General features: G+C 44.4%; 70 protein-coding genes and 4 tRNA genes (1 of these 74 cut by a window edge). 23 read left to right on the top strand and 51 right to left on the bottom strand.

Features of this window, described 5'->3' with window-relative positions:
* Nucleotides 1-116: 116 nt before the first annotated feature.
* Nucleotides 117-575: a DUF6678 family protein gene (locus NL643_RS15890; protein ID WP_253644788.1), complete on the bottom strand. Its 459-nt coding sequence runs from the start codon at nt 573-575 to the stop codon at nt 117-119.
* A 198-nt stretch (nt 576-773) separates the two neighbouring features.
* On the opposite strand from NL643_RS15890, the gene NL643_RS15885 reads away from it, so the two are divergent.
* Nucleotides 774-1736, top strand: a complete 963-nt coding sequence (locus tag NL643_RS15885; RefSeq protein ID WP_253644787.1) for an integron integrase — start codon at nt 774-776, stop codon at nt 1734-1736.
* 44 nt (nt 1737-1780) lie between these two features.
* On the opposite strand, the gene NL643_RS15880 is transcribed toward NL643_RS15885, so the two are convergent.
* The 8 genes from NL643_RS15880 to NL643_RS15845 all read right to left on the bottom strand — a co-directional run bounded on the left by NL643_RS15880 (nt 1781) and on the right by NL643_RS15845 (nt 9676).
* A complete protein-coding gene (locus tag NL643_RS15880) occupies nt 1781-2254 on the bottom strand; it encodes a DUF2947 domain-containing protein (protein WP_046876177.1) in 474 nt (157 codons plus the stop codon).
* A gap of 13 nt (nt 2255-2267) precedes the next feature.
* Nucleotides 2268-2855 (bottom strand): HD domain-containing protein, encoded by a 588-nt coding sequence (locus NL643_RS15875; protein WP_170903013.1) that lies wholly within the window; start codon nt 2853-2855, stop codon nt 2268-2270.
* Nucleotide 2856: 1 nt separating this feature from the next.
* Nucleotides 2857-3441: a ribosomal protein S5-alanine N-acetyltransferase gene (gene rimJ / locus NL643_RS15870; protein WP_253644786.1), complete on the bottom strand. Its 585-nt coding sequence runs from the start codon at nt 3439-3441 to the stop codon at nt 2857-2859.
* Between the two features lie 36 nt (nt 3442-3477).
* On the bottom strand, nt 3478-5022 hold the full coding sequence (gene tyrR, locus NL643_RS15865; RefSeq protein WP_005376914.1) for a transcriptional regulator TyrR: 1545 nt from the start codon (nt 5020-5022) through the stop codon (nt 3478-3480).
* A gap of 100 nt (nt 5023-5122) precedes the next feature.
* Entirely contained in the window at nt 5123-6163 is a 1041-nt protein-coding gene (locus tag NL643_RS15860; RefSeq protein WP_046876179.1) for a YcjF family protein, read from the bottom strand.
* Entirely contained in the window at nt 6160-7536 is a 1377-nt protein-coding gene (locus NL643_RS15855; RefSeq protein WP_253644785.1) for a YcjX family protein, read from the bottom strand. The genes NL643_RS15860 and NL643_RS15855 overlap by 4 nt, the downstream gene beginning before the upstream one ends.
* A 263-nt stretch (nt 7537-7799) precedes the next feature.
* Nucleotides 7800-7985, bottom strand: coding sequence for a hypothetical protein (locus NL643_RS15850; RefSeq protein ID WP_012841654.1), 186 nt, complete (start codon nt 7983-7985; stop codon nt 7800-7802).
* Between the two features lie 173 nt (nt 7986-8158).
* Complete coding sequence (locus NL643_RS15845; RefSeq protein WP_005376905.1) at nt 8159-9676, bottom strand: fumarate hydratase; 1518 nt, start codon at nt 9674-9676, stop codon at nt 8159-8161.
* Nucleotides 9677-9946: 270 nt separating this feature from the next.
* Here NL643_RS15845 and pabB point away from each other — a divergent pair, with 270 nt between their 5' ends.
* Nucleotides 9947-11311 (top strand): aminodeoxychorismate synthase component I, encoded by a 1365-nt coding sequence (gene pabB, locus NL643_RS15840; protein ID WP_253644784.1) that lies wholly within the window; start codon nt 9947-9949, stop codon nt 11309-11311.
* A gap of 366 nt (nt 11312-11677) precedes the next feature.
* On the opposite strand, the gene NL643_RS15835 is transcribed toward pabB, so the two are convergent.
* Both NL643_RS15835 and NL643_RS15830 read right to left on the bottom strand, forming a co-directional pair.
* A complete protein-coding gene (locus NL643_RS15835) occupies nt 11678-13378 on the bottom strand; it encodes an ATP-binding protein (RefSeq protein ID WP_253644783.1) in 1701 nt (566 codons plus the stop codon).
* 7 nt (nt 13379-13385) lie between these two features.
* Nucleotides 13386-13925: a heme NO-binding domain-containing protein gene (locus tag NL643_RS15830; protein WP_012841652.1), complete on the bottom strand. Its 540-nt coding sequence runs from the start codon at nt 13923-13925 to the stop codon at nt 13386-13388.
* A 242-nt stretch (nt 13926-14167) separates the two neighbouring features.
* On the opposite strand from NL643_RS15830, the gene NL643_RS15825 reads away from it, so the two are divergent.
* From NL643_RS15825 to NL643_RS15805, 5 genes are all read left to right on the top strand, one after another.
* On the top strand, nt 14168-14767 hold the full coding sequence (locus NL643_RS15825) for a CoA pyrophosphatase (protein ID WP_046876183.1): 600 nt from the start codon (nt 14168-14170) through the stop codon (nt 14765-14767).
* A 344-nt stretch (nt 14768-15111) separates the two neighbouring features.
* Nucleotides 15112-16365, top strand: a complete 1254-nt coding sequence (locus NL643_RS15820; RefSeq protein ID WP_005396901.1) for an aromatic amino acid transport family protein — start codon at nt 15112-15114, stop codon at nt 16363-16365.
* Nucleotides 16366-16463: 98 nt separating this feature from the next.
* On the top strand, nt 16464-17825 hold the full coding sequence (locus NL643_RS15815) for an L-serine ammonia-lyase (protein ID WP_005396900.1): 1362 nt from the start codon (nt 16464-16466) through the stop codon (nt 17823-17825).
* Nucleotides 17826-18035: 210 nt separating this feature from the next.
* Nucleotides 18036-19751: an EAL domain-containing protein gene (locus NL643_RS15810; protein WP_253644782.1), complete on the top strand. Its 1716-nt coding sequence runs from the start codon at nt 18036-18038 to the stop codon at nt 19749-19751.
* Nucleotides 19752-19845: 94 nt separating this feature from the next.
* A complete protein-coding gene (locus NL643_RS15805) occupies nt 19846-20313 on the top strand; it encodes a GNAT family N-acetyltransferase (RefSeq protein ID WP_065646580.1) in 468 nt (155 codons plus the stop codon).
* Between the two features lie 91 nt (nt 20314-20404).
* Here the strand turns inward: NL643_RS15805 and queD are convergent, their stop codons facing one another.
* Nucleotides 20405-20767 (bottom strand): 6-carboxytetrahydropterin synthase QueD, encoded by a 363-nt coding sequence (queD, locus tag NL643_RS15800; protein WP_005376896.1) that lies wholly within the window; start codon nt 20765-20767, stop codon nt 20405-20407.
* Between the two features lie 292 nt (nt 20768-21059).
* On the opposite strand from queD, the gene NL643_RS15795 reads away from it, so the two are divergent.
* Both NL643_RS15795 and asnS read left to right on the top strand, forming a co-directional pair.
* Complete coding sequence (locus NL643_RS15795) at nt 21060-22685, top strand: methyl-accepting chemotaxis protein (RefSeq protein ID WP_006741436.1); 1626 nt, start codon at nt 21060-21062, stop codon at nt 22683-22685.
* A 188-nt stretch (nt 22686-22873) separates the two neighbouring features.
* Nucleotides 22874-24274 (top strand): asparagine--tRNA ligase, encoded by a 1401-nt coding sequence (asnS, locus tag NL643_RS15790; protein ID WP_046876186.1) that lies wholly within the window; start codon nt 22874-22876, stop codon nt 24272-24274.
* 101 nt (nt 24275-24375) lie between these two features.
* Here asnS and NL643_RS15785 read toward each other — a convergent pair whose 3' ends face one another.
* Both NL643_RS15785 and NL643_RS15780 read right to left on the bottom strand, forming a co-directional pair.
* Nucleotides 24376-24594: a hypothetical protein gene (locus NL643_RS15785; protein WP_253644781.1), complete on the bottom strand. Its 219-nt coding sequence runs from the start codon at nt 24592-24594 to the stop codon at nt 24376-24378.
* 106 nt (nt 24595-24700) lie between these two features.
* The gene (locus NL643_RS15780; protein WP_253644780.1) at nt 24701-26122 is read right to left on the bottom strand and encodes a PLP-dependent aminotransferase family protein; all 1422 of its coding nucleotides are present in this window, start codon (nt 26120-26122) and stop codon (nt 24701-24703) included.
* Nucleotides 26123-26381: 259 nt separating this feature from the next.
* Between NL643_RS15780 and NL643_RS15775 the strand changes: the two genes are divergently transcribed.
* The 3 genes from NL643_RS15775 to NL643_RS15765 all read left to right on the top strand — a co-directional run bounded on the left by NL643_RS15775 (nt 26382) and on the right by NL643_RS15765 (nt 28679).
* Entirely contained in the window at nt 26382-26612 is a 231-nt protein-coding gene (locus NL643_RS15775; RefSeq protein ID WP_005396877.1) for a hypothetical protein, read from the top strand.
* 245 nt (nt 26613-26857) lie between these two features.
* Nucleotides 26858-27157, top strand: a complete 300-nt coding sequence (locus NL643_RS15770; protein WP_074191498.1) for a hypothetical protein — start codon at nt 26858-26860, stop codon at nt 27155-27157.
* Nucleotides 27158-27488: 331 nt separating this feature from the next.
* Nucleotides 27489-28679 (top strand): amino acid aminotransferase, encoded by a 1191-nt coding sequence (locus NL643_RS15765; protein ID WP_150919038.1) that lies wholly within the window; start codon nt 27489-27491, stop codon nt 28677-28679.
* Between the two features lie 87 nt (nt 28680-28766).
* Here the strand turns inward: NL643_RS15765 and NL643_RS15760 are convergent, their stop codons facing one another.
* Nucleotides 28767-29408, bottom strand: a complete 642-nt coding sequence (locus tag NL643_RS15760) for an outer membrane beta-barrel protein (protein WP_046876189.1) — start codon at nt 29406-29408, stop codon at nt 28767-28769.
* A gap of 318 nt (nt 29409-29726) precedes the next feature.
* On the opposite strand from NL643_RS15760, the gene NL643_RS15755 reads away from it, so the two are divergent.
* Both NL643_RS15755 and NL643_RS15750 read left to right on the top strand, forming a co-directional pair.
* Nucleotides 29727-31616 carry a DUF294 nucleotidyltransferase-like domain-containing protein gene (locus NL643_RS15755; RefSeq protein ID WP_005396868.1) on the top strand — a complete coding sequence of 630 codons (1890 nt, stop codon included), beginning with the start codon at nt 29727-29729 and terminating at the stop codon, nt 31614-31616.
* Nucleotides 31617-31624: 8 nt separating this feature from the next.
* Complete coding sequence (locus tag NL643_RS15750; RefSeq protein ID WP_080936826.1) at nt 31625-32344, top strand: 3'-5' exonuclease; 720 nt, start codon at nt 31625-31627, stop codon at nt 32342-32344.
* 70 nt (nt 32345-32414) lie between these two features.
* Here the strand turns inward: NL643_RS15750 and NL643_RS15745 are convergent, their stop codons facing one another.
* Nucleotides 32415-34298, bottom strand: a complete 1884-nt coding sequence (locus tag NL643_RS15745) for a methyl-accepting chemotaxis protein (RefSeq protein ID WP_012841645.1) — start codon at nt 34296-34298, stop codon at nt 32415-32417.
* A 230-nt stretch (nt 34299-34528) separates the two neighbouring features.
* A complete protein-coding gene (locus tag NL643_RS15740) occupies nt 34529-36100 on the bottom strand; it encodes a BCCT family transporter (RefSeq protein ID WP_005394723.1) in 1572 nt (523 codons plus the stop codon).
* Nucleotides 36101-36487: 387 nt separating this feature from the next.
* On the opposite strand from NL643_RS15740, the gene NL643_RS15735 reads away from it, so the two are divergent.
* Nucleotides 36488-36964, top strand: coding sequence for a MarR family winged helix-turn-helix transcriptional regulator (locus tag NL643_RS15735; protein ID WP_031780419.1), 477 nt, complete (start codon nt 36488-36490; stop codon nt 36962-36964).
* Between the two features lie 40 nt (nt 36965-37004).
* On the opposite strand, the gene NL643_RS15730 is transcribed toward NL643_RS15735, so the two are convergent.
* From NL643_RS15730 to NL643_RS15705, 6 genes are all read right to left on the bottom strand, one after another.
* Entirely contained in the window at nt 37005-37643 is a 639-nt protein-coding gene (locus NL643_RS15730; RefSeq protein ID WP_005394727.1) for a response regulator transcription factor, read from the bottom strand.
* Nucleotides 37636-38991, bottom strand: coding sequence for a cache domain-containing protein (locus NL643_RS15725; protein ID WP_253644779.1), 1356 nt, complete (start codon nt 38989-38991; stop codon nt 37636-37638). Before NL643_RS15725 ends, NL643_RS15730 begins: the two co-directional genes overlap by 8 nt.
* A 151-nt stretch (nt 38992-39142) precedes the next feature.
* A complete protein-coding gene (locus NL643_RS15720; protein ID WP_253644778.1) occupies nt 39143-40429 on the bottom strand; it encodes a TRAP transporter large permease subunit in 1287 nt (428 codons plus the stop codon).
* A gap of 12 nt (nt 40430-40441) precedes the next feature.
* Nucleotides 40442-40981: a TRAP transporter small permease subunit gene (locus NL643_RS15715; RefSeq protein WP_012841642.1), complete on the bottom strand. Its 540-nt coding sequence runs from the start codon at nt 40979-40981 to the stop codon at nt 40442-40444.
* A 115-nt stretch (nt 40982-41096) separates the two neighbouring features.
* Nucleotides 41097-42188, bottom strand: coding sequence for a TRAP transporter substrate-binding protein (locus NL643_RS15710; RefSeq protein WP_005394734.1), 1092 nt, complete (start codon nt 42186-42188; stop codon nt 41097-41099).
* A 413-nt stretch (nt 42189-42601) separates the two neighbouring features.
* Nucleotides 42602-43006 carry a hypothetical protein gene (locus NL643_RS15705; RefSeq protein ID WP_005394736.1) on the bottom strand — a complete coding sequence of 135 codons (405 nt, stop codon included), beginning with the start codon at nt 43004-43006 and terminating at the stop codon, nt 42602-42604.
* A gap of 273 nt (nt 43007-43279) precedes the next feature.
* Between NL643_RS15705 and NL643_RS15700 the strand changes: the two genes are divergently transcribed.
* Nucleotides 43280-43945: a DUF2982 domain-containing protein gene (locus tag NL643_RS15700; RefSeq protein ID WP_012841641.1), complete on the top strand. Its 666-nt coding sequence runs from the start codon at nt 43280-43282 to the stop codon at nt 43943-43945.
* 18 nt (nt 43946-43963) lie between these two features.
* On the opposite strand, the gene NL643_RS15695 is transcribed toward NL643_RS15700, so the two are convergent.
* From NL643_RS15695 to nrfB, 15 genes are all read right to left on the bottom strand, one after another.
* Entirely contained in the window at nt 43964-44620 is a 657-nt protein-coding gene (locus tag NL643_RS15695; protein WP_048625699.1) for an MBL fold metallo-hydrolase, read from the bottom strand.
* Between the two features lie 95 nt (nt 44621-44715).
* The gene (locus tag NL643_RS15690) at nt 44716-45264 is read right to left on the bottom strand and encodes a DUF882 domain-containing protein (RefSeq protein ID WP_048625700.1); all 549 of its coding nucleotides are present in this window, start codon (nt 45262-45264) and stop codon (nt 44716-44718) included.
* Between the two features lie 166 nt (nt 45265-45430).
* Nucleotides 45431-46972: a murein L,D-transpeptidase gene (locus NL643_RS15685; protein ID WP_065646586.1), complete on the bottom strand. Its 1542-nt coding sequence runs from the start codon at nt 46970-46972 to the stop codon at nt 45431-45433.
* Between the two features lie 141 nt (nt 46973-47113).
* Complete coding sequence (locus tag NL643_RS15680; protein ID WP_253644777.1) at nt 47114-48196, bottom strand: DUF1513 domain-containing protein; 1083 nt, start codon at nt 48194-48196, stop codon at nt 47114-47116.
* Complete coding sequence (locus NL643_RS15675; protein ID WP_253644776.1) at nt 48177-49214, bottom strand: imelysin family protein; 1038 nt, start codon at nt 49212-49214, stop codon at nt 48177-48179. Before NL643_RS15675 ends, NL643_RS15680 begins: the two co-directional genes overlap by 20 nt.
* Nucleotides 49215-49224: 10 nt before the next feature.
* Nucleotides 49225-50607 (bottom strand): di-heme oxidoredictase family protein, encoded by a 1383-nt coding sequence (locus tag NL643_RS15670; RefSeq protein WP_253644775.1) that lies wholly within the window; start codon nt 50605-50607, stop codon nt 49225-49227.
* Between the two features lie 97 nt (nt 50608-50704).
* Nucleotides 50705-51967, bottom strand: coding sequence for an imelysin family protein (locus NL643_RS15665; protein ID WP_253644774.1), 1263 nt, complete (start codon nt 51965-51967; stop codon nt 50705-50707).
* 176 nt (nt 51968-52143) lie between these two features.
* Nucleotides 52144-52800 carry a GTP cyclohydrolase II gene (gene ribA / locus NL643_RS15660; RefSeq protein WP_005394759.1) on the bottom strand — a complete coding sequence of 219 codons (657 nt, stop codon included), beginning with the start codon at nt 52798-52800 and terminating at the stop codon, nt 52144-52146.
* 216 nt (nt 52801-53016) lie between these two features.
* Complete coding sequence (locus NL643_RS15655; RefSeq protein ID WP_005394761.1) at nt 53017-53193, bottom strand: hypothetical protein; 177 nt, start codon at nt 53191-53193, stop codon at nt 53017-53019.
* 146 nt (nt 53194-53339) lie between these two features.
* Complete coding sequence (nrfF, locus tag NL643_RS15650; RefSeq protein ID WP_167426425.1) at nt 53340-53750, bottom strand: heme lyase NrfEFG subunit NrfF; 411 nt, start codon at nt 53748-53750, stop codon at nt 53340-53342.
* Nucleotides 53737-54270, bottom strand: coding sequence for a DsbE family thiol:disulfide interchange protein (locus NL643_RS15645; RefSeq protein ID WP_253644773.1), 534 nt, complete (start codon nt 54268-54270; stop codon nt 53737-53739). Before NL643_RS15645 ends, nrfF begins: the two co-directional genes overlap by 14 nt.
* Entirely contained in the window at nt 54248-56152 is a 1905-nt protein-coding gene (locus NL643_RS15640) for a heme lyase CcmF/NrfE family subunit (protein ID WP_253644772.1), read from the bottom strand. Before NL643_RS15640 ends, NL643_RS15645 begins: the two co-directional genes overlap by 23 nt.
* A gap of 9 nt (nt 56153-56161) precedes the next feature.
* Nucleotides 56162-57133: a cytochrome c nitrite reductase subunit NrfD gene (gene nrfD / locus NL643_RS15635; RefSeq protein ID WP_006743139.1), complete on the bottom strand. Its 972-nt coding sequence runs from the start codon at nt 57131-57133 to the stop codon at nt 56162-56164.
* Nucleotides 57130-57816, bottom strand: a complete 687-nt coding sequence (nrfC, locus tag NL643_RS15630) for a cytochrome c nitrite reductase Fe-S protein (protein WP_253644771.1) — start codon at nt 57814-57816, stop codon at nt 57130-57132. The genes nrfD and nrfC overlap by 4 nt, the downstream gene beginning before the upstream one ends.
* A 1-nt stretch (nt 57817) precedes the next feature.
* Nucleotides 57818-58420: a cytochrome c nitrite reductase pentaheme subunit gene (nrfB, locus tag NL643_RS15625; RefSeq protein ID WP_012841633.1), complete on the bottom strand. Its 603-nt coding sequence runs from the start codon at nt 58418-58420 to the stop codon at nt 57818-57820.
* 449 nt (nt 58421-58869) lie between these two features.
* On the opposite strand from nrfB, the gene nrfA reads away from it, so the two are divergent.
* Entirely contained in the window at nt 58870-60297 is a 1428-nt protein-coding gene (gene nrfA, locus NL643_RS15620) for an ammonia-forming nitrite reductase cytochrome c552 subunit (protein WP_253644770.1), read from the top strand.
* A gap of 87 nt (nt 60298-60384) precedes the next feature.
* On the opposite strand, the gene NL643_RS15615 is transcribed toward nrfA, so the two are convergent.
* The 3 genes from NL643_RS15615 to gyrA all read right to left on the bottom strand — a co-directional run bounded on the left by NL643_RS15615 (nt 60385) and on the right by gyrA (nt 64447).
* Nucleotides 60385-60939: a hypothetical protein gene (locus tag NL643_RS15615; RefSeq protein ID WP_253644769.1), complete on the bottom strand. Its 555-nt coding sequence runs from the start codon at nt 60937-60939 to the stop codon at nt 60385-60387.
* 40 nt (nt 60940-60979) lie between these two features.
* Nucleotides 60980-61603, bottom strand: coding sequence for a cytochrome c (locus NL643_RS15610; protein WP_046874487.1), 624 nt, complete (start codon nt 61601-61603; stop codon nt 60980-60982).
* 123 nt (nt 61604-61726) lie between these two features.
* Nucleotides 61727-64447, bottom strand: coding sequence for a DNA topoisomerase (ATP-hydrolyzing) subunit A (gyrA, locus tag NL643_RS15605; protein WP_053808907.1), 2721 nt, complete (start codon nt 64445-64447; stop codon nt 61727-61729).
* A 480-nt stretch (nt 64448-64927) separates the two neighbouring features.
* Between gyrA and ubiG the strand changes: the two genes are divergently transcribed.
* From ubiG to yfaE, 4 genes are all read left to right on the top strand, one after another.
* Entirely contained in the window at nt 64928-65635 is a 708-nt protein-coding gene (ubiG, locus tag NL643_RS15600) for a bifunctional 2-polyprenyl-6-hydroxyphenol methylase/3-demethylubiquinol 3-O-methyltransferase UbiG (RefSeq protein ID WP_031780424.1), read from the top strand.
* A 501-nt stretch (nt 65636-66136) separates the two neighbouring features.
* A complete protein-coding gene (nrdA, locus tag NL643_RS15595) occupies nt 66137-68419 on the top strand; it encodes a class 1a ribonucleoside-diphosphate reductase subunit alpha (RefSeq protein WP_006743144.1) in 2283 nt (760 codons plus the stop codon).
* Nucleotides 68420-68500: 81 nt separating this feature from the next.
* Nucleotides 68501-69634, top strand: a complete 1134-nt coding sequence (gene nrdB / locus NL643_RS15590) for a class Ia ribonucleoside-diphosphate reductase subunit beta (protein WP_005376818.1) — start codon at nt 68501-68503, stop codon at nt 69632-69634.
* Nucleotides 69634-69915 carry a class I ribonucleotide reductase maintenance protein YfaE gene (gene yfaE, locus NL643_RS15585; RefSeq protein WP_005376817.1) on the top strand — a complete coding sequence of 94 codons (282 nt, stop codon included), beginning with the start codon at nt 69634-69636 and terminating at the stop codon, nt 69913-69915. Before nrdB ends, yfaE begins: the two co-directional genes overlap by 1 nt.
* Before the next feature lie 95 nt (nt 69916-70010).
* Here yfaE and NL643_RS15580 read toward each other — a convergent pair whose 3' ends face one another.
* A complete protein-coding gene (locus tag NL643_RS15580) occupies nt 70011-71243 on the bottom strand; it encodes a CinA family nicotinamide mononucleotide deamidase-related protein (protein WP_253644768.1) in 1233 nt (410 codons plus the stop codon).
* Between the two features lie 193 nt (nt 71244-71436).
* Between NL643_RS15580 and NL643_RS15575 the strand changes: the two genes are divergently transcribed.
* Nucleotides 71437-72339, top strand: coding sequence for a DUF3943 domain-containing protein (locus NL643_RS15575; protein WP_074191814.1), 903 nt, complete (start codon nt 71437-71439; stop codon nt 72337-72339).
* Between the two features lie 226 nt (nt 72340-72565).
* The gene (locus NL643_RS15570; RefSeq protein WP_005394795.1) at nt 72566-73078 is read left to right on the top strand and encodes a glycine cleavage system protein R; all 513 of its coding nucleotides are present in this window, start codon (nt 72566-72568) and stop codon (nt 73076-73078) included.
* A 78-nt stretch (nt 73079-73156) separates the two neighbouring features.
* On the opposite strand, the gene nspC is transcribed toward NL643_RS15570, so the two are convergent.
* The 9 genes from nspC to uvrC form a co-directional block, all read right to left on the bottom strand.
* Nucleotides 73157-74290, bottom strand: coding sequence for a carboxynorspermidine decarboxylase (nspC, locus tag NL643_RS15565; protein WP_005394797.1), 1134 nt, complete (start codon nt 74288-74290; stop codon nt 73157-73159).
* A gap of 103 nt (nt 74291-74393) precedes the next feature.
* Nucleotides 74394-75638: a carboxynorspermidine synthase gene (locus tag NL643_RS15560; protein ID WP_005394799.1), complete on the bottom strand. Its 1245-nt coding sequence runs from the start codon at nt 75636-75638 to the stop codon at nt 74394-74396.
* An 18-nt stretch (nt 75639-75656) separates the two neighbouring features.
* Nucleotides 75657-78533 carry a pyridoxal phosphate-dependent class III aminotransferase gene (locus tag NL643_RS15555; protein WP_253644767.1) on the bottom strand — a complete coding sequence of 959 codons (2877 nt, stop codon included), beginning with the start codon at nt 78531-78533 and terminating at the stop codon, nt 75657-75659.
* Nucleotides 78534-79444: 911 nt separating this feature from the next.
* Nucleotides 79445-79520, bottom strand: a tRNA-Gly gene (locus NL643_RS15550).
* Between the two features lie 13 nt (nt 79521-79533).
* Nucleotides 79534-79620, bottom strand: a tRNA-Leu gene (locus NL643_RS15545).
* Between the two features lie 77 nt (nt 79621-79697).
* Nucleotides 79698-79773, bottom strand: a tRNA-Gly gene (locus NL643_RS15540).
* Nucleotides 79774-79810: 37 nt separating this feature from the next.
* Nucleotides 79811-79884 (bottom strand) — tRNA-Cys (locus tag NL643_RS15535).
* A 465-nt stretch (nt 79885-80349) separates the two neighbouring features.
* The gene (gene pgsA, locus NL643_RS15530; protein WP_005394805.1) at nt 80350-80907 is read right to left on the bottom strand and encodes a CDP-diacylglycerol--glycerol-3-phosphate 3-phosphatidyltransferase; all 558 of its coding nucleotides are present in this window, start codon (nt 80905-80907) and stop codon (nt 80350-80352) included.
* Nucleotides 80908-80953: 46 nt separating this feature from the next.
* Nucleotides 80954-81432, bottom strand: partial view of an excinuclease ABC subunit UvrC gene (uvrC, locus tag NL643_RS15525; RefSeq protein WP_080773718.1) — the end only. The gene runs 1354 nt beyond the window's last position; 479 of the gene's 1833 nt are visible here — the last part of the coding sequence; the start codon falls outside the window, past its right edge; it ends in the stop codon at nt 80954-80956.

Here is an 81432-nt window from a genome sequence, read left to right as displayed (position 1 = left end):
TGCCATTGTTGCCTGCATGAGAAAGATGGTTGTTATCTTAAATTCAATGCTAAGAGATGGTGTTATGTGGGATACAGATAGCCTCAAAAATTAACTATTGACGCCATAGTCTCTTGTTATGTGTATTTATACACCTCTATATCTTTACCGTGCTGAAAATAGCCCCAAATTCTAACACCACACTCTGTGAGAGATATTTTAGCATTTTGCTCTTTACATATAGCAATGACCTTATCCCTATGATCTAGAACTTCTGGCTCCAGCAAAACGCCTCTTGAATGAGAGATACGAGCGTCAATATCAATAAAATATATCGCTCGAAAGTTTCCCCATATTTGTGCCAATTCACTGGTATATTGGTAACTAGAGTCACTTTCCGGCCATGTTGACCCGTCAATGTAGGTAACTCGGTAGCTTTGTAGCTCATCGATATCGCTCAACGCTGCAAGCAAACTGTTCCACTTAGTGTTATTCATAACACCAAAAAGACCATTACTATCAATTAGTTTAATGATATTTGACTTTAAATCTAAACGCATAAATTCCCAATACACATAACGCTTTCTATACGGCAATTTGCCTCCTTTCTGGCAAGCTACCGCCCTCTTTCTGATCAAAAGCGCTATAAATCGTAGCACCTATATGCATGAAACAAATAGAAAAACAGTATGAATATGTGTGGTCGCGCGCGCAATTAGACGGCGCAATGCACGCTAATTACAAAAGAGCTGATAGATTGAAGGGTCTGTATAAATAAACAGGTCAATTTTATCATGAAAAGTCAGTTTTTACTTAGTGTAAAAGAGCACATGCTTACTCGTCATTATGCGAATAAAACCATCGAAAGTTATCTATTTTGGATAAAACGCTTTATCACTTTCCACCAGCTTGCACACCCTTCGACACTAGCAGAAGATGATGTCGTTCAGTTCCTGAGTTACTTAGCGGTAAAAGAAAAAGTTGCGGTAAAAACGCAAGCTTTGGCACTGAACTCAATATCATTTTTATATCGTGATTATTTCAAAACTCCACTATCACTTGATATGAGATTTCAGAAATCTCTGACCGAAAAGAAACTTCCCGTTGTGTTAACTAGGGAGGAGATCCGACGATTCGTTCAACATATCGACCCGAGGTATAAACTCCATATTCAGTTGCTCTATGGCTCCGGGCTTCGAGTTATGGAATGTTTACGCTTAAGAGTTCAAGACATCGATTATGATTATGGTGCAGTTCGCGTTTGGCAAGGAAAAGGAGGTAAAAATCGTACAGTCACATTAGCCAAAGAACTGCATGAACCACTCAAAGCTCAAGTTAATTTAGCAAGAAACTATTACTTTAAAGATAGGCACATGCCTGGTTATGCGGGCGTATACATCTCTGAAGGTTTACGACGTAAATACCCAAAAGCGGAGCTAGATTTTAACTGGCACTTTTTGTTTCCATCAACAAAGTTAAGTACAGATCGGGACACCGGAGAGCTCAGAAGGCATCATATCAATGAAAGTGCAATACAAAGAGCGGTAAAGCGCGCTGCAACGGATGCGTGTATCGAGAAAACAGTAACATGCCATACACTCAGGCACAGCTTTGCCACACATTTATTGGAGTCTGGTGCTGACATTAGAACAGTACAAGAGCAGCTTGGTCACACCGATGTAAAAACCACCCAGATTTATACTCACGTTATCGAGCGCGGGGCTGGCGGCGTGTTGAGTCCATTATCCAGCCTTTAGAAAAACAAAGCCACCTCGAAAAGGTGGCTTTGCAGTATAACTCGCTATTGACGAACACCGAGTTTCACATTGCCCTTTGAGTCAAACCAAAGCGCTTGTGAACGACGACGTCCTATTAGTATCGGACCATCATCATAAAAGAGAAAATTCTTCCAATGCTTTTTAAAAATAGACCATTTAGTTTCGATGACATTGTACTTCTCGTAGCAAAAGTAAACGGTCACATCGTCTTGCCAATCGATATGTGCTTCTACTTCCGCTGGCATGTCCGGATCATCCAACTCCCACGCAGCCATCCAATCAACGACTTCAGACCAGTTCGCCTCATTCATTGGCCAATCTTGGGAGCTAAGTCGATCCATATCGGGGCTTTGAGCACTAATATTTTCTTTCCAAAATTGTGCTGAACGAGCTTGGCTCATCGGCTTAATAAAAGCCAAATCTTCTTTTGGCACAGGCATCGACTGATGCGTAAAAATCCATTTTCTTTGGTATTCATCCAAAGGCAAATAAGACATTCAGTCTCCTTTATTACGATTTCAGCCAACCTTTCTCTGTGGCTTCTTCTATCAACTCTTTCGCTTTGCCCCATAAGGTAACAGAGCCAAATTCAATTCGTTTATTAATGGTAAGTGCTTGTTCACGAGAAACGCCATGCTCCTTCCAACTCTGACCATTATTATGGTAGTTCAAGAGCATTGGAATTAACCGATCGAGTGCTTTTGCATACTTAGCATCATCGGTCTGCGCGGCTTCAAATTCATGCCAAAGCGCCAATAACTCTTGCTCCTGATCGCTGGGTAACATACCAAACAAGCGCTCTGCGGCTCTAATTTCTTTTTCTGCTTGCTCTTGAGACGCAGCAGTATCATAAACAAAGGTATCGCCCGCGTCGATCTCTACTACGTCATGTATCAATAACATTTTCATCACTCGGCAAATATCAACAGGTGCATTCGCATGCTCTTCCATCAATATTGCCATCAGTGCGACATGCCAACTATGCTCACCACTATTTTCGAGGCGCCCTTCAGCACTTTTAACTCGAGTTCGGCGCAAAATACTTTTGAGTTTATCGAGCTCGATTACAAGTGCTAATTGCTTTTCCAATCGCTCCATACTATCGCCCTTCTGGTTGCCAATTCGGATTAATAAGTGACGTTAGAACGTGGTCTTGCCATTCACCATTAATCAAAAGGTAATCTTTTGCATACCCTTCTCGATTGAACCCTACATGCTCTAGCACAGATTCACTGCGTTTGTTGTGAGGCATGTACCCGGCTTGAATACGATGCAGTTTCTGAACGTTAAATATGTAGTCGCAAGCCATAGTTAATCCACGACGCATATAACCATGCCCTTGTGCTTTTTCAGCGAGAGAGTATCCGACGTTACAAGAATAAAAAGGGAAACGACTCAAATTACTAAAGGATATCGTACCTAGCATTTCACCCGAAGAGGCTCTGACCAAGAGGCAATAATACCCCAACCCCATTCGATGCAGCTCATTGAGCTTGATAAGCTTTTGCAACCAACCGTTCACTGAGAAAAAAGCTTCTTCACGTTTCGGCTCAAACGGTTTCAGATATTCTCGGTTCGCTTGAAAATACTCCGCAATCATATCTGCGTCACCGATTTCAGCGGTACGCAGAAGCAAGTCACCGTCCAACTTATGAACGGCGATAGATGAGCTGTTATCTTCCATTACAAATGATTAATTCCGTCTTTTCGTTCAATTCGATTAATTCTTGCGGATACCGTAATCACGCAGTTTATTAGCGATTGAGGTATGCGATACATTTAAGCGCTTAGCAAGCTTGCGGCTTGATGGGAATGACTGATACAAACGCTCCAGAACCTGAGATTCATAGTCACGCATGATCTCATCCAATGAACCGTCGATGTTAAGAGTCGCACTACCAGCACCGACTGATTGAGGCTGAGGTAAATTGAAGTGATCCGCGTTTAGTATACCACCATCCATTTCTGTGAGCGCTCGAAGAACCATGTTATCGAGTTGGCGCATGTTTCCTGGCCACTGATAATTTGCAAGGGCATCAACTAGACCATCATCAAACTCTGGCTTATCAATCCCAAGCTGTTGAGCATGTTTCGCCACAAATAACTCAAGCAATGGCGCAACGTCATTTGAGCGCTTACGTAACGGAGGAATGCTGAGCGTAAGTACGTTGAGACGATAATACAAATCTTCACGGAACATTCCTGCCTCAGAAAGTTCGGCAAGGTTATGTTTTGTTGAAGCGATGATACGAACATCGACATGCATCTCATCTTCTGCACCGACACGACGGAAATTACCATCCTGTAGAAAACGTAACAGCTTGATTTGAAGATGCGAACTCATTTCACCGATTTCATCAAGAAATACCGTCCCGCCATTTGCTTGCTCAAAGATGCCTTTGTGACCTTGTTCATGATTAAATGAACCCGGCGCGTGACCAAAAAGTTCGGTTTCTGCTACATCGTCAGGCATCGAAGCACAACTCAAAACTAAGAATGGCTTACTCGCACGGCTAGAACGGCTGTGGCAAGCTTTAGCAAGCATTTCTTTACCGGTCCCCGTTTCGCCTTCAATCAACAGTGGCTGGTCAAGCACAGACAGCTTCTTAGCTTGATTCATTAGCGCTTTATGGCGGTTCGATATTCCAACAAAGTGCTCAAAACCCAGGGGATTATGCAGTGGCAGCGCTTCTTCAATTCTGGCAACTTGCTGACTAGAGCGAATCGTCATTAGAGTACTCGCTAGAGTCGAGTTTTGCGCTTCGTCTCGGATATAAACTGGCATCAACTCAAGAACATAGTCCAAGCCATCAATCACAAGGTTTTCCCGCGTTCTGCCATTCACACCTTCAGACCAGCGAGAAAAACGAACACTTGGCAGCAAAGCTCCGATCTGAGTACCAATTACTTCTTGCTTGTGAAGACCAAGCAGTGAAAGTGCAGACATGTTTGCCATGTCTACGGCACCTTTAAGGTCGATGGCAAAAACCGGATCGGGCAAGTTATCAACTAGCGAGAGCAACTCCGTATTGTGGCGCTCCATCGGCATAAACTGGATTTTACGTACGTCTTTCACCCCCGGAATACGGCGGATTTCAGCCATCAGCTCACTAAACGTATCAAAATCAATATCCGGGCAATTCAAATAGATAATACCGCTAATATCGATTTCGATACCACGCAAGTCGATGCTTTTAGACGCTAAAATATCGAGCAGTTCTCGGGTCAAGCCGAGTCGATCTTCACATAAGACTTCAAGACGCACTGAAAATATCCCAATTCACGACTGTCAGGAAAAGTTGACAGTAGTTTCTATCATGCTTGGAATGGCGTCAAGCAATCCTATCCATCAAAGTTGATATTCGTTACGGTTTCATCGTAATTGATGCAACTTTCGCCGCCACAGCCTTGCGTATGGTGCCCAATTTAACCTGACGGTCAGGATACCATGGTAGTGGACGCAATAAGGTCATCGCTTTCAAGCCCAAACGTGCCGTTAGAATACCAACACCTAGCCCCTGCCCCGCACGAGCGGAGACTTTGCCCGCAAGGTCCATCGACATCAAGTCCATACTGGCATCAATAGCTAGCTCACTGGCACCAGCCGCCGCCATATTGACAAATACCGCTTTTAGTAGCTTGATGCGAGAGGCGTAACCTAGCTCTACCCCATATACCTTGGAGAGGTTGTCGATCATTTTGAAATTTCGCCACGCCACCAGTAACATATCAGCGGCAGCCAGAGGGCTCACGGCGACTAGGGCCGCACACTCGGTTGCGTGCTGCGATACGATTTTCGTTGCCAATTTGTCTTGTTGGCTCACGACCATCGAGTCATACATATCAAGGATTTCAGCATCACTATGAGCAGGGTTAATGCTGTTCTGCCAACGATCAAAGCCCGGGTTCTCTGCCATCACGCCACTTTGTTCTGCCACTGTTTCGCAAAAGGCTTTCCCTTTCCCCACACTCTCACTATTAACAAGTGCTTCGGCTTCTTCTTGAACACTAAAATGATTTCGTAGTTTGCGCAGTTTCCAAAGCTCTTTACCCATCGCCCCTAAACCAAGCGAAGCGATCGCAGCAATAAACCCCGTCCAGCTTAAAGCCAGCCAATCAGAAGTTTGAATTGCGGTTATAACCGAGTCCACCGCTTGCCAGCCAACCAAACCAGCAAAGGTGGCAAATGCACCAGTCGCAAGCCATTTTCTGCCCGGTTTTGGACGAATGACATGCTCGAGTTGTAATTCCTGCTCGGTCTCCTGGCGCTCTTCTTTAACTTCAACAGGTACGAATGTTTCTTTTTCGCCAAATGTTTGCTGCGCCGTCAACTCCGGTTGATTCGATTGCTGCTCTTTTTCCATTGCCTTTTCAGAGAAAACTTGTTTTTGCTTCAACTCACTCATTTCAATTTATCTCCAATCAGGTAATCCAGTGCCTTGTCTAAGCGTATGTGCTTCACTGGCTCATCATTCGGTGAGGGCATTGGACGGAATGACGTAAAATCAAACCCGTTGTTTTGCCAATAAGCCGCATTTGGTAGCTTTTTCGGCACTTCTCCCGGAAACATCGTCATCGGGTCACCATCCAACGTCGTACCCTGTAACGCCGGAATCGTCTTATCTCCAGAAGAAATAAATCCCGTCGTGGTTGATTGGATAGAAGCGATACTCATGCAACTCATCTCGATATTCTCGTAGGCTGCGGTTTGCCACGCTGGATGCACCATTTGTTGTAGCAAAGACACTAAATTGGGATGCTGATCGGGCGTTATGTGATCCGCTTTTGTGGCAGCAAACAGCACTTTGTCGATTTTTGGTGAGAACAAACGACGCAAAAAGCTACTACGACCATAGCGGAAGCTATGCATGATCTGTTCTAGCGCTTGGCGCATGTCGTAAAACGCTTTATCACCGGCATTGAGAGGCTGCAAACAATCCACCAGTACAATCTGGCGATCGAAGGTCGCAAAATGATGCTTGTAAAACGCTTTCACTACTTTCTGTTGGTATTCCTGAAAACGGGCTTCTAGCATCGCTAAGTTACTGCCCTTGGGCGCTTTGCTTTCCGAATCAACACGACACGGAAAAAACTGTAGCACCGGCGCGCCTGCTAGCTCACCAGGTAATACAAAGCGGCCAGGCTGAACCCAATGAAGGCCAGCGTCTTTACAGGCATGAAGGTACTCGGTGTATGTGTGTGCAACTTTCTCGAGTAGTTTCTCGTTCACTTCAGCAGAAAGATCCACCTTTTCTAATTCAGACAGCCAAGCTTTGGCTAAATCGCCACGCTGGCCTTTAAGTGCATCAAACTGAGTTTGCGACCACGTCGCAAAGTCCATGTCCAATAACGGCAGGTCGAGCAGCCACTCTCCTGGATAGTCGATAATATCAACATTTAAAATTGCGGTTTTACTCAACAGCTTTTTCGTGGTTTTATTTGGTTTGTACTTAAGCGCTAAGCGAATCTCACTCACATCCCGTGTTGGTACTGGCCATTGAGGTGGGGTCGCATGGATCTGGCTCATCGCTTCGTCGTAAGCAAAACGTGGAACCATCATATTCGCTTGAGGTTCACGCTTCGCTCCAATAAGACGCTTATCTCTGGCTGCAGTCAAAAGAGGCAAATTATCATGGGTAGCGGTATGGAGAAGCTGATTCACTAATGACGTGATGAATGCCGTCTTACCTGCACGAGAAAGTCCGGTGACGGCAATTCGAACATTGGAATCCATACCTCTGTTGATAAAGTCATTGACTTCTTTCTTTATTCTTTTCATTGCGCTTCTTTATCTTACTCCGCTCTAAAACAACGTTATCAGCCACTTCGGGGATTAATCTATGAATACTTACCTTTCAATACTGAACTCTATGAGTCTAACTTTATATACCTTAATAAAAGATGAACAAAACATTCGCTTAAAGCAGGATGAAAAAAGAAAAGCCCCTGAGTGGTTCAGAGGCTTACTTAATCAACACTAAAGCATTAGTGACCCTATTTATGCTGATTACTGTGTTGAACAGAAACCTGCTTTCTTTGAGTCTAGTCGTCTTCGATTAATTTATAGATAACAAATAGAGCGATTTCTAAAATCAGCCACAATACACACGTGATGGTCACGTACTTCTCATCAAAGATGCTGATGCCGTGAAGGATCAAGTCGTAGCCAACAAAGCCACCTACCACTACAGCAAGAATAATTTGTAGAATCTGAATAAAACGAGGCATGCCGTCTCCTAATTATTGTTCGCATAACGTTTGATTGCTATGCCCTGAGGTTTATATCTACATTATATAGACAAAAAGTGCAGTTTTCGCTGCACTTTTGTCAAATGTTTGCTAGGTAAATCAGCACCTTGTCACATTCTCTCTCCTGAGACAATGTAAGATTACCGTTTGCCTTACGCTTCCATCTCTTGGATTTTCACTTTCCAAGTGTCAGGACCGATTTGGTGCGCGTTAACGCCATTTGAGTCTACAGCCACTGTTACTGGCATATCTTCAACTTCAAACTCGTAAATCGCTTCCATACCTAAATCTTCAAATGCGACAACGCGAGCTTTCTTGATCGCTTTCGCTACAAGGTACGCCGCGCCACCAACAGCCATTAGGTAAACCGCTTTGTGATTCTTGATAGATTCAACCGTTGCAGGACCACGCTCAGCTTTACCGATCATGCCCATGATGCCTGTTTTTTCTAGCATCATATCGGTGAATTTATCCATACGCGTTGATGTTGTTGGACCAGCAGGACCAACGACTTCATCACCAACTGCATCGACAGGGCCTACGTAGTAAATGAACTTACCGTTTAGATCTACGCCTTCTGGTAGACCTTCGCCATTATCTAGCATGCCTTGAATACGTTTATGCGCAGCATCACGGCCAGTCAGAATTTTACCTGATAGAAGAACGGTTTCGCCTGTCTTCCACTCTTGTACTTCTTCTTTAGTAATCGTGTCTAAGTTTACGCGACGCGTGTTTTCTCCCGCTTCCCAAGTAATGTCTGGCCAATCTTCTAGTTTAGGTGGCGTGAGCTCTGCTGGGCCGCTGCCATCAAGCGTGAAGTGTACGTGACGAGTCGCCGCACAGTTCGGGATCAAACAAACAGGCTTAGAAGCCGCGTGCGTTGGCGCCGTTTTGATCTTAACGTCGACAACAGTCGTCAAACCACCAAGGCCTTGCGCACCGATACCAAGTTTGTTCACGCGATTGAAGATATCAAGACGAAGCTCTTCTTCTGCATTTTGTGGGCCACGGTCAATAAGCTCTTGAATATCGATGTGTTCCATTAGAGATTCTTTTGCCAATACCGCTGCTTTTTCAGCCGTACCGCCAATACCAATGCCAAGCATGCCTGGTGGACACCAGCCCGCGCCCATTGTTGGTAGCGTTTTCTCTACCCATTCTGCAATATCGTCAGATGGGTTTAGCATCACCATCTTAGTTTTGTTTTCACTACCGCCGCCCTTCGCTGCGATCTGAATTTCAACTTTATCGCCCGGTACCATGTTGATGTGTACGACAGCAGGCGTGTTGTCTTTGGTATTAATACGTTTACCGGCAGGATCCATAAGTACTGACGCACGCAACGGGTTGTCTGGGTTCGTATACGCTTGTCGAACACCTTCATCTACCATCTGCTGAACCGTCATATCGGTTGAGTCCCATTGCACGCCCATACCGATGTTGACGAAACACGTCACGATGCCAGTATCCTGACAAATTGGTCGGTGACCTTCTGCTGACATTCGGGAGTTAATTAGGATCTGAGCAATCGCGTCTTTCGCGGCTTGGCTCTCTTCGCGGTGATAGGCTTTTTCAAGAGCTTGAACAAAGTCTAGCGGGTGGTAGTAAGAAATATACTGTAGCGCATCAGCGACACTGCTGATCACATCCTGCTTGCGTATTACCGTCATTACATGCCTCGTTATAGTTATGCTTCCATTATTGGCTTGGCTTCAATCGTGTTTGTTGAGCTTATTGCTCTTTTGAGCTTCGTTTTTTATAAACAATTGTCGAACGGCTGATATCGACACACGAAACGCTGAAGTCGCCTACTTGTAAACCATCTCAAAACCCTATGAATAGAGGGAGTTTGGCTATACAGAGGAATATGATACTCTTGCTGCCCATGACATGCCATGCAGTGAACGATCTCTTTGTCACAAATTACACAAATGAACAACATGGACAATCAATTCATTGATTTTAAAGCGCTGGAATACGCACCAGAGTTTGCTCTTCACCTCTTTTCTCGCATTCAACACCAGCCTTGGGCGATGTTGCTGCGTTCTGCATCAGAAACGCATATCGATAGTCGCTTCGATGTGTTGGTTGCCAACCCAATTGCAACGTTAGAAACCACTGCCGAAAGCACACAAGTTGAAACACCATCGAATGCCTATTCAACTCAAGATGACCCATTCGCGCTGCTTCATCAGTTGCAAGAACAGTGGCTTCCTCACGTTGAGTTAAATAAAGAATTGGATTTGCCTTTTGTCGGCGGAGCGCTCGGTTACTTCAGTTACGATTTAGGTCGACGCGTAGAAACGATGCCAGAACTGGCCGAAAAGGATCTCAACACGCCTGATATGGCGGTAGGTCTGTATGAATGGGCCGTCGTTGTTGACCACAAGCTTAAAAAAGCCTGCCTAGTTGGTCAGAATATCGAGCAAGCTTGGCAATGGTTAGACGAGCAAGAAGCAGAGCAAAGCGTAGACTTCGCTCTGTCTGGTGATTGGCAGTCAAACATGACGAAAGAGAGCTACGCTACTCGCTTTGACAAGGTGCAAGAATACTTGTTGAGCGGTGACTGCTATCAGATCAATTTGGCTCAACGCTTTAACGCACCGTATCAAGGCTGTGAGTGGCAAGCGTATCTAAAATTAGAGTCCGCCAACCAAGCGCCATTTTCCGCTTTTATCCGTATGCCAGAGTCTTCGATTTTGAGTATCTCTCCAGAGCGCTTTTTAGAACTCAAAGATCGCGTCATTGAAACGAAACCAATCAAAGGTACTCGCCCACGCAGCGAAGATCCAAAGCAAGATAACGCTAATGCCCATGACTTGCAGACAGCGGAAAAAGATCAAGCAGAGAACCTGATGATTGTCGATTTGCTGCGTAATGACATTGGTCGAGTTGCGTCACCGGGTAGCGTTCACGTGCCAAAGCTGTTTGAGATTGAAAGCTTCCCCGCAGTGCATCATTTGGTGAGCACCATTCGTGCGAATTTGGATGAACAATACTCTCCTGCAGATTTGCTGCGAGCGTGTTTTCCAGGCGGTTCAATTACGGGCGCACCTAAAGTTCGCGCAATGCAGATCATTGAAGAATTAGAGCCACATCGACGTAGCGCGTATTGCGGCAGTATTGGCTACATTTCTCGCCATGGTCGTATGGATACCAGCATCACCATCCGCACTCTCGTAGCGGAGAATCACAAACTGTACGCTTGGGCTGGCGGCGGCGTCGTTGCAGATAGCGATTGCGCTTCTGAATATCAAGAAACGTTGGATAAGCTCTCAAAGATTTTGCCAGCGCTGCAATCGTAGGTTTCGCCAAATGGCAACGGTCTATGAACCCTGCTAACGAAAACAAGCAAAAACGCCTCCAGTACGGATAATGCCGCTCGTTTAACAGCGAGTGGCATATTTCTGTATCTCGTCATCCTGTACCGCGACGAAGGAGCGTGATACAGGCTCTTCTATCCGAGCACTTTATGGTCAAATTTGTTTCATTAGCCGCTCAGCATGCTGCTATTAGATTCCTAGTCTCGCCAAGGCTCGCTGGAATGACACAAGAAACATCGTTAAGCGATCGGCATTATCCAGTGTGGAGCGTTTTTTGTGTGTTTTATTTACAGGTACTTTGGCTTTTAGCCGTTGGCTAACAAGAATCCGTTTTTTAAGAGGCAGCGTCTACTGCTCAAGCCACTTACACATGATCTGTTCAATATCGGTTGCGGTGTACGGTTTAGTGAGGATGTCGTCCATGCCTGAATCAATGCACTTTTGACGCTCTTCGATGGTAGTGCCAGCGGTTAAGGCGATAATAGGATGGGTGAAACCACGCTCTCTTAGGTACATCGTCGCCTCATAACCATCCATTTCTGGCATTCGGCAATCCATAAATATTAGTTCGTAATCTTTGTTTTTCACCGCTTCTAAAGCTTCTTTACCATTGGCTTTTAAATCAGGCGTAATGTCGAGTTTTTTCAGCATTTGAGTAACTATCACTTGGTTCATTCTGATGTCATCAACCACCAATATTGAGCGTCCTGCCAAATCACTTCGCTCTATGGTAGCTAATTCCCCCTCTGCTGCGCCTTGGGCTTGCCCCTCCTTTAGAGGAATAGATACTTTAAAGGTGGTACCTTTGCGTTCTTCACTTTCAAAACTAATCTCGCCCTGCATCAAATCCACTAGATTTTTACAAATCGCAAGGCCCAAACCTGAGCCTTCAAAACTGCGCTTCGCCGAGCGATCTACTTGCGCAAATGGGTCAAATAATGAGGGCTGCGCTTCTATTGGGATGCCAATACCCGTGTCTTCAACCTCAAAATGCGCAATACCGTTTATCCACTCCACTCGCAGCACTACCCCACCCAAATGAGTAAACTTAATAGCATTTCCCACCAAGTTGACCAAGATCTGTGTAATTCGCTCTAAGTCACCAACTAAAAACTCGGGAATACCGAGCTTTTTATCGATGGAGAAATGAATTCGCTTTTCTGCTGCTTTAGCTGAAAATACGCCCATGATGGCTTTTTCAAGCTCTTCCCAAGCAAAGACCTTATCGATGATTTCCATCATACCGGCATTCATCTTGCTGAAGTCGAGAAGATCGTTAATGATGACCCTCAACAAGTCTCCCGATTGAGTCAAGTTGTTTAGGTAATGGCGTTGCTCTTCACCTAACTGTGTTCGACTTAGTAGTTCAGCACTACCTAACACGCCATTAAGAGGTGTTCGCAACTCGTGGTTAATCATGGCGACAAACTCTTTCGTCGCTTTTTCCGATTCCTCTGCCCGCTTTCGCAGCTCCACTTCTCGCTCTAAACTCAAATGCCGGCCAATGACCCCATGAACCAAATCCGATACCAGCTCCATCTGTTTGGAAATAAACGACTGATCGATTTGGTCCAACTGAACAGAGAAGATCAACTCCCCTACTGTTTGCTTGTCAATGATGATAGGCAAATGCAAGTTCTCCCCTTGCCAATTGGGGACAGTCTTAATCGTATTCTCATGGCGAAGCTGTAAATGACCAAAATGATGTCGGCGCAAAGAAGAAAGTTTTGTGGAATCAAGATGTAAGTAAGCCGCAGAAATGATTGAGTTCGAAGTGAGCTGCTCAATAAAACTGGCAATCATGGCTTCATCAAACGTGCTCGACAAAAAAGTTCGACCAAACTTAATCAGCGTCGCGTCAACTTTCTCTTCGAACTCAAACTTGCGTAAATCCTTTTTTGATTTCAACTCAAGCTTTTTCAAAGCAACACTTAGCTGTTGAGTAGATTCATAAAGTTCGAAGCTCTTCTGCTCCAATAACCGCTCAGCTGCTTTTCTTGATTCGATTTCTCGTTTGAGTTTCCTTTCTAGCGAGGAACTTCCTGTCATATCGTTCTTATTGTGCCTCTAACCAAAAGCGAACCTGGCTACCATCTTCTGACTGGTTTTGGTGTTTGATATGAATAACTTCACCAAAGTGCGCTGCGCAACCTTTTATTAGACCTAAACATACGTGAGACATGCACCGCGCACTTCGATAATCAAACACCATGTTTGATTGAGTCTCGCTGATAAAATCAAACTGAGGAGGATTAGCATCTGGGTAGAGCTTTTTGACCTCGACATGAATAAAATCTTCAACATGGCGAACAAATTGAAAAGTCGTTTCACACTGCTGCAAACTCGCGTGACTAGGAATCGAGCGAAGTAAATTCAAAAAAACGCACTCTCCAAATACTTCTTGCAGTTGTTCAGGTGGAATGCCAGATACTTTACTGAGATTCACAATCAATTTAACCAAGTCTTTATGATCGTAACTACCAACCGCCGTATAAATCCCTTCGTCATTAGAAAGGTCAAGCACTTGGTCTAACACATCGAGACCAAACTTCTCTTCCACTAACTCCATGAACTCGGTGAAAATAATCCCTTTCATCAGTCAATACTTGCCCTATAGTGACGTCTTAAAATAAAGAATGGTTTATAACCTTATAAGTTTCAAATTATTATACCCAAGCAGAGTGAGACACACGACACAAAGCAGGGAAAGAACCAATGGACATGCTTTGGTATTGCCGTACTACTACTTTAATACCGTACCAACGGCGATAGCACCGCGCCTCTTGCGGCCATTGAGTATAATAAATAGTGGTTAGGCACAATAAATAAGGATTTGGTTTGGTTATCGACAAAACTCAATTACTGCAAAACTTTCAATTTCGGCTTCCAACGGGTTACCACAAAGAGTCCCTCGCGCGACTGAAATGGATGAAAGGAAAATCACTGCGAGACGCAGCGGTCTTAATTGGTTTTGTAGAACGCCCGGAGGGGCTACAGGTCATTTTGACAAAGCGAGCAGCGCACTTGCGTCATCATCCGGGACAAATCAGTTTCCCCGGCGGTAAGTTTGAGCAGGAAGATCATCATCTAATCAATACGGCATTAAGAGAAACCAAAGAAGAGGTCGGTATAGAAGATGAACATATTCATGTATTTGGCCAGCTTCCAACATTGCCAACGATTAGTCAGTTTAATGTGACACCGTTTTTGGCCTTTATTTCTCCTGAGTATAAAACGCATATTGACCCAAATGAGGTGGAGTCTGTTTTTGAAGTTCCTGCTAACCACATTCTGAATCCGACAAAGTTGTACAGCACCAAGTTTGACCTAAAAAACAGCAGTCATCGTGTATTTGCTATCCCATATAGACAGCATTTCATCTGGGGCATGACCGCACAAATCATCGAATCAATGCAAAAACATATCATTTCACATTAAAAACTTCTGATATCGGTATTTTTATGGATGCGATCATCATGCGCATCAATATTAATAAAACGTTGCTTCATAAACATTCATTCACATTAGATTAACTTGCCGTTTTCACCGCAAACGCTTGCGGTGAAATAAATTTATACAAACAGCCCTATCGATAAGTTTTTCTAATTTTACTCATTAGCAGAAATCACGAGTAGCACATCATTTTCGTGATAAAAAGCAGGTTTTTGACATATCATTCAATAAGCGTAAGCAATAAATGATTTAGATCTAATTTTCCTAGTGTAAAATCTTGCAAAATTACTCCCGACTTATTTCCTGTTCCCAAAATGAGTAACTAAAAAATGAATACAACTACTTCTGCGGTTTCTACCGCACAATCGTCTAGTAAGTTTTCTTACAAAGACTTTACCTGGTGTCTGTCCCTTTTTGGTACGGCAGTAGGTGCCGGTGTACTATTCCTTCCTATTAAAGCAGGTGCAGGTGGCTTTTGGCCATTAGTAATCCTAGCCCTAATCGCAGCACCAATGACTTGGTTCGCACACAAATCTTTAGCTCGCTTCGTTCTTTCTGCGAAAAACCCAGAAGCGGACATCACTGACACAGTAGAAGAGCACTTTGGTAAGACTGGCGCAAACCTTATTACGTTCGCTTACTTCTTCGCTATCTACCCAATCGTACTTATCTACGGTGTTGGTATCACAAACACGGTTGACTCTTTCCTAGTTAACCAAATGGGTATGGAATCTATTCCTCGCTGGCTACTTTCCGGTGCACTTATCGCTGCAATGACAGCGGGCGTAGTGTTCGGTAAAGAGCTTATGCTGAAAGCAACTTCAGCGATGGTTTACCCTCTAGTGTTCATCCTACTAGCGCTGTCTGTGTACCTAATTCCTGGTTGGAACACTTCAATGATGGAAGTATCACCTGACTGGGGTGCAATGCCAGCTATCGTATGGCTAGCAATCCCTGTTATCGTGTTCTCTTTCAACCACAGCCCAATCATTTCTCAGTTCTCTAAAGAACAACGTCGTGTATACGGTGATGACGCAGTTAAGAAAACTGACGCTATCACTGGTGGCGCAGCGATGATGCTAATGGGCTTTGTAATGTTCTTCGTTTTCTCTGTTGTACTTTCTCTGTCTCCAGAGCAACTAGCAACAGCACAAGAGCAAAACATCTCTGTTCTTTCTTACCTAGCAAACGTTCATGAGTCTCCACTGATCTCTTACTTAGGTCCACTGGTTGCTTTCGCGGCTATCACTTCTAGCTACTTCGGCCACTTCCTAGGTGCGCATGAAGGTCTAGTTGGTCTAGTGAAATCTCGTTCAAAATCGCCAGTAAGCAAGATCGAGAAGATGTCTCTTATCTTCATCGTAATCACAACTTGGATCGTTGCTATCGTTAACCCAAGCATCCTAGGTATGATTGAAACAATGGGCGCACCGATGATTGCGGCAATTCTATTCTTGATGCCTATCTTCGCAATGCAAAAAGTTCCAGCGATGGCTAAGTACAAAACTTCAGCACCTGTGCAAATTTTCACAGCAATCTGTGGTCTTGCTGCCATTAGTTCTGTAATCTACGGCGCTCTTTAATCATCCCTGCCCTAGCACGGTATGATTAATCCAAAAATATAACGATAAAATTAAGCCTCCCAACTCCCCTTGGGAGGCTTTCTTCTGAGGTAATCGATATGATTAGTGTTTTTGATATCTATAAAATCGGTGTTGGACCTTCAAGCTCACACACTGTAGGCCCAATGAAAGCGGGTAAAGAGTTTATTGATGATCTTCGTGCAATGGGAAAACTGCGCGACATCACTAAAATCACCGTTGACGTTTATGGATCACTATCACTGACAGGGAAAGGTCACCACACAGATATTGCTATCATCATGGGTCTTGCAGGCAACACTCCAGAGAAAGTTGATATCGATTCTATCCCGGGCTTTATCGCTCGCGTAGAAGAAACTGAACGCCTTCCTGTTGGCATGCACTGTCACACAGTATCGTTCCCACGTGAAGGTGGAATGAACTTCCACAAAACAAACCTTGAGTTACACGAAAACGGCATGCAAATCCACGCTTGGATTGACGACGAAAAAGCGTACTCAAAAACTTACTACTCCATCGGCGGTGGTTTCATCGTTGATGAAGAAAACTTCGGTAAAGAAGTTGAGAACCCAGTAAAAGTTCCTTACCCGTTTACAACGGCAGAAGAGCTTGTAAAGCAATGTCATGAAAGCGGCCTGTCTATCAGTGCGCTAACCATGAAAAATGAACATGCGCTTCATTCTGACGAAGAAACTCGTACTTACTTCGCAAACATCTGGCGCACAATGCGCGAATGTATGGATCGCGGTATGAACGAAGAAGGCATTCTACCTGGTCCACTACGCGTGCCTCGTCGTGCAGCAGCACTTCGTCAGCAACTGCTTACTTCTGAAAAAACAACAAACGATCCAATGTCTGTTGTTGACTGGGTAAACATGTTTGCTTTTGCAGTAAACGAGGAGAACGCAGCAGGTGGTCGTGTTGTAACTGCGCCGACTAACGGTGCATGTGGCATCATCCCAGCAGTCTTGGCTTACTACGATAAGTTCATCCAAACTGTGACTGAAAAAGATTACATCCGTTACTTTGCCGCTTCTGGCGCAATCGGTGGTCTTTACAAGCGCAACGCGTCAATCTCTGGTGCAGAGGTTGGCTGTCAGGGTGAAGTTGGCGTGGCATGTTCTATGGCGGCGGCTGGCCTTGCGGAGCTTATGGGTGGTAGCCCAGAGCAAGTATGTATGGCTGCAGAAATCGCGATGGAGCACAACCTAGGTCTAACTTGTGACCCTGTTGCAGGTCAGGTTCAAGTTCCATGTATCGAGCGTAACGGTATCGCGGCTGTAAAAGCGATCAACTCAACTCGTATGGCACTACGTCGTTCTTCTGCTCCTACTGTATCTCTAGATAAAGTTATCGAAACCATGCTAGAGACTGGTAAGGACATGAACGCGAAATACCGCGAAACTTCTCAAGGCGGCCTAGCAGTAAAAGTTATCTGTTAATAAGCCTTGCTGAATATCGACGAAACCCGAGCCGCTGCTCGGGTTTTTTATACCTTATTAACTATGAATAATGGGTTGCTACGCCCAGCATAAAAAAACCTAAAACCTTGAATATATCCAATTATTATGGATATCCCCGTAAAAAATCACATCCCTCTCCTAGCTTTATTGATAACGTAGCCAAAAATTAAACTTGGAGCACACCAACACATGATTAGGTTTGAAATTGGAAACCAAATCTGCGTTTGCTTGTCCGAAAACGAAATATCTTTAGAGCTCAATCAATCACTCCACCACTCCATTCCTGTCAACCCAAATGAGTACGCCATTCTGTCAACCATCGCCAAATACGGCAGCTTAAATACGCCAATTAGCCAGCGATTGATAGAAAGCAAAATCACTCAACAATACAAAATGACACTGCCTGAAAATGGCTTTAAAAACGCGGTGGCCGCTCTAAGAAAGAAATTTCGCAAGCTCACGGAAGAACACGTAACCACAAAAAAAAATATTATCGAAAATATTCACCGGACCGGATACTTCATCCCTTTTACTATGCAAAACAACCATCAGAATGGTATCGACCATCAACACAAGATCAATCAATACACAACAAACAGCCTTGGCAAAGCCCTTCGTATTTGTCTGCGTAATAAAAAGATCTATTCAGATACACTGTGGGTCGTGTTGATCACAGCGATCATTTTCTTTGCCATCTGTTACTACGCGATAAACAGCATTGTGAAACATAATTATCTGGATAACGCCTTCGAAATTGCAGAGAATCTTTCCCAAAAGAGCTGCTTTGCTGATGAAAGAGAATTGAAGTCGCTCTTTGATAATGTAAAGCTGGTCGAATCGAGCATGATGCTGGACCGTTTCAATATCCGGTGTTTAGTCACCCCCGAAACCGTTGTCCCTGTCAGCAAAAAAGCATTTGAAGAGTGGAGTTATAATAGCAATTATACGACCCAATCATTTGACTTGAATAACGCGACCGTTTTGGTTCGTGTCAAAAACATTAACTTATCCGACAACGTTGAAAATCATATTTCGCGTTTTTTTCTTTCCGGCATGAAGCTATCAACCAATACAGGGACCTCTTTAGAAATTGGTAACACCAATGAACGCTTTTTCAACTATCACGTGAAGAACAGCGGCTATAAAGAGGTGTATTACATCTCTGGCCCGTTTCAAAGCATCATTTTATTAAGCTTGCTGTTTCTAATAATACTGCGCCATCGCTCTCTACAAGCCTTTATGGCTTATTTGTGTGCAATTCGACAATTTAAAATCAAACTGGAGCCGATTTATGACACTTCAGCGCAAAAGATTGTGCATTACGAAGCGCTCTCGCGGTTTAAGGTAAAAAATACGCAACGGTTTATTGAAACACTGATCCGCAATGGGCTGCTCCTTACTCATACCTTACTGGTGATAGAGTCCATCTATACTAAGCACAAAGCGCTGCCTATTCCTATCAGCATCAATATTTGTCCTTCTTTGCTGCGAGGACGCAACTTTTCAATCCTACACAGAGAACTATCTAACCGAGATTGTCGTTTGCTAACGATTGAAATCACGGAAAATGCATCGATGTACTATACCTCCGAGATTTATGGCAATGTCGCGAAACTAAAAGCACTGGATTGTAAAATCAGTATCGATGACTTTGGCACTGGCAACAACAACGTGTCGCTCATCAGTAAAATCAATCCAGATTATTTGAAAATAGATCGGGAATTTGTGATTGGTTTAAAGTCGGACGATAAGAAAGTGGAAACGTTGCGTCAGTTAATCGCCATGGGAAATACGTATCGCTGCACGGTCATTGTTGAAGGCGTAGAAACCGCCGATAGCGCTCACTTACTCACAACATTAGGTGCCTATATTCACCAAGGTTATTATTATCCTCTGCATTTCTAGCTTTTCTTAACCTCGTGAGTTACTTAAACTAGAGGGAATACTCTATTAAAGTTCGTGGCGGCATGAGGATATGCCGCCAATTTGTGGTTGAACCATGATTGCTATTAAACCCACCAAACTGAAAGATTTTTCGAGTTTGATGCAATTGGATGTGCAGGAAGAGCAGAAAGGATTTTCTACGCCGTTTGAAGTGGCTTATCAAAAACGCAATAAGTCTGAAGCGTTCTTTACGATTTATTCTGACGATCTATTAGTTGGCTATCTTGTTATCGATAAAGGCTTCTCCCAACATGCGCCCTTTGCCAAAAGGCACGAACTGGGGCTCAAGTACTTGATGGTTGATCAACGTTTCCAACGCCAAGGGGTTGGGAGTGAAGCGTTACGCAAACTGTTCGTTTACGCGTATACCATTGACCCTGAAAGCAACTCTCTTTGCGTCACTGTGCCACAGAGTCAGCAATACGCTATCAGTTTTCTTGATGCGTGTGGATTCATCAATACAGAGAAAACAACGTTTGGTGAGAACGAAAAAGAGTGGATTTTACGTCATCCACTGAGCTAGCAAGAAAAGTATAAAAAATTAGGGAATATCCAGATACAACAAAGGCAAGCTCATGGCTTGCCTTTGTCTTCAATGCTCAATAAAAAGTGACTTATTCACCTTTGTAAATACAACCGGCTGTGCACGTCTCTTTGATTTCAACTTTACTTAGCAACGGTAAACTTGGCTTAAGCTGTTGCCAAATCCATTTTGCTAGCACTTCGCTCGTCGGATTCTCCAAACCTTCAATGTCGTTCAGGTAATAATGGTCTAAACGATTGTAAATTGGTTTGAATGCCGCTTTGATTTCAGCGAAATCCACTACCCAACCAGTATGCGGGTCTACCTCACCTTCTACATAAAGACGAACTAAGAAAGAGTGTCCATGCAAACGACCACACTTATGGCCTTCAGGTACATGTGGCAAGTGATGTGCCGCTTCGAACATAAACTCTTTGTACAATTCTGTTTTCATCTTGATTCTCAGGCTTTAAAAAGACACGCAATACTAAGGAATTCACTGCCAACAGACAAGTGCTACTCAATACAAGCGTAGCAAAACGCCGTTTGTTCTCAGCGAAAATAATTAAACCTTTGTCCTGAACGTCGTATTTCTGTCATGCGCCAAACATTTGATTACACAGCACTCACATCACAATTACATATCCCCAACATGAGTGGGGTCACAATCATTCATTTCGTTGATCGCAGTGTGCATTTGTGCACATTAAGATTGTGCAGTTCGTTCCAATTACACTTATAAATTTATGCGCTCAACTATCACTTTTAAGCTCTTGCTCGCGTTAATTGCCGTCTTCAGCTGTGTTCTGGCTGCCTCTACGGCTTATCAATACCATCAACAAAAAACCTTAATCAATGATGTTCTCAGTGAACAGCTTCATGATAAGGCCAGTAATTACTTCGATAGCCTAAACATGATGATGCTAACAGGCACCATGTCGCAAAAAGAAACTTTGCGAAAAAAAGCACTCGCTCAAGAAGGGATTGAAGAAGTTCGCGTGTTGCGGGCCGATACCGTAACCAAGCTTTACGGACCAGGACAAGCAAACCAACAACCGGTCGATGATATTGACCAACGAGCTTTAAATGGCGAACTGGTCATTGAGCCAATTTCAGCCAATTGGGGGAACGGACTGGTTGTCGCGCTACCAATGAAATCAAGCGAAAATTATCGTGGCACCAACTGCGTTTCTTGCCATGTAGCACCAGAAGGCGAAGTATTGGGCGCGATTCGTTTGGAATACAACATGAACCACGTCAATTCAATGATCAATAAACAGGCAATGTTTGCGATGGGAATAATGGCCGTTATCGCGTTTGTTGGTTTTATTATAACGATGAGTTTGATTCGTAAGATCATTGTTCGCCCAATACAAAAAACGTCGCAATTCATGGCGAATGTGAGCCATAGTAAAGATCTATCTCAACGACTTGTTCATCACCAAAAAGATGAGGTAGGCCAACTTTCTACCGCGATTAATTCGTTTATGGATACGGTATCCGAGAGTTTAGAGCGTGTACAAGACACCTCCCACTCTCTTGCCAATTCAGCCAGTCAGTTAACGGATGTTGCACAATCAACAGACAAAGCGGCCAATAATCAACAATTGGAAACCAGTGACGTACAAAGCAACATCACCGACATGTTGCAACAACAAACCGCCGTTGAAGACTCGACCAATAACGCCACAGCTCTAGTCAACCATACCGTTGATGTTGCTACTCACAGCGCAAGCCAAGCACACAGCGTGAGCGAAGACATCAAACACTTGGTGAGCAATATTGACGGCGTGCGGGAGAAAATCAGTTCGTTAAACCAAAGAACCGAAGAAGTATCATCCATTCTTGGGGTCATTAAAGGCATTGCAGAACAAACGAACCTACTCGCGTTGAATGCTGCAATTGAAGCCGCCCGAGCCGGAGAGCAAGGACGCGGTTTTGCCGTCGTCGCGGAGGAAGTGCGTAACCTAGCTTCTCGGACCGCCGAAGCCACAGGCAACATTGAGCATATCATTTCTCAATTCCAGCAAGGGAGTGAAGAGTCCTTAGCCTCTGTGGATACTGTCTGCCAGTTTGCTCACCAACGTTCAGTCGATGTCGAAACACTTTCAGTCACGATGCATAACGTTGTCGATGAAATGCATCAAGTTCTGAAACATGCGGAAAACATTCAAAGCCAGACGCAAACCACATCCGACGTCAGTCAGCGTATTCAATCCAAAATTGATGTGATCACACTGCATGCTGACGACACATCGCAATCAGCATCGCACACGCGTGATATTAGTGTTGATTTAGAGCATCTATCCGAACGTTTAGAGCAATTACTTAACCAATTCACACTTTCAGAGCATCAAAGAGTGAATAAATAGAGAGATTCTCCCCATCAAAATGAATATAAAGGTTGATGCGAGCGAATTGACAGGTAATATGTCTCGTTGAATCTGTAAAATGCTACCCAACTCAGCACTTAGCTTGTTTTTTGAACAAAAATGTTATTAGACAAGTACTTTAATAAGTGTTGGGTTGAATTTTTACCTCAATGGAGAATATTGAAAACATGACTTACGCGCCTGTATCAGACGTATTGAAAGGTCAGCTAGCAGTAGACAGCGAAGTGACTGTTCGTGGCTGGATCCGTTCACGTCGTGATTCCAAAGCTGGAATCTCTTTCCTTGCCATATATGACGGCTCTTGTTTCGACCCGATTCAGGCCGTGGTCCCAAATAATCTTAATAATTACGAAGACGAAGTACTAAAGCTAACGACTGGCTGCTCTGTTGAAGTAACTGGTAAGATTGTTGAATCTCCTGCAAAGGGCCAAGACTTCGAACTTGCTGCCACTGGCGTTAAAGTGGTTGGCTGGGTTGAAGACGCTGAAACTTACCCGATGGCAAAAACTCGTCACTCTATCGAGTACCTACGTGAAGTTGCGCACCTACGTCCGCGCACAAACGTAATCGGTGCGGTAGCTCGTGTACGTAACTGCCTATCTCAAGCGATCCACCGCTTCTACCACGAGCAAGGTTACTTCTGGGTATCTGCGCCGTTGATCACTGCCTCAGATGCTGAAGGTGCTGGTGAAATGTTCCGCGTTTCTACGCTAGACATGGAAAACCTGCCTCGTACAGACGCTGGCAAAGTGGACTACAACGAAGACTTCTTCGGTAAAGAAACTTTCCTTACGGTATCTGGTCAGCTAAACGCGGAGGCTTACGCTTGTGCACTAAGCAAGGTTTACACTTTCGGCCCTACTTTCCGTGCTGAAAACTCAAACACAAGCCGCCACCTAGCAGAGTTCTGGATGGTTGAGCCTGAAGTTGCGTTTGCAGAACTGGACGACGTTGCGAAACTGGCTGAAGACATGCTTAAGTACGTATTCAAAGCAGTACTTGAAGAGCGTCGCGATGACCTTGAGTTCTTTGCTCAGCGCATCGACAAAGAAGCCGTTAGCCGTCTAGAGAACTTTGTTTCTTCTGACTTCGCACAAGTTGACTACACTGACGCGATCCAAATCCTGCTGGATTCTGGCCGTGAGTTCGAATTCCCAGTTGAGTGGGGTATCGATATGTCATCTGAGCACGAGCGTTTCCTAGCGGAAGAGCACTTCAAAGCGCCGGTAATCGTTAAGAACTACCCGAAAGACATCAAAGCATTCTACATGCGTATGAACGATGATGGTAAGACGGTAGCGGCAATGGACGTTCTAGCACCTGGCATCGGTGAAATCATCGGTGGTTCTCAGCGTGAAGAGCGTCTAGACGTACTGGATGCACGTATGCGCGAAATGGGTATCGACCCTGAGCACATGAGCTGGTACCGCGACTTACGTCGTTACGGCACAGTGCCACACGCAGGCTTTGGTCTAGGCTTTGAGCGTCTAGTATCTTACGTAACAGGCATGGGCAACGTTCGTGACGTGATCCCATTCCCACGTACACCTCGCTCTGCGAACTTCTAATCACTTTTTAGTGAGACAGAATTAGAAAAGACCTCCCTAGTGGAGGTCTTTTATTTTGTGCTCAACCGTCAATACTATCTGCCAAGCAACTCAAGCTTGAGTTAGCCTTCTTCCTTATCTCTGTCCGCTTTTTCAGCGTACTTTACGCCCACAATACATAAGCCAAACATTACGAAAGGGATCACGGCCGCGGTGTACTCTGTCCATGCCATATGAGAGAAAGACTTCGCCAAAATGAGATGCGCAAATACCAGTAAAAACGCACTAAAAATAGCAACGGCGATTAACCTTAACTCATGTTTAACCAACTGCTTTTTCATCTTAAATCCTGCTTAATCGTCCAAGGTCTGTCGACCTGAATAATGATTGAAGCACAATTTGCAAAAATGGCGCTGATACAGTTGGAGCAAAAAAACACTAAGCAGTTTAATGAGTTTCAATTCTGAGTAATTCGCGAAGCAAATCACCTAACCTTTTGATAGCACGTTCTAAACTCGTTTCTAAAGGAAGCGATGTATTCAGTCTTAAATAGTTTTCGTATTGATCACTTATCGAAAAGAGTTTGCCATAAGCGACAGTAACCTGCTCAGACAATAGTGCTTGATATACCGCTTTACTTGATACTCCATCTGGCAATTTCAGCCAAAGAAAGTAACCACCATCAGGACGTTGATAGGTAACCTCTTTAGGTATGTGCTTTGCGAGTAAATCCACGAAGTCAGCTTGACGGTGTTGCAGTGTCTTACGCAGCTTTCTCAGGTGGTTGTCGTAACTGTCGTTTTGTAAGTAGTGTGCAACTCCCTGCTGAATAGGGGCACTCCCAGACAATGTCGATATTAACTGGAGCTTTTGAATAGTCTCGTTAAAACGCTTATTCACCACCCAACCCAAGCGATATCCAGGGCATAAACTCTTAGAAAAAGAACCACAATGAAGGACACGCTCTTGCTCATCAAAGGTCTTTAATGAGTTCGGCCTTTTGTCAGAAAAATACAGCTCAGAGTACACATCGTCTTCGATGAGATACACATCATATCGATTGGCTAACTCAACAATGTATCGTTTGTGTTCATCAGACAAAGAAGCCCCAGTTGGATTATGAAAGTTCGTCATTAACCAACAAGCCCGAACATCTTCATTGGCAAAAGCTGCTTCGATTTGTTCAAGCGAATGCCCACTCTCATCATCGACACTGATTTCAATAGCCTTGAGACCTAACCGTTCTACCGCTTGAAGTGCGCCATAAAACGTTGGGGATTCGACAACGACGGTATCACCTGGTCGGGTGACCGCTTGCAAACTCAAGTTTAATGCTTCTAGCGCACCGGAAGTAATAACTACATCATCATGGGTTAGTGATATCCCATGATGAATATACCTCTGAGCGACGACTCGCCTTAACGACTCAGCACCAGGAGGTAGGTTGTCTAGCAACTTATCCGGCCCCATTTTTCGTCCCGAGCTGGCCAAATTACGGTTAAGCGACTCTAAAGGAAACAAACACGGATCCGGAAACGCCGAGCCTAAATGAACAACATCCGATGTTGCTTGATGCTTCAAAAACGAATACAACTCATCATTCAACTTGGTGCATGGTGTATTGTTGCTTTTAATTCCATTCGTATTAGTGAGACGTTCAAGATCGGCAGTCACATAGTAACCAGATTGAGGCTTTGCTATCACCCAGCCTTGCGCCTCTAGCAATTGATAGGCTTGTAATACCGTACCTGCACTTACGGAATGATTGCGGCTGGTGACGCGTATTGAAGGCAGCTTCTCCCCTGCTCTCCAAGTATCTTGCTGAATTTGTGCCTTAAACAATTCGGCCAATTGACGGTATCGATTCATGTATCCCTCATTTCACTTGCAGCCGCACCATAGCATACTTCGCGCCAGCATTCTGATATGGCAGTAGTCAATTTAGCAACGTAATTTATCAAGCTTGTTAATAGCAATTTCGACGACGAAGTGAGAATTTATGTTCCATACTTTTACTGATACGTCCGAGTGGTCTTAAATCTTTGCCTTGTCCGAAAAGCAAGGCATTCCACAGAGCTGAGAGTGTAAAGTCCACTTAGACATCTATCTTTTAAGTCGGGAGGAAGCGATGAAAGTATTTACAATGGACGATCTCTCTTATCGCGGGAAACATAAAGGTGTACATAGCTGGGACCATCCTGGCGGCACAACCCCTTATTACTGGCATCCTGATTGGTTGCATATCGCTGAAGATGCTTTGGGTGAACACAAAAAGGCTGACCTTGAAGTCCCTGACGGAGAAGCAGCGACAGAAGAGCATGCAAAAGCGGCGATTCTCAAACACTTGAATGACGAGTAGCTTAGGCTCTATCACCGTTCAAGAATAGCGTTAGGCAGGCGAATCCATCGTCGTATGCTTTAAACGCAGATAAAGCCAAAACCTGCCAAATAGTAAATTCTTCTGAATGAGAAGTACGCATCGTCTGTAGCTATCGAATGACAAAATAAGTCGATAGTTATCACATTAATTTTCATTACATCTGTTACATTTAGATAGTAATGGTGATGCACACCTCAACTCATGGATTATGAGAGAAAACAATAATGGCGAAATACAACGAAGAAGACATTAAATACAAAGGTGAATCCAACGGCGTACATTCTTGGAGTTCACCTTCCGGCCAACCTTATTATTGGCACCCAGATTGGCTACACGTAGCGGAAGATGCGACGGGCACACACCCGAAACAAAAGCTTGACGTCGAAAAAGCGGAAGTCCCAACAGAGAAGCACGCGTTAAAAGCAATCTTAAAGCATATGAACGACTGGGCGACTGAGAAGCTTTCTTCTAATCCAGACATCGAAACCAATGCGGTTGAGTCTGAAATCGATCTGAAGAAATAACATCAATCGGCCTCTATACTTCTTACAAGCAAACGCTCCACCTTTAGTGGGGCGTTTTTGTCTCAACTAGTAACCGCCACTCCACGTAAATCACTAACGCAAAGCACTGAAGTCAAACGATTGGTACGTGAACAAAACTTCATCAACCATGGTATAAATCCCCTTCAAACTCTGTGCCTACCAAACGTTTTCATGGCAAAAACTTTAGTTATGTTAGAATTCTGTTTCAAATCGCAACTTTTTTAGGTTTTCTTTTCAGTAACGGTTGTAACCAATATTGCTGAAAGGTATAAATGTTAGCACACCCCTTCGATTAACATGGATGAAGATTATGTTTGAAAAAGTAGTTGCCGCTCCGGCTGACCCTATTCTTGGCCTTACTGAAGAGTTTAAAAAAGATGCTCGCGCAGACAAAATTAACCTTGGCGTAGGTATTTACAAAAACGAGCAAGGCGAAACTCCCGTTCTTGCAACAGTAAAGAAAGCTGAAGCAGCGCTTGTTGAAACTGAAAAAACCAAATCTTACCTAACTATCGAAGGCACAGCTGAGTACGGCATTGCCGTACAAAAACTGCTTTTCGGCTCTGATGCAGAAATTGTAAACGAAAAACGCGCTAAAACAGCTCAAGCTCCAGGTGGTACTGGTGCATTACGTGTTGCTGGTGAGTTCATTAAACGCCAACTTGGCGATGTAAAAATCTGGATCAGCAACCCTACTTGGGCAAACCACAACGGCGTATTTACTGCTGCTGGTATCGAAACGGCACAATACAGCTACTACAACGCTGAAACAAAAGACAAAGACTTCGATGCAATGCTAAACGATCTGCAATCTGCATCTGAAGGTGACATCGTGCTTCTACACGGCTGCTGCCACAACCCTACAGGTATCGACCCAACTGCTGAAGAATGGGAAACATTGGCGAAACTAGTCGCAGAGAAGAAATTGCTTCCTCTATTTGACTTCGCATACCAAGGCTTTGCTAAAGGCGTGGAAGAGGATGCGGCGGGTCTTCGTACTTTTGCTAAGTACAACAAAGAAATCCTAGTCGCGAGCTCGTTCTCGAAAAACTTTGGCCTTTACAACGAACGCGTTGGTGCCTTCACGTTAGTAGCGGAATCAGAAGAAGTCGCAACAACCGCATTTTCGCAAGTTAAAGCCATTATTCGCTCTATCTACTCTAACCCACCTGCGCACGGCAGTGCTGTCGTGACTCACATTCTTGGCAACGCCGAAATGCGTGCGGAATGGGAAGCTGAAGTAGCAGAAATGCGTGACCGTATCCAAGAGATGCGTGAACTATTTGTAGCGACACTAAAATCAGAAGGCGTGGACGCAGACTTTAGCTTCATCGAACGTCAAAATGGTATGTTCTCTTTCTCTGGCCTATCTAAAGAGCAAGTAAACCGTCTGAAAGAAGAGTTCGGTATTTACATCGTCGGTTCAGGCCGAATCAGTGTTGCTGGTATGACGAAGTCAAATATGGGCCCTCTGTGTAAAGGCATTGCAGCGGTTTTATAATCGATAGTCGCATACTTTATTAAAAGGAAAGGTCAGCATAAGCTGACCTTTTTGTTTTTATTTATTGCCAATAAATGAACCAGTCCGCTAGTAGACAAACTTCAAACTCAGCCCCACTTCATTGACATAATCAGAGCTCTCACCGCTGTAATCGGTATCTCTAAACTGATAAAAAAGACCAGTACCAATAACATCATGCCATTGGTAGTTAAAACCTATCTTAAAATTGTTCTCATCGACGATATCACTGCGGTTAACTTCCACCTCGGCCGTCGCAATAAGTTTTTCACTGAATAAGTAATTCACCCCAACGGTGACGGCTTGAAGCAATTCGCTATCTGAAGATAACGTATTATCCGTTTTGTCGTCCGTCGCTTTCGCTTTGATTGCACCTATTCCATATTTACCGTAGATATCGAATTGATCCGTAATCCCATAACGATAACCCCCACCAAACAACAAACGGTCAATGCGAAGAGTAAAGTCGTCCGGATGGAAAAACTGCGCCGAGTAATCGACATTAAACAACCAGTTCTCAGTAAATAAGTAATTACCACCGAGCCCAATTGTGGTCGCGTTCGAATTATCTAACCACTCTTCATTTGTGGTTCCGGCACCCACATCCAGGTGAATGTGTTCATACCCAAATTTTTCTGCTTGGTCCATGACCGCCGCGCTAGTTACTGCTGGCAAAGCAGCTAAAGACGCAAGCAATAAACTTCTCACCATTCGACTTCCTTTCATGAGAATTATTTAAACACTGCCCCCAAATCACCTTGAGTGGCTTAGTTCAACAAAAATAACTTAGTTTACAGACGCGGTAAAGATTTGAAATCTGCTATGCCTCTAAATCAAGCATTGGCCCAAAATATATCGACCACGTCCGCTCACCTTTTAAGTGACTATATAGTAGTAGAAATGCCGATTCCTTATCGTGCGATATGTCAGAATCTTATGACTGAGTACGAAAATCACGGTTCAGATAAGACTCTGTTTTAAAACTAAGTTAAGATTACTTTATTATTTGCGAACTAAAAGGCACCTTCGATGGATGCAGAACTTCTCGAGATTTATAACTTTCTCGCCAAGTACCCCCCGTTCAATGAACTCCCTGAAGAAACACTAAACAAGGTGACAGAGAGCGTCGAGATCTCGTACTACCGAGAAGATACCCCAATCATCCATTTTGGAGACTATATCCAAGATCTCTACGTGGTGCGAAGCGGTGTCGTAGAAGTTTATCGACGTAAAGGAGAGCTTTATAACCGTCTTGATGAAGGTGACCTCTTTGGTCAAATGGGAATGCTAACCAACAACAAAGTACGCTTTCCAGTAAAAGCCATTGAAGATACTCTGCTCTATTGTATTCCTGGTGACGTTTTCCAAGAGATATACGACAACTTTGATTCCTTTGCAGACTTTGTCGAAGTGGAAAATAGTGCTCGTTTACGCCAAGCCATTTCAGAAAACAAAGATGCCAATGACCTGACGACATCGAAAGTGAAAACCTTGCTGACTGGCGATGCTCATACAATTGATCGTGGACAGACAATCCAGCAAGCCGCGCAGCAGATGGCGAATGACAACGTATCTGCTCTACTTATCGTCGATCCAGATTTCGTTCGTGACGAAGATGACCCACAGTCTCCGGTACTTGGTATTATTACTGACCGTGACTTGTGTACCCGTGTGTTAGCCGAAGGCTTGTCTCCACAGGACGATGTATCAAGTGTGATGACCACTGAAGTCATGTCTCTTGATCACAATGCCTACATCTATGAAGCAATGTTAACCATGCTGCGTTACAACGTGCACCATCTGCCTGTGGTTAAAAACCAATTGCCTATTGGTATTATCGAAACAACCGACATTGTTCGTTATGAATCACAAAACTCGCTCTTATTGGTGAGCAGCATTTTCCAACAACAGACCATCGAAGATTTGGCAGTTGTTGCTGAAGAAGTAAAAAGCAGCTTTGTACGCCTGGTCAACGAAGATGCCAACTCACACATGGTGGGCAGTGCGATGTCCGTGATTGGTCGAAGCTTCAAACAGCGTCTGTTAGAAATGGCCGAAGAAGAGCTTGGCCCACCACCAATTCCTTATTGTTTCCTTGCACTTGGCTCAATGGGACGTGATGAGCAACTGTTGGTGACTGACCAAGATAACGCCATCATTCTAGATGAGACCTACCAAGAAGAGAAACATGGCAAGTACTTCGAAGCTTTAGCGAAATACGTCAGTGATGGATTAGATGCCTGTGGCTACAAGTATTGTACGGGCGATATTATGGCAACCAACCCATTATGGCGCATGACTCGTTCAGAGTGGGAAGAGTGCTTCGCTGACTGGATTGATAACCCGAACCCGAAAGCGCTACTCAACGCGTCCATCTTTTTCGATTTGGATGGCGTTTACGGTCGCTTAAAATGGGCAGAACAATTAACCAGCTTTATTGTTCGTCGTGCGCGTAAAAACAATCGCTTCTTAGCCTGTCTGGCTCGCAACGCACTTAACCGAACGCCGCCACTTGGCTTCTTTAAAGACTTTGTGATGGAGAAAGATGGCAGACACAACAACTCCATCAACCTCAAACGTCGCGGTACGGCTCCTCTGGTCGACTTAATTCGCGTTCACTCTCTGGCGGTTGGCTCACGTGCACAAAACTCGTTTGAGCGTCTCGACGACATCATTGATGCTGGCATTTTGCCAAAAGGTCGTGCACAAGACTTAAAAGACGCACTAGAGTTTATTTCCATGGTGCGTATTCGTCACCAAGCGACGGACGTGGAATTAGGCATTGACCCAGATAACAATATCGAACCAGAAAATCTCTCTGAATTTGAACGTCGCAACCTAAAAGATGCTTTCCAAATCCTAAGCAATGGGCAGAACTTCCTTAAGTTCCGCTACCAAGCGAATAAGAGCTTTAAGTGAGGTTGAACATGATCAAAAAGCTCTTTCAGAAGCCAACCATTCAGTGGCCAACGAAATTTGAACAAAAGTTGGAGATGGCTAAAGATGAGAATTTAATTGCGTTTTATAGCAATAAACCACCTGCACCAGAGACCCCGCTGTCTGAGGTGGAGTTCGTCGCGCTAGATTTCGAAACGACGGGGTTGAACCCCGAAAAACATGACATCATTACCATTGGTTTAGTGCCGTTTAACTTGAAGCGGATTTTTTTGCGCAATTCGCGTCATTGGAAAGTTCGCCCGCAGCGAGCACTCGATGAAGACTCGGTAATCATACATGGTATTACTCACAGTGAATTGATCGATGCACCTGACTTGGGCGACATCTTAAGCGAGCTACTACCATGCTTAAGCGGAAAAATCATTGTTGTGCATTATCGTCGTATCGAGAGAGAATTTCTGGATAAAGCACTCAAAAGCCGATTAGGGGAAGGAATTGAGTTTCCAGTGATAGATACGCTGCATCTTGAAGAAACCATTCAACAGAAACGCTCTGGCTCACTCTGGGAGCGTTTAAAAGGGAAAAAGCCAGAATCGGTTCGGCTAGCGCAATCTCGACGCCGTTATGGTCTGCCAGACTATACCCCTCACCATGCATTAACCGATGCAATTGCTACGGCAGAACTGCTACAAGCGCAAATCGCCCATCATTATAGCGAAGACCAACCGATTAGTGAGTTCTGGCTATAACGTCTTGCTAGCTTAATAAGCGATCAAAAAAGGAGCCAAATGGCTCCTCTTTATTTAGGTCGGTATCCGATTACAGCTTAAAGCGTTGAATCTCTTGCTCTAATTCGTGTGAAAGCTCAGATAGGTGGGCAGCTTGTTCTGCTGCTTGATGAGCTTCTACCGACAGCTCGTTAGAAACGTCACGAATGCCTTCAGTATTACGCGTGATCTCGGTTGTTACCGATGCTTGCTCTTCTGCCGCCGATGCAATCTGCGTTGCCATGTCACTGATGCGCTCAACAGCAGTATGGATTTGCGTCAAGCTCGCTGCTGCCGCGTTTGCATCATCAACACTGGTGTCAGCCAGACGACGGCTATCACCCATGATGCCAACCGCTTTCGCTGTTGTGCCCTGTAGCATCTCGATAGTTTCTTGAATCTCTTGCGTTGAAGCATGAGTACGTTGGCTCAATACGCGAACTTCATCCGCAACCACAGCAAAGCCACGGCCTTGTTCACCTGCACGTGCTGCTTCAATTGCCGCGTTAAGTGCAAGTAGGTTAGTTTGCTCAGCAATACCTTGAATCGTTGATAGAATCGTATTGATGCTATTTCCGTGTGCTTCTAGCTCTTGAATCACATCAGTGGCGACTTGAACTTCTTGCGCCAAGTTCTGGATAGAACCTTGCGTCTGAGTCACTTGGCTAGAACCGTGTGAACAAGCTTGAACCGCTTCCTCTGAGTTACTTGCCGTGCTATCTGCATTACCTGCAATTTCTTGTGTCGCTGCTGCCATTTCGTTCACAGCCGTCGCAACCATGTTGATCTCATCTTGCTGGTAAGAGATACGCTGACTGCGCTCTTCAGCTTGCTGTGCCGTCGTGCGTGCTTGCTCTGAAAGCGCAGATGATACGTGGCTAAGCTTGGTCACCATCGTGTGCATGTTGCCAACAAAGCGGTTGAAGTTTTCAGCCAATTTACCGACTTCATCATCACTGCGTGGTTCTAGTCGTTGCGTTAAGTCACCTTCACCAGATGCAATTTCCTCAAGTGCATTTGATACACGGCTCAAGTCACGGAACAAGAAACCAACTAACCAAGATACCGCAAGAATAACCACAATGGTGATCATCACTGCAGTGATCAATAGGTCACGTAACAATACCGCATGCCCTGCTTCTTCCGTTGCGCGATCCATTTCAATCGCGAACATCCAATGCGTGCCAGGTACTTTATTAAAGTAGTAAAGCTTCTCTTTGCCTTTGATTACCGTATCTTCGATACGACCTTCATCTGCAGCGCGCTCGATTGCCTCTTCTGAAAAGTCTTTTAGAACACTGGTGATAGGCTTAAGCGTTAAGCTTTTATCTGGATGCGCTAGGAACGTACCTTCATTCATATCGATTAACATCGCATGCGCATTTTCACCTGCATCTAGGTTAATCACGTCGCTGATGAGCTGATCGATCAGTACATCTGCACCAACAACACCAACAAACTGACCATTTTTCATTACTGGCTCAGCAATGGTTACAAGCAGCGCGTTAGTGATTGCATCTTGATATGCAGCTGTGATGATCTGCTTACCTGCGGCGTTAGCATCTTTGTACCAAGGGCGAGTACGAGGGTCGTAATCAGCACGGTTACGCTCAGGGTGAGAGCGATACATATCACCGTTTGGTGTACCAAGGAAGATGTCATCAAAGCCACCAGCCTTGCGAGCTTGTTGTAGGAAAGGGACAACGTCTTGCTCTGTCGAGTAGTCGTTGAATGCGGTAGCAATATCTTTACGGATATTGACCCAATCAGAAATTCCTTCTGACGCAGTAGTACTTAGACTTTGCGCACGTGAATAGACACCTGAACGAGTCTGATCAAATAATTGACCAGCCGACAACCAAGTAAGTGCTGTTGCCATCACAACAACAGCAGAAAGGCTTGCGCCAATAAGCTTTTGTTTTAATGATAATTTCATATTTATAGTTTTTGAGTTGGGAGAACAGTTAAGGTGTGTGAATATTACACACTTTTTCACGACTATTCACTAATTTTTAAAAAACAAAATAGCACATTAACTCTTTGTAAAATATGAACTTTCATGTGTCATTTTTTTGTCTCACCGTCATAAAAACCGCACAAAAAAAGCCAGCAAAATGCTGGCCTTTTGATTACTTGTTACTCAGACAGATTTATAAAATGCCTGAGTTATTGACGTTCTGTTCTCATACCCATCAATAAGCTCACACACATTGCAAGCAGAATGAAGGTAAACGGTAGTGCTGTAGAAATTGCACCTGCCTGAAGCGCTTGAACTGCTTCTGAGCCACCAATCCACAGTAGAGCAACCGCAATTGCACCTTCCATAAATGCCCAGAAAACACGTTGAAGTACAGGAGCGTCGACTTTACCGCCCGCTGTGATGCTGTCGATAACAAGTGAACCAGAGTCAGAAGACGTGATGAAGAACACAAGTACCAACACAACAGCAATGATTGAAAGCATGCTACCAAATGGAAGAACATCGAACATTTGGAACATAGCAAGTGACACGTCAGTCAAACCATTCGTGCCCAACTCACCTACTTTATCAACAACTTGCTCGATCGCTAGACCACCAAATACTGACATCCAAACAACAGTAACAGCGGTTGGAACCAATAGAACGGCTGTAATGAATTCGCGAACGGTACGACCGCGAGAAACACGCGCAATGAACATACCTACGAATGGTGACCATGAAATCCACCAAGCCCAGTAGAATACTGTCCAGCCTTGGAACCATGCCTCATCTGTACGACCAAACGGGTTACTTAGCGGAATAATATTCTCTACGTATGCCATAAGTGTGGTTGGAATCGAGCCTAAACTCGCAGCCCAACCGATAAGACCAACAAGAATCAGTAGCAAGAACGCCACAACCATGTTGATGTTACTAATGACTTTAACGCCACCATCAATACCACGTACGACTGAAACAACAGCAAGCAAAGTTACAACGGTAATGACGACGATTTGTAGGCCCAGTCCTGGCTCAACACCAAATACGTGATGAATACCACTTGCCGCTTGTTGTGCACCTAAGCCCAGTGACGTTGCAAGACCAAACAGGGTCGCAAGAACGGCCAAGATATCCACGATATGACCAGCCCAGCCCCACGCGCGATCACCCAGAAGCGGGTAGAAGATCGAGCGCATAGAAAGCGGTAAACCTTTGTTGTAGGCAAAGAATGCTAAAGAAAGTGCTACAACACCGTAAATTGCCCATGGGTGAAGACCCCAGTGGAACATCGTCGCACCCAGTGCCAATCTCGCTGCTTCTGGTGTGTTTGCTTCAACACCGAGTGGCGTTTCATACCAACCAGTGAAGTAAGCGACAGGTTCTGCGACACTCCAGAACATTAAACCGATACCCATACCAGCCGCAAATAGCATTGCAAGCCATGACATGAACGAGTAATCGGCAACAGCGTCTTTACCACCTAGGCGGATTTTACCCATTGGCGAAACGATAAGTGCCAAACAGAAAATAACGAAAATATTACCTGCAATAATGAACAACCAATCGAATGAACCAATGATCTTCCATTTCAGCCCATCAAGTGCCGTCTTTGCGGTATGTGCATCTAGAACTAATGCAGCGACAAGAAACAGCGCAATTAAACCTGCACTAATACCAAAAACTGGGTTATGAACATCAAAACCCCATTTTTGAACGTTGTCTTGACCTACCGTATAGTCGGTACTATCGATACTGTACTTATCTATACCCTTTGTCATCGTTCCTCTCTATTTTTGTACTGTTTTTACGTACCAAACAAAAAAATCTTTCGAACACGATACGTTTTACATTCCGTGAAGGCGCAAGATCCTATCATTTGACACGTTTTTGTCTATCTTTTTGCTATGAAAAAATCCAATAACTTACTTTTCACTCAGCAATTTCCGCCTTTAAAAGGATAAACCACTAGCGCAATAGTTAGACCACAAACATTTATTGCTATAATAATTTTAGGTCTTCTTATTTTGTCTACACGACGCGACAAAATGAAATTGGAGACACTACTTAAAATTGTAGTGGTAATTTTTGATTCCACCCCTTTAAATAAGGGCGCATTTAAGTTAGTGTCGCCTCGATAAATGTTCCCTACAGACTGGATGAATAAATTGGAAAAGTACGAAGAAGTATTGGTCTCGATTCGTCAGATCATCCGCGCTATTGATTTACATTCTAAAAAGCTGAGCAAAGAGTCTGGATTGACCGCTCCACAGTTGATTTTGATGCGTGCTATCAATGAGTTAGATAACGTAACGATTAAACAGTTGTCTAGCCACACTAACATGAGCCAAGCGACCGCAACGACCATTCTAGATAGACTAGAACGAGGCCAGTTTGTTGAGCGTCAACGCAGTGTTCAAGACAAGCGTAAAGTGCATGCTGTACTTACGAGCAAAGGCCAAGAAGCCCTAAAGCAAGCACCAACGCCATTGCAGGAACACTTCATTAATCGATTCCAAAAATTGGAAGAATGGGAGCAGTCTCTGCTGCTATCTTCCGTTCAGCGCATCTCAACAATGATGAATGCAGAGGATATCGATGTCGCTCCAATGCTAGAGCTTGGCAGCATTACAAAAGTTGATTAATTTAGCTCTCACGTGCTCGCTTTTTGCGGGCACTACTCTCCTACTCCGTTAACCCTGTTTCAAACGCATATTTCGCTAGCTCTGCCGTCGAATGTAAATCCAACTTGTGCTTAATGTTATGGCGATGCGTTTCTACCGTTCGGTAGCTAATGTTAAGTAGTGTGGCTATTTTCTTACTGCTGTTTCCTTGAGCAACTAATTTAAGCACCGCCTCTTCCCTGCGGCTGAGTGGATTCGTTTTCTGAGTGGCTGGCACCACCTCTTGGGTAAAAAGTGTTTGTGTGACAGACTCGCAGAAATACGTTGAACCTTGATTCACCGTTTTTATTGCTTGCACCATTTTCTCGGCCGAGATTTCCTTGAGCATGTACCCTACTGCGCCAGCTTGCATGACCTTCATGATGTATTCACGGTTATCGTGCATGGTCAGCATAAGTATTTTGCTCTCTGGTCGCTCTTCTTTAATTACCCCTGTCGCTTCAATACCGTTCATTATCGGCATGCTAATGTCCATCAAGATGACATCAGGCTGAAGGTGCTTTGCGACTTCAATCGCTTCCAGCCCATTGCTTGCCGTACCGACCACTTCAATGTCAGGCTCTAACTCCAAGCGAGCCATGAAGCCATCTAAGACCACTTGATGATCATCAACAATCACCACACTAATCGGTTTATCCATAAACTAATTCATCCAAATTAAGCAGCACGGTAATCTCTGTTCCTAAACCAAGCTCACTCATCAGTTCAAACTCACCACCAATGAACTCTACACGCTCTTGCATGTTCCTTAACCCAATCCCTTGTTGGTGCACTGCTTGGTTAACCACAAAGCCAACACCGTCGTCACGTATGAGTAATTGCAGCATATTGCCCATTTTTTGCAAAGTAACCGTCACTTTTTTCGCTCTTGCGTGTTTTTCGATGTTGTTCAAAGACTCTTGAGCAACACGATACAAGGTCGTCGCGACCTCCGACGTCAGTTTGTACTGCTGAGTATCAAAATTACTTTCTATATCAATCCCAGAGTGAGAGTGAAAGTCTTGCAGTAAAGTGGTCAGTGCCGCCTCTAAGCCGATATCATCAAGGGCGCTAGGGCGAAGTTGATGAGAAATATGCCTTACTTCATTTATCGCGGTGACCAATGAGCGTTGCGATTTGTCTAAGTGGGATTTGAGTTTTTCGTCTTCCAGTCTATGACTCATTAAATCCAAATGACATTTACTAGAAACTAACAGCTGGTTGATTCCATCATGCAACTCTCTCGCTAGATGCTTTTTCTCATCCTCTTGAAACATGACGGTTTTATGTGCCAACTCTTTAAGGTTTTTATCGGCAAGACGGTGTTCATGCAGATTGATCGCTAAAGTGAGAACGATAATTACAGCAACGGTCACCGCTAAGATCACGACGACCGAGAAAAAAGTCGTTTCGATATTTTTGTTCACCGCAGCGCGCATATTGGCGACTTCTTGGCTGACGTCCTCAATATAGAGCCCTGTCCCTATCATCCATTCCCACTTATCGAGCCATGCGGCGTAGCTAAGCTTTGGGACGACTTCACCCGTAGATGGCTTTTGCCACAGGTACTGATGAAATCCACCACCTGATTGAGCTTGATACAACAAAGCTTCGATTAGACGATCGCCATTCTCGTCTTCAAGATAGAGTAAGTTCTCCCCGACTAGCTCTGGGAGAACAGGATGTACAAGGTTGGTACCGTATTTATCGTAAGCGAAAAAGTAGCCGTCTCCTCCGTAGCTTAAACGGTTTAAAATCGCTTTCACGCGTGTTTTAGCAACGCTCTCTTCTAAGGTTGGATCGTTGTAGATATAAGAAATGGAGTCAAAGGCGACGTCGACCGTATCTTTCAACGCCGCCTCTTTTGATTGGATCAGGTTTTGATGAAAGATCTCTACCTCTCTTTTGCCAAGAGTCTTGGTTTGATAGATAGAAATCCAACTGATACTCGCTGACACCAATACCACGGGTATCAATGTCAGCAGAATTAACTTTGCTTTGAGAGGCATCCCTTTCCTCCATGAAACGCTGCTTTACAGCTCACTATCTTAGCAGCACAAATAACTCGACTTCGTCCGCCTAGACATAAATAGCAGCTTAACAACTTGTCTCAAAAGGTAAAAACTCTCAGTTCACAAAATCTCTTTTATTATCGAGTGATCAACTCATGCCATAAAAGCCAGGGAAGAACAGCAAAGAAGCCAACACGACAATTTGAATCGCGATAAACGGCATCACACCTTTGTAAATATCTCGCGTAGTGACACCTGCTGGTGCGACGCCTTTTAGATAGAACAAACTAAAACCAAATGGCGGTGTTAGGAATGATGTCTGTAAGTTCATTGCGATAAGAATCGCAAACCACGTCATGTTGATACCCATCAACTCAGCGACCGGCGCAATAATTGGCACGATGATAAAACAGATTTCAACGAAGTCGATAAAGAAACCTAAAATCAGAATCACCACCATGGTAATGATGAGAAAGCCCCACTTTTCTCCAGGCAATTCTAACATCCACTCTTCGACTAGATAATCACCGCCAGTGTAGGTAAATGCCATTGAGAAGGCGGTTGCCCCTAGCAAAATAGCAAAGACCATTGCGGTTACTTTAACGGTTTCTTTCGATGCATCATAAATCATCGACCAACTAAACTGCTTATACAGTAACGACAGAACTGTCGCACCAGCGCCGCCCAGAGCCGCTGACTCTGTTGGCGTTGCAATCCCTGCAAAGATGGAGCCCAATACCACAATGATCAGTGCTAGTGGCGGTAAAACGGCTTTCAGCGCGGTGAACACTTCTTGCTTTCGACTGATCGACTCATCGCGCTCTATCGCCTGTGCGGCTTGAGGGTTCAACTTCGCGTAGATGAGAATGTAGATCACATAGGCGCCAACAAGTGTAACACCGGGCCAAATCGCAGCTTGAAATAGGTCCCCTACCGGTACGCCAAGTACATCCCCTAACAAGATCAACACGATAGAAGGTGGGATAATTTGGCCCAACGTGCCAGACGCACAAATAGTCCCACACGCTAAACCTTTGTCGTAATTGTATTTAAGCATCACAGGCAATGAGATCAACCCCATCGCAACAACTGATGCGCCGACTACGCCCGTTGACGCGGCAAGTAATGCGCCAACTAATACTGTCGAAATAGCAATACCACCACGGACGCCGCCAAACAGACGTCCCATCGACTCAAGCAGTTGCTCTGCAAGCTTCGTCTTCTGAAGTACTAGTCCCATGAAGACAAACAATGGTACGGCCATTAGCACCGTATTTTCCATAATGGATTGAATACGATATGGCATGAAAGCAAACATCTCGATGCCTTCAGCCCAAACACCAAAAATCAGTGCAATACCGCCAAAAGTAAAGGCAACGGGGAATCCCAATAAAAGCGCAAAGAGCGCGACAAAAAACATCACTATACCGATCATAATGACTTCCTTTTACGACTTACCGTTATTACCGGCATAGATAAGATGAGGGTTAACAATCTTGTTGATCGAATGCAGCAGCAGTCCAATGCCACTAACTGCCATAAAGAAAAATGACAGCGGAATCATCGCTTTGATGATCCAACGATATGGCAATCCGCCTGGATCACCAGACGTCTCGCCTAGCGCGTAACTTTCTTTGGCGAAATCGATACCAAACCAAGCCACCAGTAGGCAAAAAGGGAATAAGAAAAATAGCGTGCCTATGATGTCGATGATGGATTGTGCTTTGTAAGATAAGCGTTCATAAAAAATGTCAACGCGAACATGGCCACCAGACTTAATCGCGTAAGGCACACCAAGCAGAAATACGGCGGAGAATAGATGCCATTCCATTTCTTGGAATGCAATGGATACATCGTTGAATACATATCGCATCACAACGTCGTAAACCACATTCACCAACAATAAAATAAACAGGATGCTGGACAACCATCCGAGGAAATCGCTAAAGCGGTTAAATAATCGCTCAATATAAATAAGACTTCTCATTCCGAACTCCGTGGAACGTTTGGATACGCTCCGCTATGGTGCGGAGCATTCATTATGAAGTTTTCTTGGGCTTCGTTCGCAGGCTAAACCTCTCGGCGTCGCCTGCGTCATAACGTTATTGTTGAGCTTGACTGTTTAAGTAAGCTCGGTGTGAAATGTCTGACCAAGGTCGAACTTGATTCATGTAGTTCGCTTGCGACTCTTGAATCTCTTTCGCCAAAGCATCTTTTTCTGCGTGCTCTTTCAACAAACGATCGTTTGCTTCTCGCAACGCAGCCACTACTTCAGGCGGGAAGTCTTTGACTTCAACATTTGGGTATTCAGATTTGATAGATGCCCAGTTTTTGCCACTTTCGTGTTTCGATTGCGTGTACATATCGTAAGCGGCGGTTTTCATTGCTACTTGTAAAATCGCTTTTAGATCATCAGGTAGACGGTTCCAAGTACGCTTATTAACAAGGAACTGAAGCTCAGTTGCTGGCTCATGCCAACCTGTGTAGTAGTATGGCGCGATTTTGTGGAAGCCCATGCGCAAGTCCAATGATGGACCAACCCACTCCAAGGCATCAATTGTGCGACGCTCTAGAGAGGTATATAGCTCACCAGGGGCGATATTCGTTGGTTTTGCACCTAACTCTGCCAAAATCTCACCAGCAAAACCCGGGATACGCATTTTCAAACCCTGCAAATCCTCGACGGACTTGATCTCTTTCTGGAACCACCCGCCCATCTGAGTATCGGTATTACCGCCAGGGAAAGACATCAAATTATGTGGAGAGTACACCTTCTCCATCAGCTCCATACCACCGCCGTAGTAAAACCACGCATACTGCTCAGTTGGTAACATACCGAAAGGCATAGAAGTGAAGTAAAGTGTGTTTGGAACCTTGCCCTTCCAGTAGTAAGACGCCGAGTGGCCCATGTCGTATTGGCCAGACTTAACCATATCAAACACCCCAAAAGGCGCTTTGTGCTTGTTTGCGGAATCAATACGGATTTGTAGACGCCCGTTGGACATCTCCTCTGCCATTTTTGCCATGTTTTTTGTCGCATCACCAAAAATAGGGAAGTTAGGTCCCCAAGTTTCAGCAAGCTTTAAACGATAGACTTTTTCAGCAGCATTTGCAGAAGTCACAACGAATGTCATCGCGGCAACGACAGCGGTTGTTTTGAGCACTCGTTTTAAAGATTTTTGGATTAGACTCATCGTTCACGTCCTTTATCACCAAGGTTATTGTTGTCATCCATTTCATTAGGATTGGCTGTATTCGGTATAAAAGATGTAACAATGTTGTCGAATGCGAAATGGGCATGAACACGGAAGCGAGTAATTCATCAATAAGACATTAGCCTTAGGTATTACGTATAACTACGTAGGACAGCCGTTATGCAACAAGTTTAACTGTCATAAAATTAATGAGTTACTTTTCCTGTAACGAGGCAAAAAGAAAATGATACGTACGTACTTCTCTGCCAAAAAATTTACATAGTATTTAAGAAAATGTGACAAAGCACTTATTGGCAGCGTTAAAATCAATTCCTAATAGATTATTTTCAATACGAAGATAAAAAAATACCCCGGCATTGGCCGAGGTATTCAAGCTAGAACGGTAGCGGTAATTAAACTGCTTTGTAGATAACTTTGTTACCTGCTAACTGCTCTTTTTGAACTAGGTTTTCTTCAAGAAGCTTCTTCAGTGCGCCAGTAGCCCATGATGCCGCTTTAGTATCTTCTTGACCTGCAGCTAGACCAATGCCTTTAGGGTTGATACCTTCAGCATTTGCTACAACGATGTCTAATACTTGTTGTTGCTTAGGAGTAAGGGCAACATCAACTGTTTTCACTGCAGCTACTTTTTTCTCAGCTACTACTTTCTCCGCAACAGCTTTTTCAGCAACAGAAGGTGCTACTGCTTTTTCGGCAACAGGCTTCACTGCTTTAGGTGCTGCAGCTAAGTTTGCTACTGTCGCTTTAATGCGTTTTTGCAGTTTCATCTGCACTTTACGCTTATGAGCAAGTCTCATTGAATATTTCTCCAGTTCACTGCATCTCAGCAGGGATGAAAATTTGAAGCGCGTTTTATACCAAAATTCACAAGCAATTTGTAGGTTTTAGCGGCGAAACGCGATGAAAAATGCGCTCAAAGCATAGAACGTCTACTATTTAATCAGATATTTTATGAACGGATTTATTGAATACTGGGTATAAAAACAGAGGTTTCTTTTATTTCAAATGCAAGTCAATGCACATTTAGTCATCCACGCATTTTTGATCAAGTATTCGATGAGGTTATAAGCATGGAAACGCTGCACCTAACAAATTCACATTTCAAACCCGACTCCCCTATCAACAGAATACTTTTGTTGCTCGTTGCACTGATAACCCTGTTTTTGGTTGTCATTTCTCCGGGATGGAAGCAAGCCATGTTGTCGGTCATTTTGATGTCTGCAATTGTTGGTTTCGCCATCTTGATGATCAAAAAAAGCCAAGTCACTTTTACGCTGACAGCTTCTCACTTCCAACAACATCTTTTTAAAGGCGGATGGGTCGTCCGATGGCGAAATATTGAGTCAATAGGGATTTGTAGCTACCAGCAGGAAGGGTGGCATCAGCCGCTACCTTGGATTGGTATTCGTCTAAAACACTACTCACCTTATTTGGATTCGATCTGCCCTCGTATAGCGACAGAAATTCTCCTTAGCCAACGCGCACTACTTTATTTAGGTGCGAAGCAGAATCAGTGTGAAGAAAAGTTTGAAGATATGGTGCTTGATCCTAAGCCATACATAAACAGCAATGGGATTGAGTATAAAGGCTTACTGGCGATGCTCGCCAACCGTATGAAATATCAAAGAGGATTTTACGGCTACGATCTGTTTATATCAGCCAGTGACCTAGATCGTGAAGCAGAGGATTTTGTGGGACTGACTCGGCGATACTTAGCTGCCGCCGAGCCAGAATAATGCTTACTACACGCGCTTTTAGTAAAGCGGCATCTCGTCAGCAACGAACGGGTTAGTTTTACGTTCGTGACCGAAAGTCGATTGAGGGCCGTGACCAGGGACAAACGTGACATCATTGCCTAAAGGCCACAATTTCTCTTTGATAGAGCTAATCAAGGTATTGAAATCACCTTGTGGGAAGTCAGTTCGGCCAATGCTACCGTTAAACAATACGTCGCCCACAAACGCCAATCGCGCTTCTTCACTATAAAGAACAACGTGACCAGGGGTATGACCTGGTGTGTGGAATACCTTTAATACTTGATTACCAAATGTGACAGTGTCACCCTCATTTAACCATTGATGCGGTTCAAAGGCTTCAGTCAATGGGAAACCAAACATTTGGCTTTGCCCTTCTAGACCTTGTAGCCAAAAATTATCCGCTTTATGAGGACCAATGATCTCAGTACCACCAAGCATTGCAGCCAGCGGCTCTGTTCCGCCAACATGATCTAGGTGACCATGGGTTAGCACCAAGTTGACGATCTCGATGCCAAGCTCTTTAATGAGCATAGCAAGTTGCTTTTCGTCACCGCCTGGGTCAATAACGATGCCTTTCATCGTTTCATCACACCACACGATAGAACAGTTTTGAGAAAAAGATGTCACTGGGACAACTTGGTATTTCAGAGCCATAGAAAACCTATTACCAAACAAATTTGCGTTAAAACTGGCGCAACTATGACACTAACCCCATGCGACTTCAAGACCTGCTGAGGCTTGCTATTGACTTACCAAGAACGCACAGCACCTGTGTCGATATGGACAAAGTTACTACTTGGATAATACCCAACACCACCAGCTTTCAAGCTAATTGCTGCATCGCGTACAGTAGACAATTTCACTCCATCAAGACGGAAGTCTATGGCCTTACCTTCCATGTGAAGACTTTTCTTTGCCACTCCGCTAGCCCCTTTACGCAGGGACGCATTGGTCAAAGGCGAACGGTAACCAGAAATTACAATGACTTCTGCATCTGTACCGATCAGCTTTTGAATCTGGCTGATTTGATCGAACAAGCGTCGATCCATCGGATGAACTTCGTTTCGACGGTGATCACGGCAAAACTCATTCAGCTTTTTTAGTTCATCATCAAGATAGCGTCTACCATCGAAATAGCATGTTTCAAGGAGCTCTCCAGTATTAAGGTTGTTCATCGCCAACTCACGTGGCTCGTCAGGGAATGAAGCCCATGAAATCGATGGCAAGGCAGATGCCAATACTACGCCACCAGCGGTCATTTTAAGGAAATCTCGGCGGGAAAAATTACGACTTACCATTTCAAAAAACAATGCTCAACAACTAAACAAGTCGCGGACATTACCCAAACACATTTGTCACGTCAAATGCATAAATCGCTCCACCCTAATTTTAAGACGTGGTGATTAACGCTTAATTATTGAACAAACAGAAGATTCTTAGTTTTGTAAATTTTACTTAAAGATTTCAACTACGGTGATCGTATTTATAGATATCATCTCGGTAGTAAAGTGTTCCCTCTTCTAGCCATGCGGTTTGATAAATAATGTGCACTTGGATGCGTTCTCCTAAAGGAACCGACGTGTTAGAGCGACGCGTACTTTCCCGTTTTTTCGCTAAGCGCTCTTCTAGTCCCTGAGTTTTGAATAAGAGCTCCGCCAGTTGGTCGGCATGTTCAACGCGGACACACCCGGAACTGAATGCGCGTCTATCTCGTTCGAACAAGTTTTTACTTGGCGTATCATGCAAATAGATAGCTTGGGGGTTTGGCATATTAAACTTATACAATCCCAATGCATTGTGTAATCCCGATGCCTGTCGCATACGATAAGGAAATGTTCTCGGATTCACCGTCGCCCAATTGATGGTTGTAGGGTCAATAATTTCGTTTGAAGTCCAAGACCGGATGATTTGAATGTTGTGGTTAATCAAATACATCGGATTACGTTTCACTTTAGGAATGATGTCTTTCACCATTATGGTCCATGGCACATTCCATGTGGGGTTGAGAATGACGGAGTCAAGAGTCCCCGACATGATTGGTGTTTTTCTTGAGGCTCTGCCAACCACAACTTTAGACTCGAACAACGGTTGACCATCGTGCCAATACGTCACTTCGTATCCAGGTACATTTACAAAGACAACATTATCTCTGTCTTTGGACCAAATCCTTGAACGTTCTGAGTTCAGCGCCAATAGATGCAATCGTTCTTGAGGAGAAAAGTTGATCCATCGAATGGTATTCGGGCCAATCACCCCATCTTCTTTCAAGCCATGAATACGCTGAAACTCTTTCACAGCTAACTCTAATTCTTCATCATACTGTTGGGTCGTGATATCTAAATACGATACATCCACACCAACCACTTCCATACGCTCAATCAGAAGCGGTTTATTTTCTAATTGGTCACCGACACGGGCAAGGCCCGTTTGTTCATAGATTGGATATTGATACTGAGCGTGCTCGGATAAAGAGGAGTAAGCGGAATAAAAAGCTTCGTCCGTTTGTAAAGGAGAGCGAAGGCTTGCTAAGAATTGACTAAGTTTGCCTACCGTAATTTCGTTACTCAGTACGGACAAAGTATCGATGCTAGGAGCAGGTAAAATCACGTGGGCTTTGTTAGCAAATAACCAATTGATACCTTCTTCAGGGAGCTGCTCGAGATAGCTGAGATACATCAAGAGTGAATCTGTCATTACCAAATCAAAGTCGAGGTTATCTCCCTGCCATCGAACTTGGTTTATACGATGGAGTTGATTCTCGAATTCGTCCGTGACGCCAGCAAGAGCAACCAGGTTTACTTGAAAAAGAAACTGCTCAATATCGCTTTCATTTTCCCAGTTCAAACGGTAATTAGTACTTTGATAAAGCTGGTCAATCACCTCTGGATAATGGATCATTTTTTCGACAGACAGCTTTTGTACCGCTCCCTCTTGCTCTGTTTGTGCAGAAGCTTCGAGAGAAACGACGGTAGAAAAGCTGAAAAACGGCACCATAAGTGCCGTCATGATTAAAACCCTAGCAAACACTGAAACGATCCTTGCGCTACTTGCCATAATGAAAAGTATGGCAAATATCTCACAGCTTGCAGGTTTAAAATTAAGAATCTGATGTTGAAATTAACATCAAGTTTCTTTATCTATTTGGGTTCAAACAATCTTTGACCAATGGTTATCCCATTGAACACCACTAAAAGAAGCGCTTTTATGTGTCGTTGGCCTTTGCTCAATCACTTTGCCAGCACCAGAGCTGACCCTGAATTCCTTTCCATATGTCACCACTCCCGATGCATCTGGCAAAGCACTTAACTCAACCAACTTCCCTGTAGCTTTGGACCATATCCCATAACAACTGCCCGGAGGAGAAGTCGCAAGGATCCATTCATCCGTCGCCGCGATACTAGCGACATAGTGATTAAATCTCGCCCACTCTTCGGGTTCCGCATGCAAAGATTGCATCTCACCACCACGAGTGTGCATCGCAAGTAAAGCTGGGTATTCATCCGGCTCTCCACGATATTGCTGACCACACAGTACCGTCTCTGCACCATCATGCGCTAAATGACGGATGCTCAACTTATGATCTGGTAAAGAAACTTGATCCAACAGCTCACCTTCTTGTGAAAGGTAACTCAGGCTTGGTCTCATGCTATCAAGATTGAGCGGTTCACGGCCGTTGGTGTGTACGCCACCGACACCAATCGCTAATGCGCCATCAGGCATCATGATCACTTCATGAGGGCCAAGGCCAAAACCCGTTAACTCATCGATTTTTTGATATTTCTTCTGCACATCATAAACACCGATGATCCCACGGCTTGTGCCCCTTTCCCCTTCTGTAGCAAATAGCAACGTGCCGTCACGGGAGTAAACACCATGACCATAGAAATGGCGATCCGGTTTTGCTAGCTGCAGCTTGATCATCTGCTCAGAGCGATAATCAAACACCATGAAGAAAGTTCCTGGTCGACGACCAAAGACCACTGCGTGACCTTGTGGGTTGGTCGCCACACCATGACCACGCTCAGGAATCGGCAACGAAGATCGCGGCATACCATGCTCATCGGCCACTACCGCTGCGTATTTATCTCGGCCGATGATTGAGCAGCCAATCAACGCTGGTTGACGTGAACGTGTTGAAGCACAACCAAATGGCATCATAGGTGCGGCCGTACCAAAGAGAGCGGCTTTCAGTAAGGTTCGGCGGGTTTGATCAGTCACCATCGGTTGCATTAAATCCTATAACTACGCCAAGCTCGATCGCCACTTCTTCATGGATCAAGTACTTCAATTGCTCTAGCTTATTGTATTGAGCGAGTACCATGCGGTAACCTTCTTTATTTTGTAAAGCCGTGAACAAACTCTTATCTTCCGGCCATGTTTCCAACGCCATTTCAAACTGGTGAACAATACGGTCTGCGAGATCTGCATGGCCTTGCTCTCTTAGTAAAGTATCTAGACCATTACCGTTGGCAAGATACAGCGCTTCCATTCCTTCAAGGTTTGCTTTTAAGTTTGAAAGCGACGTCTCTGAACGCCAAGATTCAGAAAAGTAAGGACGAGGCTGACCAATTTTAGCTAACGGTCTGCTCAGCTTTTTCATACTGTAGTCAAGCTGATTAGAGAGCAGCGAAATGTACTCGGATTTCCATTCCGTCATCTCTAACGACTTCCAAGGATTTTGTGCCCAAGAATCTGCGATGATCTGCGCTTTGTTCTCTAGGTTTTCAGCAATTGCAACACCTGTCGCACAGGTATTGCTGTTGCTAGATAAGGTCGACGCTTTATCGTAAAGCAGCCATTCTAGTGCACCTAAGCCTTGCACAGTAACACTTTGCGTGGAGATCTTTTCCGCACTCCAAACTTGGTCAGATTTCGTCAGCACAGACATTTTTCGGCCGGTGGTGTTCTTTTTATCTGGCCAAAACTGGACATTCCAACTTTGCTCCAACGCCGTAGCAGGGCCACGCTCTTGACCTTGTAATGCCATCCACGTCAGCATAGTTTGGTGCCATTGCTGTTTTACTTGCGCATCATCTTTCGTCTCTGATGTGCAGTAATCCGCGAAGCTTTGTTCTAGTCCTGTGGTTTGCGCTAAAAACGTCTGCGCAGATTGAAACTCAACTTCGTAGACCGCTTGAGAAATATGACTTGTACTCTCAGGCTTGGCAGAGCTCGAACCGACTGTCGATTGGCAACCAACCAAACTTAACGTTGCGGCAATCGCACTCACTAACAGTGTTTTTTTCATGGTTGCTTCCTTATAGAGAATTCAGAAACGCAATCAATGCGTCACGTTCTTTTTTATTCAGTGCTAAGACGTTTTGTTTGGCCGTTTCCGCTTCACCGCCGTGCCACAGTACCGCTTCCATCAGATTACGGGCGCGGCCATCATGTAAGAAGTAAGTATGCCCGTTTACTTCTTCGGTATAACCAATGCCCCATAGGGGGGCCGTTCGCCATTCACGGCCGTTTGCTAAGTACTCAGGACGGTTATCGGCTAAACCTTCACCCATATCGTGCAGAAGCATGTCTGTATATGGATGGATAAGCTGCTCAGAAAGCGCTGGTAACTCTGGTCGCTTCGCCGTTTTGACACTGGTCTTATGGCAGCTTTCACAGCCAGCTGCAGCAAAGATTTTCTGACCGAGTTTCACGCTAGGATCGTTCACATTTCGGCGAATAGGTACGGCTAAGTGCTGGCTGTAAAACTCAACGAAGTCGAGAATATTTTCACTCACTTCTGGTTTGCCGCCATTTGGCATGTCGTCACAAATACTTTGTTTCGAGGTACAGTTTTCATTGGGGAATAAATGGCTCGTCAGGCCCACATCACCATTGAATGCTGCTGCATTTTGCTGCATTAACGTCGGTTGTCCGGCTTTCCAGCCAAAACGACCAATTGAGAAGTCGCCCTTCTCAATCTCCCAAACCTTGTTTACTTTGCCTGAGATGCCATCTTTGTTGGCATCTTGTTCATCAACCCAAGCCAGTAGCGTTTCGTCAGGAATACTCTCTAACAAACCAAGGCCGATCATTGGCGGTGCAACACGCGCTGAAAATTCTGTATCAGGGTGCATATCGCCGTAACCTAGATCGGTAATATTCAAATGAGGTTTTCTTAGTGTCACCGTCGCGCCGTCTTTAAACTTCACTGGCACATCGGTGTACGTGATTTCGATTTTTCCTTCTGGCGTTTGATCTTGCAGGGCAAAGTCTTGGAGCTGGCCGCCATAAGTCGGCTCAGGTATAACGCCGTCTCTGATGTACGCTGTTTTTTGTTCTGACGTCATCGCAGGGATGCTCAAACGCACTAACATGGACACCGCATGCAAATCACTTTGCTCTGGAGGATGACCACGACCATCTTTGATGTGGCAGTTTTGACAACCATTTGTATTGAAAAGAGGTCCCAAACCATCTCTGGCATCGGTAGACGCTGGCGCTTGTACCCAAGGGTTGCGGAAAAAACTATTGCCCACGCTAAAATCAAGACGTTTACTCATAGGAAGGTTCGCGGCAGGAAGAGAATACGCGTTGGCGCTTTCTTTTTTGACGCTCGTTTGTCCACCAGATTTCACATCATACGCGATAGCAGTAGAAGAAAAGATCACGGCCAAGGCCGAAATTAAGTAAGGCTTCATATCATTGCTCTAAAACACAACAAGAGGAGTGGGATAACAGCGAGTTAAAACGGTAAAGGGCTCAAACGAGCCCTTTCAATTATTTTTTGTACTTTGATTAAAACTCGTGGTCAGCAGTATCAGGGCTTAGGCTATCAATGCCAATGATACCCGCAGCACGCTCAATTGAACCGGTTTGAGCAACCAATGACATGATGGTGTCATTCACTAACGTGTTGCCTTGTGCATTACCCGCTGCAATTAACTGGTCGAAGTGTCGGTTGTTCTTCTCCGCAGACGTAACCAATTTACCAACTTGGTTACGCGTAACATCAAACTGCTTCTGGATCTCTTTAGCTGCTTGTTTGTCTTTTTGAGCCACTAGGTCAGCAATACTCGGACCAGAAAGCAATGTGCCGTCTTCACGCTTGTAAAGACCTGTGTAAACGTTATAGATGCCCTGCTCGTTGTAGTAATGAGAGTTGTGCGTATTGTCTGAGAAACAATCGTGCTCATCTTCTGTCGAGTTTGCTTCCAACGCCACCTTCATGCGCTCACCAGCAAGCTCACCTAAAGACAATGAACCCATACCGAACAACATTTTACGTAGGCCATTATCCGCAGAATCATTAAGAAGCGTTTCACGGTAGTTGCCTTTCACTTCCGCAGACCACTGTTTTTCCATCCATTCAAGGTCTTGAACCAGTAGATCGGCTGCCGCTTTTAGGTACTCACCACGACGGTCACAGTGACCATTCGTACACTCAGAACCGACAACGAAGTCTGTGTAAGCGCGCTGACCTGCGCCTGCGTTTGTGCCGTTTAGGTCTTGACCCCAAAGTAAAAATTCAATCGCGTGGTAACCTGACGCAACGTTTGCCTCAGAACCACCTACTTCGTTGAGATCCGCTAGCAATTCTGGAGTAATTTTTGCAACGTCTAGTTTAGAAGCACCAATCTGTAGACTGGTGTTTGCGATGATGTTTGCAGCAGCGCCTTCGTTACCGAGTTCATATTGGTAATCTGTCGCTACGTAGTCAATTAGGCCTTCATCAAGTGGCCATGCATTTAACTGCCCTTCCCAGTCATCAACAATCGCGTTACCAAAACGGAATACTTCAGATTGTTGGTACGGAACACGAGAGTCTAGCCACGCTTGTTTTACTTCTTCAAGCTTATCCGCTGATGGCGATTTTAGAAATTCGTCGATTTTTACGTCGAGCGTTTTCGCCGTTGTCACTGAGTCAGCAAAGACTGCATGTGCAACGTCTGCATAATGTTCAACGACTTGTTGTTTCGTTACTTGGGCAGCAACGGTAGAACCACTGGCAATGAGGAGTGATGCAGCAATAGATTGGACTAAAACTGTTTTTGCATTCATCTGAAGCATCCTTGTTAAGCAATTTATTTGTTTTATTCGTAGTGCTAATTATTCTTATTTGCACTATTAGTCACGAGATAATACAAATTTACAATTTATTTTCAACTCTAGATACAAAAAAAGCCTCATCATTGTGAGGCTTTTAACATGCAAAACTGATAATTTAATAAATAAAATCAGAATTTTAGATTGTGCTTACCATGAGAAACTTTTGCTTTTAGGTAGCTTTCATTACCATCTTTAATATGTGCAGAGGTATTGACAACCTCAACAATCTCGATGCCGTATTCTGCTAATTCACGGATTTTCTTAGGGTTGTTGGTCACAAGGCGAATTTTACTTACACCTAATGCTTCGAGCATTTGCGCTGCTTCAGTGAAATCACGCAGGTCATCGTCAAAGCCCAAATGGTTGTTTGCTTCATAGGTGTTCATACCTTGGCTTTGCAAACGGTACGCATCAATCTTGTTGTATAGACCAATACCACGACCTTCCTGACGTAGGTACAAAATAATACCGCCAGATTCGCCCATGCGTTGAATGGTTTCTTCTAATTGCTCGCCGCAATCACAACGGGATGAGTGAAAAACATCACCAGTAAGACATTCTGAATGCATACGCACCAAAGGCGTTTCTTGCGTTTGATCCGCTTGCCTAAAGATAACTGCCACATGCTCTTTATCTGTCTTCAGGCCACGAAAAGACAGGATTTCAGCATCGATATTACTTTTAGCCCCGACTTTAAAATCTACTCTGGCACGTACTTCCGCCATATCTATACTCACTCGATTTATTGCTTGATGCGCTTGATGCGTTTTCGTTATTGCATTCATGGGATTCACTCATTGCTCTTCAACTATGGGGATTGATACCGCATTTTTCAATATAGAGATCACAATTGAGAGCAGTTATCCCCTAAAGACAGCCAAAGAGAACAACTCCCCGCGCTGACGAATTGTTATAGTATAACAATTTTGAAAAACTACAATAAAAAACCCCAGACAAATTTTGTCTGGGGTTGATAATGAGTTGCATGTAGGGGTGATGATTTAATGTGTTTGGCTACGTTTCCAAACAGTAAGCTCTATCCATACCGCTTCGAGTTCTTGAATTTCTTCTTCGGTTAATACGGCAAGAGACGATGTAACTTGAGGCAGTTTCGAGGTTTGCAATGCACGAATCTGCGAATAAAAGTCTTTTTTTAACTGTAATATAACTGAATCCACTGCGTGCACCTACTTAGTTCTTTTATTACTTCTCCAGCTCAAATCGTTGATTTTCTTTATACTGGAATCTTCATAAATTCGGAAAAATGATAACATTCTGTTTGTTATCTGCACGATTTATTTCCCATAGTGGAATAGTGGTCACATTATTGACGCTTTATCATTTTGATCGAAAATAGGATAAAAAAGATCAAAAGTAATAGAGGAAAGATCCACAACGCTGCTGTCGAATAATTAAATGGTGGCTGATACAAAACGATATTCCCATATCTCTGAACCAAATAATCTTTTACCTCTTGATCCGTGCTTCCTTCGTTTACCATCGAGTACACTTTCAATCTTAAATCTTTAGCGGCTTGTGCATTAGATTCAACAAGGTTTTGGTTTTGACATTGCGGGCATCGTAAAGCCTTGGCTAATGCGGTTGCTCTTCGTTGCAGTTCAACGGAATGAAATTCAAACAGATCAACATGCTGCGTAATTTGCTCTGCTTTGACCCAAGAAGAACACAAAGAAAACAAAACAATAATGAAGTAAGCATATTTAAAGTGAGACATTAAAATACCCCGAAAATAACGAGTTCCATTTGTCTATTGTTAACTTACCTCTATATTTGATCAAAACATTGCCATTTTGATCAATTAAGTAAGTTTCTGGCGTTCCTATTACACCAAGTTCAACCGCCAGTTGCCCATTAGGATCGGATATAACTTCGGTATATGGATTGTGTGAAGAGCTCAAATAGCGTTTAGCCACGCTCTCTTTATCTCGATAGTTAAGGCCAACGATGGGCACACCTTGTCGAGCTAATTTGAGCAAATCATCATGTTCTTGTTTACAAACACCACACCAAGACGCCCAAACATTCAATAGCACATAACCTTGATTTTCTAGTACTGCATCGGTGATTCGATTGCCTGAAATAAGTGAGTAAGCGGTAAAATCCGGGATAGATAACACACGATTTTGTTGTATCTCCACGTTTGGTCTATCGGACAATGCCATTGTCGCGGTGACAACAAAAATCGCAACTAACAATATGAGAACGATCAGTTTAAGCGTATTTTTCGATCTCATTACCTTTTCCCCTTAGATTCATCATACTCCCCAAAGCACTTATTACGATTAAAGCGCCACCAAACCATATCCACCAGATACCCGCCCGATATTGCACTTTAATTGCGTAGGCGCTGTTGTCGAGCTTGTCACCCAAAGTGATGTAGTAGTCTCCATGCCATAGTGATCGAATAGCAGGCTCGGTCATATTCATCACGCGCACAGGGTAATGCCGTTTCTCGGGTTGAAAGTTCAGCGCCTTACCGCTCTCCAAATAAAGATCAACACTCCCCTGTTCTGCGGTGTAGTTCGGCCCAACTAACCATTCAATCCCATGGTAATCAACGGTGATACCCGCTTTTTGATACGAGCTACCAGGCTCTACCCGTAAGTTGTATTCATACGAATAGTCACTATTAAATACTGCCCCGCTTGCAGCCAACGCAAAGCCAACATGAGCAAGAAACATAGGCATTAATTTGCTCTTGTTTTCTGCACAAAACAGCAATAGCACATGAGAAACCACTACCCACGTCGCTAATACCAGAGTAATCAAAGTCGTTATATGAAGCTCTTTAGTAGCAAAAACGAAAATAGCGCTAACCGCAATAACATGAATACCGACAAACCCAATGGTTTTAACGGCATGAGGACTGGCTCCTTTCGTCCACTTCAACACGGGCATAAAGGCGAGAAAGGTCAGAGCAAGTAATGTAAGGGGAAAAACGAGGCTGTTAAAGTAAGGTGCCCCAACGGATATATTACCCAGGCCAAGCAGTTGATAAAGCATTGGGTAAAAGGTACCGAGGAAAACAATCGCCATACAAACAACGAGAAGTCCAATAGCGATGTATACCATGTAGGCACGACTTATTAACGAATCGAGCGTAAAACGAGGAATATGTAGCCCTCGCACAATAAGCACACCAAAGGTGACAACCACCAAAACGCTGAGAACAGCAAGAAGTACTACACCTTTGGTTGGATCAACCGCAAACGCGTGTACTGAGGTTAATACACCTGATCTCACCACAAATGTGCCGAGAATACTCAAACTGAACGTCGCAAAAGCCAATGCGTAGGTGCTCCAAATTGCTCCTTTATTACGCTTCGACAACACACCGCTATGCAGTAGTGCGGTACCCATTAACCAAGGCAGCAAAGACGCGTTTTCTACCGGGTCCCAAAACCACCACCCGCCCCAACCTAACTCATTGTATGCCCACCAAGAACCGATCAAAATTCCAATTGTTAGCGTACCCCAAGCAAAGAAAGCGGCACTACGGGCAACACCATACCATTCATTTATAGGTCGTTTCGCTAATAACGCAGCTAAGGCGAACGCCAATATCGCGGCATAACCAACGTAACCCAAATACAACAGCGGTGGATGAATAATAAGCCCGATATCTTGCAACATCGGATTGAGATCTCGCCCCTCCAACGCTAGCGTCTGAGCATACTCAAAAGGATTGGACGTGGTGAGGGTAAACCAAGCGAAAATAGCAATAAGTAAGTTCATGATACCCAAGCAATCGCCTGTATATTGAGTACAAACTGGCGACTTGATAGCAATAAAAGAGGCCCATAAGCTCAACGTAACCACCCAAAACAACATAGACCCTTGATGGCCGCCCCAAGCAGCTGCAATCTTAAACGCGATAGGTAACTGGCTGTTCGAGTGTGTAACCACATACTCAAGCGCAAAATTATCCTGAATAAAACAGACTATCAAAAGCGCCAAACAAACTAAGGAGGCTAAGCTGATAATATGAGACGTTGCGGTTTGGTGTGGCAACACTCCCTTCTTCCGCAGCGTAAAGCAAACCCAATGCAGCAGCGTCGCACATGTCGATGCGACAGCCACCAATATCAACAAAAAGAAACCGAGCTCAGCCTCCATTTAGCCTCCTTACACGATGGTCATTTGACCAGCATAGAGAATGAAAGTACGCAGCATGAGTACGCCAACCAAACTCAACGTTGTGACCGCAAAAACGTAACTTCCTCTATGACGAACTTCTGAAGGCGTTAGCCAGTTTAGTGTCAACGGTGTGATCATTCCGATGAGCACCACCCCAACCCAGAACCACTGAGCCCAGAATCCACTCGAAATGGCATTCCAAGCCGCGGCTTCATTTTGCCCGCCACTAAAGATAAGCCCAGTAAAGAATGTCACTAAGACAAACAGCTCAAACAATACCACTGGTCGTTCAAATCCGTGCACCCAAGACACACTAGGGCTGCTGGTCGACTCTTTAAACACCAAGATGCCGAACATCAAACATGCTGCTGCGCCAGATGACAAACTAGAGAATAGGAATAAGATTGGCAGTACTGGATTGTTTAGCATTGGGTAAGTCTTCAATGCAGACAATAAGAAGCCGGTGTATGCCGCAAGCACGATCGCTAAAAAGCCCAAGAACAACTCAATCGCGTTGTTGGCTTTCCCTGCTTTAATCAAGATGCCATCGGCAAAATCCAACAGTTTGCTCGGTAACTTCCCTTCACAAAAGCTGATGATTTGATGGCGGAAGATAACGCCGATCCAAACAAACAGCACTAGCATGTACACTTGGAACAAGACAACGCCCATCGACATCACGGAAGTCGGGTTGTAGTAAATCATGATCTTCCAAAACTCAAGCGGTTTAGTTAAGTGGAAAATCAAAATCACTAAGCCAGAAATAATGCCAAATGGCGCTAGCCAAGCCATTGCTTTTATAATGCCATTGTTTGCGGGATCACCTTCAATCACTTTGCGTTTTAAATAGATAGAAATCATCACCGCACCTGCTGACATCCCAGCGAGGAATAAGTAAATCGCAATAATCCAATCCCAGACTAACGAGTCAAAGTGGAATGCACTTTCGAAGCCGTTCATGATGACACCTCCCCTTTGCTATGCGGAATTTTGTACAGTTTAGGTTGCGTACCTAAATGCGATTTATCGCGATAGACAACATGGCTTTCGATAGCTTTGCTCACCTCGCTATTTGGATCATTTAAATCACCAAAAATGAGAGCTTTTGTTGGGCAAGATTCCACGCAAGCTGGCTGCTTACCTTGTGCTAGGTTGGTGTCACGGCAGAAGTTACATTTATCCGCAGAGTGATCGACTGGATTAAAGAAGCGCACTTGGTAAGGGCAAGCCGCTAAGCAATAACCACATCCGACACATTTCTCTTTGTGTACATCCACAATGCCCGTCGCTTCATCTTTGTATGCTGCGCCTGTTGGGCACACATAGACACATGGTGGATTATCACAGTGCTGACAGGATTCGCGAGTAAACTGGTATTCCACATCTGGGAATTCGCCAATCGGTTCACTGCGATGAATTTTAAGTCGCGTCACGCCTTCAGGGACTTTATTTACTTCGCGACAAGCATCGGTACAAGCGGTACAGCCAATGCAGGCATTTTCATCATGAACCATACCCATGCGCTTCGCTTGTTCACTGTTGCTGGCATAAAGAGAGGAGCTAACAACGGAAGTGCCCGCAACGCCTGTAGTTAAAATCAACGCACCGCTGCTAGCTAAAAAGCTTCTTCTCGAACATTTCATGCTATCTCTCCTCTTCTTTGGCAAGTTCAGGTTCGACGGCAAATTCAGAGTGACAATCCACACACTGCTTAATCAGCTGTTTTCTGTCATAAGACAAAGCTTTGGTTTTTGCGGCATGAACATCATGACAGTTTGAACACGTGAGATTCTTGGCGTGCACATCGTGCGTCCAATGCTTTTCTCTTAACTTAAGTGGCGCGTGACAATCCACACACTGGCTATTAGCTTTGAGAATCAAGCTTGGGTCAAGGGACACTTTGTCGTGCACCGCTTTCGATTGCGCAGCAGAAAACTTAATCACATCGGGTGCGCCTTCACGGTGATCAGGGCCGATGTTGCTGTGGCAGTTAGTGCAATTGAGCTGCTTACCTTGACTCAATAACGCTTGCGAATCATGCGATAGATTCAGAGTATCTTTAGCATCCTTATGACATTGAAGACATTTATAGTCTCGGTCACGAATCAACTCGACTTGATGACGCTCAGCTTGAGCACCTTCAACTGGCTCTGAAGAAGTCGCATGGGCGGCGGTGAAAAAACCATAGATGGCAAAGATGAAGAGAAATTTCAGCATTGTCTCTATGGTCAATTTTATATTGCCCATATTTTTCTTTCCTTAGCTCGATAATAATTGATAACTGTTATCAACTATTATTTGAGCAACAATTAATTTCCTCTGAAGATATTTTTACACCTTCAAATGACATCAATTCTTATTTTGGAAAGCCACAACGCTAAACCTGTATTTATAATACCTCTATAATTCCTAAGAGGTAGAATCACATGTTCAAAAAGCGAACTTAATCACCTTATTTTTAAAATGGTTACCCCCATAACACACTGTGATTAAAGGGGATTACAACATACCACTTTAGGGGTATATGAACTTAAACATGATTAAGATCACTAGCATAAATTGATCTAAAACAAGGCCAATTTCGGTCACTATTTCATCTATTAAATTCACTATTAATATTAACGATAGATCTCCGATTCTTATTTGGAATAGCTCCTCACAACGCTGCTAATAAAAACGAATATGGAGATAACACCGTGAGCATAAAACACTGGATGAGCGCACCTATCGCGGTTGCGACCTTATTCGCCAGCCAATTATTTTTGGTTGGTGCTCCTTTGGCGGCAGAAGATACTGGTCTCATAGAGACTCGCAATGATACCTTTGAACAAAACCACCCTGACCAATATCACTCTTGGAAAGCCACATCGGAAAGCGAGCATATTGAAGATGCCTTAAGTGAAGACCCAAACATGGTGATCTTGTGGGCCGGTTATGGTTTTGCTAAAGATTACAACAAAGCGCGCGGTCACTTTTACGCGCTTGATGATGTGAGGCAAACCCTCAGAACCGGCGCACCAGCAGACGAAAACTCCGGGCCAATGCCGATGGCTTGTTGGAGTTGTAAAAGCCCAGATGTCGCCCGCGTAATTGAAGAGCGCGGTGAAGACGGCTATTTTGAAGGTAAATGGGCGCGCTTGGGCTCAGAAATCGTCAACCCTATCGGTTGTTCCGACTGTCACAATACGGGTTCTGAAGCCTTCAAGAAAGGCGAACCCGCACTGGCACTGACTCGCCCATACGTCGAGCGTGCTTTTGACACCATCGGCAAAAATTTTGACCAACAATCTCGCTTAGATAAACAAGCGTCAGTCTGCGCTCAATGTCATGTCGAGTACTACTTCACAGGTCCGACTAAAGCAGTCAAATTCCCATGGGACATGGGGACCAACGTCGCTGATATGGAAAAATACTACGACGCGTTGAACTTTAAAGATTGGACGCACGCCGTTTCTAAAGCACCAATGCTTAAGGCGCAACACCCAGGTTTCGAAACTTGGAGAGCGGGTATTCATGGCAAAAACAAAGTGGTGTGTGTGGACTGTCACATGCCTAAAGTAACCAAAGAAGACGGTACGGTATACACCGACCACAAAGTGGGTAACCCGTTTGATCGTTTTGAAGACACCTGTGCGCAATGCCATACTCAAACCAAAGAGCAACTACAAGGCATCGTTTCGACTCGCAAAGCGCAAGTACTAAACATGAAGCTAACCGCCGAGAAGCAAATCGTAGCGGCGCACTTTGAAGCAGGTGCAGCATGGGAAGCAGGAGCAACAGAAGAAGAGATGCAACCTATCCTACAAGATATTCGCCATGCACAATGGCGTTGGGACTACGCGATTGCTTCTCACGGTGTCCACATGCATGCTCCTGAGGTAGCACTTGAAGTGCTAGGTACTGCAGTTGATCGCGCTGCTGACGCCCGTACCAAATTGGTTCGTTTACTGGCAACCAAAGGCATTACTGACCCTGTTCAAATTCCAGATATCTCGACCAAAGCAAAAGCGCAACAAGCACTAGGTATGGATATGGAGAAGATGAACGCAGACAAGAAACACTTCCTAGAAACGGTGGCACCAGAATGGGATAAAGCAGCTGCTGAGCGCGAAGCAACGTACTGATCAGTATCGATTACACTAGCTTAAATGGATAAAACGAAGGGCGCACGTTGCGCCCTTTTTGTTTGATAGAAGGCAGAGGAAAACAGATTAGCGACGAGGAAGTCTCAGCCTAGGCTGAATATGTGGACGTGTTTTAGGCATCTGCACATTTGGGCGTGTAACTGGGCGCTGGATCTTCGTTTCCGGCAATGCTTTTCTTTGTTGAACCTTTTCTTTCACCGCTTTATCTTGTAAAGCCGTAGGCTCGATGCGCTCGGGGCGGTTCTCCCACTTGGTTTGAATCTCCTGCTTTTGCTCGTCAGGCAGCGATTGCCAATGATCGTCAAGCTGTCGCTTCATGTTATCGATATTGGCGGACATATCATCGTCTTTCCAATCTTCGACTTTGTCTTTGATGGATTGCTGTTGCTCTTCATCCAAGCCATTCCACCACTCTTCTAGTTTCTCTTTGTATTCATCGTCGTTGTCGCAACAACCCGGATAGTAATAAATCCAGTAGTCGTCATGATCGTACCACCAAGGGTCGTAATAACCGGAAGAGTAATAAACCGTAGATGAGGTGCCAGAATGTTCGGAAGAGCTACAACCCACTAACACGGAGCCACACAGCACCACCAATATTCCGAACGCTTTATTCTTCATTCGTTCCCACCTTTCTTCTACTACTAATTAGAGTCTACGCCTACAACAGCTCTTTAGCTTTATTGATCGAGTTAATAATTTGTACTCGATCCAAGCTTGGATCGTTCGAGTCGAGCAATAGCACCCAAGTATCAATGGCTTCCTGAAAGCGGAATGAAACAAAGTGGTCGTTGGCAATCAAAGACAAAGCCGCTTCATTGTGCGGTTCTATCTGCAAGGCTTGCTCCAAAAGCAAACTGACTTCTTGCGTCATTGATTGCTGGTGAATGTAGTATAAGGTCGTCGCTTTCGCAGCAAGTTGCGTGGCACCGACTGGCTCAGTTAGTTGGATGGCGTAATCAAAACAAATCAGCGCGCCATCCAGTTCTCCCTCTAGCAGGTAGCCCTGCCCTAACTGAAACCACAATTCGGCATTGTTTGGGTCTTCACGCAATTGGTCTTGAATTTCCTGCATGATATCGCGAGCAGTCATCATTCGAGATACTTCAGCTTGAATAGGTTGTGGAGGAGATTGACGCAACAATAAAAAGCTAGCGCTGGTTAACACTAGTACCAAAGCACAAAAACCGAACCATTGCGTCGCTCTTACTCTTGAAGCGCTGAGCGATAATACGACGACGAATAATCCCATCAAAGTGATGGCAATGAAAAACCAAACAGACATAACGCGCTCCCTAGACAAACTGAGTATTAGTGTACTGGTTTAATGCTTGTATTGCGTTGATAGAGGTACAAAAAAGCCGAGCAACTGAGGCTCGGCTTTTCACATTAGAATAGTGACGAAAGATTACTCTTCGTTACCTTCCTCTGCATCATCAGCGTCTGGCGCTTCTGGAGTATCTTGCTGCGTATTTTCGTCTGTTGACTCTAACGCTTCTGCTTCTTCACCAGCAGGCAGCTCTTCTTCATCAACTTCTTCAATACGTTGCAAACCAACAACAGATTCGTCTTCCGCAGTACGGATAAGCGTTACACCTTGCGTGTTACGACCAACCTGGCTAACTTCACCCACACGAGTACGTACTAGTGTACCAGCGTCGGTGATCATCATCATTTCATCACCTTCAACAACCTGGATAGCACCAACTACCGGGCCGTTTCGCTCAGAAACTTTGATAGAAACGACACCTTGAGTGCCACGACCTTTTGTCGGGTACTCACTCAGCGCTGTACGTTTACCGTAACCGTTTTCTGTAACTGTTAGGATGTCGCCTTCGTGCGAAGGAACGATAAGTGATACAACTTGGTCATTTTCAGCCAGTTTCATACCACGAACACCAGAGGCGGTACGACCCATAGGACGAACACCTTTAAACTTGATCTCTGGCTGACCATTCTCATCAAGAACTGGCTTACCATTTTCGTCAAGTACTGGAATTTCTTCTGCTTCTTTAAAGCGAACCACTTTACCCGCTTTAGAGAACAGCATGATTTCGTTTTCGCCGTTAGTGATATCCACACCGATTAACGAATCGTCTTCACGTAGGTTTACCGCAATCAGACCATTTGAACGAACATTTGCAAATTGGTTCAACGGCGTTTTCTTAACCGTACCGTCACCTGTTGCCATGAAGATGAATTTGTCTTCAGAGAATTCATCAACACGTAGAATCGCGGTAATGCGCTCACCTTCTTCTAGTGGAAGGATGTTCACAATTGGCTTACCACGAGCAGTGCGGCTCGCTAGAGGCAATTGGTAAACTTTCAGACGGTATGTTTTACCGCGAGTAGAGAAACACAAGATGTTATCGTGGGTATTCGCCACTAGAAGACGCTCAATGTGGTCTTCATCTTTCATCTTGGTCGCACTCTTACCTTTACCACCACGGCGCTGTGACTCGTAGTCGCTCAGTACTTGGTACTTAACGTAACCACCGTGCGACAGAGTAACCACAACGTCTTCACGCGCGATCAGCTCTTCCATGTCGATATCATGGCTCGCAGCTGTGATTTCTGTACGACGAGCGTCACCAAAGCCGTCGCGAACGGCTTCAAGTTCTTCGCGGATCACTTCCATCAAACGCTCAGTGCTTGCAAGGATATGCATGAGTTCAGCGATTTCTTCTAGAAGTGTTTTGTATTCGCCAAGAATCTTCTCGTGTTCTAGACCTGTTAGTTTGTGTAGACGAAGATCTAGGATAGCTTGTGCTTGTTGCTCAGTCAGGAAGTACTGACCATCGCGGATACCATATTGAGGCTCTAGCCACTCAGGGCGTGCTGCATCAGTACCTGCACGCTCTAGCATTGCTGAAACGTTGCCTAAATCCCAACCACGAGCAATAAGGCCCGCTTTTGCTTCAGCCGGTGTTGGCGCCTTACGGATAAGCTCAATGATTTCATCAATGTTGGCAAGCGCTAGCGCTAAACCTTCAAGGATGTGGGCACGTTCACGCGCTTTACGTAGTTCGAAAATAGTACGACGAGTCACAACTTCACGACGGTGATCAACGAAGCACTTCAACATATCTTTCAGGTTGAATAGCTGTGGTTGGCCATTGTTTAGGGCCACCATGTTGATACCGAAAGTGGTTTGCAACTGAGTCTGAGCGTATAGGTTGTTTAGAACCACTTCGCCCACAGCGTCGCGCTTACATTCAATAACAATACGCATACCGTCTTTATCTGACTCGTCGCGCAGTGCACTGATGCCTTCAACTTTCTTATCTTTAACTAGCTCAGCGATCTTTTCGATCAAGCGAGCTTTGTTTACCTGGTATGGGATCTCAGTGACGATGATGGTTTCTTTACCATTCTTCTCCACTTCGATGTCCGCTTTCGAACGCATGTAGATTTTGCCGCGACCTGTTTTGTACGCGTCTACAATGCCTTTACGACCGCTGATCAGCGCCGCCGTTGGGAAATCAGGACCAGGAATGTAATCCATTAGTTCATCAATAGTGATTTCTTCATTATTGATGTATGCAAGACAGCCATCGATCACTTCGCCAAGGTTATGAGGCGGGATGTTGGTTGCCATACCTACTGCGATACCTGAAGCACCGTTAACCAATAGGTTTGGAATTTTAGTTGGAAGAACCGCTGGGATCTGCTCAGTACCGTCGTAGTTTGGTACGTAGTCTACGGTTTCTTTGTCTAGGTCAGCCAATAGTTCATGGGCAATTTTTGCCATTCGAACTTCGGTGTAACGCATTGCCGCAGCAGAGTCGCCATCGATCGAGCCAAAGTTACCTTGACCATCGACCAGCATGTAACGAAGCGAGAACGGCTGAGCCATACGTACGATTGTGTCGTACACAGCACTATCACCGTGTGGGTGATATTTACCGATTACGTCGCCGACAACACGGGCTGATTTTTTATATGGTTTGTTCCAATCGTTGCCTAGTACGTTCATCGCGAATAAAACGCGGCGGTGTACTGGTTTTAGGCCATCACGCACATCTGGAAGAGCACGACCCACGATGACTGACATCGCATAGTCTAGATATGAACCTCTAAGCTCATCTTCAATGTTTACGGGCGTGATCTCTTTAGCTAAATCGCTCATAGAGCCATTATCCCTCTATTATCTGATCGTAATTACGATACGTGTAAGGTGCAAAAATATAACACACAATTCATCACTTCGGCATCACTTTCCCTCTCCTTTTATCAGGTTGTGAGCTTGGTTATGAATCAAATGTCGAGAATTTGCACACTCATCCCATATCTTTCTGATTAGTGGTTATATTTCGGTCAATATTGAGCAAAATCGGACTCTGTACGTATGGAACTTAGTTGAAATCGTTAATCCCAATATATCCACACAACGTCAAAAATGCCGGTTTTAGAGTATTGTCACTGGCACTAGTTCAAGGATGAACCAAAAACATGCAAGCCCTTTCAAAGTTACAGGAGCCTGTTGTTGCCGCACCAGTGAACTCTGTCATTGTCCCTTCACTAAGCACGTCGAGGTTGTTTGGTTATAAAACGTTGGGGTATACTGACGCCCTCTAAAGGACTCAGATTGAATGCAATAAAACCAATTATGACTAAAGCACAAAACGTCGACCCAAGTGAAATTAAGAAATTTGAGGACATGGCTTCTCGATGGTGGGATTTAGAAGGCGAGTTTAAGCCACTTCATCAAATTAACCCCCTTCGTTTGAACTATGTACTTGAAAAAGCAAATGGCTTGTTTGGCAAGCGCGCACTTGATGTCGGCTGTGGTGGTGGCATTCTTGCTGAAAGCATGGCGAAAGAAGGCGCTATTGTGACTGGACTTGATATGGGCAAAGAACCTTTAGAAGTCGCGCGACTACATGCATTAGAAACAGGTACTCAACTGACCTACATTCAGAGCACAATAGAAGACCACGCTATAGAAAACGCAGGGACTTACGATGTCGTGACTTGTATGGAGATGCTTGAACACGTTCCAGATCCTCTCTCCGTTATCCGCTCTTGTGCTGCGCTAGTAAAACCTGGTGGTCACGTGTTTTTCTCAACCTTGAACAGAAACATCAAGTCATACTTGTTTGCTATTGTCGGTGCAGAGAAGCTTCTTAAGATTGTTCCTGAGGGGACTCACGAGCACGAGAAGTTTATCAAGCCTGCCGAAATGATGAAGATGATAGACCAAACAGACCTAACAGAAATGGGCATTACAGGCCTGCATTACAACCCTCTTAATGACAGTTACAAACTCGGCCGTAATGTAGATGTAAACTACATCGTTCATACTAAAAAATACTGAACGCCGTTATGTTAAAAAATGCGTTTTGTGATTGACATTTTTTGTAGAAAATGAATCGAAAGCGGTAGCACAAAGTTGCCGCTTTTTTTGTCTTTTTATGCCTAAAATTCGTGCTCTAGATTCCATTTTAACCAACCTATTTTTCGTAGATAAAAACGGCCAAAGATCAAGGAAAATATTTTTGCATGCGGTTATTTCTAAACCGATCTCAAAACCGTGCTTTTAACCATTCAAGTCTGCCCTTTTCTCATCGGTTAGTGTTCACTTACTGATTTTTTTCATTTTGTCAGTTATCCACAAGTCATCCCCGATCTGTACCTTGATAAATCAGTGTAATAGCACTATCTTGTAACCCGCAAACAAATGAACCCCTATATGTTGTGTTTAAGCGACAATATATAGATAGACTTTGATCACAAAGCCGCCGCAAGCTTTACTCATATTGCACATAAACAAACAAAAATACGGCTTTTATCAGTTTTCTTAGGGAAATAAAGCAGAATGAACCAACAACTTACCGTCACCAAGCGTGATGGCCGTAAAGAAAGTATCGATCTGGATAAAATCCACCGCGTTATCACTTGGGCTGCAGAAGGTCTAGATAATGTTTCGGTTTCTCAAGTAGAACTTCGCGCTCACATCCAGTTTTACGACGGCATCACAACGACAGATATTCACGAGACAATCATCAAGTCTGCGGCAGACCTGATCTCTGAAGAGACTCCGGATTACCAATACCTAGCTGCTCGCCTAGCGGTATTCCATCTGCGTAAAAAAGCGTATGGCCAATACGAGCCACCAACGCTTCATGATCACGTGTCTCGCCTCGTCGATATGGGTAAGTACGATCAACATATTCTAGAAGACTACACAAAAGCAGAACTCGACGAACTTGATGCGTACATCGACCATAAACGCGACCTAAACTTCTCATACGCGGCAGTTAAGCAGCTAGAGGGCAAGTACTTCGTACAAAACCGTGTAACGGGCCAAATTTACGAAAGTGCTCAGTTCTTATATATCCTTGTAGCAGCGTGCCTATTTGCGAAATATCCAAAAGCAACGCGTCTTGATTACATCAAGCGTTTCTACGATGCGACATCGACATTTAAGATTTCTCTACCTACGCCAATTATGTCTGGCGTACGTACCCCTACTCGCCAGTTCAGCTCATGTGTTCTGATCGAGTGTGGCGACAGTCTTGATTCTATCAACGCAACAGCAAGCTCGATTGTTCGTTACGTATCTCAGCGCGCTGGTATTGGTATCAACGCTGGTCGTATCCGTGCATTAGGCTCAGAGATTCGCGGTGGTGAAGCGTTCCACACTGGCTGTATCCCGTTCTACAAATACTTCCAAACCGCAGTCAAATGTTGTTCGCAAGGTGGTGTTCGTGGTGGCGCAGCGACTGTATTCTACCCAATGTGGCACGGCGAAGCTCGCTCCCTAATGGTGCTTAAAAACAACCGTGGTGTTGAAGAGAACCGTGTTCGTCACATGGACTACGGTGTACAGCTGAACAAACTGATGTACCAACGTTTGGTTGAGGGTGGCAACATCACACTATTCTCACCTTCAGACGTACCAGGTCTATACGACGCATTCTTCGAAAACCAAGAAGAGTTTGAGCGTCTATACGTGAAGTACGAGAACGATCCTTCAATCAAGAAAGAAACGGTTAAAGCGATTGAAATGTTCACTCTGCTAATGCAAGAGCGTGCATCAACAGGTCGTATCTACATTCAGAACGTGGACCACTGTAATACTCACAGCCCATTCGATTCTGAAGTAGCGCCAGTTCGTCAATCGAACCTATGTCTAGAAATCGCACTGCCAACGAAGCCATTAACTAACGTTGAAGATGACTCGGGCGAGATCGCACTATGTACGCTTTCTGCCTTCAACCTTGGTGCTATCAAGTCTCTAGATGATTTCGAAGAGCTATCTGATCTTGTTGTTCGTGCGCTAGATGCACTGCTTGATTATCAAGATTACCCTCTACCAGCGGCATACAAATCGACGATGAACCGTCGTACGCTAGGTGTTGGTGTGATCAACTTCGCTTATTACTTAGCGAAGCATGGCGTGAAATACTCTGACGGTAGCGCAAACGGCCTGACTCACCGTACGTTCGAAGCAATGCAGTACTACCTACTAAAAGCATCGGTAGAACTGGCGAAAGAGCAAGGCAAGTGCCCTTCATTCGACGAAACGAACTACGCGAAAGGCTTACTGCCGATTGATACGTACAAGAAAGATATCGACCTAATTTGTGACGAAGCGCTGCACTACGACTGGGACAGCCTACGTAAAGAAATTATGGAGCACGGCCTACGTAACTCAACACTGACTGCGCTAATGCCTTCTGAGACCTCTTCTCAGATTTCAAACGCCACTAACGGTATTGAGCCACCACGTGGTTATGTTTCAGTAAAAGCTTCGAAAGACGGTATTCTGAAGCAAGTTGTACCTGAGTTCACTGAACTTAAAGACAACTATGAACTGCTTTGGAACATCGGTTCGAACGACGGTTACCTACATCTTGTGGGTATTATGCAGAAGTTTGTTGACCAAGCTATCTCTGCTAATACTAACTACGACCCGTCACGTTACGAGACTGGCAAGGTACCAATGAAGAAACTACTTCAAGACCTGCTAACAGCGTACAAGTTTGGTGTGAAAACGCTTTACTACCATAACACTCGTGATGGCGCAAAAGATGAACAGAAAGACGCTGTTCAACCACAAGATGACGATTGTGCTGGCGGCGGTTGTAAGATTTAATCTACCCGCACCTAACACTCCGTAAAGACAGACTATCGATAACCTCCCCTTATGGGGAGGTTTAAAAGGAATTGAGGCATTATGGCTTACAGTACTTTTAACCAAAAAAAGAATGACCAATTGAAGGAACCAATGTTCCTAGGTCAATCAGTAAACGTTGCACGCTACGACCAACAAAAATTTGAGATTTTCGAAAAGCTTATCGAGAAACAACTTTCTTTCTTCTGGCGTCCAGAAGAAGTAGACGTATCTAGCGACCGTATCGATTACAACAAACTGCCAGATCACGAGAAGCACATCTTCATCTCTAACTTGAAGTACCAAACGCTTCTAGACTCTATCCAAGGTCGTAGCCCTAACGTGGCACTGCTGCCGCTTGTATCTCTGCCGGAACTAGAGACTTGGATTGAGACTTGGTCTTTCTCTGAAACGATTCACTCTCGTTCTTACACGCACATTATTCGTAACATCGTGAACGACCCTGCTGTGGTATTTGATGATATCGTTGAGAACGAGCACATCCTGAAGCGTGCAAAAGACATCGCGCACTACTACGACGATTTGATTCAAGCGACGAATGATTACCATCGCTACGGTGAAGGTGAGCATGTCCTTAACGGTGAAACAGTTAAGGTTAGTCTGTACGACCTTAAGAAGAAACTGTACATCTGTCTGATGTCTGTGAACGCTCTAGAAGCGATTCGTTTTTACGTAAGTTTCGCATGTTCTTTCGCTTTCGCAGAACGCGAACTAATGGAAGGTAACGCGAAAATCATCAAACTGATTGCACGTGATGAAGCGCTTCACCTGAACGGTACGCAACACATGATCAACCTGCTACGTAACGGTCAGGATGATTTCACTTTCATGCAAATCGCAGAAGAAGCAAAACAAGACTGTTTTGACCTATTCAAAGAAGCGGCTGAGCAAGAAAAAGAGTGGGCAGAGTATCTATTCAAAGATGGCTCTATGATCGGTCTAAACAAAGACATCCTAAGCCAATATGTTGAATACATCACCAACATCCGTATGCAAGCAGTAGGTCTACCTGCAGCTTATCCAGAAGCAACAACCAACCCAATCCCGTGGATTAACGCTTGGTTGTCTTCAGATAACGTTCAAGTTGCACCTCAAGAAGCGGAAATTTCTTCTTACCTTGTGGGTCAAATTGACAATGAAGTTCGCGCAGACGACTTCGAAGGATTCGAGCTGTAATGGCAACACTCAAAATCAACAAACTCATCAGTATTGAATCCAACCCTTCCAATACAATTTTGGAAACAATGGAGCAAGCTGGCTTACTACCAGAATACAACTGTCGTGATGGACACTGTGGTGCTTGTCGCTGCAAGTTGGAATCTGGTGAAGTGGAGTATGTTGGTTTTGCCATGGCTTACACGCAAAGTGATGAGATATTACCTTGTATTTGTAAAGCAAAATCGGATTTGTCACTCAGTGGCGTTAACTACGCGATGAAAGAAAAGCAGCGCGCATAACGTGACTCGACGGTATAAAACGCAAAAGCCAAGGTGATTACCTTGGCTTTTTTGTATCTACGTGTTTTATCTCTCAGGCTGTTATAGGTCTCTGGTTATAAAGCACTACCTGGGAGATGCATCTCTTTAACTTTCTCTAAAAATGCATAATGTGCAAACATCGGTTTACGTTCTAGGTAGCGACGCAACAAGTCTAGTGCTGCCGTACTGATCACTTTAACTTGGTCATTACGCGGATACTTTTTCGAGAGTTTATATAATGCTCCCCACTCGCCTGACGGTGTCGATAAAGCGACGGAAAAAACACCCTCTTCAATATCGCCAGTGACGAGTGATAAATCCGTCCCACACTTCTCTCGCGTCGCTCCTGCCAGAGCAAACGTTTCCGCTAATGGGTCTCCGCTGTTGCTAATCGCTTGAGTCTGGCTTGGTAGTACCCAACCATGTCCAAGTTGCCTTTCAGCGTTTTCATCACTATTTAACCAATAAGTTAAGTATCCACCACTGCTTTTTTCGGAAACCGACACGGTTAACTCTTTATCCACCAACAGCTGGCCGACATTTTCAACCATAGGTAAATCAATACTAACGGTATTGCTTTCAAGATGCTTATTGATCATCTGTACCAACTTCAAACGCTGTTCAAGCTGGTCAGAAGGGCCAAAGAGTTTCACTTCAATAAAAGGTAAGTAAGAGCGATAACCAAGCTCATACCCTTGAGGAAGTTTTAGCTGATCAAGCTTGTCCGAGATGCCGGATTCGGAAAGGCCAAACGTATAGATTCGACTACAACATGAACCTTGCACCTCTGGAAAAGCTCTTCTCAGATCAGGCAAAATTTGCGTCTCTGCCATAAGCTTAAATTCACTTGGCACACCCGGCGTAAAATAAAAAATGGCATCATTAATCAGCATCTTGAAACCACAGGCCGTGCCTATCGGGTTATCCAGAATCTCAGCCGTTTCTGGTAGCATGGCTTGTTTTAAATTACTGTCTGGCATTGGGATGCCACGTCGAGCATACAAACTTTCTAGATGCTGCAACCACTCTTTGAAAAGCACGAGTTTACACTCAGCAGCTCTCGCTGCGGCGGCCGCACTCATATCATCGGTCGTTGGCCCTAAACCACCATTCACGATCACCACGTCATTGTTGAAGCTCAACATTAAAAACTCTTCAACCAAGCTCGACAGGCTATCACCAACCGTTGAGCGCTTTGTTAAGCCAAATCCATGTTGATAAAACAGGCTAGATAACCATGCCGCATTAGTATCAACAATATCACCGTGGAGCACTTCCTCACCGGTACTAAGCATTGCTATTTTCACAACTGACTCCTGAACATAAGCACAATCCTATTATTCGTTATAGTGCTTATTTTTCTTTTTATTTGGACGAATCTCGACGAGATATATTGGGACTAAATAAGGATCAAGTATTTAAATGGTTGATGTTTTGAGGGATAATTGCGAGCCCGATCATCACACCATCAACTCGGAGACCTTTGTGTCAAAATCATCCATGTTCAAGAAAACTCTAACTGGCCTTTGCTTGACTTCGTCAGCGCTTGCGCAAGCAAGTCAGTACGATATGACCAGTCATACGGAGTTTTCTTACACACCTGATTGCTTGTCAGGTTACTGCGAAACGACGACTCTGTACACCTTCGAGTCTCAAAATCGCGGTCTTATGTTTGAACAGAATAATGATGATTCATTAAATCTTGATGCAGGGCTTCAGCCTAAACATCTCATTATCCCTCAAGATAAAGACTGGGATTACCTCATGGGTCAAACCTACACCATTCTTGGCCTGAGTATCGCAACCGTTGGTATGATGACTTTCCTTCCAGAAAGCATCACTAAGTGGGACGAAGAAGACCGAGACATGAGTAAGCTGGGTCAAAAATGGAAAGATAATGTCTCTGACGGGCCTGTTTGGGATCGTGATGAACATGTCCTCAACTACATCATGCACCCTTATTTTGGCGGCGTTTACTACACAGCCGCGCGCCACGCTGGCTATAACGAGTTTCAGTCGTTCTTGTACTCCGCAACCATGTCAACATTCTTTTGGGAGTACGGAGTAGAGGCATTTGCAGAAGTGCCATCTTGGCAGGATATTTTTATCACGCCGTTCTTTGGTGCTGTGGTTGGCGAAATGATGCTCACTGCTGAGCAAGATATTGTAGCAAACGGCGGCGAAGTCATGGGCTCTGAAACCGTCGGTGATGTATCACTCTTCTTCCTAAACCCTGTTGGGCATATCCATTATTGGGTAACCGATGCATGGGGCGGTAGTGCAGAACTACAATTTAATTCATCACCTTGGTTTGGTAATCAAGACGTCGCAAAATTCGCAATGGACGCAGGCGCCAACTACGATAGCCAATTTTACGGTGTCGAACTAAAAGTAACATTTTAGCCTTGACTTGAGTTGATACTCAGTAGAAAAGCAGCCTTATGATGGCTGCTTTTTTGTGCCCTAAACATCGTTTTAATTATTTGCTTCACGAATTAGTGTCAAAAATTGACTTTCATCAAACATAACCCTCTCCTAGCACCTACACTAAATAAAAGGATTTATTCCAATAACTTAAGTAGCACGTTTATTCGTACTGCGTCCAAACCTTATTCCAGGAGGGGACATTATGAACACCGTATTTATTGTTAATTTTGTCGGACAAGCGTCACCCGCAACTATCAAAGAACTCGCAGCAATTACTCATGAAAATGGCGGTAAATGGCTGATAAGCAAAGTAAACTTTATCGAAGATCAAGTTGCAGGTGTCATCAAAGTAGAGCTTCCAAGAGAAAATGCCGACATCGTTAAAGAGGCGTTCTCTTCATGTCAAACTCTTGTGGTTAGGTTCGTTGACTCGGATCCTCACTCGCATCGTGAAGACACCATCTTTCAGCTTCGCTTAGATGCCAACGATAGAGCAGGTATTGTGAATGAAATTACTCACGTTCTCGATAATCAAGGCATTTCAATTCTAGATATGGATTGCCAACGCGTATTCATTGCAGGCGGCGGTGGGGTAAGCTCCAGCTTATTCAGCGCAAAAATGGCGATTAAATTGCCTAGCGAGCTAGAGATAGAGGACGTGGCTAATGAGTTAGAATCTCTGAGTGAAGACACTCGTGTAATTGTAGAAAGCTAACTGCATACCTTTAACGCTTCTCCAATGAAAAAGAGCAGCAATTCAGCTGCTCTTTGTAGTTCTAATACTCAATACGTTTTATTTCACCGACCACTGAGATAGTGAACGTTTGAAATCAGAGTAGTCAAATTCATTCAGTTTTTGAATGTCACCATTCGAGCGTTCACAGTAAACCGAAGGCATACGTAGACCGTTAAACCAGTTCAGTTTCACCATGGTGTAACCTGCACTATCTAGAATGTGAAGACGCTGTCCGATCTCGAGAGGCTGTTCGAAGTTCGCCACGCAAAACTGGTCACCAGCTAAACAAGAGCACGATCCAATCACGTATTCATGTTCACCGTTTTCAGATGCTTCAAGAATTGACGCTGGCTCGTTGTAGATAAGCGTATCCAAACGGTGAGCTTCTGTTGCTGAATCGACAATCGCCGTCTTCTTCACGTTCTCCACAATATCAACCACTGTTACAACAAGATCGGTTGTCTTAGTGATGATCGCTTCACCCGGCTCTAGATACATTTGTACGCCGTGTTTCTCTGAGAATGCTTTAAGCGCTAAACCCAACTTCTCGATGTCGTATCCCGGCCATGTGAAGAAAACGCCGCCACCCATGCTTACCCAGTCCAGCTTATCTAGGTACTCACCAAACTGCTCTGAAATAGCATCGAGTAAGCCGATAAACGCATCCACGTCTTTGTTCTCACAGTTCATGTGGAACATTACGCCATCAATACCATCAAAAATTTCCGGTTTGATGTGATCAGCCTGAACACCAAGACGAGAGAATTGACGAGCTGGGTTTGCTAAGTCTTGCCCTGCGTAGCTCACACCTGGGTTTAGTCGCAAGCCAATCGATGCTTTACCTTCGACAATATGACGATAAGCCGCTAGCTGTGACTGAGAGTTAAAGATCATCTTGTCACAGATGTCCGCCACGTCGCGAACGTCATCTTCGCTGTAACCCACACTGTATGCGTGTGTCTCACCACCGAACGTTTCGTAGCCAAGCTTCACTTCAAACGGGCCAGAGCTGGTTGTTCCGTCTAGGTAAGGCTTGATGATGTCGAATACACCCCATGTTGAGAAGCACTTCAGTGCTAATACAAGCTTCACACCAGAGATGTCTTTTAGCTGTTTTGCTTTCTCTAGGTTCTCAATCAGCTTGTCTTCATTGATCATGAAGTATGGCGTTTTTAGTTCGTTTTGTTGCATTTTGATACCTTACGTCCCTTCGCCTTAGCAAAGGCACTATAAAATCGAACAAAGCCGACGCAAGTGCATCGGCTTAAACGTACAAATAAGAGTCGCTAAATTCTTACTTCAATTTATGGATAACAGGTTGTCCTGGTTCCAGTTCTTGAACATGCCAATCTAGACCAATCGATGGCATGGTTTCTAGGAATGGGTCTGGATCTAGCTGCTCCATGTTGAACACGCCTTTGTCTGCCCACTTACCACGGAAAAACTGCAAAGCCGCGGTGATCGCAGGTACGCCAGTGGTGTATGAGATAGCTTGGTGTTCAACATCTTCGTATGCAACTTCGTGATCTGCGTTGTTGTAGATAAATACGCTGCGATCTTTACCGTCTTTCTTACCTTGTACCCAAGTACCGATACACGTTAAGCCTGTGTAACCTGGTGCGAGAGATGTTGGGTCCGGCAGTAGCGCTTTCAATACGTGTAGAGGTTGGACTACCGTGCCGTCGTGCAGCGTCAGTGGGTCTGGGCTGAGTAGACCAATATCGCGCATTACGTTGAAATAGTTCAGGTAACGGTCACCGAACCCCATCCAGAACTCAATGCGTTTCGCCGGGATGAACTCTTGCATAGATCGAACTTCGTCGTGCGCCATTGAGTACACTTTATGTGAACCACAGTTCGGGAATTCAAACTCAAGCATACGTGAGTGACAAGGTACTTGTTTCCACTCGCCGTTTTCCCAGTAGAAGGAATCACCTTGAATCTCAAGCATGTTCGTTTCTGGGTCAAAGTTAGTTGCGAACTTCTTACCGTGGTCACCTGCGTTTACATCCATTACGTCGATAGTATCGATTTCATCGAACAGATGTTTTACCGCGTATGCAGCAAACACCGATACTACGCCCGGATCGAAACCGGCACCAAGAATACCTGTGATACCCGCCTCTTCAAACTTCTCACGGTAGCCCCACTGCCAATCGTAAGCTTGAGGTACTTGTTGGCCTTCAGAACACAAATCAACCGCAACAGATGTATCAAGGTATGACACTTTAGCTTGGTAACATGCTTCCATAATAGACATGTTCACCCAAGGAGGACCCGCGTTGATCACTAAGTCAGGCTGCACTTCTTTAATTAAAGCAACTAAAGAATCTACGTCGTCCGCGTTTACCGCACGAGCTTCTAGTTTCTTAGTTGAATCTTTCAGATTGTTTTTCTTCTGAATCGATTCGATGATTTTCTCACACTTACCTACGGTACGTGATGCGATTGTGATATCACCCAGAACGTCGTTGTTTTGTGCTGCTTTATGTGCAACTACCCAGCCAACGCCGCCTGCACCAATCTGTAGAATTGCCATAGTTTTCCGTTACCTTTGTTAAACTAGCTCTGCCGCTAGCGTATTGATTTTTGAGAGCAAAGATTCAAAGTCCGCCGTCGTCAGACACGGGTTCAAAATCGTAAATTTAAGCGCGGTTTTATCGTCGACAATGGTTTCACCCAATACCGCGATACCGCGTGTTAACGCTTCTAAGCGCAACGTTTTGTTCAGTTCGTCAAGATCCGCTGATTCATGTGTCGCGCGGAACAGAACCGTAGATAGTGATGGTTCAGCCAACAACTCAAAGTGTTTGTTATCTCTAATCATGTCCGCGACTTCAAGCGTCTGATCAAGTAAATGATCGTACATATCACCTAGGGCTTTTGGCCCCACGCTTTGCATCGTCATAAACACTTTTAGCGCATCAAAACGCTTAGTTGTAGCAATAGACTTATCCACCAAGTTCGGTAGTTCGTCGTGTTCGCGGTTCAAGTAGTCTGCATGATGAAGCAGGAATTTAAAGTTAGACTTGTCATTCACCAACAGCGCGCCACAACTGATGGTTTGGTAAAATAACTTGTGGAAGTCTACGCTGATGGAGTGTGCACGCTCACAACCTTTCAGACGGGCTTTTTGGCTACTTAGAATCAGAGCTCCACCGTATGCACCGTCGACGTGCATCCACATGTCATGTTTCGCTGCCATATCAGCGATAAAGTCTAGGTCATCAATAGCGCCGTGATCCGTTGTGCCCGCTGTGCCGACAATTGCAAATGGGATCAAACCTTCTGCTTTTGCCTGATTTAGAACTTCGTCTAACTTAGTGACATCCATCGTTCCATCGGCATTAGCATCGACGGTCATGACCGCTTTTTCACCCAATCCCATCCAAGACGCTGATTTTTGAACCGTGAAGTGGGATTTTTTCGAACACACTATACGCAGCTTGTCTGCGTATTCAGGAAGGCCAAGCTTTTGAATTGAGTGTGCACTGAGTTTGTCAGCAATCCAATCACGCGCAAGCATCAAACCCATTTGATTACTTTGCGTGCCGCCGCTCGTGAAGATACCGTCCGCTTTTCCACCTAACTTGTATTTATCGCATAGCCAGTTCACAACTTTCTGTTCAACATAAGTCGCTGATGAAGCTTGATCCCATGAGTCCATTGATTGGTTCAAAGCCGCAATCATTGCCTCTGCGGCAATAGCAGGCATCAACGGTGGAGTATGAAGGTGAGCGATACAATCTGGATGTTGCGTAAAAATCGCGTTTTTCGCGACCAACTCGGCTGCATCATCAATAACCGTTTTGAGAGGCGCATTTTTATTGTCAAGATCAACAGCATGGATCGCTGCTTCCAATGCTTTTGGATCCATACCTGAGTATGGTGCAACAACCTGTTCAAACACTGATTTCATTGCTGTCGTAGTGTGATTCATCACCGAAGCAAACTCATTGCTGCCCAACTCTCCAGTGTGGATGAAATGCTTCTTCCATTCATCTTGTGGCTGAGTTTCGATGTGACTACCGCCTGCTGCTAAAATCGCGTCTTCAAATACACGTAAAGCAAAGTCGATTTGCTCAAACGAGATGATAAGAGGAGGAAGGAAGCGAATTACTGCACCTTCACGTCCGCCTTTCTCAACGATCAAGCCACGCTCAAGTGCTGCGCGTTGAATGGAAAGAGTGAGTTCACTATCCGCTTGAGGTTCGCCAAATTTATTGAGCTCACCGTTTGGATTTTTAATCTCCACACCAAGCATCAAGCCTTTGCCACGTACTTCTGCGATACAGTTCACGCGCTTTTGAATGCTTTCAAGACCATAGCGCAAATACTGGCCCGCAATATTGGCGTGCTCAACCAGATTGTCACGCTGGATGATTTCTAATGCTTTCGCACCAGAGACCATGGCTAACTGATTGCCACGAAACGTACCTGTGTGTTCGCCCGGCTTCCAAGTATCATGCTGCTTGTTGATAACCAATAGCGACATTGGTAAGCCACCGCCAATAGCTTTTGATAAACACAGGATATCTGGAACAATTCCCGACTCTTCAAATGCGAAATTGTAGCCAGTTTTACCAACACCACACTGGATCTCATCGAAGATTAGTAAGATACCGTGTTCATCACAAATACGACGTAACTCTCGCAGCCAGAATGCTGGCGCAGGAACAACACCACCCTCACCTTGCACTGGCTCAACGATGATCGCAGCAGGCTTCATAATGCCCGATTCATCATCGTTTAAAAGACGATCGATATAACGAATGCTTGCTTTCGCACCTTCATCACCGCCAAGCCCAAATGGACAACGCAGATTGTATGGGAAAGGCATAAAGTGCACATCTGACATTAAACCAGTTCGACGCGCTTTCGTACCTAGGTTGCCCATCATGCCCATTGTGCCGTTAGTCATACCATGATATGCGCCACGAAAAGCAAACATGGTGTTGCGACCAGTAGTCTGCTTCGCGAGCTTGATCGCGGCTTCAACTGCATCGGCTCCAGACGGACCACAAAATTGGATAACGCTGTTCTCACTTAACTCTTGAGGAAGAAAAGATTTAACAGATTGAATAAACGTCGTTTTTGCTGATGTTGCAATGTCTAGCGTCTGATATGGCAGACCCGAATCTAATTGCTCTTTCAGAGCTTGGTTGATTTCAGGATGGTTATACCCCAAAGCTAGAGTGCCCGCCCCCGCAAGGCAGTCTAAAAAGATCTGTCCACGTGTATCTTCAACCAAGCAACCAAAAGCTTGTTTGATTGCGATTGGCAAGCGACGTGGATAAGAACGTACTTCAGATTCATGCTCAGCCTGATCAATCAATACTTGATCTGGCGTTAAGTCATACGTTCCCTCAACGATAGGAACCTGAGACGAAAAAATGTTTGCGATATTGCTATCGACTTCAAAGGCAGTGCTCATACTACATAATCCCTTGAATTATAATAATTCTATATCCTGTATTAATAATCATTGGAATGAAGTTACAGGAGGTGTGTATACCCCTCCGCATTTGTCAGTGCAAAATGACAAATACAGATCATCTGCCACGATACTCGTGACTTTATATGTAAAAGGGATTAATCAAGGTTCCGTAATGCACCCGTTTTGTAAAACAGGACATTTCGGCAGTATGAAGCTGATTAGTGTGTGTTTATTCAAAGGTTTCAATGTTGGGTTTCCCATTAATATGCCGCTTTTACAGCATTAGTATCCCGTCTATCGACAAAAGGCTTTGCCGATACCTACCCTACGCAGTGTCACAATCAGCTTGAATGGTCACTACGCGTATCCCCCAGAGATCAAACGTTGTTAATTACGCTCCGAGATTGCGCGCGAATTTATCACAAAATAAAATCTTCTGGCAACGATTTTTCATATTAGTAACAGTGACGCAAATCACAACAAAGTTCCCCCTAGTGATATTTGTACATTCATACTCATCTACAACGCTTTTCTTCTTTTCTCAAATACCTGTTATTTAAACAAATATCCTTACAATATCAGCGCCATGAACCAAAACGGTTTATGAACATACCACTCTTTAATCGTAGAACATTATTTTCAGTATCCAAGGCATTTAACAGAGCTAGTATTTACGTTACTGCTCAGCCTAAATCGATGAGTCTTTATTCACAGAACTTTGATTGACTAAACTTAAACTAGTCGGATAGGTATGGTCATGAAGTGACGTTGCTATGGCTAAAATTAACAAGGAGTTAAGTTAGTAAGCTGAAGGAGCTCAGTGCTTAAAGAAATACATCGCGAAGAAGAAATTTAAGATTTTAAGAAATACAAAAAAGGCCCAGCATTTTGATGCTGGGCCTTAAACCTGGAGCGACACACGAGGTTCGAACTCGTGACCTCAACCTTGGCAAGGTTGCGCTCTACCAACTGAGCTAGTGTCGCATTTAATATGAGATGGTGCCCCGGGCCGGACTTGAACCGGCACAACGCGAACGTCGAGGGATTTTAAATCCCTTGTGTCTACCAATTCCACCACCAGGGCACACAAATATTCTTTGTGATGCCTTTACAGAAAAGTAAAACACCATCTGATACCGCTAACGCCATATCAATAAAATTTGGAGCGACACACGAGGTTCGAACTCGTGACCTCAACCTTGGCAAGGTTGCGCTCTACCAACTGAGCTAGTGTCGCATTTATTCTCGAAAGCTATTCACTCTCAAAAAAATAATGGAGGCGCCTCCCGGAGTCGAACCGAGGTCCACGGATTTGCAATCCGCTGCATAGCCACTCTGCCAAGGCGCCTCATCTGTGAACAAAGCTAAGCTTTTTTTCACCACCCTGTTGAGCTCTGCTCTCTTGGGTACGGAATGCATTCTACGGATTCGAGCGATCGAGTCAACACTATTTTTATTTTTTTAAATCGTTTGACTAGAATTTGTGCGAAAGACGGTAGATTGCTTAGTTTTAATACTAAAAATCGCTTAAATACACTTGTTTATCATAAAACTTTGGCTACGCCTTACACTGCTGGCCGTGCGTTACGTGTATTGAAGCGTTAACAATCAGGAGACTCGCTTCTCTGAGACTCTCCAAGGGCAAAAACAAGACTTAGATCACATATGAAATTCTATCGAAACAGGAACTCTCAGATAGAAATTTCAAGCATGGCCGTTAGCAAGCATTAAAAACGTGAGAAGCAAAGAAATGCTGTAGATTATCTTAGATACAAAAAAGCAGGCTATTAAGCCTGCTTTCTAATATCAGAATTTAATGATGCTCTTCATTCAACAGATCATCTTTCGCAGCTGCTAAATATTGAATCATTGACCAGTACGTCAAGAAAGTTGCCACATACAAGGCCGCAAAGCCTAGCCAAACCATCCATTCATCGTAACGCCATATCAACACCCATAAGGCGAACATTTGCGAAACAGTTTTTACTTTGCCAACCCAAGATACCGCAACACTCGCTCGCTTACCGATTTCAGCCATCCATTCTCGCAATGCTGAGATAATGATTTCTCGCGCAATCATCGTTACCGCAGGAATGGTCACCCAAATTGAATGATAATGTTCCGTGATTAGAATCAATGCTGTTGCCACTAGCACTTTATCAGCGACAGGATCAATAAACGCGCCAAAACGAGAAGTTTGGCCAAGTTTACGGGCCAACATGCCGTCAAGCCAGTCAGTAAAACCCGCTACCCAAAACACCATTGCTGCTGCAAACGGTGCCCATGAATAAGGTAGATAAAAGACAACCACAAAAACAGGGATTAGGAACAGTCTAAGAAGAGACAGAATGTTCGGGATATTCAAACGCATTTTATTATTCTCTTACACATTGCGGCTTAATGTTGCGCGATTTTCCTTATTGTTTCAATGCTTGGAAAATAATTTCTGCTAAAGAGTGACTTATTCCCGGTACTTTGGCGATTTCTTCGACACTTGCACGTTTAAGTTCTTGTAACCCACCCATGTACTTGAGTAACGCCTGACGTCGTTTAGGGCCGATTCCCTCAATCCCTTCAAGTGCACTAGTACGTCTGGTTTTACCTCGCTTAGCACGATGCCCCGCTATAGCATGGTTATGGCTTTCATCACGAATATGTTGAATAAGGTGCAGCGCTGGAGCATCGCTTGGTAAATGAAACTCGTCCCCATCGACTGTAATCAGCGTTTCTAAGCCTGGTTTGCGAGTGACCCCTTTCGCAATACCAATCATGATGGGACGCTTTGGCCAATCACCCCAATATTGCGAAATAATATCATGCGCACGATTTAACTGACCTTTACCACCATCGATAAAGATGATGTCGGGAATTTTCTCTACGTCCAATTGCTTCGAAT

The sequence above is a fragment of the Vibrio sp. Y42_MX_L11 genome, from assembly GCF_024181785.1.
GTDB classification, from domain to species: Bacteria; Pseudomonadota; Gammaproteobacteria; order Enterobacterales; family Vibrionaceae; genus Vibrio; species Vibrio diabolicus.
The sequence above is the reverse complement of the archived record's forward strand: the minus strand, read 5'-3'. Positions and strand labels throughout refer to the sequence as shown.

What these genes read in the sequence shown, in the direction of transcription:
- NL643_RS15880 (WP_046876177.1), bottom strand. Translation starts at nt 2,254, where the DNA reads ATGTCTTATTTGCCTTTGGATGAATACCAAAGAAAATGGATTTTTACG.
- NL643_RS15810 (WP_253644782.1), top strand. Translation starts at nt 18,036, where the DNA reads ATGATTAGGTTTGAAATTGGAAACCAAATCTGCGTTTGCTTGTCCGAA.
- NL643_RS15740 (WP_005394723.1), bottom strand. Translation starts at nt 36,100, where the DNA reads ATGACAAAGGGTATAGATAAGTACAGTATCGATAGTACCGACTATACG.
- nrfF (WP_167426425.1), bottom strand. Translation starts at nt 53,750, where the DNA reads ATGTCTCACTTTAAATATGCTTACTTCATTATTGTTTTGTTTTCTTTG.
- NL643_RS15555 (WP_253644767.1), bottom strand. Translation starts at nt 78,533, where the DNA reads ATGAGCACTGCCTTTGAAGTCGATAGCAATATCGCAAACATTTTTTCG.
- NL643_RS15685 (WP_065646586.1), bottom strand. Translation starts at nt 46,972, where the DNA reads ATGACGGCACTTATGGTGCCGTTTTTCAGCTTTTCTACCGTCGTTTCT.
- NL643_RS15785 (WP_253644781.1), bottom strand. Translation starts at nt 24,594, where the DNA reads ATGAAAAAGCAGTTGGTTAAACATGAGTTAAGGTTAATCGCCGTTGCT.
- pgsA (WP_005394805.1), bottom strand. Translation starts at nt 80,907, where the DNA reads ATGCGTTTGAATATCCCGAACATTCTGTCTCTTCTTAGACTGTTCCTA.
- NL643_RS15665 (WP_253644774.1), bottom strand. Translation starts at nt 51,967, where the DNA reads ATGAATGCAAAAACAGTTTTAGTCCAATCTATTGCTGCATCACTCCTC.
- NL643_RS15770 (WP_074191498.1), top strand. Translation starts at nt 26,858, where the DNA reads ATGGCGAAATACAACGAAGAAGACATTAAATACAAAGGTGAATCCAAC.
- NL643_RS15670 (WP_253644775.1), bottom strand. Translation starts at nt 50,607, where the DNA reads ATGAAGCCTTACTTAATTTCGGCCTTGGCCGTGATCTTTTCTTCTACT.
- NL643_RS15780 (WP_253644780.1), bottom strand. Translation starts at nt 26,122, where the DNA reads ATGAATCGATACCGTCAATTGGCCGAATTGTTTAAGGCACAAATTCAG.
- NL643_RS15855 (WP_253644785.1), bottom strand. Translation starts at nt 7,536, where the DNA reads ATGAAAAGAATAAAGAAAGAAGTCAATGACTTTATCAACAGAGGTATG.
- yfaE (WP_005376817.1), top strand. Translation starts at nt 69,634, where the DNA reads ATGGCAACACTCAAAATCAACAAACTCATCAGTATTGAATCCAACCCT.
- pabB (WP_253644784.1), top strand. Translation starts at nt 9,947, where the DNA reads ATGGACAATCAATTCATTGATTTTAAAGCGCTGGAATACGCACCAGAG.
- NL643_RS15575 (WP_074191814.1), top strand. Translation starts at nt 71,437, where the DNA reads ATGTTCAAGAAAACTCTAACTGGCCTTTGCTTGACTTCGTCAGCGCTT.
- NL643_RS15815 (WP_005396900.1), top strand. Translation starts at nt 16,464, where the DNA reads ATGATTAGTGTTTTTGATATCTATAAAATCGGTGTTGGACCTTCAAGC.
- NL643_RS15720 (WP_253644778.1), bottom strand. Translation starts at nt 40,429, where the DNA reads ATGATCGGTATAGTGATGTTTTTTGTCGCGCTCTTTGCGCTTTTATTG.
- nrdA (WP_006743144.1), top strand. Translation starts at nt 66,137, where the DNA reads ATGAACCAACAACTTACCGTCACCAAGCGTGATGGCCGTAAAGAAAGT.
- asnS (WP_046876186.1), top strand. Translation starts at nt 22,874, where the DNA reads ATGACTTACGCGCCTGTATCAGACGTATTGAAAGGTCAGCTAGCAGTA.
- nrdB (WP_005376818.1), top strand. Translation starts at nt 68,501, where the DNA reads ATGGCTTACAGTACTTTTAACCAAAAAAAGAATGACCAATTGAAGGAA.
- NL643_RS15560 (WP_005394799.1), bottom strand. Translation starts at nt 75,638, where the DNA reads ATGGCAATTCTACAGATTGGTGCAGGCGGCGTTGGCTGGGTAGTTGCA.
- NL643_RS15715 (WP_012841642.1), bottom strand. Translation starts at nt 40,981, where the DNA reads ATGAGAAGTCTTATTTATATTGAGCGATTATTTAACCGCTTTAGCGAT.
- queD (WP_005376896.1), bottom strand. Translation starts at nt 20,767, where the DNA reads ATGAAAACAGAATTGTACAAAGAGTTTATGTTCGAAGCGGCACATCAC.
- NL643_RS15615 (WP_253644769.1), bottom strand. Translation starts at nt 60,939, where the DNA reads ATGAAGAATAAAGCGTTCGGAATATTGGTGGTGCTGTGTGGCTCCGTG.
- NL643_RS15730 (WP_005394727.1), bottom strand. Translation starts at nt 37,643, where the DNA reads ATGGATAAACCGATTAGTGTGGTGATTGTTGATGATCATCAAGTGGTC.
- NL643_RS15845 (WP_005376905.1), bottom strand. Translation starts at nt 9,676, where the DNA reads ATGACGGTAATACGCAAGCAGGATGTGATCAGCAGTGTCGCTGATGCG.
- NL643_RS15745 (WP_012841645.1), bottom strand. Translation starts at nt 34,298, where the DNA reads ATGAAATTATCATTAAAACAAAAGCTTATTGGCGCAAGCCTTTCTGCT.
- gyrA (WP_053808907.1), bottom strand. Translation starts at nt 64,447, where the DNA reads ATGAGCGATTTAGCTAAAGAGATCACGCCCGTAAACATTGAAGATGAG.
- NL643_RS15690 (WP_048625700.1), bottom strand. Translation starts at nt 45,264, where the DNA reads ATGGTAAGTCGTAATTTTTCCCGCCGAGATTTCCTTAAAATGACCGCT.
- NL643_RS15875 (WP_170903013.1), bottom strand. Translation starts at nt 2,855, where the DNA reads ATGGAGCGATTGGAAAAGCAATTAGCACTTGTAATCGAGCTCGATAAA.
- NL643_RS15645 (WP_253644773.1), bottom strand. Translation starts at nt 54,270, where the DNA reads ATGAGATCGAAAAATACGCTTAAACTGATCGTTCTCATATTGTTAGTT.
- NL643_RS15755 (WP_005396868.1), top strand. Translation starts at nt 29,727, where the DNA reads ATGGATGCAGAACTTCTCGAGATTTATAACTTTCTCGCCAAGTACCCC.
- NL643_RS15775 (WP_005396877.1), top strand. Translation starts at nt 26,382, where the DNA reads ATGAAAGTATTTACAATGGACGATCTCTCTTATCGCGGGAAACATAAA.
- NL643_RS15795 (WP_006741436.1), top strand. Translation starts at nt 21,060, where the DNA reads ATGCGCTCAACTATCACTTTTAAGCTCTTGCTCGCGTTAATTGCCGTC.
- NL643_RS15710 (WP_005394734.1), bottom strand. Translation starts at nt 42,188, where the DNA reads ATGAGTCTAATCCAAAAATCTTTAAAACGAGTGCTCAAAACAACCGCT.
- NL643_RS15610 (WP_046874487.1), bottom strand. Translation starts at nt 61,603, where the DNA reads ATGTCTGTTTGGTTTTTCATTGCCATCACTTTGATGGGATTATTCGTC.
- rimJ (WP_253644786.1), bottom strand. Translation starts at nt 3,441, where the DNA reads ATGGAAGATAACAGCTCATCTATCGCCGTTCATAAGTTGGACGGTGAC.
- NL643_RS15820 (WP_005396901.1), top strand. Translation starts at nt 15,112, where the DNA reads ATGAATACAACTACTTCTGCGGTTTCTACCGCACAATCGTCTAGTAAG.
- NL643_RS15695 (WP_048625699.1), bottom strand. Translation starts at nt 44,620, where the DNA reads ATGGCTCTGAAATACCAAGTTGTCCCAGTGACATCTTTTTCTCAAAAC.
- NL643_RS15805 (WP_065646580.1), top strand. Translation starts at nt 19,846, where the DNA reads ATGATTGCTATTAAACCCACCAAACTGAAAGATTTTTCGAGTTTGATG.
- nrfD (WP_006743139.1), bottom strand. Translation starts at nt 57,133, where the DNA reads ATGAACGGCTTCGAAAGTGCATTCCACTTTGACTCGTTAGTCTGGGAT.
- NL643_RS15675 (WP_253644776.1), bottom strand. Translation starts at nt 49,214, where the DNA reads ATGAAAAAAACACTGTTAGTGAGTGCGATTGCCGCAACGTTAAGTTTG.
- nrfC (WP_253644771.1), bottom strand. Translation starts at nt 57,816, where the DNA reads ATGAAATGTTCGAGAAGAAGCTTTTTAGCTAGCAGCGGTGCGTTGATT.
- NL643_RS15750 (WP_080936826.1), top strand. Translation starts at nt 31,625, where the DNA reads ATGATCAAAAAGCTCTTTCAGAAGCCAACCATTCAGTGGCCAACGAAA.
- nrfB (WP_012841633.1), bottom strand. Translation starts at nt 58,420, where the DNA reads ATGGGCAATATAAAATTGACCATAGAGACAATGCTGAAATTTCTCTTC.
- NL643_RS15835 (WP_253644783.1), bottom strand. Translation starts at nt 13,378, where the DNA reads ATGACAGGAAGTTCCTCGCTAGAAAGGAAACTCAAACGAGAAATCGAA.
- NL643_RS15680 (WP_253644777.1), bottom strand. Translation starts at nt 48,196, where the DNA reads ATGCAACCGATGGTGACTGATCAAACCCGCCGAACCTTACTGAAAGCC.
- NL643_RS15725 (WP_253644779.1), bottom strand. Translation starts at nt 38,991, where the DNA reads ATGCCTCTCAAAGCAAAGTTAATTCTGCTGACATTGATACCCGTGGTA.
- NL643_RS15830 (WP_012841652.1), bottom strand. Translation starts at nt 13,925, where the DNA reads ATGAAAGGGATTATTTTCACCGAGTTCATGGAGTTAGTGGAAGAGAAG.
- NL643_RS15705 (WP_005394736.1), bottom strand. Translation starts at nt 43,006, where the DNA reads ATGAGACTTGCTCATAAGCGTAAAGTGCAGATGAAACTGCAAAAACGC.
- NL643_RS15760 (WP_046876189.1), bottom strand. Translation starts at nt 29,408, where the DNA reads ATGGTGAGAAGTTTATTGCTTGCGTCTTTAGCTGCTTTGCCAGCAGTA.
- nspC (WP_005394797.1), bottom strand. Translation starts at nt 74,290, where the DNA reads ATGCAACAAAACGAACTAAAAACGCCATACTTCATGATCAATGAAGAC.
- ubiG (WP_031780424.1), top strand. Translation starts at nt 64,928, where the DNA reads ATGACTAAAGCACAAAACGTCGACCCAAGTGAAATTAAGAAATTTGAG.
- ribA (WP_005394759.1), bottom strand. Translation starts at nt 52,800, where the DNA reads ATGAATGCAATAACGAAAACGCATCAAGCGCATCAAGCAATAAATCGA.
- NL643_RS15700 (WP_012841641.1), top strand. Translation starts at nt 43,280, where the DNA reads ATGGAAACGCTGCACCTAACAAATTCACATTTCAAACCCGACTCCCCT.
- NL643_RS15885 (WP_253644787.1), top strand. Translation starts at nt 774, where the DNA reads ATGAAAAGTCAGTTTTTACTTAGTGTAAAAGAGCACATGCTTACTCGT.
- NL643_RS15860 (WP_046876179.1), bottom strand. Translation starts at nt 6,163, where the DNA reads ATGAGTGAGTTGAAGCAAAAACAAGTTTTCTCTGAAAAGGCAATGGAA.
- NL643_RS15640 (WP_253644772.1), bottom strand. Translation starts at nt 56,152, where the DNA reads ATGGAGGCTGAGCTCGGTTTCTTTTTGTTGATATTGGTGGCTGTCGCA.
- NL643_RS15570 (WP_005394795.1), top strand. Translation starts at nt 72,566, where the DNA reads ATGAACACCGTATTTATTGTTAATTTTGTCGGACAAGCGTCACCCGCA.
- NL643_RS15765 (WP_150919038.1), top strand. Translation starts at nt 27,489, where the DNA reads ATGTTTGAAAAAGTAGTTGCCGCTCCGGCTGACCCTATTCTTGGCCTT.
- NL643_RS15850 (WP_012841654.1), bottom strand. Translation starts at nt 7,985, where the DNA reads ATGCCTCGTTTTATTCAGATTCTACAAATTATTCTTGCTGTAGTGGTA.